Raw genomic sequence first — 114,002 nt, 5'->3', positions numbered from 1 at the left:
CGCGCCGCCGTGGCGGCCGATCGTGATCGCGCTCGGTGTCTTCACGATGCTGCTCGGCGGCTTCCAGGCGCTCCGCGAGACCGACCTCAAGCGCGTGCTCGCCTTCGGCACCGTCAGCCAGCTGGGCCTGCTGACCGTCGTGCTCGGCTACGGGACACGGGATGCTGCGCTCGCAGGTCTTGCGCTGCTGCTCAGCCACGCCCTCTTCAAGTCGGCGCTGTTCCTCGTGGTCGGCGTGATCGACCGCCAGCTGTCGACACGTGATCTGACGGAGCTCTCCGGCGTCGGCCGGCAGGCGCCGGTCATGGCGACGTTCTCGATCATCGCCGTCGCCTCGATGGTCGGCATCATCCCCACCATCGGCTTCGTCGCCAAGGAGGGCGCCCTCGCGGCGCTCCTGCACGAGGCACTCGGCGGCGCGGTGTGGGGGATCGTGGCGCTGGTGGGAGTCGCCCTGGGCTCGGTGCTGACCGCGGGCTACGGCATCCGCTTCCTCTGGGGTGCGTACGCGACCAAGCGCGACGCGAACGGCGATCGTATGCCCGATACGGAATGGCCCGACCCGCCGATCGGTTTCCTCGTCGCGCCGATCGTGCTCTCGGGCCTCACCGTGGTCGCGGGCGCTGCCGCGCCGTGGCTCGACAAGGTGTTCACGCCCTACGCCGACGAGGCGCCGCTGTCGACGCCCGGCGTCGCCGCGCCCGAGCACCCCGCCCACATCGCGCTCTGGCACGGGCTCGAGCCGGCGCTGTGGATCTCGCTCGCGACGATCGCGATCGGCGTCGTCGTGTTCTGGGCGACGCGGTCCTGGCGCCCGGCGAAGCGCCTGCTGCCGTTCACCGCGGCCGACGCGTACAACGGGGCCCTGCGTGTCATCGCCCGCCTGTCGGTCGTCACGACGAGCCTCACGCAGCGCGGCTCGCTGCCCGTCTACGTCGGCACGATCTTCATCGTGTTCGTCGCCGCCGAGGCGACCGCGCTGCTCGCGAGCCCCGACTGGCAGGCGAAGCTCGACGCGTACCAGACGCCCACGCAGCTGCTGGTGGCGCCCATCATGATCGCCGCCGGGCTCATCGCGATCCGCGCGCGCAAGCGCTACACCGGTGTCGTGCTGGTGTCGGTGACGGGCCTCGGCATGGTGCTGCTCTTCGCCACCAGCGGTGCGCCCGACCTCGCACTCACCCAGATCCTCGTCGAGACGGTGACGCTCGTCGCGTTCGCGCTCGTGCTGCGCCGCATCCCGTCACGCCTCGGCGAGCACAACGCCTCGGTGTGGCCGGTCGCCCGTGCCGTGCTCGGCGCCGCGGTCGGCATCACGATGGCGCTCGTCGCGATCGTGGCCACCAGCGCCCGCGTCGAGAAGCCGATCTCCGACGCCTTCCCCGATCTGGCGTACGAGCTCGGCCACGGCAAGAACGTCGTCAACGTCGCCCTCGTCGACCTTCGCGGGTGGGACACGATGGGCGAGCTGTCGGTGCTGATCCTCGCGGCGACGGGTGTGGCATCCCTCGTCTTCGTCACCCACCGGGCCGACACGCTCTCCCGCGCGATCTCGTCGCTGCCCACCGGCGCGACGCGCACGCGGCGCCCCCTCGTCGAGACCGCGGAGGGCGTCCAGCCCCGCGGGGCCGGCGGCGGACGCATGGCGTGGCTCGTCGGCGGCCAGCGCGTGCGGCCCGAGAACCGCTCGATCATGCTCGAGGTGATCGTGCGGATCCTGTTCCACACCATCATCATCGTGTCGCTGTACCTGCTCTTCGCCGGCCACAACCTGCCCGGCGGCGGGTTCGCCGGCGGCCTGGTCGCGGGCATGGCGCTCGTCATGCGCTACATCGCGGGCGGTCGCTACGAGCTCGGCGCCGCCGCGCCCACCGACGCCGGGCGCCTGCTGGGCACCGGCATGACGATCGCCGTCGCGTGCGCCATCGTGCCCGTGTTCTTCGGCGACCAGCCGCTCACCAGCTACTTCTGGGAGTGGACCGTGCCGGTGCTCGGCCACGTCGAGTTCGTCACCTCCACCCTCTTCGACATCGGTGTCTACCTCGTCGTCATCGGGCTCGTGCTCGACGTGCTGCGCAGCCTCGGCGCCGAGGTCGACCGCCAGGCGCAGGAAGCGCGCGAGCAGCAGGGGGTGACGGTGCCGTGAACGTCTCCCTCGTCCTCATCATCGTGATGGCCGTGCTCTTCGCTTGCGGCGTCTACGCCATGCTCGAGCGCAGCCTCACCCGCGTGCTCATCGGCTTCCTGCTGCTCGGCAACGCGACGAACCTGCTGCTGCTCATCGTGATGGGCCGCCCGGGGGTCGCGCCGTTCTTCGGCTCGGCATCGGTCGACGAGATGTCGGACCCGCTCCCGCAGGCCCTGACGCTGACCGCCATCGTCATCACCTTCGCCGTGTCGGCGTTCCTCCTCGCCCTGATCTACCGGTCGTGGCAGCTCGGCCAGGCCGACACCGTGGCGGACGACGAGGCCGATCTCGAGGTGCGCGAGCGCGCCGCCGAGGTCGAGGAGACGATGGACGAGGAGACCGAGATCGAGGACGCCGACGACGACGCGACCACCGACTTCGTCGGGACCGAGACCGCGCCGATCACGATCCTCGGTGCGCGCGACTTCGCGGGCCTCCGTGACGACGCCCCGGTGGACCGCCCCGACCAGAAGCCGCGGGATCGAGGTGACGACGCATGACCGAGATCGCCCCCGCGCTCGTCCCGCTGCTGGTCACCCTGCCGCTGCTCGGTGCCGCCATCGCACTCATCGCCGGCCGTCACCGCAAGACCCAGGTGGTCGTGTCGGTCGTGACGCTGAGCGCCGTGACCGTCATCGCGGCGATCCTGCTGTACGTCGTCGACACCGGCGACCAGCCGATCGCGGTGTCGGTGGGCGGCTGGCCCATCCCGTTCGGCATCGTGCTGTACGTCGACCGGCTCGCGGCGCTCCTGGTCGTCGTGTCGAGCATCGTGCTGCTCGCGGTCCTGCTGTTCTCGGTCGGTCAGGGCGCCGCCGACGGCGACGACGACACGCCGGTCTCGATCTTCCACCCCTCGTACCTGATCCTCGGCGCGGGCATCTTCAACGCGTTCATCGCGGGCGACCTGTTCAACCTCTACGTCGGGTTCGAGATCCTGCTCGTCGCCTCGTACGTGCTCATCACGCTGGGATCGACCGAGTCGCGCATCCGCACCGGCGTCGTCTACATCGTCGTCTCGCTGGTGTCGTCGATCCTCTTCCTCGCGGCGATCGCCATGATCTACGGCGCGCTCGGCACCGTCAACATGGTGCAGATCTCCGAGCGCATGGGCGAGCTGCCTCAGGAGACGCAGCTGATCCTGCACCTCATGCTGCTGCTCGCGTTCAGCATCAAGGCCGCCGTCTTCCCGCTGTCGTTCTGGCTGCCCGACTCGTACCCGACCGCGCCCGCGCCGGTCACGGCGGTGTTCGCGGGCCTCTTGACCAAGGTCGGCGTCTACGCGATCATCCGCACCGAGACCGAGCTGTTCCTCGACAACGACGTGAACCAGCTGCTGATGTGGGTGGCGCTCGCGACGATGATCGTCGGCGTGCTGGGCGCCGTCGCGCAGGCGGAGCTCAAACGCATCCTGTCGTTCACGCTCGTGAGCCATATCGGCTACATGATCTTCGGGCTCGCGATCGCGACGCCCGCCGCCATCGGCGCGACGATCTACTACATGGTCCACCACATCGTGGTGCAGACGACCTTGTTCCTCGCGGTCGGCCTCGTCGAGCGCCGCGCGGGCTCGACGTCGATCCTCCGGGTCAAGGGCCTCATGAAGGCGGCGCCCGTGATCGCGGTCCTGTACTTCATCCCGGCGATCAACCTCGGCGGTCTGCCGCCGTTCTCGGGCTTCATCGGCAAGTTCGCACTGTTCGACGCCGCCGCGCAGGTGGGCACCCCGATCATGATGGTGCTGATGGTGGGCGGCATCCTCACCAGCCTCCTGACGCTCTACGCGCTCATGCGCGCGTGGAACCTGTCGTTCTGGCGCGAGGACGAGGACTCGGCCGAGACCGAGGCCCGCATCTCGTACCTCGGCTCGGCCCCCGCTGCCGGCATCGAGACCGAGCGCCGCGTCATCCCGAAGATCATGACCGCGGCGACCACCGGCATGGTGGTCATCACGGTCGCGCTGACGATCTTCGCCGGGCCGCTGTACGACGTGTGCACGCGCATCGGCGAGGCGCTGCTCGAGCCGGTGACGCTCACGCAGCTCCAGGACGACTCGGCGGGAACGGAGAAGGCGCCGTGAGCCCCGACGTCTCGCAGAGCCGGGCCCGCCGCGCGTTCACGACGGCGTGGCGGCAGCTGCCGTTCTTCGTGTGGCTCATCGCGCTCTGGATGCTGCTGTGGGGCCAGTTCACGTGGGTCGCCTTCCTCACCGGGCTCGTCGCCGCCCTCGTCGTCACGCGCGTCTTCCGCCTGCCGCCCGTCGAGCTGTCGGGCCGCGTCAACCTGTGGTGGGGCCTCGTCTTCGTCGTCGAGTTCCTGGTCGCGGTCGTGCTCGGCTCGCTCACGGTCGCCTGGCAGGTGCTCGACTTCCGCCGGCAGCCGGGCACCGCGATCATCGCCGCGCAGCTGGTCACCGACGACGACCTCATCATGACCCACGTCGGTGTGACGTGCTCGCTCATCCCGGGATCCCTCATCGTCGACACCGATCGCGACCGGCGCATCCTGTACCTCCACGTCATCGGGGTGCGCGGCGACGCCGACGTCGAGAAGCAGCGCGCCAGCGTGCACCACTGGGAGGAGCGCATCGTGCGGGCGGTCGGCTCGCGCGCGCAGCTCCAGGCGATGAGAGATGCCGCTCCGCACGGATCCGTGGCCCGAGGGGGTTCCCGATGAGCGTTCTGCTGCTCGCGATCTACGTGATCTTCGGGATCGCCGCGCTCCTCACGCTGTGGCGCATCGTCATGGGGCCGTCGATCCTCGACCGGGCCGTGGCATCCGATGTCCTCCTCACCCTGGTGATGTGCGTGCTGGGTGCCGAGATGGCGATCAACCACCACACGCGCACGCTGCCGGTGCTGCTGATCATCGCGGCCGTCGGCGTGTTCGGGTCGATCTCGATCGCGCGGTTCGTCGCGAGAAGGGACCAGGACCGCTGATGGACGCCATGCTCGACCTCGCCGCCCTCATCCTGATCCTGATCGGGGCGCTGCTGTGCCTCACCGCCGCGATCGGCGTGCTGCGCTTCCGCGACGTGCCGACCCGCCTGCACGCCGCAACGAAGCCGCAGGTGCTCGGGCTGATCCTCATCTGCCTCGCGATCGCGCTGTCGCTGCGGTCGTGGCCGGTGGTCGCGTTCCTCGTGCCGGTCGTGCTGATCCAGCTCGCCACGGCGCCGCTGTCGGCCCACATGGTCGGCCGTCAGGCGTACCGCAACGGCACGATCGACGAGACCGGCCTCTACGTCGACGACCTCGCCGAGTCCAAGCGCACCCCGCCCGCCTCCGGCGGCTGACGCGTCAGGCCGCGCCGGCCTTCTGACGGTCGCGGTAGGCCTGGGCCTTCACGCGGCTGCCGCACGTCGCCATGGAGCACCACTCGCGGCGGTGGCCGCGCGAGGTGTCGAGGTACACCTGCGTGCACTCCGGTCGCGCGCACTCGCGCAGCAGGGCGGCCTGCTCGCCGCCGATGATCTCGACGGCCTCCCGGGCGAGCTGCGACAGCGCCTGGCGCGGGGTGCCCGACCGCGCCCAGCCGTCGGCGGTGAGCGCGGCGGCGAGCGGCGGCGCTGCGGCGGCGCCGTTCAGCGTCGCGACGGCGTCGGCCGGCAGGGGCCGGTCATGCAGGCGTGACCAGACCAGTGCGTAGATCGCCTCGCGCAGCTGGATCGCGTCATCGAGGTCTGGGGGGACGGATGCTGCGACCCCGGGCCCGAGACCCGACTCGACGAACCACGCATCGAGGTCGGACGGGTCGGCGAGCTTCTCGGTGGGGTGGTCGTTGCGGCGTGCGCGCAGCGTTCCGACGAAGTCGAGGCTGAGGGTGCCGCAGGGGAAGGCGTGGATCACATCACCATTTTGACAGGTAACGGGAATGTCTGGCACGGTAGTCACCGTTCTAACCGGTAACGCACACCGATCGAAGGAGAATCCCATGGACCTGAAGCTCGAAGTCGTCGTCATCCCCGTCGCGGACGTCGACCGTTCGAAGGCCTTCTACGAGCGCATCGGCTTCCGCCTGGATGCCGACTTCCGCACCGAGCGCGGCCTCCGCGTGGTGCAGGTGACACCCCCGGGATCGGCGGCGTCCGTCATCTTCGGCGACAAGCTCACGACGGCCGAGCCCGGCTCGGTCCAGGGGCTCCACCTCATCACCGCCGACATCGCCGCAGCCCGCGCCGAGCTCGTGGAGCGCGGCGCCGAGGTCAGCGATCTCTGGCACGACGCCGACGGCGTCCTCCACTGGGCCGGTACCGACAACCGCGTCGCCGGGCCGCACCCGTCGGCCGACAGCTACGGCACCTTCGCCTCCTTCGCCGACCCCGACGGCAACGGCTGGGTGATCCAGCAGATCGTCACGCGGGCGCCCGGACGCTGAGCCGGGAAGGACGACGACGATGACACGGATGCTGCGTCCCGACGCCGAGGCGCTGCTCAGGGACCTCCTCGCCCGCACCGCAGAGGCCCACGGCCGCTTCGAGACCGAAGAGCTGGGCGGGGTCTACGACGAGGCGTGGCCCGCCTGGTACGCCGCGTTCATGGCCCGGACGCTCGAGGCCGAGGGCTTCGCGCTCGAGCGGTCCGGGTGATCCTCAGGGCGTGAGCACGAGCGTGTCGGTCGTCGCCGCCTCGACGGCCTCCGCGGAGAACGCCCACGGCGTGAGCTCGGCCTTCTGCCACGACGCGACCTGGTCGATGTAGTTCGTGTGGAAGGCGTGGCCGCTCTGACCGGTGAGCTGGTTCCAGCGCGAGGCGTCGAAGTCCGACAGGTCGACGATCATGCGCATCGACGGCACCGTGACGGTCGAGAAGCTCTGCGTGAGATCCCAGCCGGTCGCGTTGACGACCGACGAGCCGCCGCCGACCGGGAACGGCCCGCGGTTGAAGAGCCACTCGATCGGCGCGATGCCGGACGTGCCGAAGCTGCCGTTCTCGAGCGGCAGGGCGTGGAGGTTCCCCCAGTTCCAGCGCGAGGGGTTGCTGCCCTGGGCGTCGACGAGCCGCTCGTAGGCGTCGATCGCCGAGCGCTTGAGCATGTCGGTCATGCCGTCGACGCCCAGCTCGTCGTTCGTCCACCACGGCGACGTCTCGTCGTCGAGCAGCGCGTCCATCACGAGGAACTGCCGGCCCTGGCCGCTCATCGGTGCCGCGGTGTCGCGCCCGTCGACGAACATGTTCCCGGCGAGGGTGTCCCACAGCACGTTCGCGTACGCCGCGGCCGCGGAGTCGGCGCTGTTCTGCGCATCCCATTCGTGCAGGAGCTCGAGTGCGGCATCCGTCTCGTCGTCGCCCGTGGTGACGCCGGCGTAGGCGGCGGTCAAGCGCATGCCGATGAAGGAGTAGTTGTCCGCCTGGATGGCGTTGAGGTCGTCCGCCGTCACCGGCCCCTTCGCGATCGCCCGCTCCACCAGCTCCGTGATGCGGGCCGCGCGCCACCCGTAGTCCCAGTCACGCGTGAGCGCGTAGGGGTAGTCCGGGCCCACGATCGCGTTGTTCGCCGTGACGATGTAGCCCTCGCGCGGGTTGTACGACACCGGGAGCTCCTCGAACGGGATGTAGCCCTGCCACGCGTAGGCCGAGTCCCATCCGGGCTGCGGCATCGAGCCGTCGCCGGCCCCGCGGATCGGCAGCTTCCCCGGCGTCTGGTACCCGATGTTGCCGTCGACGTCGGCGTAGATGAGGTTCTGCGCCGGCACGTCGAACAGCGCCGCCGCGCCGCGGAAGTCGTCGAAGTCCTTCGCCCTGTTCATCGCGAAGATGGCGGATGCCGTCGTCCCGGGCTGCAGCGCGGTCCAGCGCAGGCTCACCGCGTCCTCGCCTTCGGGGGCATCGGCCGGGGGCGCGGTCACCGAGCCGCCGGTTCCCATATACGGGTCGTCGGCGATCGCGGTGAAGTCACCGGTGAGGCCCGACACGATCGGCCCGTTCACGGTGGCGCGCACCTCGAGCTGGACGTCGTCGCCACCCGCGACCTTGAACGTCTCGGTGCGGGTCTCGAGCGGCACCAGCGCGCCGTCGTACCAGTACGAGTCGCCGTCGATCTTCTCGAGGTACAGGTCGGTGACGTCGGTGGTGAGGTTCGTGAAGCCCCACGCGACGCGTGCGTTGTGCCCGATCACGACGCCGGGAAGACCCGAGAAGCCGAAGCCTGCCACGTCGAACGGGCACGCCTCGGTCACGTCGGAGCACTTCAGCTGGATCTGGTGCCACACGCTCGGCAGCGACGCGCCGAGGTGCGGGTCGTTGGCGAGCAGCGGCATGCCGGTGTCGGTGACGCTGCCCGACACCACCCACGAGTTCGACCCGATGCCCTCACCGGCGTCGCCGAGGAGCTCGCCGACGGCCTCGATCACGCTGCCGACCTCGGTCCACTCGATCGAGGAGGTCGAAGCATCCGTCTCGGGCAGATCCGGCGCCGTGCCGACGGTCGGCACCGTCGAGATCTTCGGCACGATGACGGGGTTCCGGTCGAACGGGTAGGCGGGGTAGAGCTCGTCGATCTCGGCCTCGGTGAAGTCGGGCGCCATGACCGCGCGCTCGGTCTCGCTCTCGATGTTGCTGCGGAGGTCCCAGGCCATCGCCTTCAGCCACGCGACGGAGTCGGCCGGCGTCCAGGGCTCGATCTCGTAGTCGGAGTTCTGGAGGCCCAGCACCGCGTACTCGAACGACGCGTCGGCGCCCTGGTGGTCGGCGAGGTACGCGTTCACGCCCTCGGCGTAGGCGTCGTAGTACGCGCGCTCGGTGGCGTCGAGGGCGTCGACCTCCTGCTCGGCGATGGCGTGCCAGCCGAGCGTGCGCAGGAACTCGTCGGTGCCGAGCTGCGACGCGCCGAACATCTCGGACAGGCGCCCGCTCGTGACGTGCCGGCGGAAGTCCATCTCCCAGAAGCGGTCCTGCGCGTGCACGTAGCCCTGCGCGAAGAACAGATCGTGCGACGAGTCCGCGGTGATCGTCGGGATGCCGAGCACATCGCGCTGCACGGTCACCTCGGCCTCGAGGCCGGCCGCTTTCACCTCGCCGCTGAGCTGCGGGAACGAGCGCTGCGCGGTGTAGGCGACGAAGCCGACCGCGACGAGCGCGATCACGATGAGGCCCGCGAGGATGCTGAACAGGGTGATGCCGACGGTCCTTCCCACGGACCGTCGGGGCGCGGTGTCGTCGACGGCGTACGGGGAGGGCTGGGGCTTCGTCATTGAGGGGCTTTCCGGGCGTCGTGGGGGATACGCGGTGCCGGACACCGCGACATTCGGTACCGCGCCTTCGGGTGGCGAACGGCACCAATCCGCATGTTAACCCCGACGGGCGCGCTGCGCCGAATCGCCCTCGGTTTTCTCCCTCCGACCTGGCTCTTGCCCTGGACCGTTATCCGATGACGCTCGGCTGCAGGTCGCGCAGCGTGCGGAAGTGGGTCATGCGCGTGACGCCGATCGCGGCGATCACGCCGGCGCCGACGAGCCAGGCGAGGAGCACGGCGAGGTCCAGCCACACGCGGTCGGCGCTGCCGCCGTACATGACCTGGCGCATCGCGTCGACGACGTAGCCCATCGGCAGCACGTGGTGCAGCGTCGCGAGCGGCGCGGGCAGCGTCTGCCAGGGGAACGTGCCGCCGGCGGTCACGAGCTGCAGCACCATCAGCACGAGGCCGAGGAACTGCCCGACCGAGCCGAGCCACACGTTGAGCGCGAGCACGATCGCGGCGTACGTGGCCGAGGCCAGGAGCAGGATTCCGAGGGTCGCGAGCGGGTGCGCGAACGAGAAGCCGAGCGCGAGCGACAGCACGCCGAAGAGGCCGAGCATCTGCACGCCCCCGAGGAGGGCGGGGGTGGCCCAACCCGCCAGCGTGATGCGGAGGGGCGAATGCAGCGCCGTGACAGCGCGCTTCGAGACGGGCTTCACGATGAGGAAGAGCGCGTAGATGCCGATCCAGCCCGCGAGAGCCGCGAAGAACGGCGCGAGGCCGGCACCGTAGTTCTGCGCCTGGGTGAGCGACGAGCGCTCGACGTCGACCGGGGCGGCGAGGGTGTCGGCCTGCGCATGGCGCGTGTCGGCGTCGTACGAGGGGAGCTGGGCGGCGCCCTCGGAGAGCCCGTCGCGCAACTGCGTCGCGCCGTCCTCGAGCTGGGTGATTCCGCTGTCGAGGGTCGCGGCGCCGCCCTGGAGCTGTGCCGCGCCGTCGGCCGCGGTCGCCGTGCCGGAGGCGAGCGTGGCAGAGCCGGCCGCGACGGACGCTGCGCCCGCCGAGACCTGCTGGGCGCCGGAGTTCAGCCGGTCGATCTGCGCGACCGCGCCCTGCACGCGGTCGTCGACGGCATCGAGCCGGTCACCCACCGGGTCGAGCGTCGCGAGCACGTCGTCGATCCGCGCCTGGTCGAGACCGGCGTCGGCGAGCTTCGCGGCGATGCCCTCGCGCACCTGCGGCAGCACGGAGACGGCAGACGTGGATGCCGCGCCGATGCGATCGGCGATGGCGTCGAGCTGTGCGCTGCCCCCGGCGACCTGAGTGGCACCGTCGGCGACCTGGGACGCGCCGTCCGAGAGCTGGGCCGCGCCGTCCCGCAGCTGAGCCGTGCCGTCGGCGAGCTGCGCGGCACCGGTGGAGAGCTGCGACGCCCCGTCGCCGGCCTGCGCGAGACCGTGGACCAGCTGCGTCGCGCCGGTCGCAGCATCCGTCAACTGCACACGGATGGTGTCGAGGGCGTCGAGCATCGTGAGACCCGCCTCGGCCACGACCTTCTCGGTGATCGTCGCCTGGATGCGCTCGACCGCCTGCGTGCCGATCGTCGAGGCGAGGTAGTTGTTGGCGTCGCTGGTGTGCAGCACGATGTCGGCCGTGCGGGGGTCGCCGCTCGTGATCGACGCGATGGCCGCGGTGAAATCGGCGGGCAGCTCGATCGCGAAGTCGTAGCTGCCGTCGTCGAGGCCGGCGTCGGCCTGCTCGAGGGTGGCGCGGTGCCAGGCGAAGGTGCCGTCGTCGATGAGCTCCTCGGCGACCTCGTCGCCGAGGTTGCGCGCGGTGCCGTTGAGCTCGGCGCCGGTGTCGGCGACGACGAGCGCCACCGGCACCTGGTCGAGCTGGCCGTAGGGGTCGCGGTTCGCCCACAGGTACAGGCCGCCGTAGAGGATCGGCACCACCATGAGCGCGATCAGCGCGATGAGCGACATGCGCGTCGACGTCAGGCGCCGGAGTTCGGCGAGGATCATCTGTGGGACCTTCATGCCCGGCCCCCCTTCGTCGGGGCGGTGAAGCGGGGGAGCCGGGGCCGTCCGATGGTCCGGGGCGCTTCGCCTGACGCGTTGCTCGATCGCGCGGCGAGCGGTGGCCGCGCCACCCCCTGCGACGCCTGCCCGGCGATCACGAGCACCGCGTACCCGCGGTTCGCGAAGTCCTCGGCGACCGCCCACCACGTCGCCGGCTCGCCGCCGTGGCGGTCGGGCGAGACCAGCACGATCCCCTCGACCCCCTTGCGCAGCACCGCCAGCTCGCAGAGCGCGCGCACGCGGCCGGCGGGGTCGACGTTCGAGACGGGGACGGATGCCTCGTCCCCGAGGCCCCGCTCATCCAGCCAGCGCCGCACGGCGACGGGGTCAGAGCGACGTCCGGCGAACATGAGCTCCTCCGCGGCGACGCCCCCGAGCGTGACGTTGGGTTCGGGTTCGGACACCTCGGGTGCGTCGACCAGGGCGATCCGGCGGCGGAGGCCTGCGGCATCCGTCCTCCCGTCCAGCGTCACGCGGCCGGTGTCGGGGCGCATGCGGCCCGACGCGACGAGGCCGAGCACCGTCGGGCGCTGTTCGGTCTCGGCGGCGACGAGGGTCGCGACGCCGGACTCGAACGCGACCGACGTCACGGGCAGGGCGTGCTCGCGGCGGCCCTTGCCGACCGCGTCGAGTTCGACCCTCACGCGCTCGCCGCCTCGGGACCGGTGAGGATCTCGGGGTGCTGCGCGAGCAGCGCGTCGGCCTCGCGCCACGAGAGTCCGGCGATGCTCAGCACGGCGCGCACCGCGAGGTCGCGCGCGGCGGGGGACGAGGCGTCGATGCGGGTGATGACGGTGCGCGCGGTCTCTTCGACGAGGCGTGCGAGGGTCGGTGCGGCGACGTCGGTGCGGAGGAGGTCGGCGTCCTGGCCCTCGCGCACGATGCGCACGACGGTGCGCCGCAGCGGCGCGAGGGCGGTCGCGGTCTCGTCGAGGTGCGCCTCGTCGAGCGCGATCGCCGCGAGCACCTGCACGTGTGCGGCCTCGGTCCACAGGGCCGCGGCGAGGCGGGCGAGGGCGACCCGCGCGTCGGCGTCGTCGATCGCGGCGGCGACGGCGTTGAAGCGTGCGGCGCCCTGCGCGACGAGCTCGCGCACCAGTGCGTCGCGGTCGTCGAAGTGCCCGTAGAGCGCGCGGCGCGAGAGGCCGGCCTGCCGGGCGATGGCGTCGACCGACGCGCGGGGGTCGTGCGCGAGGGCGACATGAGCCGCGGCGAGGATGCCCGCGCGGTTCTCGAGGGCATCGCGCCGCGGACGGCGCGCCGCATCGGTCGGGGAGGTCATGCCTCCACGTTAGATAACTTGCACAGTGGTGTGCAAGTTAATGCACGATGACTCAGTCGGTTCCCAGGTCGAACGCGGACGCCTCGTTCGCAGCATCCGTCGCCTCTGCGAGTTCCTCGCCCGCGGCCGACAGCGGGGTCGCGCTCTCGGTGATCTCGCCCGCCTCGCCCTGCGTGAGGTGGCCGACGAGCTCGCCGGTGGCGCCGCCGATGAGGCCCTTCGACGCGTAGTACTCGAGGCGCACGCGCGAGTCGGCGATGTCGAGGTTGCGCATGGTGAGCTGGCCGATGCGGTCGGTGGGGCCGAACGCGGCGTCGCCGACGCGCTCCATCGACAGCTTGTCGGGGTGGTATGACAGGCGCGGGGCAGTGGTGTCGAGGATCGTGTAGTCCTCGCCGCGGCGCAGGCGCAGCGTCACCGAGCCAGTGATCGTCGAGCCCACCCACTTCTGGATCGACTCGCGCAGCATGAGCGACTGCGGCTCGAGCCAGCGGCCCTCGTACATGAGGCGGCCGAGGCGGCGGCCCTGCTCGTGGTAGGTCGCGAGGGTGTCTTCGTTCAGGATGCCGTTGACCAGGCGCTCGTACGCGGTGAACAGCAGCGCCATTCCCGGGGCCTCATAGATGCCGCGCGACTTCGCCTCGATGATGCGGTTCTCGATCTGGTCGCTCATGCCGAGGCCGTGGCGGCCGCCGATGCGGTTCGCCTCGAAGACGAGCGCGACCGGGTCGGCGAACTCGACGCCGTTGAGGGCGACGGGGCGGCCGGCCTCGAAGGTGACCGTGACGTCCTCGGTCTCGATCTCGATCGACGGGTCCCAGAAGCGCACGCCCATGATGGGCTCGACGGTCTCGAGCGAGACATTCAGGTGCTCGAGGGTCTTCGCCTCGTGCGTGGCGCCCCAGATGTTCGCGTCGGTCGAGTACGCCTTCTCGGCCGAGTCGCGGTAGGGGAAGCCGTGCTCGACGAGCCACTCGCTCATCTCTTGCCGGCCGCCGAGCTCGGTGACGAAGTCGGCGTCGAGCCAGGGCTTGTAGATGCGCAGGGCGGGGTTGGCGAGCAGGCCGTAGCGGTAGAACCGCTCGATGTCGTTGCCCTTGTAGGTGGAGCCGTCGCCCCAGATGTCGACGCCGTCCTCCTTCATGGCCCGCACGAGCAGCGTGCCGGTGACGGCGCGGCCGATGGGCGTCGTGTTGAAGTAGGTGCGGCCGCCTGAGCGGATGTGGAACGCGCCGCACGCGAGGGCGCCGAAGCCCTCTTCGACGAGGGCGGGCTTGCAGTCGACCAGGCGCGAGACCTCGGCGCCGTACTCCAGCGCGCGGCTCGGGATCGCGTCGATGTCGTCTTCGTCGGGCTGACCGAGGTCGCCGGTGTAGGTGCAGGGGATCGCACCTTTGTCGCGCATCCACGCGACGGCCACGGAGGTGTCAAGTCCTCCCGAGAAGGCGATGCCGACGCGCTCGCCGACGGGCAGGGACTGGAGGACCTTCGACATGCGCTCAAGTCTAGTTAAAGGGACGGATGCTGCCCCCCGAAGTGTCGTCCGTCACACCAGTAACGCCAGTAACTCTGGCGTGGCGCGTCGAGTCCTGGCTAGGCTGACCGCGAGGTAGGAATCCGGTCGTGACTTTGGATATGTGACCGGCCCATTCGTAGCAGCGACAGTGGGACCGGGGGGTCTCTTGTTCTCGAAAGCGCGCTCAAGGATCGCAGCATCCGTCACGATCCTCGCCGTCGCCGTGGCGACGCTGGTGGCGCCGGCGGCCCTCGCCGCTCCCGTCCTGCCCGATCCGCAACCGGGCGACATCACCGCCGTGGCGACCCTCGACAAGGGCGCGTCGGTCGCCGTGATCGCACCGGGCGACACCTTCACCTACACGCTGACCGTCGGCTGCTCGGCCATCACCGACCTCGGCTGCCGCGGCGCGGTGCTCACCGATGTGGTGCCGGCGCCGTTCGTGGTCGTCGAAGCGGTGGTCGGCGGCGGCGCCAACACCGCCGCCGAGCCGGTCATCGACGGCAACACCGTGACGGTGAACTGGACGACCCCGCTCGGCGACGGCACGGTCGGCATCCTCGACAACACGACGGGCATCGTCGAGATCACCGCGCAGCTGCCCGCCGACGCCTCGTACGACGTCAGCGGGACCCCTGTGATCAACGAGGCCACGATCGAGGGCGTGAACTTCGCCGACGACGACGCCGTCGCGCCCGTCACACCGGTCGTGCCCCTCGCGCTTGCGACGACTGCGAGCAAGGCGTTCACGCCGACCGAGGCGATCGCCACGCCCGGTGCCGCGGTCTCGGCCGCACTCGGCGGCACGAACACGTCGAACGCGACAGTCGAGTCACTGTCGATCCAGGACCCCGTCGACCCGGACGCCCCGACCAACCCCTTCGACTCGCTCGCCTTCAGCTCGTTCGGCACGGTGACGCCGCCGCCCGGCGCCGACCCCGCCCTCACGACGTACGAGGTGTACGTCGCGCCCGACTGGATCGCCGCCCCGGGCGGCGCGCTGCCCGCCGATGTCTCGGCCGACGACGTGAAGGGCACCCGCGTGACGTTCCACGGGGCGATCCCCGCGGGCGCCTCGGGCTCCGTCGCCCTGAACCTCGCGGTGACGGATGCTGCGGCCTCCGAGCCCGACGGAACCTCGGTGCCGAACGACGTGCTGTCGACGGTCGCCATCGGCGACGAGACAGCCACGGGCGCGGCGGACGCCTCGTTCACGCTCCGCCAGAACACCGTGACAGTGGCGGCGAGCAAGGCCTTCGATCCCGATCTGGTGATCGCGGGCGATTCGACGACGGTCATGATCGGCGGCCGCAACACCTCGACGATCCCGATCGACACGCTGACGATCCGCGAGCCGGCCACCGGGACGTTCCCCGACGCCTACACGTTCGGCGGATTCACCGGACCGGTGGACTGGCCGGCCGGCGCGACGTCCGGTGAGGTCACGTACACGCTGGCCGGCGGCGGGGGGACCGTCACCGTGCCGTTCGACAACGGAACGGTTCCCGCCCTTCCCGACGGGGTCGACCCCGCCGACGTCGAGGCGTTCGAGTTCACCTTCACCGGCGGCATCGTCCCTGGCGGTGAGACGGAGATCCCGTTCACGGTCGACACTGATCCCGACCTCACCGGGCTGCCGCTCACCGTCCCGAACCTCATCGCCGTCGATGGCGAGAACGCGGGAGCCGCCGGCACGGCGGAGGCCGGGGACGACCTCTACATCTACGACGAGGTCATCGAGCCCTACATCTCGAAGCAGATCCGCCCGACGCCGATCCTCGCGGTGCCCGGCGAGGTCGTCACGGTCACCCTGAACGGCGGCCTCACCGAGCGGCCGTCGCCGCCCGACGACCCCACCGGCACGACGGGCCGGGCGCAGCAGGTCGTGATCCAGGATCCCGAGGACCCGGTCGAGGGCGACCCGTGGTGGAACGCGTTCGACCTCACCGCGATCACGCAGACGCCGGTGCCGGCCGACTCGACGCTGACGATCGAGTACTACGACACGACGACCGGCACGTGGGAGCCGCTCGCCGGACCCATCGACGGGCCGACCATCTACTCGCAGCAGGTGGCCCCCGAGGTCAGCGACGTCGCAGGCGGTGTGCGGTTCGTCTACGACTACACGGGCGACGCGGGCGGCTTCGCGCCGGGCACCGACTTCGCCCCGAACTTCACGTCGTCGCTGCGCGCGGACGGCCGCTACTCCGAGGTGCCGCCGTTCAGCGACGACGAAAGCACCTTCGTGCCGAACTGCGCACAGACCGACGCCTCGAGCGCGAACCCGGGCGTGCCCGACGGGCAGGCGGTGCTGCCGCCCGACGACTGCCCGGTGCTCGAGCTCGTACCCCCGGGCGCCGGCAACGGCGACCTCATCGACAAGGAGTTCGGCACGTCGAGCTCGGGCGGCCTCAAGTCGGTGATCGCGCGCTCGGGCGACACGATCCCGTCGACGCTGCGCTGGTCGACCGGCGGGTACTCCAACCTCGAGCGTGTCGAGATCACCGACATCGCCGCGCCGGAGACGACGGCGATCACGGCGTCGCTGTTCAACTCGTTCGACCTGACGCGCATCGACGCCATCACGACGGCGACGGATCCGCTCATCGCGTATGACGCCGTGCAAGCCGTGCAGCTCTACGACGGCTCGGACTGGGTCACCGCGACGAACAACCCGTGCAGTCCCCTCTGCATCGGCCAGTTTCCGGGGATGAATCTCACGACGGCCGAGCGCGCATCCACCGTGGGCGTGAAGCTCACCTTCGTCGAGAGCCCCGACCGCTCCGCCGCGTCGGCAGGCGACCCGACCGCCCCGCCGGTGGGCTCGGGCGTCGCACGATCGTTCTCGAACGAGCGGCCGGTCACGCTGGTCTGGCAGGTGCGCGACGAGCGCCGCAGCGACGGCACCGCCGTACTGGGCGACGAGCTCTACAACCTCCCGACCGCCGGGGTCGTACGCAACACCGCCAACGCGACAGGGTTCCCGGCCGGCGGCGGCGACCCGCTGTCGGCGGACGATCAGGACGACGTCATCATCGTCGACGTCCCGCTCACCACGACGACCGACAAGAACTGGCAGGGTGGCCCGCTCGCGGTGCCGACGGATCCCAGCGTCCTGCCGAGCCAGTACCCGCTCAGCCGGATCACCGTGACCACGCGGAACACGACCCCGGCCAAGGTCGACATGCTCCAGATCACCGACACCGCCCCCGGCTCGGTGACCGACCGGCGGCAGGACCCGTTCCAGGCCTTCACCTTCAACAACTTCGTCCGCATCGACGTGCCGACGGGTGCGACCGACACCGTCGTCACGCTGTCGTGCTTCGCGGGCGGCCCGATCGAGTTGACACGGGGCGAGGCGCTCGCCCTGGTGCCCAACACGATCCCCTGCGAGGTCGCGGGCGTGCAGGTGACCTACACCGGACGCATCGCCTCGAATGCTGCGGGCGTCGTCGAGTTCGACCTGCGGCTGCGGGCGAACTGGCAGGGCACGACCGAGCGCGTGTCGGTCGCGGACTCGCCGATCGCCAACACCGCCGAGGGTGTCATCGCGGATGTGGACCCCTTCTTCGAATGCCCGCCGCAGGACGGTGCCCGGTTCGCGTGCGACGACGCGAGCGCGTCGATCGCGTTGGAGGAGCCGACGTTCTCGGTCTACGCCGGCAAGACGATCTCGCCGAACGCGCAGAAGGAGGACGACTTCTCGCCGGTCACCGTGACGCTCACCGGTCAGCCCGGCGGTTCGGCCCGCGCGTACACGATCCAGATGACGGACGACGACCCCACGTTCTGGAACGCGATGGACTTCGTCGGCCCCGATCCGCTGTGGCAGCTGCCGCCACCCGTGGCACGCGTGCAGGCCTGTTATCTCGACGGCGGCGACTTCACGGACGCCGACGTGATCGCCGGCACCGTCGGCGGCACGTGGACGTGCATGTCCCGCACCGGCGACCTGTCTGTCGCGGCGGCGATCGCGTTCCTCGACGGTGCGCCGAGCACGCTGCACGGTCTCCGCTTCAACTTCTGGTCGGCGACGGAGCTCGGCTGGCAGAACCCCGTCAACCCGGTCATCAACGTGCCGTTCCTCGTCGAGCGGCGTCCGGACCTGCGCACGGGCGAGCCCACGCCGACGACGCGCAACGACCAGGTCCCCGCCCCCGGCGAGCAGGACGCCGGGATCTTCTTCGATACCGTGCGGGTGGACGGCGTCTCCGCCGAGATCGGGCTCGGGCAGCGTCTCACCGCTGACGATTCGGCCGAGGCCGAGTACCGCAACCTGCATCTCGAGGCATCCGTCAACGTCGTGAAATCGCCGACCGGCGACGTGCGGCCCGGAGTCGAGATCCCGTTCACCCTCGCCTACACGAACACCGGCGAGCGGGCGCTGACCGACATCGTCTTCACCGACGAACTGCCGCTGACGGCCGGCGGCGAGCCGCAGCTGATCTTCAACCCCGACCGTGATCCGAGCGTGCCGCCATGGTCGTTCGCGCTCGCCGGCGCCGCGCCCACGCCGCCGAACGGCGACCCGTTGCCGACGGATCCCGACGACGTCGACGTGCAGGACCTCGGCACGAGCATCGTCTTCACGATGCCCGAGGGGTCGGTGCTCGAGCCCGGCCAGACCTACACGATCACGTTGCGGATGATGCTGCGTCCCGGCCTCACCCCGAACGACTCCGTCACCAACACCGCCACCATCGACGTGGCAGAGCCGCTCGACGAGTGCGTGCCGAGCTACGACGAGGCCACCGGACTGTGCGCCGACACCGCGACCGTGCGCCCGCTGGCCGTGCCGGCGCTGAGCACCGTCAAGTCGGTGCGCGCCGACAACCCGCCGAACCTGTCGGACGTGCCGAACGTGCGCAGCGACGACGCGAACTTCACGTGCGAGGGCACCGCGAACGCCGACGGCTTCTACCGGTACCCGTGCGTGCCGCTGACGCTGCCGGGCGACACCGAAACGTGGCGCCTGCGCGTCACGAACGCGGGCACGGTGCCCATCTCGAGGCTCGTCTCGATCGACAACCTGCCGACCCCCGGCGACCAGGGCCTGATCGTCGTGATCCCGCGCGGCAGCGAGTGGCAGCCGACGTACGCGGGTGAGGCTGCGTTGATCGTCGATCCGACGACGCCGCCCAATGCGCAGATCTCGCTGTTCTACTCGACCGCGTCGGTGCCGTGCACCGCGGATCTCAACCCCGTCGGCACGCCCTGCGGGCCGGGCGCGTGGCTCCCGCTCGACGACACCGTCGACCCGTCGATCGTGCGCAGCGTCAAGGTGGCGGTGGACTTCCCCGGCAAGGAGAAGTTCGAGCCCGGTGACTCGCTCACGCTCCAGTTCAAGACTCGCACGTCGCCGAACCGCCAGATCGAGAAGGACCAGCCGACGGCCTACAACACGATCTCGACCGGCGGCGCGGCGCTGAGCGGCGACGCGACGGTGCTCGTGCCGGCCACCGAGGGCCGCCGCGTCGGCGTCGCGTACCCGACGGGGTCGATCGCGCTCGAGAAGATCGTGTCGGGACCGGCCGCCGAGTTCGCCCCCGGCTCCTTCCCGGTGCAGCTCGTATGCACTGTCGACGGGGAGCCGATCGCGGGCCTGCCCGAGATCGATCTCGTGCCGGGCGCCGACCCGGTCGTCATCGACGGCCTCCCGCTCGGAGCCGAGTGCACTGCGACCGAGGGGCGGTGGGGCCAGACCGAGACCGACATCGGCACCGCCACGGTCGCCCTCGACACCGAGGACATCCCGCTCGTCACCGTGGAGAACATCTACGACGTCGCGGACCTGCGCATTCGCAAGGCGGTGGACTCGGATGCCGTCGACAGCCGTGGCGACGCGATCCCGTACGGCCCGTTCGCCTTCGAAGTCACGTGCGAGTTCAACGGCCGGCCGGCATACGCCGACGGCTACGGACCCGACCAGCCGATGGTGGCGGAGCTCACTCCCGAGGAGTCGTGGGCGCTGAGCGGCCTTCCCGTCGACGCGATGTGCAGCATCACCGAGACCGACGACCTCGGCGCTGAGGGCACCACGATGCAGGTCACGGTGGACGGCGACTCCGCCGAGCCCGTCGAGGGCACCTCGGTGGACGTCGCGATCCAGGAAGGGATCGCGGTCGAGGTGCTCGCGACCAACTCGTTCGGCGTGGGATCGTTCCGCATCGTGAAGGAGCGCGAGGGTGCGGCCGTCGACGACTTCGGCGCCGGCCCGTTCGAGTTCGCCGCGGTGTGCACGCTCGACACCGGCAGCGGCACGCCCCGCATCGTGTGGGCGGGCTTCCTGACGCTCGACGAGGGCAACGGCTACGAGACGCAGGTCGACGATGTGGCCGCCGGCGCGAACTGCGCGGTGCGCGAGACGGACGACGGCGGCGCGACCTCCGCGTCGATCGACTCTCCGGAGTTCCAGATCGGGTCGGGCGGGGAGCCGGTGGTGATCACCGCGGTCAACACGTTCGACGCCGGATCGCTCACGGTCACCAAGGTGATCGACGGCGACGGCGCCGAGCTGTGGGGCGCAGGGCCGTTCACCGTGCTGCTGGCGTGCGTCGACCAGAACGGCGAGCCGGTCGAGATCCCGGGCGCCGGGCAGGTGCTGAGCGCCGACACCGAGGTGCCGTACACGTATACGTGGTCGCCGCTGCTCATCGGCCTCGAGTGCACGCTCACCGAGACCGACACCGGCGGTGCGCAGGCGACGACCATCGCCGACGGCGACGGTGAGCCGGTCGAGACCGTCGAGATCGTCGAAGGTGACACCGGCCTCACCGTGACCAACACGTTCGACATCGGGCAGATCGAGGTCGCCAAGACCGTGTCGGGCGGCGACGCGTCGCTGCACCGCGGCGACACGTTCGAGGTCACCGCGGCGTGCACGTGGAACGGCTCCGTCATCGAGGTGCCCGGCGGCGCCGCGCGCGCGCTCACGGTGGCGACCCCGGTGATCTACGAAGACCTGCCGGTGGGTGCCGAATGCGCGGTGACCGAGACCTCGAGCGGGGGAGCGGATGCCGTGACCTACACGCCGGCGGATCCCCAGGGCGCGCAGCGCGCCGTGGTGACGGTCGGCGGCGAGGACGCAGCATCCATCACCGTCGACAACAGGTTCGACAGCCCGCTGCCGGCGACCGGCGTCGAGGGCGCCCGGCTGGCAGGACTCGGAGCGATCGGAGCGCTGGCGATCCTGGCCGGCGTGTTCGCGATCGTCCTCGTCCGCCGCCGCGGCCGGAGCGTCTGACGACGGTGGGCGGGTGCGTCATCGCACCCGCCCACCGCCGGCCTCCCCCCGACGCTGATCAGATCATCAGCGAGTGGTGCGCGGCCGGTGCGCCGTGGCGCGTGGCCCGCTTGTCGCGGTACCGGCCGATGAGGATGATCATCGAGCCGATCGCCAGGAACCCGGCGAGGATCACCCCGATGTAGACGAACGCCGACGAGTAGCCGCCCGCGCCGTGCGGGTCGAGGAACGGGTACGGGTACCACCAGGGCGTCGTGCCGTCGGGGTTCGCGACGCGCTCGCCGCGGACCATCGTGTACGTCGTCCAGGCCAGCGGGTAGCCGACGAGCACCGCGAGCGACCACCAGGGCAGCGCGCGGCGGCGCGGGGCCAGCAGCAGGTCGAGCACGAAGTAGATCGGCAGGACCACGTGCAGCACCTCGGCCGCGTACTTGTCGAGCATCGCGATGCCGGCGGAGTCGCCGAGCGCGACGGCCGACGGCAGTCCGCGCAGCAGCGCGTTGTAGACGAGCCCGAGCAGCAGCACCGGTCCCGTGACGGCGGCGAGGGCCAGCGCGATGCCGAACGGCTCACGCGCCGAGGCCGGGTGCCGCATCGCCCACGACGCGGCCACGAACAGCGTGACGATGCTGAGCACCGTCGACACGATCGTGAACAGGCTGAAGTAGTTCGCCAGCACATCGCCCAGGCCTTCGCCCTGGCGCGCTGCGCGGTCTACGTTGACGATGAACCCAGCGACGACTCCGGAGATCCCGGTGAGTGCCGCGGCGATTCGAAACCATGCCCAGTGCATGTCCCACCCCTTTCGACATCACGCCCTTGCGTGTCGGTTCTGCCCCGAGCACAGATGTACTCCTGTCGATGCGGGGGTGTGGCAAACCTTTGTGCCGGCGAAGCGCGGAAAACGCGCGCCCGCGATCCGGCGTTGTGCGGAAGCTACAACGTGTCCTCCATTTGGTGGACAACCTCGACAAAAGCCGCGGAACTCCGGGCCTGTCCGCCGTTCGGGGGACACGATTCACCCCCGGTGAACCGCCGGTCCGGGGTCAGTCCGAGACGACGGAGGAGGGGACGGATGCTGCATCCCCGGCGTCATCTGGCGCCCCGGCGAGTGCGCCTCGGCGCCGCCCGCACCACACCACGAACGCCCCGACGGCGACGATCGCGAGCGCGATCCCGATGACGTAGATCACGACCGACGGCCATCCGCCGGGGTTGTTCGGATTGAGGAAGGGATACGGGTACCAGAACGGGTCGCCGCTCACCGGGTTGGTGACGAGGGCTCCGCGGATCATCGTGTAGACCACCCACACGATCGGGAACGCGACCACGGCCCAGAGGCTCCGCCACGGCAGCGCGCGGCGGAGCGGCCCGAGCAGCACGTCGAGCAGCAGGAAGATCGGGCCGATCAGGTGCAGCACCTCGTTCGACCAGGGGATGGGCTCGCTGCCCTGCGGCAGCTCGATGTTCCGCAGCAGCGTGTTGTAGACGATGCCCGTGATGATCATGTAGGTGCTGACGCACGCCAGCGCGACCGCGAGACCGCGGGGCTCGGCATCCGTCTCCCGTCGGCGCCCCCGGAAGAGGTACCAGAGCGCGATCCAGGCGAGCACGATCGCGGCGGAGGCGTTCGAGAGGATCGTGAAGAAGCTGAAGAAGTTCGCGATCGTCGTGGTGACGTCGCGGCCGAGCTCGATGGCGGTGCCGACCGACTTCGTCAGCTGAGCCACGATCGCCGCGACGGTGACCGCCGCCATCGCGAGTCGCAGTACCGTCCAGGTCGTCGCCCATCCCCGCGTGCGCGTCATGGGCCCACCATATCGAGTGGGCTGTGTCGCGGAGCGTCGGGGTGTGACTCCGCGTGGCGCGGGTCGGCGCGTCGCGGCGATGAGTCGGGTTAGCCTCGGCCGCGGCGGGTCATCCGCCCTGCCCGATCGAGGAGGATGCCCGTGCCGACGCTGCTGGAGGACGAGGCGCTGCAGTTCGTGCGCGACCTGATCCGCATCGAGACCGTGAACACCGGTGTCGCCGCGACGATCGGCGACGGCGAGACCCGGGCGGCGCGATGGGTGCAGCAGCGCCTCGCCGAGGTCGGCATCGGGTCGGAGCTCGTCGAGTCGCGCCCGGGTCGCGGTTCCCTCGTCGCGCGCCTCGCCGGCAGCGATCCGGATGCCGGTGCCCTGCTCGTGCACGCGCATCTCGACGTTGTGCCTGTCGAGGAGGAGGACTGGACGCACCCGCCGTTCGGCGCGGACATCGAGGACGGTCACCTCTACGGCCGCGGCGCCGTGGACATGAAGAACTACGCGGGAACGATCCTCGCGGTGGCGCGGCACTTCGCCCGCGAGGGGATCGTGCCGCGGCGCGACCTGGTGTTCGCGTTCCTCGCCGACGAGGAGAGCGGCGGTGTGTGGGGTGCCGGCTGGCTCGTCGAGAACCGGCCCGACCTGTTCGCGGGCGTCACCGAGGCGCTCAGCGAGGTCGGCGGATTCTCGGTGCCGCTTGTGGACGAGCCGGGCGACGACCGTCGTGCGTACCTCGTGGCGACGAGCGAGAAGGGTGTCGCGTGGTCGACGCTGCGCGCTCGTGGGCGCGCAGCGCACGGTTCGCGGCCCACCGCCGACAACAGCGTGGTGCGTCTCGCTCGGGCCGTGGCCGCCGTCGGCGAGCACCGCTTCCCCGTGGTGCGCACGCCCGCGCTGCAGCGCTTCCTCGACGTGTTCGGGGAGGCGCGCGGTCTCGCGTTCACCGACGAGTCGCTCGCCGACGACCTCGAGAGCCTCGGATTCGTCTCGTCGCTCGTCGGCGCGACGACGCGCAACACCGCCACCCCGACCGTGCTCGACGCCGGTGACAAGACGAACATCATCCCGGCTGAGGCCGCGGCGCGGCTCGACATCCGCATCCTCCCCGGCCAGGACGACGCGCTGCGCGAGGGTCTGCGCGAGCTCGTGGGCGACGACATCGACATCCGCGAGGGCCGGTGGTGGTCGGCGACCGAGGCGCCGGTCGACGCTCCGATCATCGGCGTCCTCCAGGACGCGATCTCGGTCGACGACCCCGACGGTGTCGTCGTGCCGTACCTGCTGCCGGCCAGCACCGACAACAAGCACTTCGCGAAGCTCGGCATCCACGGCTACGGGTTCGTCCCGCTGCGCGTGCCCCGCGACTTCGATGTCTTCGCGCAGTTCCACGCCGCCGACGAGTGCGTGCCCGTCGATGCGCTGTACTTCTCGGCGCGGGTCACAGAGCGGATCCTGCGCACGGCGTGAACGACCGAGCCGACGCGTGCTGAGGCCTGTCAGCCGCCGAAGCGCTCGGCCTGCATCCTCGCGGCGGCCGCAGCGGGATCCTCGTCCCACGTCCGCGGGCGGGCGCCTTCGAGCGCGCGGCTGAGCGGTACCCAGCCGACCCAGCGCAGCGGCTCCCAGCCGGGCGCCGGCATCAACGCCTCGAGGGCGCGGTACTCGTCGACGCGCACACGATCCCACGCGTGCACGACGCGGCCGTCACCGAGGCTCAGGCCGACGTGGCCCCAATCCCGGCGTTCGCCGAAGAGCTCGCCCACGCTCTCGTAGAACACCAACGCATCGGCGAGCGGCGCCCCCGTGTTCGCCGACGCACCGTACAGACGGGCGGACTCCGCCGCGTCGTCGCCGCCGAACATCTCGAGGTCGTTCGAGCGTTCGATCGCGTCCTCGACGAACGCCAGGCAGCGCGTCGCGTACTCGTTCGAACCCTCGTGCCCGAGCGCCCAGGCCACCGCGTTCGCGCTGCAGGTCTCCACATCGAAACTCATCGACAGCAGGCTAACGGTCAGAACGGAGCGTCGCCGCAGTCCACGGCCCGGAACACGGGCACGGTGCGCTCCGGCTCGACTAGGTACCGGCGGCCCGAGGGCGACGTCCACTGGATCGCACCGCCCGAACCGGCGACCTGCTCGGGCAACGGGATCGGCCCGATCCCCTCGACGACTGGCGGTTCGATGCCCGCGGCCGCGCGGGAGGCGTCGGACTCGTGGAGGAGAGCGAGCACCGGGACCGTGACGAACACCGTCGCCCGCACACCGCGGGCCTGCTCAGGATGAGCCTCGACAACCCCGTCGATGAGGAGGTCGAGCACGACATCTGCGCGAGCCTGGTCGAGGGTGCGGGTGTCGCCGTCGCCCGCCTTGATCACCTTGGCCATCGCGGTCGCCCGTGACTGCGCCGCGGTGATCGCGACCATGGGGGCGTAGAGATGCAGCCACCCCATCCCGTCGTCGTCGGGCTCGACCGCGATCCGCCGCTTCGTGACGGCGCGCTCGTATCGTTCGGTCAGCGTCGCTGACCGCACGATGTCGATAAGAGCTCGCAGTTTGCGGCGGAACGTGCCCACCGGCTCCGCCTCGGCCAGCGCAAGGCCCGGCTCGAGCACCCGCGTGCGGAACTCTGGTTCCAGCTCGTTCACTGCGGAGACCAGGATCTCGGCGTGCCGCTCGGTGATGTGGGCGCGCTCCATCGATGCCAGCACCAAAGGGTAGGAGTGCACCGACTTTAGAACATACCTACGACATCTCCGAAGGTGCGAGCGACTCCCGAAGCCGACGTCAGGCAACCGACCCGGGCGAACGCCGGAGCACGATCGCCGCCGGCATCCGCTTCACGATGGAGCGGAACAGCGGCTTCGCGAGATCCGCCGCCTCCGCCGGGTCGACGATCTGCGGCGACGACACGGAGTGGGTCGCGCCCGACCACGCGAGCTCAGCGGATCCCGCCGCGACGACGTTGCGCGCCCAGTTCGTGTTCCGGCCCCACGGCAGGCCGATCATCACGAGCGCCGGATCCACCGTGGGCACCATCGCGACGGGCGTCGCGTACGCCGTGCCGGTCTTGCGCCCACGATGGTGCAGCACCGCCCACAGCGGGAACCAGCGGCGACCGGCGAGGGCGTTCGCGAGGGGTTCCGTGACCTTCACGAGCGCGCGCGGTGGTCCGGAGCCTCCTGCCGACCGCCGCACCGAGAAGCCGCGAAGGCCACTGCCTCCGGCGAGCACGTCGCCGAAGTGGTACGACACCGTCATCGCCATGGCGACGGCGCCGACCGCCGCCCCGACAGCTTCGCCGGGCGAACGGATACCACGTCGCAACAGCAGCAGCCCCGCGAGCGCGTTGCCCGCACTCCACGCCACGTTCACCCGCGGCGACGACAGGCCGACACCCGGCGGATCGGCGAACGGGCTGGGAAACGGCCGTCCCTCGACACCGCTCACCCCGTGAGGCACGGCGTTGACGAGCAACGCGGCGCCGACGGCGCTTCTGACGACCGACCAGACCGACACGGGCCCACACTACGGTCGGCACCGGTCGGCGTACCAGAGGGCCGGGTGGACGATGACCTCCGAGATCACGGCGGTCGACCGCCCGTCACGGTTCGTCGATCAGCAGGTCCGGGGCCCGTTCCAGACCCCGATCCGGATTACGCCGCCAGCTCCGCCCGCTCGCCGACCTCCGGCAGCCCGAGGTTCTCCCGCAGCGTCGTGCCCACGTACTCGGTCGGGTAGATGCCGCGCTGCTGCAGCTCGGGGATGAGCCCGTCGACGATGTCGTCGAGCCCCTCGGGCACGAGGTAGGGCGAGACGTTGAACCCGTCGACTGCGCCTGCGTCCACGTACTGCTGCACGCGGTCCGCGATCGTCGAGTATCCGCCCACGAAGGTGCGCAGCGACGACCGCTTGATGACGAACTCGCGGATCGAGAGGCCCTCGCTGGCCGCGCTCTCGCGCCACTCGCGCGCCGTCTCGACCGCGCGGCGGCCCTGGAACAGCGACCCGCGCTGCCCGTCCACCTCGTCGACGACGGGGTCGATGTCGGGCAGCGGACCGTCGGCGTCGAACTCTGAGAGGTCGCGGCCCCAGACCGGCTCGAGGAAGCGGATCGCGGTCTGCGGCGACACCTGCGCCCGCGTGACCCACTCCGCCTTCTCGCGGGCCTCGGCGTCGGTCGCGCCCAGGATGAACTGCGCACCCGGGAAGAACTTGAGGTCGTCCTCGCTCCGGCCGTGACGCGGCAGCCGGCGCCGTACGTCGGCGGCGAACGCCACGGCGTCCTCCAGACCCGGATGCCCCGAGAAGATGACGTCCGCGCTCGCCGCGGCGAACTCGCGGCCCTCGTCGGAGTCGCCCGCCTGGAAGAGCACCGGCCGGCCCTGCGCGCTCGGCGGCAGCGGCGCGGGGCCCTCGAACGACACCAGCTGATCGCCCACCCTGACGGGCGTCCCGACGCCGTCGGCCCCGGCATCCCACAGCCGCTGCGCCGCGGCCACGAACTGCGCCGCCCGGCGGTAGCGGTCGGCGTGCTCGAGGTAGCCGCCCCGACGGAAGTTCGCGCCGGTCCAGGCGTTGTCGGTCGTGACGATGTTCCAGCCGGCGCGACCGTCGCTCAGCAGGTCGAGCGAGTTCAGGCGCTTCGCGAGGTCGTAGGGGTCGTTGTACGTGGTGTTCTGCGTCGCCACGAGGCCGATGCGCTCGGTGACGGCGGCCAGCGCCGCGAGCTGCGTCTGCGCGTCCGGCCGGCCGGCGATATCGAGATCGTGGACGCGGCCGAAGTGCTCACGCAGCCGGAGGCCCTCGCCGAGGAAGAACGCCGAGAAGAGCCCGCGCTCGGCGGTCTGCGCGATGCGGCGGAACGACTCGAAGTCGTACTGCGAGCCGCTGCGGTCGCTCGACCAGATGGTTCCGAAGTTGACCCCCTGGAAGAAGACACCGAACTGGATGCGACGGGGCGTGGTCATGCGAACTCCTTCACGGCGGCATAGCGATTGACGGGCCTGTCGAGTCCGAGCGCGTCGCGCAAGGTCTCCCCGGCGCGCGGCGAGCGGAACCCGATCCGCTTTCGCAGCGCCGGAAGCACCGCGCGCCCCACCTCCTCGAGATCGACATCGAGCTCCGCGACCCGCAGGCGGACGCCGTCGATGGATGCTGCGAGCTCCGCGACCAGCTCAACCAGACCGTCCGCTCCACCCGCGTAGCGCAGCAGCCCGGCCTCCGGCCACGGCCCCAACGCCGACTGCCGTCGGGCGGCGGACACGCCCCGGGCATCGAGCACCACTTCGACCTCGGCCCAGACGAGAGCCGCGCCCGCCGCACGCGCGCGGGCCGCAGCATCCGTGATCTCCGCCGGATCGGCACCCGAGACCAGCGCGACATCCGCACCCGTCGCACCGGCCGGCGCCAGCACGACCAGCTGCCCCTGCGGCGGGCGCGGCGTGATTAGCGGACCCTTCACCGTGAAGCGCTCGCCCTCGAAGTCGACGTAGTGGAGGCGGTCGGCGTCGAGGTAGCGGCCGGTCGCGACGTCCTGGATGACGGCGTCGTCCTCCCACGAGTCCCAGAGCCGGCGCGCGACCTCGATGACGTCGTCGCGCTCACGGGCGAGTTCGGCGTCGGTCAGCGCGTCGCGTCCGTAGGCGGCGGCCTCGCGCGCGGATCCGGAGGCCGCGGCGATCCAGCCCGCGCGTCCGTTCGAGGCCCAGTCGAGGCTCGCGAGCTGCGTCGCGACGTGGAAGGGCTCGCTGTAGGCGACGTGCGCGACGGGCACCAGCCCGATCGCCGACGTGAGGGGCGCGACGAACGCGGCGCGCTGCACGGCATCGAGCCGGGCGACCGCATCGCCGACGGGCAGCGGCGAGTCGTCGAACGTGACGGCGGTGAACCCGAAGCGCTCGGCGTCCGCGACGCGGGCGGCGAGAAGGCGTGGTGACAGCGCAGTGGAAGCGCCGGACGCCGCGGGGTGAGCGCCGTGGGCGTCCAGCTCGAGGGTGATGGCGAACGGGGTGTCGGTCATGCGAGCCACGGTAGGTCCCGGGCCGCACGGCCCGACCACGTGCGTCGCCTCGTTCCGGAGTGTGACGCCGCGTTGCACACCGTCACGGTCCGTGTCGGCCGGGGCCCTCGCCGGCTCGGCAACCCCGCGATCACGGCCCTACCTTCGGCGTACCGGCGCACCGAGCTGCACCCCCGAGACCCCCGCGCCCCGACCGAGGAGCCCCTCATGACCGACACCCTCCCGCGCCAGGCAGGCGCCGCCAAGGCCGCACCGCCGTCGTCCGCGGCGTCGTCGCGCGTCGACCTCGGCGCCCTCCGCGTGGTGCACACCCGCCACTGGTTCCGGTGGTCGATCGGCCTCGTCGTGCTGTTCGTGGTCGCCCAGTTCGCGTGGTCGCTCGTGACCAACGAGAACTACGAGTGGGACGTCTTCGCCCACTACTTCCTCTCGGAACCGGTGCTGCAGGGCGTCGGCATCACCCTGGCGCTCACCGCGATCTCGGCGACGATCGGCTTCTTCCTCGGTACGCTCCTCGCGCTCGCCCGCCTCGCGAAGTCGCCCCTTCTCAACTCGGCGGCGTGGCTGTTCATCTGGTTCTTCCGCTCGGTGCCCCTCGTCGTGCAGATCATCGTCTGGTACAACCTCGGCTACCTCTACCCGACGCTCGGCCTCGGCACTCCGTTCACGACCGACTTCTGGATCGTCGAGTTCCCCACCGTGCAGCTCATCAGCGCGTTCGCCGCCGCGATCCTCGGGCTGAGCCTCAACCAGGCCGCGTACTCGGCCGAGATCATCCGCGGCGGACTGCAGTCGGTCGACCAGGGCCAGCTCGAAGCGGCCGCGGCCCTCGGCATCCCTCCCCGCCGCCGGCTGACCCGCATCATCCTCCCGCAGGCGATGCGCTCGATCGTCCCGAACGCCACCAACGAGGTGATCGGCCTCGTCAAGGGCGCGTCGGTCGTGTTCGTGATCGCGATCCCCGAGGTGTTCTACGCCGTGCAGGTGATCTACAACCGCAACAGCCGCGTGATCCCGCTGCTCTTGGTCGCGGTGGTCTGGTACACGATCATCACGACGATCCTGAGCATCGCGCAGTACTACATCGAGCGGCACTACGCCCGCGGCACGGTGCGCGTGCTGCCCCCGACGCCCGTCCAGCGGGCGCGCCACTGGATCGCCGTGCAGTGGGCCCGCCTCGGCGACTCGGGTTCATCTCCGCCTCCTCTGGAGCGGACGGATGCCGCGCCCCTGACGACTGCGGCACAGCAGGGTCCGAGCAACGACGCGAAGTTCGGAGGGCGCTGACATGAGCACCACCGTCACCGAGACCCCGACCAAGGGGCTCGTCAAGATCCACAACGTCCACAAGAGCTACGGCGGCATCGAGGTGCTGAGCGGGATCGACCTGACGGTCCAGCCGGGCGAGGTCGTCGCGATCCTCGGGCCGAGCGGCTCGGGCAAGTCGACGCTGCTCCGCACCATCAACCACCTCGAGAGCGTCGACCGCGGCTCGGTCACGGTCGACGGCCAGCTGATCGGCTACGAGCTGCGCGGCGGGAAGCTGTACGAGCTGTGCGAGCGCGAGGTGCTCGAGCGCCGCACCCAGATCGGCATCGTCTTCCAGAACTTCAACCTGTTCCCGCACCTCACGGCACTCGAGAACGTCACCGAGGCGCCGATCGCGCTCGGCCGGCTCTCGAAGGACGACGCTCGCGAGCTCGCGCTGGGCCTCCTCGACCGCGTCGGGCTCGCCGACAAGGCCGGGCACTACCCGAGGCAGCTGTCGGGCGGCCAGCAGCAGCGCGTCGCGATCGCGCGTGCCCTGGCTCTGAAGCCCAAGGTGATCCTCTTCGACGAGCCGACGAGCGCGCTCGACCCGGAGCTCGTCGGCGAGGTGCTCGACGTCATCCGCGACCTCGCGCAGCTCGGCACGACGCTCGTCATCGTCACGCACGAGGTCGGGTTCGCCCGTGAGGTCGCCGACCGCGTCGTGTTCCTCGACGGCGGCCGCGTCATCGAGCAGGGCCCGCCGTCCGAGGTGCTCGTGCGCCCGAAGAACCCCCGCGTCCAGGAATTCCTCGCGAAGGTCCTGGCCTGAACCGAGATCTCGCGCCGTCGAGTCCTCACCCGAAGAGAAAGAAGCAATCACATGGCACTGAGCAAGAAGCAGGGCATCGCGATCGGTGTCGGCGCCGTCGCGGTGGCCGCGATCGTCGTCGGCATCGTCTGGGGCGTCAACCAGAACCAGCCCGCCGAGGCGGCCGCTCCCGAGACGACCGAAGAGGCGAACGTCGCGACCGACGACATCCAGTGGGTGCGGCTCGACGAGCCCGTCGCCGAGGCCGTCGAGGCGCTCGAGGCGAGCGGCTTCGAGCCGGTCGAGCCGGGCAAGCTGACCGTCGCGCATTCCGCCTATGTCCCGCCGCTGGGCTACATCCCCGAGGGCGAACCCGACCCGGCCGGCACCGAGCCGAACATCGGCGCGCTGATCGCCGACGCCCTCGGCCTCGAGTACAACCCTGTCGTGGTCGCGTGGGCGGACTGGCCCCTCGGCATCCAGTCCGGCAAGTACGACCTCATCACGTCGAACGTGACAGTCACCGAGGAGCGCAAGGAGCTCTACGACTTCGCCAGCTACCGCGAGGACCTGCTCGGCTTCTACGTGAAGAGCGACAGCGACATCGAGAAGATCGAAGAGGCCGCCGACATCTCGGGCCTGAAGATCGCGGTCGGCTCGGGCACGAACCAGGAGCAGGTGCTGCTCGCCTGGAACGAAGAGCTCGCCGCCGCCGGTGAGGAGCCCGCCGAGCTGCAGTACTTCGACGACAACGCCGCGACGGTCCTGGCCCTGCAGTCGGGCCGCATCGACGCGACGTTCGGTCCGAACGCGACGTCGGCGTGGGCCGCCCGTGAGACCGGTGACACGAAGCTCGTCGGCCTCGTGCCCGGTGGCTGGCCGCTCACCGCGAACATCGCCGCCGCCACCGCCAAGGGCAACGGCCTCATCGAGCCTGTCGGCATCGCGCTGAACCACCTCATCGAGAACGGCCAGTACGACGAGGTCCTCGAGATCTGGGACCTCGAGTCCGAGCGCGTCGACGAGAGCATCATCAACCCGCCCGGGCTGCCGAAGTCCTGACCCGTGCGACACAGAATCGGAGGTTCCGCACGACATGCCGGGAAGTGGATGCTGCGCCCCGGCGCGTCGCCGAGAACCTCCGATTCTGCGCCCCGGCCTCGCGCCCCGGGTTACGGTCGAATGATGCACAGCATTCCCGGCCCCGGCGCCGACCTTCGCTCACCGGAGCCCGGCGCACACGGCGGGGACGCAGCATCCGAGTCTCCGAAGTGGACGATCCGCCCGGTTCGCCCTGAAGAGTATGCGCGCGCCGGCGACGTGACCGCCCAGGCCTACCTCGCGAGCTACGACGGTCTGACGGACGAATACGTCGCCTCGATGCGCGACGTGGCTGCCCGCGCGAGCGACGGCGATGTGTGGATCGCGGTCGAGCCGGACGGCGAGATCCTGGGCACCGTGTGGGTGGCACGGCCCGGCCGGCCGCTGTCGGAGATGGCCCAGCCCGGCGAGACGGACTTCCGCCAGCTCGCGGTGGCTCCCGCCGCCAGGGGCCGGGGCGTGGGCGAGGCGCTCACCCGCCACGTGCTCGACCTCGCGCGGGAGCGCGGGTCGCACCGCGTCGTGATGAACAGCGGCGCCGAGATGACCGGCGCCCACGCGCTGTACGTGAAGCTCGGCTTCGTGCGGCTCTCGGAGCGCGAGGGCCTGGTGGAAGTGCAGCCCGGCCGCTGGATCGAGCTCTACGCCTTCGGGTACGACCTGGCCACCGGCACGGGGTGAGACGCGGAGTCCCGATGATGCATGATGGGGTGCAGCATCACGACGGGAGCCCCCCATTTCGACGCCGCCGCAGCCCACCGATGAGTTCCACGACCTCACCGAGCTGCTGAGCGACGAGCGGGAGGTGCTGGGCCGCGGCTGGGTCGACCCGCAGGCGCGGTGCCGCCGCCGGCGCATCGGGTGGATCGTCACCGCGATCGTGCTCGTGATCCTGCTCGCCGTCCCCGGCGGGTACGTGTGGTGGGCGCTGACGGCACCCCTGAGCGCCCCCGTCGTCGAGACGCAGGCGCCGCCCGTGACGGTGCCGGCTGCCGCCGCGGTCTCGCTGCCGTCCACCGGCTCGGCCGCGATCGCGGTCGCCGGCGGCGACGAGTACCTCGGCGAGGGGGCGAGCGGTATCTGGGCGGCGAGCGGCTCGGCCGAGCCGCAGTCGATCGCGAGCATCACGAAGCTCATCACGGCCCTGGTGATCCTCGAACGCCATCCCCTGGCGGATGCCTCGGACCCCGGCCCGACCATCACCTTCAGCAAGGCCGACCACGACCTCTACGACCAGTACTACGTGCGGGGCGCGACGATCGCGGCCATGCCGACGGGCAGCTCGATGTCGCTGCACGACGCGCTCGCGACGATGCTCATCCCGTCGGCGAGCAACTACGCGGAGGCCGTCTCGACGTGGGCGTTCGGCTCGCAGTGGGCCTTCCGCGGTGCCGCCCAGCAGTGGCTCGCGGCGAACGGCCTCACCGGCACGACGATCGTCGAGCCCACCGGCCTCGACGCGCGCAACACCAGCACACCCGCCGATCTCATCACGCTCGGCAAGCTCGCCGCCGCGAATCCGACCATCGCGAGCATCGCGAAGACCCCCTCGCTCGGCCTTCCCGGTCCGGGCGCGATGCAGAACACGAACGACCTGCTCGGCAGCAACGGCATCACCGGCCTCAAGACGGGCAATCTCGGTGAGGGCACCTACAACCTGCTGTTCACCGCATCCATCCCGGTCGGCACGCCGGAGCCGCTCAGCGTGACCGGAGTCGTGCTCGGCGGCATGACCCGCGCGAACGTGAACCGTGACGTGATGGCGTTGATCGACAGCATCCGTTCCGGGTTCCATGAGGTCCCCGTCGCGAAGCGCGATCAGCCGGTCGGCACGATCACGACCCCGTGGGGGTCGTCGGCGCAGGTCGTCGTCTCGGACTACGTCACGATCTTCACGTGGTCCGACACCCCGATCTCGGTCGAGATGACCACGACCACGCCGAAGACCTACACCGACGGCGAAGTGGTCGGCAGCATCACGTGGACGGCCGGGCCGAACACCGTGACGGTTCCGATCGAGATCGATGGCGCCATCGAGCCGCCGACGGACACGTGGCGCCTCATGAACCCGGGGGAGCTCGGGAAGTAGGCCCGTGGGCGGCGGTCGGGCCGCGGAACCCAGGGCCGTGTCGCCCGGAACGCCGCGGGACTATGGTCTGGACCGTGAAGCGAATGTGGCCGTTCCTGGTGCCCGGCGTGATCCTCGCCGCCGTGGGGCTGGTGTGGACCCTGCAGGGTCTCAACGTGCTGGGCGGGTCGGCGATGAGCGGTTCCCCGCTCTGGGCGACGATCGGGCCGATCGTGCTCGTCGTCGGGGTGGTGCTGATCGGCATCGGCTTCGCGCGGCGCCGACGCCGCACCCCCTGACCCGCTGACGTCTGACCCTTGAGCCCCGGCGTCTGCGCTCCGATGGCGGGGCGCGGGGTGCGTGGGGACGGCGATGCCGCCGTCCCCACTCACCTGTTCAGCGCACCGGAAGGCGGAGCGCGTCGGATTGCCAGCGCTGTTCGCGTGCCGCGCGTGCGGTCTCCGTGTCGTGCCGGCGCCGGATCGACTCGCGATCGTCGGTGACGGTGGAACGCGTGGACCACGCGAGCAGTCGAAGTCCCGCCACCCGTGCGAGGCGGCGGACCAGTCTGGCGTGCTCGGGCAGATCGGCGAGGCCGAGGTGCTCGAGCGCGATCGATGGACGCTGCGGTGCAGCGATGATGTGCATGATGCGGAGTTCCTCTCCAGATCGTCGGTGTGCGGCGAGCCGTGCCGATCGGGCGCCGGCGGCCGCGAAGGATGTCGTGGCGGCGCGCGAGAGTGTGGCGCGCCGAAGCGAGGTCTCACCGAGACAGAGGGAGGTGCGCGCGAGCGCGGAGCGACCTCCGGAGGGCGTAGTTCTCCCCCGCGGCGCCTACGAGTTTCTGACGACCATCGTCACCGGCACGGCGGTGACGATGGTTCCGCTCATGGGCGCGCCGAAACGCTCGTCCGCGAATGCGGACGTCACGATCAGTGCTGCGGGCATGCCGAAACCTCACTTATGGGTCCGAACGCCGAACAAGCTAGACCCGCCAGGCCGTGCCGTCAAGAGGTCCGGCTGTGCACGACCGGCAGGAATCGAACGCTGGCTGGCGGTCGAGCGCGGGCGTGAGGACCTATCGTGACCGGATGGGCTCGATCGACATTCAGCGATGGACGGCGTTCTCCTCCGACCCCGCGGGCGGGAATCCCGCGGGTGTCGTCCTCGATGCCGAGGGACTGACGGATGCTGCGATGCTCGGCATCGCCGCAGACCTCGGGTACGCCGAGACGGCGTTCGTGAACGCGGCTCGTAACGGGGACGGCCGGAAGATCCGCTACTTCTCGCCGCTCGCAGAGGTGCCGTTCTGCGGGCACGCCACCGTTGCGGCGGCGGCGGCGATCGCCGAGACCGGCGGCGACGGAGCGATCTCGTTCGAGACGCCGGTCGGTGTCGTCGACATCGTGATCGCGACCGATGCTGACGGGCGGCGGGTGTCGTTCACCAGCGTTGAGCCCGACATCGCCCCGCTGCCCGCCGAGGCGCTGGCTGATGTGCTCGGCGCGATCGGACTGTCGGAGCAGGATCTGCACCCGGACTTCCGCCCCGTGCAGGCCTTCGGCGGCAACTGGCACCCGCTCGTCGTTCTCGCCGACCGAGACGTGTTCGACGGGTTCACGATCGATCCCGAACGGGCGCGTGCGGTGCTCGACGCGCGGGACTGGCCCGCGACCATGATCGTGCTCTGGCCCGAAAGCGCCGGCCGATGGCACGCGCGCAACGTCTTCCCGGTCGGCCCGATCATCGAGGACCCGGCCACCGGGGCCGCGGCGGCCGCGACCGGCGGGTACCTGCGCGCCACCGATGTGGTGAAGACGCCCGGGCGCGTCGTGATCCTCCAGGGAAGCCACGTGGGGCGGCCGAGCGAGCTCACCGTGGACATCGCCGAGACGGGCGGGATCGTCGTGTCGGGAGCGGCTGCGCGCATCGGCTGACGGCGGCCGCGCGACGTTCCGCCGCCGGCGCTGAAAGACTGGCGGGATGCCGGGCTTCCACCATGTCGAGATCTGGATCGCTGATCTGCCGCAGGCGCGAGCCGAGTGGGGCTGGCTCCTCGAACGCCTGGGATTCTCGCTCGAGAGCGAATGGTCCGAGGGGCAGACGTGGGCCGCGGGCGGCGCGTATCTCACTTTCACGACGTCGCCGAATCTCGTGGGGTCGACCCACGATCGCCGGCGACCCGGGCTGAACCATCTCGCGTTCCTGGGCGGCACCACCGATGACGTCGACGCGGTCATGGCCGACGCCGAGCAGTATGGCTGGCGCCCGCTCTACCAGGATCGCTACCCGCACGCCGGCGGACCACGCCATTACGCGGGCTGGCTGGAGAACTCGGCCGGCTTCAAGGCCGAAGTCGTCGCGGATCAGTCCTGAAAGCGCCGGCAATCATGCCACCGCTCAGGTTCTGAGCGGTGTGAGCGCGGGGGCGCGGTCTTCCCGGGTGCCGGTGGTGTATTCGTGACCGGTGGGGCTGGTCCAGATGAGGAGCTCGTCGTCGAGTCGGGCTGTCCACCGGGTGTGGTGCTTGAGGCGGTGGTGCTTCTTGCAGAGGTGGGCGAGGTTGTCGTGGTCGGTGCAGCCGCCGTCGGCCCAGGCGAGGTTGTGGTCGGTTTCGCAGCCGGTGGCGGGGGTGTCGCAGCCGGGGAACCGGCAGGTGCCGTCGCGGTCGGCGAGCCAGGCGCGCAGCGCGGCGGGGGTCTTGTAGGTGGTGCGGTCGTAGACGAGCCGGATGCCGGTGATGGGGTGGGTGAGCACGCGCCGCCAGGAGGTGGCGCCGGCGGCGAGGGTCAGCGCGACATCGAGGGGGATGGGCCCGTACCCGTCGAGCACGGCGGGCTCGTCGCTCTCACCGAGCAGGGTGAGCGCGGGCACGGTCACGGTGACGTCGACGTGAACCGGGCGGAGCGATTTCCCGGGGTCGGCGCTGTCGGGTAGGCCGACGGGGCGGTCGTTGCGGAGCAGGGCGTCGATGAGCGCGTCGAAGCGCAGCTGCCCCAGCGTGCGCGGGTCGCCGGCGTCGTGTTCGTCTTTCGCGGTGCCGGTGAGCAGGGTGTGGGCGAGGTGGAGCTGCATGATGGGGCCGTAGACCATGAGCCAGCCCATGCCGTCGCGGGCGGGCTGCACGGTCACATCCCGGGAGCGGACGGCACGGTCGGCACGTTGCTGGATGGTCTCGGGGTCGAGGTGTTCCCGGATGCGCCGGGAACGGTGTGCGAACCGGTGCGCGGTGACGTCGAGCCGGCCGGCGAGGACGGCGTCCTCGAATGCGCCGCGGTGCAGCGGGGTGAACATCTCCGCGTCCTCCACCAGCGCGGCGGCGTGCTTGTACGAGATCTCGCCCGAGGTGAGGGCGGTCATGGTCGCCGGCAGGTCGGCGCACAGCACCCGGGCTTCGCGGAGCAGGTCGGCGGCCTGGCGTTCGGTGACGCGGAGCACGCAGGCGACTTCGGCGCGGGTGGAGCGGGCGACCCAGTCCGCAGCATCCACCACCGGATCCTTGCCCCGCGCCGACTTCTCAACAGCTGCGGACCCCGGCTCGTACGACAGGATCTGCTGCTGGTGCGCCTCGCTGACCCGCCGCAGCGCGTCGAGCAGCCGGGTGCGCTCCGCCTCCAGGCCAGCCTGTGCCCGCCGCACCCGATCGAGCTCGCCGACGATCGTCGCCGCGTCGTCGCAGTGGAGCGCATCCGTCGTGCACATATCTCGAGATTAGAACATATCTCCGACATTCCCGTGGTGCTCGGAGCGGAGTACCGACCGTCTTGACAGCCCCCTCAAACGCGAGGACCGTCGGAACCAAACCGGTGCCGACGCCCGCACGCACCGTGCGGGCGCTGTGGCCGTGTGTGTCGATGGGAAGGTCGACCATGTCCATGAAAGTGATGGATTCGCTGCGGAGCAGCGTGAAGGGTTCCGTCGTCGAAGAAGGCGACGACGGGTACGACGAGGCGCGGGCGGTGTACAACGCGATGATCGACCGCAGACCCTCCGCGGTCGTGCGGTGCCAGGACGCGGCGGATGTCGCGGCCGTCGTGCGCGCCGCAGCCGAGGACGGCAGCGGTGTCGCGGTGCGCGGCGGCGGCCATAGCGTGCCGGGATTCGGTACCGCCGACGGCGCGCTCGTGGTGGATCTGGGGGACCTCACGGCGGTGACCGTCGATCCGGGGTCCTCGACGGCCGAAGTGGGCGGCGGCGCCACCTGGGGGATGGTCAACGAGGCGGCGGCGCAATACGGGTTGGCCACGACCGGCGGGATCATCTCGACGACCGGGGTCGGCGGGCTGACGCTGGGCGGCGGCATCGGCTACCTCGCCCGCGCCTACGGGTTCTCCTGCGACAACCTGTTGTCGGCGGAGGTCGTGCTCGCCGACGGCAGAGTCGTCACCGCGAGTGCCGACGAGGAGCCCGACCTGTTCTGGGCGCTCCGCGGCGGTGGCGGCAACTTCGGGGTGGTGACGAAGTTCCGCTTCGGGCTGCACCCGGTCTCCGAGATCTACGGCGGCCCGATGTTCTTCGAACTCGCCGACGGCCCGGCGATCCTGGCGTACTTCGCCGAGTTCATCCGGACAGCTCCTCGCGAGTTCGGCGGGTTCCCGGCGTTCCAGATCGCGCCTCCGCTGCCGTTCGTCCCGGAAGATCGCGCCGGCGAGCCGTTCGTGGCGGTGGCCTTCTGCATCGACGGCCCGGCGGAACAGGCCGCGAAGTTCGTCCAGGGGTTCCGTGACGTCGCCAAGCCCGTCGCGGAGATGGTGGGCCCGATGCCCTACCCGGCCATGAACAGCCTGTTCGACGGGCTCGTGCCGCGCGGCCTCCAGCACTACTGGAAGGCCGCGTTCCTCGAAGACATCACGCCCGAGTCGCTCTCGGCGCACCTGCAGCACGGGCCGCTCGTTCCCACGGTCAACTCGACAGTCCACTTCTACCCGATCAACGGCGCGTGCCACGATGTCGCCGCCGACGCCACGGCCTTCGGCCACCGCGACGCGAACTTCGCGCTGGTGATCGCCGGCATGTGGCCGGATCCGGCGGAGAACACCGCGAACACCGCGTGGGTGCGGGATTACTACGCGGCGATCGAGCCGTTCGCACTGGGCGGTGGATACGTCAACTTCCTCTCGCAGGACGATCAGCCCAAGGCATCCAGCAACTACGGCGCCAACTACGGGAGGCTCCGCACCGTGAAGCGCGCCTACGACCCCGGCAACATGTTCCACCTCAACCAGAACATCGCGCCGTAGCCTGCCGACGCCGACGCCGACGCCGACGCCGACGCCGACGCCGACGCCGACGCCGACGCCGACGCCGACGCCGACGCCGGCACCGACCGCCCCCGCAACCTCCGCGCGAGGGCGGTCAGGCCGCGGCGAGCTCGGGCGCGCGCCGTCCGAGGGGATCGGCATCCGTCCACAGCGCCGTCGGGAACTCCCGCCGGAGCACCGGCGCGACCTCGACAGCGAACCGCTCGAGGATCTCGAGCTGCTGCGGGAACGGCACCGTCGTCGGCAGGCTGATCGATTGCAGGTCGTGCCCGAGCCGGCCGTGGAACCGGGCGATCTTGTCGATCACCTGCTGCGGCGTGCCGACGAGGGCGGGACCCTCGGCGACGGCGTGCTCGATGTCACGGAACGGGGTGTTGTTCCCGGGCACGTTGGTGGCGGCGACGATCGCGTTGTACACCGGACCGTACTGCGCGATCGCCTCCTGCGTGGTGTCGGCGATGAAGAGCGCCCCCGAGCCCGCGGCGACGAGCGCGCCGGCGGGGTCATGGCCGTGTCGCGCGAACTCCGAGCGGTAGTGGTCCACGAGCACGCCGTAGTTCTCGAGCGGCTGGATCGCGTTGGCACTGAACAGCGGATCGCCGAACTTCGCGGCAAGACCGGCCGAGAAGAGCGTCGTCGCGGACCCGTGCCACACCCGCGGCGCCCCGGCGTACGGCCGTGGCAGTGTCGTCACACCCGACAGCGCCCGGGTGAACTCCGTGCCCGGCCAGGTGACGTCCTCTTCGCGCCAGAGCGTCCGCAGCAGCTCGTACTTCTCGGCGAGCAGCTCCCACTGGTCGTCGATGTCGAGTCCGAACAGCGGGAACTGCGCGACCTCGTTGCCCTTGCCGATCGTGATGTCGAGGCGCCCTCCCGACAGCTGGTCGATGGTCGCGTAGTCCTCGGCGACGCGCACCGGATCCAGCACCGAGAGCACGGTCACGCCGGAATTGAGACGGATGCTGCGCGTCCGGGCCGCGATCGCACCCAGGAGCACCGTCGGCGACGAGGAGATGAAGTGCCCGGCATGGCGCTCACCGATGGCCACAGCATCCAATCCCAGCTCTTCCGCGCGGATCGCCTGCTGCAGCGTCTCGGCCAACCGCTCGGCGGGCGAGACCTGGTGGCCCGTGATCGGATCGGCGCGGTAGGGGACGATGTCGAGCAGCTGGAACCTCATGCGGCCGCCCCCGGTGCGACGAGTTCGGCGTTCGAGATCACGCGGGCGAGCGGCGTCTTCTCGCCGGCCTCGATGCCGACCGGCAGGCGGTTGCCGGCCGGCGGCAGCGGGCACGTCGCGAAGTCGGTGTACGCGCAGGGGAGGTTGACGGCGCGGTTGAAGTCGATCGCGGTCCAGCCGTCGGCGTCGGGGGCCTCGATGCCGACCGACCGATTCGCGGCGTACGTGGTGACCCCGCTCGTCGCATCCGTGAACAGCACGAGCAGGTCGCCCGGCGTCTTGCCCTCGAACGCGATGAGCGAGAACTCCTCACCGCGCCACGAGAATTCGAGCACGCCGGGTGCGTCGTAGACGTGGGTGAGCCCGTCGACGGCGGCGCCGACCTCTGTCGGCACGGGCGCCTCGAAGGGGCGGAAGCGCGCCGCAACCCGCCAGCGAGGATTGGGCACGTAGGTCGGAGTGCCCGAGTACTCCGCGAGGAACGGGTGGTCGGCACGACGGGGGCGGAGGATCGTGTGCCGGCCGCGGATCGCGATCTCGACCGCGCCGGCGATCTCGCCGTCCGTGAAGGTGGGCGTGACGCTGCCCCGCTCGGCGATCTCGCCGAACGCGTGCGTTCCGGTGATCGTCACGCCGTCGAGGGTGAGGCTCTCGCCCTCGGCGAGCTTGACGACCACACCGTCGGCGCCGAGGCGCCACGTTCCGGGCGCACCCGGCAGCGGGATCGGGTCGGCGCCGAGCCAGTGCAGGCCGGTGATCGCGAAGAAGCCGAGGGGGTCGGCGCGCCGCGTCTCATGCGTGCGGTGCCAGTCCTCCCACTCGCGTCCGAACTGGGCGCGGTCGACTTCGGTGTTGAGTGCGGTGGGCATGGGGTCCTCCTCGGGGTGGGTGATGTGGGGTCGTCAGGAGTGGGTCGCGGGCACCGGGGCCGACAGCGTCGAACCCGGGATCGCCTCGATGAGCCGTCGCGTGTACTCCTCACGCGGGGTGCGGAGCACCTGGGCCGTCGCGCCCTGCTCGACGATCCGGCCCTGCTGCATCACCGCGACGCGGTCCGAGATCTCGCGGACCACGGCGAGGTCGTGGCTGATGAACAGGTACGACACTCCGACGTCGCGCTGCACCGCGGCGAGGAGGTCGAGGATCTGCGCCTGCACCGACACGTCGAGCGCCGACACCGCCTCGTCGAGCACGACGAGGTCGGGCCGCAGCGCGAGTGCGCGGGCGATCGCGACGCGCTGCCGCTGGCCGCCCGAGAGCTCGGCCGGCCGCCGCGACGCGGTGCTCGCCGGCAGCGCGACCTGATCGATGAGCTCGCGCACGCGGCGCGCCCGCTCGGCCTTGTCGACGCCGTATGCGCGGAGCGGCTCGTCGATCACCTCGGCGATCGTGAAGCGCGGGTCGAGGGATGCGAACGGGCTCTGGTACACGAGCTGGAATCGCCGTCGCAGCGCGCGCAGATCCTCACGACTCGCGGAGACGAGATCGGTGCCATCGAAACGGATGCTGCCCGCCGACGGCTTCTCGAGCCGCAGCGCCAGTCGCGCCGTCGTGCTCTTGCCCGACCCCGACTCGCCCACGATCGCGAGCGTCTCGCCGCGGTCGACGCGGAACGTCACGTCGTCGACGGCGAGGAGCTTCTCGCGGCCGGGCAGCGGGAACTCCTTGCGGAGGCCTGTGACCTCCAGGAGTGCCGGGGTCGCAGCATCCGGTTCCGTCCGAAGCGGTCGCTCGGACACGCGCACCGTCCCGCCGCGAAGTCCGGGTGCCGCGGCGATGAGTGCTCGGGTGTACGGATGCCGCGGATTCTCGAGCACCTGGCGGGCGGCGCCCGTCTCGACGATCTCGCCGTTCTGCATCACGATGATGCGGTCGGCGCGGTCGGCGGCGACACCGAGGTCGTGCGTGATGAGCAGCACGGCCGTGCCGAGCGTCGAGGCCAGCGTGTCGATGTGGTCGAGGATCTGCTTCTGCACGGTCACATCGAGGGCGCTGGTCGGCTCGTCGGCGATCACGAGCTGCGGCTCGGCGGCCAGCGCGGTCGCGATGAGCGCGCGCTGCTTCATGCCGCCCGAGAACTGGTGCGGGAACTGCTTGGCGCGTGCCTCGGGCTCGCCGATACCCGCGAGGCGCAGGAGCTCGACGGCCTGCGCGTCAGCGCCACGGCGCGTGGCGAGGCCGTGGATCACGAGCGGCTCGCCCACCTGACGACCGACGCGCTTGACGGGGTTCAGGCTCGTCGTCGGGTCCTGCGGGATGAGCCCGATCGCACGACCCCGCACCTCGCGCCACGCGCGACGCGAGAGTCCGGTGAGGTCGGTGCCGTCGAAGACGATCGAGCCCGCGTCCACCGACGCGTTCGAGGCGAGGAGGTGGATGACCGCGTGTGCGGTCGTGCTCTTGCCCGAGCCGGACTCGCCGACGATCGCGACGACTTCTCCGCGGTCGACGGTGAAGCTCACATCGCGCACGGCGGGGCGCGACGCGCCGCCCAGCGTGTACGAGACGGACAGGTTCGAGACCTCCAGCAGGGCGGTCATCGGGCTCCTCCGTTGCGCTCGAGGGCGCGCGAGATGCGGTTGGCCGACAGCACGACGGCGACGATCACGAGACCCGGGAAGGTCGTGAGCCACCACGCGACCGCGAGGTAGTCGCGCCCTCCGGCGACGAGCGAGCCCCACTCGGGCGTGGGCGGTGGCGCGCCGAAGCCGAGGAACGACAGCGAAGAGATCGCCAGCACCATGACCCCGAACTCGAGAGCCGCGAGGGCGATCACCGGGCCGGACGCGTTCGGCAGCACGTGCCGGCGCAGCACCGTGTACCAGCGCACGCCCGACACGTGCGCGGCCTCGACGTAGACGGCGGTGGCGATCTGCAGCACCTCGGCGCGCATCACGCGGGAGAACGAGGCGATGCTCGCCAGTCCGACCGCGATCGCGACGTTGAGCGTGCCGAAGCCGAGGGCCGTGATGAGGGCGAGCGACAGCAGCAGGCTCGGGATCGCGAGGAGCACGTCCATGAAGCGCATGATCGCGTCGTCCACGATGCCCCGGAGGAAACCGGCGAGCAGACCGAACAGCGACCCGACCGCGAGGCCGACGATCACCGCGACCGAGGTCGCGGCCAGCGACGTCGCGGATCCGTAGACGACGCGGGCGTACAGGTCGCGGCCGAGGTTGTCGGTGCCGAAGAGGTGCTCCGGGCTCGGTGGCAGCAAGCGGTCCTGGGGGACGCCGACGATCGGGTCCCACGCCGTGAACCAGGCCGGCACGAGCGCCCACAGCGTCACGAGGGCGAGCACGAGGATCGACGCGACGAGCGTGGGCTGCTTCAGGAGGGCGACGACCGGGCCGAGCGCAGAGCGGCGGGACGCAGCATCCGTCCGCCCTTCATCGAGGGCGGCCGCGTGAGGGCTGCCCGACCGATCGGCGTCGGGGTCGACGATCGATTCGAGGAACGGGTCGTGCGGTTCGAGGGTGCGCGCGGGCGGGGAGAGCACGTTCTCGACGGTCATGGCGGCTCCTGTCAGGCGGCGACGAACGCCGTGCGGGCGAGCGTGATGCGGCGGTCGATGAGGGGGTAGACGAGGTCGACGACGAGGTTCGCGACCACGAAGACGAGGGCGGCGAAGACGACGACGGTCTGCACGACGGGTACGTCGCGGTTGTTGACGGCGGTGACGACGAGGCGCCCGATGCCGAGGCGCGAGAACACCGTCTCGGTCACGACGGCGCCTGAGAGCAGGCCGCCGATGAGCACGCCGACCATCGTGAGCGAGGGGATCGCGGCGTTGCGGAATGCGTGGCCGAGCTGCACCCGGCGCTCGCTCGCACCCTTGGCGCGCACGATCTCGACGTACGGCTGGGCGAGGGTCGAGCGGAGGCTCCGCGACAGCAGCTGCGCGATGAACGCGCCCGAGGGGATGGCGATCGTGATCGCGGGCAGCACGAGGCTCTCGAAGCCCTCGTTGCCCATCGAGGGGAACAGGCGCAGGCGGAACGAGAACGCCTGCAGCAGCAGGAGGCCGATCCAGAACACCGGGATCGAGACGCCCAGCGGCGGCAGCGACGACAGCAGGTTGCGCAGCCACTGCGCGCGGGCGAGCGAGGCCGACAGTGCGAGGACGATGCCGAACACGACCGACAGCACGAACGCGAAGGCGGTCAGCGCGATCGTCGGGGGGAGGGACTCGAGGAGGAGATCGGATGCCGGGCGCCCGGTCTGCGTCGAGACGCCGAAGTCGCCGGTCAGCGCCTTGCCCAGGGCGACGAGGTACTGCTCGTACAGCGGGCGGTCGAGCCCGAGCTCGCTGCGCAGCTGCGCCACGAGCTCGGGGTCGATGGCCTCCTGGTCGCCGCCGCCGGCGAACAGCGTCGCGGCGTCGCCCGGCAGGAGGTACAGGATGAGGAACGAGATCGTGTACGCGGCCCACAGGACGATGACGCCCTGCCCGATCCTCCGGGCGATGTATCGACCCCACATGATTTCGTTCCTCATCCCTTGCGTTGTGCCGGTGCGGACTTACTCGGCGATCCAGGCGTCGTAGAAGTCCAGGCGGCTGGAGGCCTCGAAGCCGAGCCCCTGCACCTTCGACGCGGCCGTGATCGTGGTCGACAGCTGGTAGATCGGGATCGAGTAGCCGCCCGTGATCAGCAGCTCGGCCGCCTGGTCGACGACCTTCTGACGAGCGGCCGGGTCGATGATCGCGGCCTGCTCGTCGAGCAGCTCGTCGATCTCGGCGGGCTCAGTGCGCTTGGTGGCGTTGTTCGTGCCGTTCACCGCGAACACCGTCCGCAGCACGTCGGGGTCGGCGCGCGTCAGGTTGCCGTACGAGAAGTCGTACGTGCCGTCGGCGTTCGCGGCCTGCACGTCGGCGATGCTCGCGAAGGTGAGCTGCAGGTCGATGCCGATCTGGCGCAGCTGCTGCTGCACGAGCTCGAGCACCTCCTTGGGCGACTGCCAGTAGGTCACGTGGAAGCTGAGCTTCTCGCCGTCCTTCTCGCGGATGCCGTCGTCGCCCTCGGTCCAGCCGGACTCCTCGAGCAGGTCGGCCGCCGCTTCGGGGTCATACTCGAGCACGTCGCTCAGGTCGGTGAAGTACGGCGTCGACGACGCGAGCGGTGACACGGCGGGCACGTCGTCGGGGCCGAGCAGGGTCGAGGTGATCTGCTCGCGGTCGATGCCCTTCTGGATCGCGAGGCGCACGTTCTCGTCGGCGAGCTTCTCGGTCGACTGGTTCGCGTACAGGTTGTAGACCGACCCGGGATTGGCGCGGTTGAGCGACCAGAAGTCCTCGCCCTCGAACAGCACGGCGTCGGCCGTCGCGATGCCCGTGGTCGCGTCGATCTGGCCCGACTGCAGGCTGCCGGTGCGGTTGCCCGACTCGGGCACGACCTTGTACGTGATCGTGTCGAGGTACGCCTCGCCGGTGTGGACGGCCGTCGACGGCCCCCACTCGTAGCCCTCGCGGCGCTCGAGCACGGCACCCTCGTTGGGCGTGTAGCTCTGCACCGAGAACGGACCCGAGCCGACGAAGTCGCCGAGGCAGCGGTCGGCCTGGCTCACCGCGGCGGTCGCGGGCGACAGGAGGCCGAGCGAGAACGTCGAGGTCGCCTGGAGGAACTGCGCGCTCGGCTCCGAGAAGTTGACGATGACGGTGCGCTCGTCGGGCACCTCGATGCTCTCGAGGTCGGCGAGGTAGGACGAGCCGAGGCTCGCCTTCGCGCCGAGCGCCTGGATGGCCTCGAAATTCGTCTTGACGGATGCCGCGTCGATGGGCTCGCCGTCGGCATACGTGGGGCCGTCCTGCAGGGTGAACGTGAAGCTCGTGGCGTCGTCGTTCACCTCGTAGTCGGTGGCCAGCCACGGCAGGATCTCGCCGGTCTCGGGGTCCTGGATCGTCAGCGATGCGACGGTCTGGCGCGCGATCGCGATCGCGTCGTTGTTGCCGACCTGCTGCGGGTCGATGCACTGGCTGTCGACGGCGATCGCGAAGGTCAGGTCGCCGCCCGAGACGGGCTCCGCCTCGGCGGGAGCGGACGGTGCGGCGTCGCCGGCGCCGGTCGCGCACGCGGTGAGCGCGAGCGCGACGACGCCGATCGCCGCCAGCGCGGCGGTACGGGGTCGGGTGAACGACATGGGGTCTCCAGAAGCTGTGGTGGGCGAGCCCCGGCGGGGTGCCGGGCTCGTGGCTTCAGCGTCCCGGAGAGGTGGTTCGGCGCTCGACCTCCTGTGTCACGCGGCGTGAATCGAGGTCGCGGGTGGTCACGCACCGTCATCGGGCGTCACATCGGCTGCACGCCGGCGGCTCCGGATCCGGCCTTCCCCGGTGTCTTCGCGCCGAAAGACGGGTCGGCGACGAGACACGCCGGGGGCGGATGCCGTAGCCCGGCGTGTCGCCGTGACGGACCCGTGTTTCGGCAGAGGACGCCGGGCGGGGTCGGGCCGAGCCGGGCGGGGTCGAGCCGGGCGGGGTCGGGCCGGGCTACGGGGCGACGGGCACGGCGACGCCGAGACGCGCGGCGACCGCGCCCGCGACCGCGTCGGTCTGGCGCAGCGAGAGCGAGTCCGCGGCCGGGCGCGTGAAGGCGCCCGACTCGGTCAGCGACGTGAAGGGGCCGATCGCGAACAGTGCGTCGTGAGGCGCGCCGTCGGCGCGCAGCACGCGCCCGTCGTCGCCGACCCGCACCCGTCCGAGCGAGCCCTGGTACGAGGCATCCGTCACGCGCAGCACGCTGCCGTGGACCGTGGCCAGTTCGCGCAGCGCGACGTTCGTGCTGAGCTCCGCGTCAGCGGCCGGCAGCCACGCGTCGACGAGGGCGCCCGCGACCGTCTCACCCGGAACGCGGAGAGTGGATGCTGCGAAGCCGCGCGCATCGACGGCCACCTCGACGTCGGGCCCGAGGAAGCGCACGACTCCCGCATCGGCCAGGGCGAGCAGCTCCTCGAGCCGGTGCGGCGGCGGACCACTGGCGAGATAGCTGAAGAAGGTGTGCCAGCGGACGGGCAGCGTGTGCGCGCGGGAGCGGGCGTTCCATCGCTCCTTCGGGATCTCCGCGAGCGCCATGAACGACAGCAGTGCCGCGAGGAACACGCCCTGTGCGGGGCTGCGCTCCTGCGTCGTGCGCAGCGTCAGGTCGTCGGCGATGTGCGCGCGCACCCGGCGCTGCACGTCGTCGGCGTCGGCGAACTCCGCGTCGGTGAACGGCCGGTCGAACGTGCCCACGTCGAAGCGGTCGAGCGGGTCGGGAACGACCGCATTGATCGCGGCGCGCAGGGCGGGGTCGTCCCAGGCGTGCGCCTGCAGTGCGGCACGGAACTCGTCCCACGTGCCGGTGACCCGAGAGGGATGCCCCGTGAACAGCTCGCGGTAGTGCCCGTGCAGCAGCTCCCCGGCGACGAGCGGCCACACGTCGCGGTCGAAGTCGATCGGCCGGCCGGCGCCGACGAGCGCGGCGATCGCGTCGGGTGTGAGCACCTCGCGCTGTGGAGCCGCGCCCTGCAGCGTCGAGGTCACCTTGGAGCGATAGGGCACCCCGCGGCGGGAGCCGAGGTGCAGCCGGGGCTCCTGCCCTGACGGCAGGTACCGCAGCGCGCCGTCGGGGGACCTGTCGAACCTGCCGCCGCGCCCCTGGGTGAGGAGCACCACCAAGTCGACGGCGGCGAGTCCCATTCCGCGCACGATCACGTCGGCTCCGGGCGTCAGGGCAGACAGGTCGGCGTCGGCGGTGAACGCAGGCGGGACATAGACCGAGCCCGACCGGGCGGCGGCCGACGAGATCGCTGCCGACGCCGGATCGAGTTGGCGCTCGGTGTGACCGAGGCAGTAGGCCGCAGCATCCGTCACGATCTCGCGACCGCTCGCGAGGGAGACCGTGTACCGTCCCTGCGGCCGAGGCTGCACCGACGTCACGGTGTCGGCGTGGAGCCGGATCGCCACGCCCTCCGGCGCGCTCGCCGCCGTGCGGCGGTAGAACCAGTCGAGGTAGTGGCTGTGGAGGCGGCGGGTGGGGAAGCCTTCCGGCCCGAGAGAGGCGGCCTCGGCGGCCGACAGCTCGTCGAGCTCGACGTCGGGCAGCTCCCCCGCCCGCCACTGCTCGAGCCACTCGCTGAGCGACGGACCCGGACGCACCGGCCCGTCGATGGTGCAGCTGTCGTCGGTGAAGACCGTCACGTCGCGGGTCATCGAGTTGAGCTTCAGCAGCGGCGACTGGGTGTGGCGCCAGATGCGGCCCGCTCCGGGGGGATGCGGGTCGACGAGGTCGATGTCGAGACGGGTGTGCTCGTCCGCGCGCGCCAGCACGCGTTCGAGGAGCATGATCGCCCGGGGGCCCGCTCCGACGAACAGCAGGCGCGCGCGATCGTTCATCGGGCCGCGAGCGCCGGGGCTGCGGGACCCGGAGCCGCGACCGGGGCCGGCGCCGGCAGCCCCAGCAGGTCGCGGAGCGTCGCCCCCTCGTCGTACGACCGGCGGTACGAGCCGCGCTCCTGCAGCAGCGGCACGACGCGCGCGGTGAACTCGTCGAGGCCGTGCGGGGTCAGGTGGCCGACGATCGTGAAGCCGTCGGTCGCGCGCTCCTGCACGTAGCGGTCGATCTCCGCTGCGATGTGCTCGGGCGTGCCGATGAAGGTCGGGGTGGCCGTGAGGCGGATGACGGTCTCACGGACGCTGAGCCCCTCGGTCTCGGACAGCTCCCGCAGCTTCGCGATCCGGGCCCGCACCGCCGCGTGCCGGTTCGCCCAGCCGCGCGCGGTCTCGTTCCCGGTGTCGGGGTCGACGTCGGGGAGCGGGCCGTCGGGGTCGTAGCCCGACAGGTCGCGGCCCCACACCTGCTCGACGTAGGTGAGCGCCACCTCGGGGCGCACCTGCTGCAGCGCGACCTCGCGGGCGCGCTCGCGCGCCTCGGCCTCGGTGTCGCCGATCGAGAACGTCGCCCCCGGCAGGATCTTGAGCGAGTCCTCGTCGCGCCCGAACGCGGCGAGCCGGCCCTTGACGTCGTCGTAGAAGGCGCGGGCGTCGTCGAACTCCTGGTGCAGCGAGAAGATCACCTCGGCGTGCTCTGCGCCGAACGCCCGCCCGTCCGCCGAGTCGCCGGCCTGCACGATCACGGGGCGCCCCTGCGGGGACCGGGGCACGTCGAACAGCGCGTCGACCTCGAACTGCGGCCCGCTGTGGCGCACGTTCGCGGGAACGCCGTCGTCGAGGAAGACGCCCGTCGCCGCATCCGCCCGCACTCCGTCCGCCGGCCACGAGTCCCACAGCTCCTCGCGAGGGCGGCGAACTCGCGCGCCCGCTCGTAGCGGTCGGCGTGGTCGAGGTAGCCGCCGCGGCGGAAGTTCGCACCGTGGAAGGCGTCGGAGCTCGTCACCGCGTTCCAGCCGGCACGGCCGCCCGACAGGTGATCGAGCGTCGCGAGCTCGCGCGCCAGCTCGTAGGGCTCGTTGAACGTCGTGTTGAGCGTGCCGACGACGCCGATGTGCTCGGTGATCGCGGCGACGGCGGCCAGGATCGCCAGCGTGTTCGGCCGGCCGAGCACATCGAGCTCGTGGACGCGGCCCTTGTGCTCGCGCAGGCGCAGGCCTCGGCGAGGAACACGTAGTCGAACAGCCCGCGCTCGGCCGTCGCGGCGAAATGCTCGAACGACGAGAAATCGATCTGGCTGCCGGCAGTCGGGTCGGTCCAGACTGTCGTGCTGTTGACGCCGGGGAAGTGCGCGGCGAGGTGAATCTGACGGGGACGGATGCTGCGGCTCACAGCGCGAACTCCTTCTCTCGGGCGTAGCGGCTCTCGGGGCGGGCGAGGTCGAGGCGGGCGCGCAGCGATCCGGCCCCGTCGTCGGAGCGCAGCGCGCCGGTCGAGCGCAGCAGCGGCACCACCTGCTCGGCGATCGCGACGACGTCGGCGGGCTGGCGCGCGGGACGCAGGCGCACGCCGTCGACGCCTGCCGCGGCGAGCTCACGCACCGCGTCGGCGACGTCGCCCGCCGTGCCGGCGACGATGCGCGCGTCCGACGTCAGCGGCGCGCCGTCCCATTCGTCGAGCCGCGCCAGCGCTTCCCCTGCCGCGGCCGGGGTGTCTTCGATCAGCACGAGCAGGTCGGCGAAGACCCGCAGCCGCTCGTGACCCTCGCGCAGAACGTCGGCCGCGGCATCCACCTCCGAAAGGATGTCGGGGAGCGCGAAGCCCGGACGCCCGCCCTCGACGTGTGGCGTGACGAACACGAGGTCGGCGTGCTCGGCGGCCAGGCGATACGGCACGGTCTGGTGCGCGAGCACCGTGATCAGCGGGCGGCCCTGGGGTGACCGCGGCACGATCGAGGCGCCGTGGACCGAGAAGAACTCGCCCTGGAACTCGATGTCGTGCACGCGGTCGGCGTCGAGGAAGCGGCCGGTCGCGGCATCCCGGATGATCGCGTCGTCCTGCCAGGAGTCCCACAGCCGCGCCAGCACGTCGGCGAACTCTCCGGCCTCGCGGAACGCCGCGAGGATCTCGGGGGCGTCCTCGACGCGGCCCGAGGCCGGGATCGCGTCGACGCCCCACGCACGGCGGCCGAAGTTCGCGCGCTCAGGAGCCGAGGCGCCCGCGACCAGACGCACACCGGCACGGCCGCGGCTGGCGAAGTCGAGCGTCTGGATGCCGGTCGCGACGTGGAACGGCTCGGGGTGGACGGTCGTGACCGTCGGCACCAGCCCGATGCGGCGGGTCAGCGGCGCAGCGTACGACGCGATGAGCACGGCGTCGAGGCGGCCCCGCACGCGATCGCGGCGGAGGCCATCGACGGACTCGAAACGGTCGCTCAGCGCGAGGGCGTCCTCGATCGTGGCGAGGGCGATGCCGGCGTCGTCGGCCGTGCGCAGCAGGTCGCGCCAGTACTCGGCGGTCGCGAGGTCGCGCGGGCGGGCCGTCGCCTCACGCCACGCGGCGGGGTGCCAGCCGGCCCGTTCGAGGCCGATGGCGAGGTGCACCTGTTCGGTCACGGAAGCTCTCCATTCTTCGCACGAGGCGATCCGCTGCTCACGATCCCCGGGGCCGCGGAGGTGCGTCCACCGCCGGATGTCACGGGAGGACTCACGGCGCCAGAGGGCGTAACGGAGCGTCCGGATAGGATGGGGTGTAACCGTCCGATAACGGGGGAGTAGCCCATGCCAGGCATCGTGATCGTCGGAGTCCAGTGGGGAGACGAGGGCAAGGGCAAGGCCACCGATCTCCTGGGTGAGCGCACCGACTGGGTCGTCAAGTTCAACGGCGGCAACAACGCCGGCCACACTGTCGTGATCGGCGACGAGAAGTACGCGCTGCACCTGCTGCCGTCGGGCATCCTGTCGCCCGGCGTCAACGCCGTCATCGGCAACGGCGTCGTCATCGACCTCGAGGTGCTCTTCTACGAGCTCGAGGCGCTGCACGCCCGTGGCGTCGACACGTCGCGCCTCAAGGTGAGCGCCAACGCGCACATCATCACGCAGTACCACCGCACGCTCGACAAGGTCACCGAGCGCTTCCTCGGCAAGCGCCAGATCGGCACCACCGGTCGCGGCATCGGCCCCGCCTACGCCGACAAGATCAACCGCGTCGGCATCCGCGTGCAGGACCTCTTCGACGAGAACATCCTGCGCCAGAAGGTCGAGGGCGCCCTCGACCAGAAGAACCACCTGCTGGTCAAGGTCTTCAACCGCCGCTCGATCACGTGCGACGAGATCGTCGACGACCTGCTGTCGTACGCCGAGCGCCTGCGCCCCATGGTCGCCGACACGTCGCTGCTGCTGAACGACGCCCTCGACGCGGGCGACGTGGTCGTCTTCGAGGGCGGCCAGGCCACGATGCTCGACGTCGACCACGGCACCTACCCGTTCGTGACGTCGTCGTCGGCGACCGCGGGCGGCGCGGCCACCGGCTCCGGCGTCGGACCCAACCGGCTGGACCGCATCGTCGGCATCGTCAAGGCGTATACGACGCGTGTCGGCTCGGGCCCGTTCCCGACCGAGCTGTTCGACGAGAACGGCGACTTCCTGCGCTCGCGCGGCTTCGAGTTCGGCACCACCACCGGCCGCCCGCGCCGCGTCGGCTGGTACGACGCGCCCATCACGCGCTACGCCACCCGCATCAACGGCATCACCGACCTCGTGCTGACGAAGCTCGACATCCTCACCGGTCTCGACCAGATCCCGGTGTGCGTCGCGTACGACGTCGACGGCGAGCGGTTCGACGAGATCCCCGTGAACCAGTCGGACTTCCACCACGCGAAGCCGATCCTCGAGTACTTCCCCGGCTGGAAGCAGGACATCTCGACGGCCCGCACCTTCGACGAGCTCCCCGTCGAGGCTCAGCAGTACGTGCTCGCGCTCGAGGCGATGAGCGGCACGCGCATCTCGGTCATCGGCGTGGGCCCTGCCCGCGACGCCGTCATCGTGCGCCACGACCTCGTCGACTGACCCGGCCCGCATGAGGTTCTGGCTGGGCGGGTACACCGCCGACATGGGCGGCAGCGCGTCCGGAATCGGGATGCTGCTCGCCGGCGCCGCAGACGACGCCTCGGCGGGCGGCGCGCTGACGTTCGCCGGCGAGGTCGCGACGACGGATTCGCCGTCGTGGCTCGCGCCGCACCCCGGCTCGCTGACGGTGGCGCCGGGCGACGTCGTGTACGCGGCCCTCGAGGCGCGGCAGCAGGTGCAGGCGTTCCGTCGCACCGGCGGGGCGACGTTCGTGCCGCTCGGTGCTCCGGTCGCCGCCGGCGAGGCGGTGTGCCACGTCGCGGTGTCGCCCGACGGCCGCTTCCTCGTCGCGAGCTGCTGGGGCGACGGACGCGTGGTGCGCATGGAGCTGGATGCCGCGGGCCGCCCCTCGTCGCCGGTCATCGCTCCTGCGGCGGTCGACCCGTACGGGCCCGACGCCGGATCGGAGCCCGTCCGCGCCGGCGACATCGACCTGGCCGCGGCCGCCCGCGCGCTGCGCGAGGCCGCCGGCGAGGAGTACGCGCACCTCGTGCCCGACCACGACCGCGACGAGGCCGAGGGTTCGGAGGGCGCGGGGGACGAGGCATCCCTCCGCCCCTCTCGCGCGCATCAGGCGGCGTTCCTGCCCGGCGGGCTCATCGCGACGACCGACCTCGGGTACGACGTGGTGCGGTTCTGGCGCGACGGCGGCAGGGGGCTGCGGCAGGTGCAGCAGGTCGCGCTGCCGCAGGGCAGCGGGCCGCGGCACATGGTGTGGCACCCGAGCGGGCACCTGTACGTCGTGACCGAGTACTCGTGCGAGCTGTTCGTGCTCGCGCCCGCGGCCGACGGCACGTGGAACCTCATCGGCGGCACGTCGCTCGGCGCCGGCACCCTTCCCGGCGACAGCGCCGCGGAACTCGCGGCGTCGCGCGACGGGGAGTTCCTCTACGCCGGCGTGCGCGGCAGCAACACCCTCGCCACGCTGCGGGTGCGCGGCGCCGGCGAGTACGTCGAGCCGGTCGCGCTCGTCGACGCCGGCGTGGACTGGCCGCGCCACCACGTGGTGGTGCGCGACATCCTGCTCGTCGCGGGCCAGCTGTCGAACGAGGTCGCGTCGCTCACCCTCGACGTGCGCAACGGCGTCCCGGGCCGGGTGCGACACCGCACCGAGGCCCCGTCGCCGACCTGCCTGTTGCCCGTGCGCTGACCGGCCTCACGCGGCCTGCGCCACCGGCGCGGGCGCGAGGAGGTGCTCGACCACGTACTCGGCGTCGGGACGCATGCCGACGAGGGTCGGCGACATCACCGAGTACTGGAACGGCAGGCCGACGAACGCCAGGCCTGGCGCCGCCTCGACCATGCCACGCCGGTGCGCGACCGACCCGTCGGCCGACAGCACGCCGGGCACGTCGATCCAGCCGAAGTCCGGCAGCGAGCCGGTGCACCACGCGACGTTCGCGACGTCGAGCGTCTCGCCGGACTCGAGCAGCGGCATCCCGTCGCGCACCCCCGCCACGCGGGTGACCTGCGCGATCCCGGCCCTCACGAGGTCGCGGGTCTTGTTGCGCACGAGGTTCACGCCGTGACCGCGGTTCGCCGCCAGGAACGCGCGCCCGCGTTCGGTGTCGATCGTGGTGGCGCGCAGCCGCCGCAGGAACAGTCCCGACATGAGGTTGCCGATCGGGGTGTCGATGTCGGGCGGGATCTGTCCCGGGTGACGCCCCGAGATCGTGGTCGGATGACCGGATGCCGCCGCCTCGAGTGCGATGTCGGTGCCCGAGTTCGCGGCGCCGACGACGAGCACGGCGCCCGGCTCGAGGTCCTCGGGACCGCGATAGTCGAGGGAGTGGACCTGGTGGATCGCCGGGTCGAGGTCCGCGGCGAACGGGGGGATGACCGGCACGCCATGCGCACCTGCGGCCACGGCCACGTGCGTCGTGACGATATCGTCCCCCGTCGACAGTGCCAGCCGGAACCTGCCGTCGCTCTCGAGCGAGAGCCTCTCGACCCGCGTCGAGAGGCGGATCGGCGCGCCGATCGCGACCGCGCAGCGCTCGAGGTAGTCGCCGAAGCCGACGCCGGTCGGGTACTCGAAGAACCCGATGCCGAGGCGCATGCCGGGCAGCTCGGCCCAGCGCCGCGGCGTGAACAGCCGCAGCGACCGGTACCGCTCGCGCCATGTGTCGCCGACGCGGTCGCCGGCGTCGATGATCTCGAACTCGACGCCTCGCGACGCGAGCAGCTGGGCGGTGTGAAGGCCGGCGACGCCTGCGCCGATGACGACGGTGTCGAGGGTGGTGGTGTTCATGATTGACCTCCTGCCCTCACGGTAGGAGCGAGGCGGAGGGGCCGGCATCGGCAGAAATGACCATTTCCCGCGCTTCAGGTGCCGGCCGCGACCCCGTGCTCGAACGCCCACGCCGTGGCCGCCGAGCGGCTCGGCACGCCGAGCTTCGCGAGGATGCTGCCGACGTGCCTGGCGACCGTGCGCTCGCTGAGGAAGAGGTGCTCGGCGATGCGCCGGTTCGACCAGCCCCGCGCGACGAGCGAGAGCACCTCGCGCTCGCGGCGGCTGAGTCCGGGATCGGATGCCGCGTCCCGCGCCGCCGCGACACGCTCGAGCCGCGCGAGGTCGGGGATCGCGCCGAGCCCCTCGAGCACCCCGCGCGCCGCGTCGAACTCGAGCTCGGCGCCCTCGGGGTCGCCGATGTCGCGGATCGCGGCGCCGATCGAGATCCGCGTGAGCGCGGCATCGTACGGGGCGTCGAGCCGGCGCCACGCCGCCCACGACGTGCGCAGCAGCGCGAGCGCCTCCGCCGCACGGCCCTCGCCGAGGGCGACCTCGCCGTCAGCCCGCGCCGACAGCGCCCTGAGGTACAGCGTGTCGAACGCCGCGGCGCACGCCCGCAGCTCGTCGGCGGCGTCCACAGCCTCGGCCAGGCGTCCGCGGTCGAGCGCCACGTGCACCGCGGCCGCCAGCAGCTCGGCGCGCACCGCCGGCTCGTGGGGTGCCGAGCGCGCCGCCTCGAGCCCCGCCCACGCGCCGCCCAGGTCTGCAGTGTCGCGGTGCAGCAGTGCGAGCCCCGGCTGCACCTCCCGCCCGAGCGCCGCGGCGCGGCGGAAGGCCTCGCGCGCGGGCGCCGACCGCCCCGCGACCCGGTGCAGATCCGCCGCCCGGTACCAGGCGTTCGCGAGCGTCTCGCCGCGCGTCTCGGTCGCGCACACGTCGTCGATCGCGCTCGCCGCGGCCCGCCACTCGCCGCCGAGCTGCATCACACCCGCCCGGTGCAGCGTGCACTCGCCGCGGAACGGCTCCAGCCCGTGCTGCGCATCGCACCAGTCGCCGAGCTCGCGCGTCCACACCCGCGCGCGCTCGATGTCGCCGCGGCCGAGCAGGCTCGCGATCGCCGCGCAGTACGCGGGGCCGGCCGCCCGGTCGCTCACGCGCCCGTCGGCGATCAGCAGCATGACGCGGTCGATCTCGGCGAACGCCTCCGCGATGCGCCCCGTCGCGAGGAGCGCGCGGCCGAGCCCCATCGTGCCGAGGGTGACCGCATCGGCGTCGGCCGCAGCATCCGCTCTCTCGATCGCCCCGCGGAAGAGGGGGATGGATGCCTCGGCCTCTCCCCGCGCGAACATGCCGACCGCGACGCACAGGGCGCGGGTGGCGTCGGTCGCGGGTGTCGCGCCGTCGCGCGCGCACAGCTCCATGAGCCGGCCCATCCAGGCGCCCGCGCGCACCTCGTCGCCGTGCTCGCTCAGCGTGAAGCCGAGCCAGAAGACGCAGCGCACCGCCGCGGCGAGGTCGCCGTCGTCGAGGTAGCGCAGGTGCGCCCGCTCCCACGCGCGCACCGACACGTCGTCGCGGCCCACGAACCAGGCCGCCTGGCCGAGCTCGTCCAGCTCATCGCCGGCCAGCGCGGCCTCGCGTGCGGTGAGCTCCTCGAACCGGCCCGTCCAGTCCACGACGCCGGCCTCCCGGATCGCCATGCGCACAGTATGGGCGCGCGCTCAGGCGCCGACAAGCCCCGGCGCCCGCGGCCGCGGGCGCGAGGCTCGAAGGGTCAGAGCTTGGCGTCCTGCTTGGGGATGAAGACCTGCTTGATGATGAGGAGGATCGACGCCGTCACCGGGATCGCGACCAGGGCTCCGAGGAGGCCGAGCAGCGTGCCGCCGACCATCGCACCGATCACGACGAGGGCGCCGGGCACCGAGATCGCCTTGTTCATGACCTTGGGCGTCAGCACGTACGCCTCGAGCTGCATGTAGATGAGGTAGATGATCGCGAAGATCAGCGCGGGCACCCAGCCCGTGAAGAGGGCGATCACGGTGGCGGTGATCCAGTACAGCACCGAACCGATGAGCGGGATCAGGGTGATGAGGAACGCCAGCACACCCATGAGCGCCGGGAACGGCAAGCCCAGGAACAGGTGCAGCAGGAACGCGATCACCGAGTTGCAGAACGCCAGCACGACCATGCCCATGAGGTACGCGCCGATCGAGTCGGTGATCTGGTCGGTCATGGCCGCCGCCTTCTTGCGGTTGCGGGCGGCGACGAAGCGGTTGAACGCGACCTTCATGTTGGGCAGGCCCGCGAGGAAGTAGAGGCTCAGCACCAGCACGATGATGAGGCCCGAGATCGTCGTGCCGACGCTCACCGCGAAGTTGACGACGCCGCCGCCGATCGCGGCGATGTTCGCCGGGTTGGTGAGGAACTTCTCGACCTGGTCGGTGATCTGCCCCACCTGCGAGCCGAACGTGTCGCTGAGCCAGCCGTAGAAGTCGGATTTCTGGAAGGTCGCGATGGTGCTCGGCAGGTCGCTGAAGAACGCGGTGATCTGCTTGATGAGGGTCGGCACCACGAGCAGCAGCACTCCCGTGAGCACCAGTGCGAACGCCGTGTAGACGATCACGATCGCCCACGGCCGCGAGACGTTGTGACGGCCGAACCAGCGCACGACGGGGTCCAGACCCAGTGCCGCGAACAGCGCGAAGACGACGTAGATGATGATCGTCGAGAGGTTCCAGAATGCCAGGCCCAGGGCGACCGCGGCCAGGGCCCCGAGGGTGAGCACGAGGCCCAACCGGAACGGGCTGTTGAGGTTCGCCCAGAAGGTCTTGCCCGCGGGCGCCTCGCCGGTGAACACCGGCGCTTCGACGTCGGCGGCGTCCGCACCGTTGACGGAGGCCGCGGGGGCGGGCGACTGGGCGTCCGTGCCCGCCGCAGCATCGGCGGAGAGCGGCTCAGCAGCCTCGGCTGCGGTGGCACCGAGGGTGGGCGAGGCGTCGGTCATGGGACACACTCTAGGACTGCGGAGTGCGCGCGACGAGATGTGCGGGGCAAACTTCACCCGGATCGTGTGACCCCGCGTCATCCCCGGGGGAGCGGGCCGAGCGCTCGGGTATCGTCGAGGGGCGAGAAGGAGCGCCATGACCGAAGACCCCACGACGACGCTGGCCCGGCTGCGCAGCAGCATCGACAACATCGACGCCGCCCTGGTGTATCTGCTCGCCGAGCGCTTCAAGGCGACCAAGCAGGTCGGCCATCTGAAGGCCGAGCACGGCATGCCGCCGTCAGACCCCGCCCGCGAGGAGCAGCAGACCGCGCGCCTGCGCAGCCTCGCCGAGCAGGCCGACCTCGACCCCGCCTTCGCCGAGAAGTGGTTCAACTTCGTCGTCGCCGAGGTCATCCGCCACCACACCGAGGCGGCCGACTCCCGCTGACCCGCACTGTTTCACGTGGAACATCGAGGGAATGGATGCTGCCACCCGGCGTGATCGCCGGGTGGCAGCATCCATTCCCCCTCTGATTACGGGATGGTGCGTCGCAGGGTCAGGTACGAGAACCCCGCCAGGACAGCGATCAGCACCAGCGACCACAGCGCCACACCGACCGGGCCGAGTTCTGCGAGCCATGTGAAGAACGCGACCCACGCGTTGCCGAGCCCGACGACGAACAGCACGGCGACGAGCAGGAGGCCCACGCCGACCAGCGCGATGGTGAGCCCCAGCGAGCCCCAGCGCTTGTAGATGGTCGCCGTCCAGAAGCCGACGACGAAGAACAGCGACGCGACGGCGAAGTAGAACAGTCCGGCTCCCGCGGGGCCCGACGCCCAGATCCAGTCCAGGCGGAAGAACCAGCCGTTGATCCACCACCCGCCGGTCGCCTCTTCGAAGAGCCCGCCCACCACGAAGATCGCCGCGAGGATGAGAGACGTGAGGCCGGCGGTCAGGAGCGTTCCCAGGTAGAACTCCCGGCGCGTGATGCTCATCGCCTGCGAGAACGGGAAGCTCAGCGTCAGTGCGTACACGCCGACGATGAGGAAGTACCACAGCGGCGCCTGCGCCCCGCCTCCGTAGAACGGTCCCGGCAGGCCCGAGCCCGCGAGGATCCCGTAGATCGCGAGCGCGATGGCCAGCGATCCGCCGAGGATGATCAGCGGCAGCCAGATGTAGGTCTGCCGGTTGATCAGCTGAAGGCGGACGACGTTCAGTGTGCGGCTCATCGGAGGGCTCCTTCGTCGACGGCGGTGGCTTGCTCGGCGGAGTGCTGCGTCGTGCGCACGATCAGCTGCTGCAGCGAGACGGGGGCGACGTCGAGGCCGGCGGCCGCGAGGCGCTCGCGGTCGGCGAGCGACAGCGCTCCGAGGACGGTGACGGATGCCACGTTCCCCAGGCTCTCGCGGTGGATCACCTGGCGGTCCGCCACGAAGGCGGCGACGGCGCTCGCCTCACCCACGATGTTCGCGGCACGGTTGCGCACGGCATCCGTCTCCTCGTCCATCACGATGCGGCCGCGGTCGATCACGAGCACGCGCTCGATGAGGTTCGACACCTCGTCGATCAGGTGGCTCGAGAGGATCACCGTGCGCGGGTGCTCTGTGTAGTCCTCGAGGAGGCGGTCGTAGAAGATCTGACGCGCGACCGCGTCCAGACCCAGGTACGGCTCGTCGAAGAACGTGATCTCGGCGCGCGAGGCGAGGCCGATGATCACGCCGACCGCCGAGAGCTGACCGCGCGACAGCTTCTTGATGCGGCGCTTCGTGGGCAGCTGGAAGTCCTCGATGAGCTGCTCGGCGAACTCCTGGTCCCAGTTCGGGAAGAAGAGCTGCGCGGCCGCGAAGGCGTGACGGGGCAGTGCGTCGTCGGGGTACTTCTGGCTCTCGCGCACGAAGCACATGCGCGAGAGCGCCTTCGCGTTCTCGTACGGGTGCATGCCGAAGATGCGGACATCGCCCGACGTCGCGAAGTTCTGCGCCGTGAGGATCGACATGACGGTCGTCTTGCCGGCGCCGTTGCGGCCGAGCAGGCCGTAGATGGTGTCCTTCTCGATGGTGAAGCTCACGTCGTCCACCGCGACGACGTCGCGATAGCGCTTGGTGAGGTTCTTCACCTCGATGACGTGATTCCCGGTCGTCATCGTGGGTTCCCTTCCGTGGTGGTCGCGATCTGCGCCGCAGCGCGATCGCGGATGAGCAGTTCCAGGTCGTCGGGCCCGAGCCCGAGCTTGCGGGCTTCGGCGAGCAGCGGCTCGACGAAGCGGTCGGCGAAGACGGTGCGGCGCTCGGTGAGCAGCAGGTCGCGCGCGCCCGGCGCGACGAACATGCCGATGCCGCGCCGCTTGTACAGCACGCCCTTGTCGACGAGCATCGCGACTCCCTTCGCGGCGGTCGCGGGGTTGATCCGATAGAAGGCGGCGAGCTCGTTCGTCGACGGCGCCTGCGCCTCTTCGGCGAGGCTTCCGTCGATGATCGCGTCCTCCACGCTCTCGGCGATCTGGAGGAACAGCGCCCGGCCTTCTTCGATCACATCCGCTCCCTGTGTGTTGGTTAGTTACTTGACTAAGTAACCATGGAAGTTGGATGCCGTCAACCCCCGCCGTGCGCCGGACCAGGGATGTCCGCAGGCGGCCCGCGGCGCAGCGAGGCGTGGTATCACGCGGGCGCGAGGTAGCGAAACGGCCGGTCGGTGTCGAATTTGCGGCCCATGCGGGCGCATGAAACGGTGGATGAGGCCCTTCACTGGGTCCACCCGACCAGTCCGCGGTCGCTGGTGACGCCTGAGCGTCAGACCGGCGAGCGTATGGTCGGCGGCCGCGGCGCGGATCCGACATCCGCTGCAGGAACGGCCGCCACCCGGGCGCGACCGATGCAGTTCCCCGCACCGGAGCTGCCGAGGTGCACAGTGACCATTCCGCCTGCCATCGAGGCGCGAAATCTCTTCAAGGTCTTCGGGCGCAATCCCAAAGACGCCATCAAGCGCCTGCGTGCGGGCGCCACCCGTGCCGACGTGGCCGACGCCGGCTCCGCCGCCGTCATCGACGCGAGCTTCACCGTCCAGCCCGGCGAGATCTTCGTCATCATGGGCCTGTCGGGCTCGGGCAAGTCCACCGTCCTCCGCATGCTGAACGGGCTCCTGCCCCCGACGGCGGGGGACGTGTTCGTGCAGGGGCAGAGCGTGACCAAGGCCTCCGCGAAGGCGCTGCGCGGCATCCGTCAGCGCTCCATCTCGATGGTGTTCCAGCACTTCGCGCTGCTGCCGCACCTCACCGTGCTCGACAACGCCGCGTACGCTCTCGAGATCCAGGGTGTCGGCCGTGACGAGCGCCGGGCCCGGGCGCGCGAGATCCTCGAGAAGGTCGGTCTCGCCGACCGCGCCGACGCGATGCCCGACGAGCTCTCGGGCGGCATGCGCCAGCGTGTGGGCCTCGCCCGCGCGCTCACGTCGGGCACCGACATCCTGCTGATGGACGAGGCGTTCTCGGCGCTCGACCCGCTCATCCGCCGCGAGATGCAGGAGCAGCTCGTCGAGCTGCAGCGCGAACTCGGGCGCACGATCGTCTTCATCACGCACGACCTCAACGAGGCGATGTTCCTCGGCGACCGCATCGCGGTGATGCGCGACGGGCGCATCGTGCAGAACGGCACGCCGGAGGAGATCCTCACCGACCCCGCGAACGACTACGTCGCGCAGTTCGTGCAGGACGTCGACCGCGCCCGCGTGCTCACCGCCGGCTCCGTCATGGCGCCGCCGGTCGCGACGACGCCGGTCAGCGCCGGCGTCCGCGGGGCCCTCCGCGTCATGCGCGACCTCCAGGTCGGCTCGGTCTCGGTGATCGAGAGCCGCCGCTACCTCGGGTCTGTCACCGACCGCGCCGTCATCCGCGCCGTCAAGGACGGCCGCACCGACCTGCGCGCGCTCGTCCGCAACGGCCGGCCCGCGGTGCACGTCGACGACCCGCTCACCGACGTCGTGGAGCGCGCGGTCGAGAGCCCGGTGCCCGTCGCCGTGATCGACGACGCCGGGCGCCTCGTCGGCACCATCCCGCGCGTGACGCTGCTCGCCGCCCTGGGCGACGTGCCGCCCGTGACCCGCGAGAACCCGATCATCGACGTGCCCGCCACCGTGCCCGCGAGCGTCATGACGCAGACCATCGAGGGCGTCGGCCTGCCCGCGGCGCCCGCCGCCACCTCCGCGCCGGGCGGCCGGGCCGCCGCACCCACGGAGGTCGGCGCCCACGAACCCGCCGTCGCCGCGACGGAAGGAGCCGCCCGATGAACGACCTGTTCCGCCTGCCCCTGGGCGACGTCGTCGAGACCGGCGTGCGCTGGGTGATCGACGCGCTCGGCGGCTTCTTCGACGTCATCGCCGTGCTCTTCCGCGGCCTCTACGACTGGCTCGACGCGTCGCTGTCGAGCCCGCCGTTCTGGGCCGTGATCCTCGTGATCGCCGCGTTCGCGTACTGGTCGAAGGGCCTGATGCTCGCCGTCGGCAGCGCGCTGGGCCTCCTCGTCATCGTCGCGGTCGGCCAGTGGTCGAACGCGATGGATTCCCTCGCGCTCGTGATCCTCGCCGCCGTCGTGGCGATCGCGATCGCCGTGCCGCTGGGCATCTGGGCCGCGCGCAGCGACCGCGTGTCGAAGACGCTGCGGCCCGTGCTCGACTTCCTCCAGACGATGCCCGCCTTCGTCTACCTGATCCCCGCGATGCTCATCTTCGGCGTCGGACCGGTCCCCGGCATGGTCGCGACCATCGCCTTCGCGCTCGCCCCCGGCGTGCGCCTCACCGAGCTCGGCATCCGCGGCGTCGACCCCGAGATCGTCGAGGCGGGCCACGCCTTCGGCGCCTCGCCGGGCCGCATCCTCCGCCAGATCCAGCTGCCCCTGGCCCTGCCGAGCATCATGGCGGGCGTCAACCAGGTCATCATGCTGAGCCTGTCGATGGTCGTCATCGCGGGCATGGTCGGCGCCGGCGGCCTGGGCGGCCAGGTCGTGCAGAGCCTCAGCCGCATCGACATCGGCCTCGGCGTCGAAGCGGGTCTCTCGGTCGTCATCCTCGCGATGATCCTCGACCGCGTGACGTCGGGCTTCTCGCAGCCGCGTGCCCGCACTCCGCGAGCAGCCGTGAAGAGCGGGAACTCGGATGCTGCCACCCCGGCACCCGCGACCGCGACGTCCGCAGAAGCCGAGGCCGCAGCATCCGTCCCGTCCGAATCGTCCGCCGAGCGCCCCGCGCCCGTCCCGGCCTGACCCGACAGGAGAGAACCACATGACCAAGCGACGCATCATCGCCGCAGGCCTCGCCCTGGCCGGAACCGCCGCCCTGCTCGTCAACGGCGCGCTCGTGCAGACGGGCGTCGGCGGCGGCGACGACAAGGGCCACCTGACGATCGCCGTGTTCAACGGCTGGGACGAGGGCATCGCCGCGTCCGAGCTCTGGAAGGCGGTGCTCGAGGAGAAGGGCTACACCGTCGACCTCGAGTACGCCGACCCCGCCGCCGCGTACACCGGCATCGCGAAGGGCGACTACGACCTGACGCTCGACACCTGGCTGCCGCTCACGCACGCCGACTACATGGAGACGTACGGCGACGACCTCGTCGACCTCGGCGCCTGGAACGACGAGGCCAAGCTCACGATCGCCGTGAACGAGGACGCGCCCATCGACTCGCTCACCGAGCTCGCCGCCAACGCCGGCGTGTTCGGCAACCGTCTCGTCGGCATCGAGGCGGGGTCGGGGCTCGTGACCGTCACGCAGAACGCCGTGATCCCGGGGTACGGCCTCGAGGGCATGGAGTTCGTGACGTCGTCGACGCCCGCGATGCTCACCGAGCTGCAGTCCGCGACCGACGCGGGCCGCGACGTCGCCGTCACCCTGTGGCGCCCGCACTGGGCGTACAACGCGTTCCCGCTCAAGGACCTCGAAGACCCCGACGGGCTGCTCGGCGACGCCGAGGGCATCCACACGGTTTCGTCGAAGGGGTTCGGCGACGAGTTCCCCGAGATCGCGAAGTGGCTCGAGGACTTCCGCATGGACAACGAGCTGCTGTACTCCCTCGAGGACGCGATGTTCGGCGAGTACGACGGCGACGACTACGGCCCCGTCGTGGCGAAATGGATCGCCGACAACCAGGACTACGTCGACAGCCTGACCCGCTGACGTCCGGCCGTCATGCCCGCACCCGCAATAGGGTGTGGGCATGACGGTGGCCTTCGTTCTCGGCGGCGGGGGTGTGCGCGGCGCTGTCGAGATCGGCATGCTGCGGGCGCTTCTGGAACGAGGCATCCGTCCCGATGTCGTCGTGGGCACGTCGATCGGCGCGATCAACGGCGCGCTGGTCGCGAGCGACCCGACGCCGGCGGTGATCGAGCGCCTGCTCGACGCGTGGACGTCTCCCGAGGCGAACGCCGTCTACGGCGACTCGCTGTTCGCGCAGTTCACGCGGCTCGTCAAGACCAAGACGCACCTCAACTCGCCGGCGCCGCTGCAGCACCTGCTCGAGCGGGCGCTCGGCGCCGACACGACGTTCGAGGACCTCGCCGTGCGGCTGCGCGTCGTGGCCGCGAGCATCGAGCGTGCGGCCGAGCACGTCTTCGAATCGGGGCCGCTCGTCGAGGCGATCCTCGCGTCGGCCTCGGTGCCGGGTCTCCTGCCCCCGACCCGCATCGGCGACGAGCACTTCATCGACGGCGGGATCGTCAACTCGATCCCCATCGAGCAGGCTGTCGAGGTCGGCGCGACCACCGTCTACGTGCTGCAGGTGGGGCGCATCGAGACGCCGCTCGTCGCTCCGAAGTCGGCCGTCGACACCGCGCGTGTGGCCTTCGAGATCGCCCGTCGTCACCGCTACGCCCGCGACGTCGCGACGCTGCCCGCGGGCGTCACCCTGCACGTGCTGCCGAGCGGCGGCGGCCTCGACGGCGACGATTCGCTCATGTCGTACCGCCGCATGGACACCGTCCACCGCCGCATCGAGGCAGCCTACGACGCGAGCCTCGCGTTCCTCGCCGAGCGCGCGCTGGGTGCCGAGAGCGAGGATTCGTGATGCGGATGCCGCCCACCTGGGTGCGCCGCATCCTTCTCGCGCCCCTCGTGATCGTGGCGGCTCTCGTGATGCTGGCGTTGACGCCGTTGTGGCTGATCGTCGCGCTGGCGCTCACGTCGCTCGTGCCGGGACGGTTCCGGCTGCCGCGCGTGCTGTGGCTCGTGACCGTGTACCTGCTGTGGGACGCGATGCTCGTGATCGCCCTGTTCGCCCTCTGGATCGCCTCGGGCTTCGGGTACGCGCTGCGCCGGCCGGGCTTCATCACCGCGCACTACACGCTGGGAGCGTGGGCGCTGCGCGTGCTGTTCTGGATCTTCGGCGGAGTGCTGCGGCTCACGATCACCACGACGGGCTCCGACGACGCGGACCCCGCGACCGGCCGCGCCGCCTTCGAAGCGCTCTTCGCACCCGGCACGCCGCTCGTGGTCGCGAGCCGGCACGGGGGTCCGGGCGACTCGTTCATCCTCATCCACACGCTGCTCAACGAGGTCGCACGCCGGCCGCGCATCGTGCTCAAGTACACGCTGCAGTGGGACCCGGCGATCGACATCCTGCTGCACCGCATCCCGGCGCGGTTCATCGTGCCGTCGGGGTTCGGCCGCGGGCGCAAGGGCGGCGGCGCGTCGGTGGAGGCGGCCCTGGGCGACCTGGCCACGGGCCTCGGGCCGGAGGACGCCTTCGTCATCTTCCCCGAGGGCGGTCAGGTCAGCCCGACCCGCCGGCGCTCGCGCATCAAGCGACTGCGTGACGCGGGGCGCGAGGCGATGGCCGAGCGGGCCGAGGCGATGACGCACGTCATGGCCCCGCAGCCGGGCGGGATGAACGCCGCACTGGATGCCTCGCCCGACGCGGACGTCGTGTTCATCGCGCATACGGGCCTCGACCGCCTGCACACCCTGCGCGACATCTGGCGCGAGCTGCCGATGGACAAGGGCATCACGATGCGCGCGTGGCGGGTGCCCCGGTCCGAGATCCCCGACGACCTCGACGCCCGCGCGGCGTGGCTCTTCGACTGGTTCGCCCGCATCGACGGCTGGATCGACGCCCACCCCGAACTCGCCGCCTGACGCCGAGGCTCCCGGAGGGTCCGGACGTCCCGGAGGTCAGCGGTGCGGCTTGGGGTGCGTCACGCGGCCGGGGGAATCGCCGTTGGTGCGAGACGGCACCGGCCACGTCCCGGCAGCCGGAGGCGGCATCGTGCTCGGGCGCTTCGGCGCGAGCAGGGGCTCGGGCTCGGGGGCGGGCACGGGCGACGCCGGGGCCTCCGCGCGGGGCGGGGCCGCAGCATCCGTCCCCGTCGTCGCGGGGGAGGAGACGGGACCGAGCTCGAGCATGACCTTGTTCTCGAGCACCTCGATCGCCTCGTCCGAGATCGAGATGAGGCCGTCGAGCTCCTCGCGCACGCGGCGATAGGCGAGCTGGCGCTCGGCGGGCGTCGCGGCCTCGTCGATCGCGACGGTGAGCAGCTTCTTGGCAGTGGTGAGGCGCTTGCGCTCGTCTTCGGTGAAGGTGGAGTCGCGCAGGCGCCGCGCGTCGCGCTCGGCGACGTCGAACGCGACCTCGAAGTCGGCGACGGCGTTGCGGTACTCGGCCAGCTGCTCCTTCGACAGGCGCGCCTTCGCGGAGGCGGGACGCAGCCCGTCGGCGATGCGCTTCGCGCGCAGGAACGCGGCGGTCAGCGGCTGGCGCCCGTCGCTCATGGCGGGGAACGCGATGATCTTCGCGACGTCGAGCTCGTACTCGAGCCAGCGTGCGGTGACGGCGTCGTGCGTGGCGAACAGGCGCTCGAGCTGCGTCGTCTGCGTCTCCCTCGAGGCGGTCGCCGACCCGCCCTGCGCCGACGCGACGGTCGCCGTCGCGGCGGTGATCGGGGGGAGGGATGCCGCGGGCACCGCCTTGCCGCGGGCCGCGGCCTGGGCGGCCTTGAGCTCGGCCTTCGCGTGCATCATCTCGAGGCGGCGCTTGTGGCGCATGCGCGCGCCACGCTCCCAGGCATTGCCGACCATGCCCAGGACGCCCATGAGCGGGAACACAAGCCACCAGAAGCTGCCCGCGAACTGCCAGAACTGCTCCACACAGTCATGCTAACGGCCGCTCGCCGCCTGGTGGTCCGGCTCAGGGCACCCTGCCAGCGGGCGGCTCGCTCCCGCGGGGCGGAGGGATCCGCGCGATGAGCGCGGGAAGCCGGTCTGCGATCTCGGCGAGCACTGCGGCGGCGGCGGTGAGCCCGGCCGCGGCAGTGGCACCCGCAGACGACGTGCGGGCCGAGCCCGGGACGCCGGCCTGGCGCTCGGCCTCGGCGAACGTCGCCTCGAGGTGGCGCACCGCGACCCGGTACTCGAGGAACTGCTGCGGGGTCACGCGGTCGCGCAGGGTCGGGCGCTTCGCGAGCGCCTCGCGCTGTGCGCGCAGGAAGACGACGGTGGCGGGATGTCGCGGGTCGGTCATCTGCGGATGCGCCAGCGCCAGGTCGACATCGGTCTCGTACGCGAGCCAGCGGGTGTTCACGGCGTCGTGCGCGGCGCACAGCCGGTCGATCGGCAGCGGGTCGGTGGGCGACGCGGCGCGGTACTGGGCGTAGCCGGCCTTCACGCGGGTGCGGCTCGCGCGGAGCGCCAGGGACGCGGTCTTCTCGTCCTGCCGCGCGGCCTGCAGCTCGCGCCGCGCCTCGGCGGCGTGTGCTGGCGGGACGGACGAGCGCGACTTCGCGGTCAGCAGGTCGGCCTGCGCCGTGCGCAGACGCGCCTTCGCGGCGACGAGGTCGCGGTACGCCTGGGACTCCTCGGCGCGCGCGGCGTCGAGCTCGAGGCGTCGTGCCCGGCGGTTGCGTGTCGTCATGCCCGCATAGGTCGCCGCTCCGGCGCCCACGGCGGCCGGAGCGATCCACCACCAGCTCGAGACGATGAGGAGGAAGGGCTCCACCCTGCCATGGTAATCGCGATATAGCGCAATTGTCGCCGGGAGTCCGCTGACATCTCGGCGGCCGGCATCGACGTCAGCCGAACAGGAGGGCGAAGACGGTGGCACCACCGCCGACGAGGATCAGGGCGACGATCGTCACCCACGCGATGATCTTGACGCGCCGCTGCCGGGTGTCGTTGAAACCGCTGTACTCGTCGTCGTCCGGCGCCATGCGTCCAGTCTACTGACGGGTTCGGGGCGCGATTCTTCCGTTGGGGCGGAGAAATCGCGCCCCAACGGAGAGAATGCGCCCCAAACCAAAGGGGGTGACGCGGGTCAGGCGGTGTGCTCGGTGATGATCGGGCCGAAGGCGTCCGGCAGCGTCGAGGTCGACAGGTCGCGGAGCTCGGCGAGCGGGACCGTGAACAGACCCTGCACCTCGAGCGCCGGCTCGTCGCCGTCCGCAGCCGCGTCGGTCACGCCGATGCGCAGCACCGGGTAGCCCCGGCCCTCGCAGAGACCGCGGAACTTCACGTCGTCCTCGCGCGGCACCGAGACGATGACGCGGCCCGTGGACTCCGAGAACAGGGCGGTGGCAGCATCCACTCCGTCCCGCTCCATGATCTCGTTCAGCCACACGCGCGCGCCGACGCCGAAGCGCATCGTCGCCTCGGCGAGGGCCTGAGCCAGGCCGCCGGACGAGAGGTCGTGCGCCGACGAGATGAGCGACTGCTGGCCGCCCGCGTGGATGAGCTCGGCGAGCTTCTTCTCCTGCGCGAGGTCGACCGCCGGCGGGCGTCCGCCGAGGTGGTCGTGGATCGTGCCGGCCCACTGCGAGCCCGACAGCTCGGTCGAGGTCACGCCGAGCAGGTAGATGTTCTCGCCGGCGTCCTGCCAGCCCGACGGGATGCGGCGCGCGACGTCGTCGATGATTCCCAGCACGCCGACGACGGGCGTCGGGAAGATCGGCTGGTCGCCGGTCTGGTTGTAGAACGAGACGTTGCCGCCGGTGACGGGGACGCCGAGCTCGAGGCAGGCGTCCGACAGACCGTCGACGGTCTGCGAGAACTGCCACATGACCTCGGGGTTCTCGGGCGAGCCGAAGTTGAGGCAGTCGGTGACGGCGGTCGGCTCGGCGCCGGTGACGGCGACGTTGCGGTACGCCTCGGCCAGGGCCAGCTTCGCGCCCTGGTACGGGTCGAGCTGGCAGTAGCGGCCGTTGCAGTCGGTGGCGATCGCGAAGCCGAGACCCGAGTGCTCGTCGACGCGGATCATGCCCGCGTCATCGGGGAACGACAGTGCCGTGTTGCCCATGACGTAGTAGTCGTACTGGTTCGTGATCCACGACGTGTCGGCGAGGTTCGGGCTCGCGACGAGCTTGGTGAACTGCGCGCGCAGCGTCTCGGCGTCGGTCGGACGCGGGAGAGCGGATGCCGAGTCCTCACGCAGCGCGTCGATCCACGTGGGGTAGGCCACCGGGCGCTCGTAGACGGGGCCGTCGACCGCGACCGTCGACGGGTCGACGTTCACGATCTCCTCGCCGTGCCAGAAGATCTGCAGGCGTCCGTCGCCGGTCACCTCGCCGAGCACGCTCGTCTCGACGTCCCACTTGTTCACGACAGCGAGGAACGCGTCGAGCTTCTCGGGCGCGACGATCGCCATCATGCGCTCCTGGCTCTCGCTCATGAGGATCTCCTCCGGCGTGAGCGTGGGGTCGCGCAGCAGCACGTTCTCGAGGTCGACGCGCATGCCCGAGCCGCCGTTGGCGGCGAGCTCCGACGTCGCGCACGAGATGCCGGCGGCGCCGAGGTCCTGGATGGCCTCGACGAGCTCGTCGCGGTACAGCTCGAGGCAGCACTCGATGAGCACCTTCTCGGCGAAGGGGTCGCCGACCTGCACCGCGGGGCGCTTGGTCGGGCCGCCGTCGGCGAAGGTGTCGGACGCGAGGATGGAGGCCCCGCCGATGCCGTCGCCGCCGGTGCGGGCGCCGAACAGCACGACCTTGTTGCCGGCGCCGGTGGCGTTCGCGAGCTTGAGGTCCTCGTGGCGGAGGACGCCGACCGCGAGGGCGTTGACGAGCGGGTTGCCCTGGTAGACCGCGTCGAACACGGTCTCGCCGCCGATGTTCGGAAGGCCCAGGCAGTTGCCGTAGAACGAGATGCCGCTCACCACGCCGTGGACCACGCGCGCGGTGTCGGGGTTGTCGATGGCGCCGAAGCGCAGCTGGTCCATGACGGCCACCGGGCGCGCGCCCATCGAGATGATGTCGCGGACGATGCCGCCGACGCCGGTCGCGGCGCCCTGGAACGGCTCGATGTAGCTGGGGTGGTTGTGCGACTCGACCTTGAAGGTGACGGCCCACCCCTCGCCGATGTCGACGACGCCGGCGTTCTGGCCCATGCCGACCATGAGCCGTTCCTTCATCTCGTCCGAGACCTTCTCGCCGAACTTGCGGAGGTAGATCTTCGACGACTTGTAGGAGCAGTGCTCCGACCACATGACGGAGTACATCGCCAGCTCGCCCGACGTGGGGCGACGGCCGAGGATCTCGCGGATCTTGTCGTACTCGTCGGGCTTGAGGCCGAGCGCCGCGTACGGCTGCTCCTTCTCGGGCGTGGCCTCGGCGTTCGAGACGGTATCGGCGACAGAGGTCGAGGAGGGGGTGGTCACGCGGCTCAGCTCCAGGAATTCGGGGATGCCGGACCTGAACAGTCTAGTTGCGCAACGGATGGGGTGACGGATGCTGCCGGCCGAGGCATCCGTCGCCATCTCCGTCGTCGAACACGGGGGTCAGGCCGACGCGCGGGGGACCAGCACGCCGGGAAGGACGCCCCGCGGTACGTCGAGATCCCGCCCCTCGACCATGCCGACGACGTCGGCGGCGGCCACGTCGTCGTCGGGCCCGAACCTGATGGTCGTGAGGCTCGGCAGCAGATGCTCGGCCAGCGGGAGGTCGTCGACGCCCATCACCGCGATGTCATCCGGCACGCGGTGGCCGCCGTCGTGCAGCGCACCGAGAAGAGCGGCGGCGACCTCGTCGTTGTACGCGGCGATCGCCGTCACCGGGCGCGCGGTGCGGGCGAGTCGCTCGAGCACGTCGGAGTGGTCCGTGCCGGCGCCGAGGTCGTGCAGTTCGAGCCCGAGGCGTTCGGCTTCGTCGTGCGCGCGCCTGCGACGCGCCTCGCTGAACTCGGCGAGCTCGGGCACGGCGCTGCCCCGGTACCCGATCACGGTGTGACCGCGTTCCGCGAGATACCGCACCTGCATCGCGGCCGCCGCCGCGACCGACTCGAGCAGGGCCTCGCGGGTGGACAGCAGACTGATCACGCGGCACTCGGGCGATTCGATGAGCGCGCGGGTGGGGTCCGCCAGCGGGGTGACCGTGATGACCGCGGCCGGCGCGAGCACCGCGGCCATGCGGCGCACGAAGCCGTGCTCCTCGTCGCCGTCCGCCAGGAAGTTCACGACCGGGATGTAGCCGCTCTCGCGGAGGGCCGTCGCGAACACCCGCAGCACGTCCGCGGCGCGCTCGCCGTACGGCAGATCGCTGAAGTCGAGGATGACGGCGCGGGACGTGCCGCGAGCGAGGGCCTGCGCGACCGCGCTCGGCACGTAGCCGAGTTCGCGGGCGGCCGCCAGCACGCGATCACGGGTGGCCTCGGGGATCGTTTGCCCGGCGGTGCGGTTCAGCACGTAACTGACCGTCGCCGTCGAGACACCGCTCAGCCGCGCGACATCAGCGGCGGTGGGTCTCTTCTTGGGGGCGGGCACCGTCTGATCGTCGCACACCCCCGGAGGCGTTCTCCGACCCCGCTCCCGGGTGTGTGCCGCGCGTGTTACCGTGTCACCTAAGCGCTTAAGCGCGCTGACCCCGATCACCCGTGGCCGCTCGTCGGCCAGCCCCGAAGGAGCGGCAATGTCCCTGCCAGCCGAATCACTCGAACCCGTCGAGCTGCTCTCGCAAGACGGCCGCGTCGCGACCGACCAGCCGTCGTCCGGGCAGCCGAAGCTGCGTGCGGGATCGATCTGGGCCTTCCTGGGGGCGTACCTCGGCGCCTACCTCATCCTCATCGTCCCGGTCGCCACGACCCTCGCGATCAAGGTCTCGGAGGTGGCCGGTGACCAGCGCGAGAGCGCGCTCGGCGTGATCGCCGGTGTGGGTGCGCTCATCGCCCTGCTGTCGAACCCCATCATCGGTGCGTTCAGCGACCGCACGACGTCCCGCTGGGGCATGCGCCGTCCCTGGATCTTCGCCGGCGTGATCGTCGGCTTCGTCTCCCTCATGGTGCTGGCGTTCGCCCCGTCGGTCCTGGTCGTCGGCATCGCCTGGGCCTTCGTGCAGCTGTCGATGAACGCCGTGCTCGCCGGCCTCGCCGCGTTCCTGCCCGACCGCGTGCCCGAGGTGCAGCGCGGCAAGGTGTCGGCGTTCACCGGCATCGCGCAGCAGGTGGCGCCCTTCTTCGGCCTGCTCGTCGCCAACATCGCGCTCGGCATGGGCGGCGGAACCGCCGGCATGTTCGTCGCCCCGGCGTCGCTCGGCCTGCTGCTGATCCTCGTCTACGTCTTCACCACGCGCGACCGCGTGCTCTCGCCGAACCTTCGTCAGCCGATGCGCTTCGCCACGGTGTTCCAGGCCTTCGCCTTCAACCCGCGCCGCAACCCCGACTTCGCGTGGGCGTGGCTCGGCCGCTTCCTCATCACGCTCTCGTTCGCCGCGGGTGCGACCTACCAGGTCTACTTCCTCAACGACCGCCTGGGCGTCGACATGGCCACCGTCGCCACTCTCCAGCTCGGCGTGCTCCTGCTGACGACGGTCCTCCTCTCGGTGAGCGCCTCGATCTCGGGCGCACTGTCGGACCGCCTGAAGCGCCGCAAGGTCTTCGTCTTCGTCGCGTCGGCGCTGGTCGCCACCGGCAGCCTGGTCACCGCGTTCTCGTTCGACCTCTGGGTATACATCATCGGCGCGGCCATCTCGGGCATCGCGACCGGCGTGTACTTCGCAGTCGACCTGGCCCTCGTGACCGAGGTGCTCCCCAACAAGGAGACCGCGGCCGCCAAGGACATGGGCATCTTCAACATCGCCAACGCCCTGCCGCAGTCCCTCGCGCCCGCCATCGCGCCGCTCCTGCTCGCCATCGGCGGCGGCGGCAACTACACAGCCCTGTTCATCGGTGCCGCCGTCGTCGCGATCCTCGGCGCGCTCACCGTCATCCCGATCAAGAAGGTGCGTTGACATGACCACGTCGAATCTCCACCCCGCTGTCGCCTCGCTCAGCCTCGAAGAGAAGGCGGGGCTCGTCTCGGGCGAGTCGTTCTGGAAGACCCGCTCCGTCGAGCACGCCGGTGTCGAGGGCGCGGTCCTCACGGACGGTCCGCACGGCGTGCGCCTGCAGGGCGCGGCCGCCGACCACGTCGGCATCAACGAGTCGCACCCCGCGACGAGCTTCCCGACGGCCGCGGCCACGGGCTCGAGCTGGGACCCGGAGCTGCTGCACGAGATGGGTGTGGCGCTCGGCGACGAGTCGCGCGCGCTCGACGTTGACGTGCTGCTCGGCCCGGGCGTCAACATCAAGCGCTCCCCGCTGTGCGGCCGCAACTTCGAGTACTTCTCCGAGGACCCGCTGCTGTCGGGTGCTCTCGGCGCCGCCTGGGTGCGCGGCATCCAGTCCCGCGGTGTCGGCGCGTCGCTCAAGCACTACGCCGCGAACAACCAGGAGACCGACCGCATGCGCGTGAGCGCCGAGGTCGACGAGCGCACCCTCCGCGAGATCTACTTCCCCGCGTTCGAGCGCACCGTCACCGAGGCGCAGCCCGCCACCGTGATGTGCTCGTACAACCGCATCAACGGTGTGTACGCGAGCGAGAACCGCTGGCTGCTGACCGACGTGCTGCGCGGCGACTGGGGCTTCGAGGGCTACGTCGTCTCGGACTGGGGCGCCGTGCACGACCCGGCCGCCGCTGTCACCGCCGGCCTCGACCTCGAGATGCCGTCGACCGGTGACCGCAGCCCCGCCCAGATCGTCGCCGCCGTCGGTGACGGCACGCTCGCCGAGGCCGACCTCGACCTCGCCGTCTCGCGGGTGCTCACGGTGCACGACCGGCTCCGCGCGGCGCGGGGCGACGCGGCGCAGGGCACGCCCGACGAGCACCACGCGCTGGCCCGACGGATCGCCGCCGAGAGCTCGGTGCTGCTGACCAACCGCGACGGCATCCTCCCGCTCGACGCCGCCGCCTCCGGTGCCATCGCCGTGATCGGCGAGTTCGCCCGGTCGCCGCGCTACCAGGGTGCGGGCAGCTCGCACATCAACCCGACGCGTCTCGACAACGCGCTCGAGGCGATCACGGCCGCGACGTCCCGCGAGGTCGTGTTCGAGCCCGGCTTCACCCTCGACGCCGACGCCGAGGGCGATGCGGCGCTCGCCGACGCCGCCATCGCCGCAGCGGCCGGTGCCGAGGTCGTCGTGGCGTTCCTCGGTCTGCCCGACGACGAAGAGTCCGAAGGCTTCGACCGCACGCACCTCGCGCTCCCCGCCGTCCAGCGCGAGCTCCTCGCGCGCCTCGTCGCGGCGAACCCCCGCGTGGTCGTCGTGCTGAGCAACGGCGCCGTCGTGGAGCTGTCGGAGGTCGCCGCGTCCGCCGCGGCGGTGCTCGAGATGTGGCTTCCGGGTCAGGCCGGCGGCAGTGCCGCGGCCGACATCCTCTTCGGCGCAGTCGAGCCCTCGGGCCGTCTCGCCGAGACGATCCCGCTCGCGCTCACCGACACCCCCGCGTTCACCAACTGGCCCGGCGCCCACGGCACCGTGCTGTACGGCGAGCGGATGTACGTCGGCTACCGCTGGTACGACACGACCAAGCGCGAGGTCGGCTTCCCGTTCGGCTTCGGTCTCGGCTACACCACGTTCTCGTACGACGACCTCGTCGTCGAGGTGCCCGACGCGACAGTCGCGCACGCCGTGGTCGAGGTCACCGTGACCAACACCGGCGACCGCGCCGGGGCCGAGGTGGTGCAGGCGTACGTGCGCGACCTCGAGGCGAGCGTCGACCGCCCGCACCACGAGCTGCGGGCGTTCCGCAAGGTGCGCCTCGCGCCGGGTGAGAGCACCCGCGTGCGGCTCGAGCTCGACGAGCGCGCCTTCGCGTTCTGGGGTCCGCTCGGGTGGACGGTCGAGCCGGGCGCGTTCGCGGTCGAGGTCGGCTCGCACTCGCGCGACGTGCGCGCCGAGGCGATCATCGATCTCGACGTGCCGGTCATCGCGGTGCCGCTGGATGCCACCTCCACCGTCGCCGAGTGGATGGCCCACCCGGTCGGTGCCGGTGTCCTCAGCGCGGTGTTCGCCCAGATGGGCGGTGCGGCCGAAGTGATGACGACGTCGCCCGAGATCCTCCGCATGATCGAGTCCATGCCGCTGTCGACCATGCTCGGCTTCGGCGGCGACGGCGTCGACACCGCGGCCGCCGTCGAGGGCCTGCTCGCGCAGGTGCAGAGCCTCGAGGCAGCGCACTGATCTCACGCCGACACATCACGACGACGGATGCCGCGACCCCGCCGGGTCGCGGCATCCGTCGTCTCATGGGTTCATCACCTCGACGGCGAAGGTCCCGGGTGCCCGCTGCTGGCGTCGAGGCACGGCGTTTCCGCCGAAACCGGGGACGTCGCCCTCGGTCTCGGCGGGCATCCCCTGTTTCGGCGAAGCGGTGCTGAAAGAGGGGTTGACGGATGCCTCGGCCCGGGCTAACGTACAACCAAATGGTTGTAGGAATTGAGCTCAGCGATGACGAGATCGACCGTGTGTTCCATGCACTGGCGGCGGCGACCCGGCGCGACATCCTGCGTCGGACGCTCACCGGCGAGTACTCCGTATCGGCGCTCGCGAGCGAGTACGACATGTCGTTCGCGGCCGTGCAGAAGCACGTCACCGTGCTCGAGGCCGCGGGCCTCATCGTCAAGCGCGCCGAGGGGCGCGAACGCCTCGTCCGGGCGGACCCCGAGATGATCGCCCGCGCCCGGGCGCTGCTCGCCCGCTACGAAGAGCTGTGGCGCGCACGCATCGACCGCCTCGATGCGCTGCTCGCCGAACCCGCCGGATCCGCCGGGTCCGCCCCCGCACCCACCACCGAAGAACCGAAGAACGACCACCGCAGTAACGAAGGAGAATGACGATGCCCGTCACCGACGTCACCACCGATCCCGTTGCGCTCACCATGACGCTCACGGCCGACTTCGCCGCTCCCGTCGAGCGGCTGTGGGAGGCCTTCACCGACCCGCAGCAGCTCGAGCGGTTCTGGGGCCCTCCCGGCTGGCCGGCGAGCTTCCCGACGTTCGATCTCACGGTCGGCGGCAAGGCCGTGTACTTCATGACCAGCCCGCAGGGCGAGAGGTCCTACGGCGCGTGGGAGTTCCTCGAGATCGACGGCCCCCGCAGCTTCACCGTGCTCGACAACTTCGCCAACGAAGACGGTGCCCCGCTCGACGGCATGCCGGTCATGCGGGTCGTCTTCACCTTCGAGCCCACCGCGACCGGGTCGCGCATGGTCAACGTGTCGCACTTCGCCTCGGCCGAGGCGCTGCAGCAGGTCGTCGACTTCGGCGCCGTCGAGGGCTCGACCATGGCGATCAACCAGCTCGACCGCGTGCTCGAAGGACTGCGCGCCTACTCGGCGGGCAAGGGCACGCAGACCGAGATCCTCGACGACACCCACGTGCGCATCACGCGGCTCATCGAGGGCCCGATCGACCTCGTGTGGCGCGCCCACCAGGAGCCCGAGCTCATCCAGCGGTGGCTGCTCGGCCCCGACGGCTGGCGCATGTCGGTCTGCGAGGTCGACGGATCCGTGGGCGGGAAGTACCAGTACGAGTGGGAGCCGCTCGAGGGCACGGAGGGCGAGACCTTCGGCTTCGACGGCGAGACCGTCCTCTCCGAGGCGCCGCGCCGCGCGGTCACGACCGAGCACATGACCGGGACCGACTTCCCGTCGACGCTCAATGACATGAGCCTCTACGAGGAGGACGGCGCCACCCTCATCACGCTCGTCATCGAGTACCCCGACAAGGAGACGCGCGACCTCGTCCTCGCCACCGGCATGACCGACGGCATGGAGGCCAGCTACGGCCGCCTCGAGGGCGTCCTCGCGGAAGTCTGACCGGCGGACGGCGAGGAGCGACACGAGATGACCGAGAACACCGCCGAGCGGACCGTCACCACCCACGTCGTGGGTGCGGGCGACGACGCGATCACGTACGACATCCACGGAGACCTGACGACGGCCACCGCCGACCGGCCGGCGCTGTTCCTGTTCGCCGCGCCGATGGACGCCGGTGGACTGGCGCAGCTGGCCGCACAGTTCACGGACCGCCCGGTCGTGACGTACGACCCGCGCGGCGCCGGGCGCAACCCGGTGGGCACCGCCGACATCACGGTCGAGCAGCACGCCGACGACCTGCATCGCGTGATCGCGGCGCTGGACTGCGGTCCCGTCGACGCCTTCGGCAGCAGCGGCGGGGCGGTGAACCTGCTCGCGCTGGTCACCACCCACCCCGACGATGTGCGCATCGCCGTGGTGCACGAGTCGCCGCTCGCCGAGGTGCTGCCCGATCGCGACGCGGTGCTCGAGGTGGTCGCCCACATGAAGCGCACGTATGCCGAGCAGGGCGACGGCGCCGCCATGGCGGCCTTCATCCCGTTCGTCATGCTCGACGGCCCGGTGCCCGACGGCTATCTCGAGCAGCCCGCGGCCGACCCCGCGATGTTCGGCATGTCGTCGGAGGACGACGGCACCCGCACCAACCCGCTGCTGCGGAACATGCCGGCGATCATCGAGTACCGCATCGACGCCGACCGGCTGCGGGCGCGCGGCGACCGGCTCGTGATCGCGGCGGGCGTGGAGTCCGGCGACACGCTGCCCGCGCGCGGAGCGCGGGGCGTCGCCGCCGCGATCGGCGGGACGGTCACGGACTTCCCGAGCCACCACGGCGGCTTCGCGGATCAGCCCGGCTATCCGGGCGACCCCGCGGGCTTCGCGGCGCGGCTCCGGGAGGTCCTCGGCTGATCGCCGCACGGACTGATTGAGAAGAGGAGACGGATGCTGCGAGGCATCCGTCTCCTCTTCTCATGAGCTGATCAGGCGCACCGTGCCGATCACGATCAGCAGCGCGCCGACGAGGACGCCGAAGACCTGCAGCACGGTCGACGCGTGGTCGACGAGGAAGACGCGCAGGCGGTCGAGGCCCGGGCGCACGCGGGTCTTGCCGAAGGTGTACACGACGACGAGCCCCACCACGGTGGACGCGGCCACGACGGTGAAGATGACGACGATCGTCGAGGTCGCGACGAGGTCGAGCGCGGCCGCGCCGATCGCGAGGCCGCCCGCCACCGTGAGGACGATGTTCTTCGGCCGGACGTTCATCATGAGCCCGAACGCGAACGCACGCGGTCCGGTCAGGCCGGTCGTGAGGCCCGACAGGTCGAGGCTCTTCGCCGTGTCGGACGTGCGCGCGCGCCGGCCGATGACGAGCGTCATGACGATGAGGACGACGCCGATCAGGATCTCGGCGACATGCGCCCACGGCGGGAACGGGCCGCGCGCCACGTCGGGAACGAGCGCGGCGCCGATCGTGAACGCGGCGACGAGGACCAGCAGGCCGCCGAACCACCCGCCGGTGAACATCACGCTGCGCCGCATCGGGTCGGGGGCGAGCAGCAGCACGAGCACCGAGACGATCGGGAACACGCTCAGCGCGATCGCGACGGCGATCGGGATGGTGTACCAGAGCACCGCGTCCATGTCCGGCGTCGACTCCCGTCTCCCTCGCGGCGAGACGAGGGCGCGTCCTCATCCTGCCGCACCGCGCGGGCGGAGTTCGGTATTCCGCCATGCCGGTCACCCGGCCTGCGCGGAGCGTTCACCCGTCACTCATACGATGGCGGCGTGGACTTCTCCTTCGCCTTCACGCCCGATCTGATCGCGGTGTTCCTGACGCTGTTCGTGCTCGAGGTCGTGCTCGGCGTCGACAACGTCATCTTCATCTCGATCCTCGCGTCCAAGCTCCCCAAGGAGCAGCAGGCCAAGGCCCGCAACCTCGGCCTCACGCTCGCGATGCTCATGCGCGTCGTGCTCGTGCTGTTCGCGGGCTGGATCATCACGCTCAAGGAGGACGTGTTCTTCATCGGCGAGATGGGCTTCTCGTGGAAGGACATCATCCTCATCGCCGGTGGACTGTTCCTCGTCTACAAGGCGGTGACCGAGATCCACCACAAGCTCGAGGGCTCCGAGGAGGAGCACGGCACCGGCGGACGCAAGGCCGTCACCTTCGGCTCGGTGATCGCCCAGATCCTGGTGCTCGACCTCGTGTTCTCGCTCGACTCGGTGATCACCGCGGTCGGCATGACCACGAACCTCGTCATCATCATCACGGTCGTGGTGCTGTCGTTCGGCATCATGCTCTTCGCGTCGCGCTTCATCTTCGCGTTCGTCAACAAGCACCCCACGGTGAAGATGCTGGCCCTCTCGTTCCTGCTGCTGATCGGCGTCTTCCTCATCGCCGAGGGCTTCGGGTTCCACATCGACAAGGCGTTCATCTACGGCCCGATGGCGTTCGCGATCTTCGTCGAGGCCCTCAACCTCTGGGCGGCGGCGTCGAAGGCGAAGCGCGAGCAGCGCCGCCGCACGCCCGTGCAGCTGCGCCCGCAGTACCCGGACGTCGACGAGTCGGTGGCCGTCGCCGCCGCGCTCTCGAAGGACCCGGCCTCGGGCTCGGTGGGCCTGTCGTCGAAGCCGGTGGCCGGCGACGCCGCACCGTCCGCAGCCGAGGAGCGCCAGGGCCTCGGCTGACCCCTCGGGTGCCGTCAGGCGGCGGCGTCGGCGAGGAGGCGGTAGCCCATGCCGGACTCGGTCAAGAGGTGCGCGGGGTTGCCGGGATCGGACTCGAGCTTCTTGCGCAGCTGCGACATGTACAGCCGCAGGTAGCCGGTGTCGGCGACCTGCTCGGTACCCCAGATGTCTTTGAGCAGCGCCTGCCGCGTGACGAGAGACCCCGGGTTGCGGGCGAGGAACTCGAGGATCTTCCACTCCGTCGGCGTCAGGTGCACCCGATCGCCCGCGCGGGTCACGGTCTTCGTCGAGAGGTCGACGACGACGTCGCCGAACGTGACGACGGGGACTCCGGATGCTGCGGACACGCGTCGCGACAGCGCCCTGAGCCGTGCGAGCAGCTCGTCGATCTGGAACGGCTTGGTGACGTAGTCGTCCGCTCCGGCGTCCAGCGACTCGACCTTGTCGGCGGAGCCGGTGCGGCCCGAGACCACGATGATCGGGGCGCTGGTCCAGCCCCGCAGCGCCTCGATGACCTGCACGCCGTCGAGTCGCGGCATCCCGAGGTCCACCATCACGATGTCGGGGTGCTCCTTCGCGGCGAGGGCGATGGCCGAGGCGCCGTCGGGCGCGGCGATGACCTCGTAGCCGTGCGCGGCGAGCGTGATGCGCAGCGCGCGCACGAGCTGCGGATCGTCGTCGGCGATCAGGACCTTCACTCGCTCTCCCTCCCGCTGACGGGGATCGCGTCGGCGACCGGCAGCGCGATGACCATCGTGAGGCCTCCGCCGGGGGTGTCCTCGGGGGCGAGCGTACCGCCCATGCCCTCGGTGAACCCCTTCGACAGGGCGAGGCCGAGGCCGAGGCCCGCCGTGTTGTCGGTGTCTCCGAGCCGCTGGAACGGCACGAACATGTCGTCGCGGCGGTCCGGGGCGACGCCCGTGCCGTGGTCGACGACGCGGATCTCGGCGGTGCCCCCGAGCCGGCTCGTGGCGACGCGCACGTGCGAGCCCGCCGGGGCGTGACGCGCGGCGTTCGCCAGCACGTTCACCAGCACGCGCTGCAGCAGCACCGGGTCGGCCTCGACGTGAGGCAGGTCGGGGTCGAGCGCGAGCTCGAAGCGGTCGGGTCCCGCGCCGAGCTCGTCGAGCGCTGCCAGCACGATGCCGGCGCTGTCGACGGCCTGCAGCGACACCGCGAGCACGCCCGCCTGCACGCGGCTGACGTCGAGCAGATCGGTGACGAGCGCGGCCAGCGTCGAGAGGGATTCGTCGGCCGTGGCGAGCAGCTCGGCGCGGTCCTCGGGCGAGAGGTTCGGCCCCGCGGCGCGGAGCCCACCGACGGCGGCGACCGCGGCGGCGAGCGGGCGGCGCAGGTCGTGGCTCACGGCCGACAGCAGCGCGCTGCGCACCTGGTCGGTCTCGGCCAGCGCCCCGGCCTGCCGCGCCGTGGCGGTGAGGTCGGTGTGCTCGAGGGCGGCCGAGAGCTGCGCGGCGACGGCGTCGATGAGCCGGCGCTCGGAGGCGTCGAGCACATGGCCGTGGAGCTCGAGCATCGCGGGCGGCCCGCCGTTGCGTCGCGCGACCGTTACCGCCTCGTACCGCCCGTCGCGCACGGGCTCGCCGTCGGTCGCGACCACGGTGCCGTCGGCGTCGACCAGGCGCACTCCGGCGAGCCCGAGCGACTCGCGCGTGCGGCTGATGAGCGCGGGCACGGCGGACTCACCGCGCAGGACGCTCCCCGCGACGTTCGCGAGCAGCTCGGCCTCGGCCTCGGCGCGCCGGGCCGAGCGCGCGGCTCGCGCCGCCCGGTCGACGATGAAGCTCACCAGCACCGCGATCACGACGTAGAGGAGGAGCGCCCAGACGTTGCGCGGATCGGCGACCGACACCGTGTAGTACGGCGCGACGAAGAAGTAGTTCAGGGTGAGCCCCGACATCACCGCTGCGAAGACCGCGGGCCAGATGCCGCCGACGAGCGAGACGAGCACGACGAGCAGCTGGTAGGCGAGCACGTCGCTCGTGATGGTGTCCTCGCTGCGCAGCGACACCAGCAGCCACGTCAGCAGCGGCCCGCCGATGAGCGCGAGCGCGAACCCGAGCAGACGGCGTCGCACGCTGAGGGCGCCGCCCGTCATGCGCGGCAGCGGGAACCGGTCGCCCGCAGCGTCGTGCGTGACGATGTGCACGTCGATGTCGCCGGACTCGCGGATCACCGTCGCCCCGATGCCGGGCCCGGTGAACAGCGTCGCGAGACGCCCGCGTCGGCTGACGCCGATCACGAGCTGCGTCGCGTTCACCGAGCGCGCGAACTCGACGAGCGCACGCGGGATGTCGTCGCCGACGACCTGGTGGTACGTGCCGCCGAGGGACTCGACGAGGGCCCGCTGCGCGGCGAGGGCGCCCGGGTCGCCCGAACGGAGGCCGTCCTGGCTCGACACGTGCACCGCGAGCAGCTCGCCGCCCGCCGACCGCGCGGCGATGCGGGCGCCGCGGCGCAGCAGCGTCTCGCCCTCCGAGCCGCCGGTGAGCGCGATGACCACGCGCTCGCGCGCCTGCCACGCGCCCTCGATGCCGTGCTCGGCGCGGTAGGACTTGAGGGCGCTGTCGACCTCGTCGGCCAGCCACAGCAGCGCGAGCTCCCGCAGTGCCGTGAGGTTGCCGAGCCGGAAGTAGTTCGACAGCGCCGCGTCGATCCGCTCGGCGGGGTAGACGAGCCCGGCCGACAGCCGGTCGCGCAGCGACTGGGGTGAGAGGTCGACGACCTCGACCTGGTCGGCGGCGCGCACCACGGCATCCGGGACCGTCTCGCGCTGCGCGACACCGGTGATCTGCTCGACGACACCGCCGAGCGACTCGATGTGCTGCACGTTCACCGTCGTGATGACGTCGATGCCCGCGTCGAGCAGGTCGGCGACGTCCTGCCAGCGCTTCGGGTGCGTGAGGCCCGGCGCATTCGTGTGGGCGAGCTCGTCGACGAGGGCGATCTCGGGGCTGCGCTCGAGGACCCCCGCGAGGTCCATGTCGCTGAGCTCGACGCCCCGGTGCGACACGACCGCGCGGGGCACGACGGGCAGCCCGTCCATGAGCGCCGCCGTGGCCGCACGCCCGTGCGTCTCGACGACCGCGATCACGACGTCGCGCCCGTCCTCGGCGAGGCGGCGGCCCTCTTCGAGCATCTCGTACGTCTTGCCGACGCCGGGTGCCGCACCGAGCAGCACCCGCAGCCTTCCGCGCTTCACGTGCTCACCCTATGACCCGCGACGGATGCCGCGACCGCCGTCCTCACGGAATCCGAACGGCCGGCCTCGGAGACCCCGCCGCTGGTGCGCCCGCACCGCACATCGGGTTTGGGGCGCGTTTCGCACGTTCGGGGCGCGTCTCGTGCGCCCCGCACGCACGCCGTGCGCCCCAAACCCGTGGGCGCAGTGGGCGCTACCGCCCGCGGCAATCTCGACCCTCTCTGTTCGCCTGTCACGAGGTGCCGTCGCACCCGGCGGTTTGCGACAGGTGAGCAGGAGAGAGCTGGATGCTGCGGCCCGAGGCACGCTCAACCACCCAGGCCGTCCAGGGCGAGGTTGAGCTCGACGACGTTCACCCGCGGCTCGCCGAGGAACCCGAGGTCGCGGTGCTCGGTGTGCGCCTCGACGACCGATCGCACCTCGGACTCCGACAGGCCCCGCGCGGCCGCGACCCGAGGCACCTGCAGCAGCGCGTACGCGGGACTGATGTGGGGATCCAGCCCCGAGCCCGAGGCGGTCACCGCGTCGGCGGGCACCTGCGACGGGTCGACGCCCTCGAGCTCCGCGACCGCCGCCTTGCGCTCCTCGATCGCCGAGACGAGGTCGGGGTTCTCGGGGCCGAGGTTGGAGCCGCTCGACGCCCCGCCGTCGTACCCGTCTCCCGCGGCGGACGGACGCGACTGGAAGTACTGCGGAAGGGCCGCGCCCGAGGCATCCGTGAAGGACTGCCCGATGAGAGCCGACCCGACGGTCGTGCCCGCGGAGTTCTGCACGAGCGAGCCGTTGGCCTGCCACGGCAGGGCGAGCTGGCCGATGCCGGTGACGAGCAGGGTGTAGCCGACGCCGAGCACGAGGGTGAAGACGAGCATCGCGCGGACGGCGACGCCGGTCGTGCGGACGGTGGAGCGAGTGGACATGTGCGTCTCCAGAGGGCGGGTCAGAAGCCCGGGATGAGGCTCACGACGAGGTCGATGAGCTTGATGCCGATGAACGGGGCGATCACGCCGCCGAGCCCGTACACGAGCAGGTTGCGGCTGAGGATCTGCGACGCGCTCGCCGGTCGGTACTTCACGCCCCGCAGCGCGAGCGGGATGAGCACGACGATGATCACGGCGTTGAAGATGATCGCGCTCGTCACCGCCGACGCGGGCGACGACAACTGCATGACGTTGAGCGCCGCGAGGCCGGGGAACACCCCCATGAACATCGCGGGGATGATCGCGAAGTACTTCGCGATGTCGTTGGCCAGTGAGAACGTGGTGAGCGCGCCGCGCGTGATCAGCAGCTGTTTGCCGATGCGCACGATGTCGATGAGCTTCGTCGGGTCCGAATCGAGGTCGACCATGTTGCCGGCCTCCTTCGCGGCCGACGTACCCGTGTTCATCGCGACGCCGACATCGGCCTGCGCGAGCGCGGGGGCGTCGTTGGTGCCGTCGCCGGTCATCGCGACGAGGTTGCCGCCCTCCTGCTCCTTGCGGATCAGTGCGAGCTTGTCTTCGGGCATCGCCTCGGCGAGATAGTCGTCGACGCCCGCCTCCTTCGCGATCGCCGCGGCCGTCAGCGGGTTGTCGCCCGTGATCATGACCGTGCGGATGCCCATCGACCGCAGCTCGTCGAACCGTTCGCGCAGGCCGTCCTTGACGATGTCCTTGAGGTGGATCACCCCGAGCACCCGCCCCGTGCCGGAGGGATCGAGCTCGGCGACGACGAGCGGCGTGCCGCCCGACTGCGCGATGGCGTCGGTCTCGCTGGTGAGGTGTGCGCGCGACGACGCCGAGACTTCGGATCCGGATGCTGCGAGCCACGCGATCACGGCAGAGCCGGCGCCCTTGCGCACCTGCGTGCCGTCCGCGAGGTCGACGCCGCTCATGCGCGTCTGCGCCGTGAAGGGGACGACCGTCGATCCGGTCGGTTCGGAGACGTGGATGCTGCGCACCGCCGCCAGCTCGACCACGGAGACGCCCTCGGGCGTGGGGTCGGCGAGCGACGCCAGGGCCGCCGCCCGGGCCAGCTCGTCCTCGCCGATGCCCGGCATCGCGACGAAGTCCGAGGCGCGGCGGTTGCCGTACGTGATCGTGCCCGTCTTGTCGAGGAGCAGCGTCGTGACGTCGCCCGCGGCCTCGACGGCGCGCCCCGACATCGCCAGCACGTTGCGCTGCACGAGGCGGTCCATGCCGGCGATGCCGATCGCCGAGAGCAGGGCGCCGATGGTCGTCGGGATGAGGCACACGAGCAGCGCGACCAGCACCGGGATCGACACCGGCGACGCCGCGTACGAGGCGATCGGGTTGAGGGTCAGCACCACGATCACGAAGACGATCGACAGGCTCGCGAGCAGGATGTTGAGCGCGATCTCGTTGGGCGTCTTCTGCCGCGCGACGCCCTCGACGAGGGCGATCATGCGGTCGACGAACGTCTCGCCCGGCTTCGACGTGATGCGCACGACGATGCGGTCCGACAGCACGCGGGTGCCGCCGGTGACGGCCGAGCGATCGCCGCCTGACTCGCGCACCACCGGGGCGGACTCGCCCGTGATCGCCGATTCGTCGACGGTCGCGATGCCCGCGACGATGTCGCCGTCGCCCGGGATCAGCTCGCCGGCCGACACGATGACCACGTCACCGAGCTTCAGGTCGGACGAGGCGACTTCGACCGTCTCGGCGCGGGTGGCCGCAGCATCCATCGCTCCGTCGTAGGCGATGACGCGACGCGCCATGGTCGACGTGCGGGTCTTGCGCAGCGACGCGGCCTGGGCCTTGCCGCGGCCCTCGGCCACCGACTCGGCGAGGTTCGCGAAGAGCACGGTGAGCCACAGCCAGACGGCGATGCCCCAGGTGAAGCCGAAGGGCACGGCGGTGCCGCCCGACTGCTCGTGCCCGCCGAGGAACGGCTCGGCGATCGCGATCGCCGTGGTGAGGGCGGCGCCGACCCAGACCAGGAACATGACGGGGTTGCGCCACAGCGCCGCGGGGTTGAGCTTGCGCAGCGCTCCGGGGACGGCCGCCCACAGCTGAGCGGCGCTGAACGCGCGCGACGACGGCTTCGGAGGCTTCGGGGGGACGGCGCCCGCGACGGGGCCGGACTCCGGGATCAGGGTGGACGTGGACATGGTCAGACGAGCCCTTCCGCCAGGGGACCCAGCGTGAGAACGGGGAAGTAGGTGAGTGCGGTGATGACGACCGCGACGACGGCGAGGAGGCCGACGAACTGCGGGCGATGGGTGGGGAGGGTGCCGGCCGTCGAGGGCACCGGCTTCTGGGCGGCGAGCGAGCCGGCCAGGGCGAGCACCAGCACGATCGGCAGGAACCGCCCGAGCAGCATCGCCACGCCGAGCGCCGTGTTGAGCCACGGGGTGTTCGCGGTGAGCCCCGCGAACGCCGATCCGTTGTTGTTCGCGGCCGAGGTGAACGCGTAGAGCACCTCGCCGAGGCCGTGGACGCCGGGGTTCCAGATCGAGGTCGACTCCATGTCGGACCGGATCGCCGGGTTGCCGAAGCTCAGCGCCGTGCCCGCGAGCACGAGTGCGGGCGTCACGAGGATGTACAGGCTCGCCAGCTTGATCTGGGTCGGCCCGATCTTCTTGCCGAGGTACTCGGGCGTGCGTCCGACGAGGAGCCCGCCGACGAACACCGCGATGACGGCGAGCACAAGCATGCCGTAGAGGCCCGACCCGACGCCGCCGGGGGCGACCTCGCCGAGCATCATGTTGATCATCGGGATCATGCCGCCGAGCGCCGTGTACGAGTCGTGCATCGAGTTCACCGCGCCGGTGCTCGTGAGCGTCGTCGCGCCGGCGAAGAGCGTCGAGCCCCAGATGCCGAAGCGCGCCTCCTTGCCCTCCATCGCGGCGCCGGCGAGCTGGGGCGCGGTGCCGAGCCCGAGCGATTCGAGCCACGTCACGGCGGCGATCGACGCGACGGCGATCGTGCTCATCACGGCGAGGATCGCGTAGCCCTGACGGTCGTCGTGCACCATGCGGCCGAAGGCCCGCGGCAGCGCGACCGGGATCGCGAGGATCAGCAGGATCTCGAGCACATTCGACCACGGGGTCGGGTTCTCGAACGGGTGCGCGGAGTTCGCGTTGAAGAAGCCGCCGCCGTTCGTGCCGAGGAGCTTGATCGCCTCCTGCGAGGCGACCGGCCCGCCGGGGATCGACTGCGTGCCGCCCGCCACCGTGCCGACGTCGACGAACCCGTTGACGTTCTGCACCACGCCGGCGATGACGAGCGCGATCGCCGACACGACCGCCAGCGGCAGCAGCAGCCGCGTGAGCCCACGCGTGAGATCGACCCAGAAGTTGCCGATCGTCGCCGACCCGCGCCGCGCGAAGCCGCGCACGAGGGCGACAGCGACGGCGATGCCGACTGCTGCCGACACGAAGTTCTGCACGGCGAGTCCCGCGAGCTGCACGGTGTAGCCCATCGTCAGCTCGGGGGAGTACGACTGCCAGTTCGTGTTGGTCACGAACGACACCGCGGTGTTGAAGGCGAGTCCCTCGGGAACGGCGGGAAGGCCCAGCGAGTACGGCAGCACGGCCTGGAACCGCTGCAGCGCGTACACGAAGACCACGCCGACGGCCGAGAACACCAACACACCGCGCAGGTACGCCTGCCACGTCTGCTCTGACCTCGGGTCGACTCCGACGAGCCGGTACATGCCGCGCTCGACGCGCCAGTCCTTCTCGGCGGTGTACGTGCGGGCGATCCAGTCGCCGAGGGGCCGGTACAGGAGCGCGAGGATCAGCACGACCGTCGCGATCTGCAGCACGCCGGCCCACGGGGTGAAGGCGTCCATCAGAACCTCTCCGGCTTCACGAGGGCGACGACGAGGTAGACGATCGCGGCGAGGCCGAGGATCGCGCCGACGAGTGAGAAGACCATCACAGCTTCTCCACCGCCCTGGCGACGAGTCCGACGAGCGCGAACAGCGCGATCGTCACGGCGAGGTAGATGACATCGAGCACAGGGTCTCCCGGTAGGTCCGTTCAGGTGCGGATTCGATGCAACTCCGGGATGGATGCTGCGACCGCCGTCCTCACGGAATCCGAACGCCGCTCGCACCTACGCTCACGGGACCCTGACGTATGCGCCGGGTCCGGCCACGACAGATCCGGCTTCGTGTGGGAGTGGTCCCGGACGTCAGGCGGCCCCTGGCTCCTCGACGACGACCCCCGGGAGGTCTCCGAAGCGCGCCGCGGCATCGCGGCTGACGATCGTGCGCCCGGTCTCGGCCGCGTGCGCAGCGATGATGAGGTCGTATGCGCCACGACTGCGGCCCGCGCGGCGGGTGTGCGCCAGGAGACGGGCATGCTCCGCCGCTGTCGTGGCTGTGTAGTCGAGCACGTCGACGGCGCCGACGATCGCGTCGACGAGCCGCGCCCGCGCGGCGGCCTGTGCGACGGTCGCAGCCAGCTCGATCCCGACGCGGAACTCGGCGACGGACACGGCGGCGATGGCGAGTTCGTCCTCGTCGAAGCTGCTCTGGTCGACGAGGCCGCGCTCGAGCGCGATGAGAACGTTCGTGTCGAGGATCAGTCTTCGTGCCACGGGTCTCGCCAGTCATCGACAACGGTGTCCCGCGCGGCCGCAAGATCGGCCTCGAACGCGTCGTCGAGCGGCGGGAGGCCCTCCAATGCGAGGCGGAGATCACGGCCGGTGCGGCGGCGGGCGGGGCCGATCTCGGCGATCGGGCGGTTTCCGCGCGTGATGGTGATCGCCTCGCCCCGCTCCACCGCATCCAGGAGCGCCGAGAAGTTGCGGGACGCCTCGGTCGCCGACATCGTGCTCATACCTCGAGTCTAGATCTGATTATCAGATTCCGACAGGTGGGTGATCAGGCGCGGGCGGTGGCGTCCTCGAAGGCGACCCACGCGAGCATCGCGCACTTCACCCGCGCGGTGAACTTCGAGACGCCCGAGAGCGCTGCGGCGTCGCCGAAGACCTCTTCGTCGAGCGCGATCTCGCCACGCGAGCGCAGCGCTTCGCGGAAGCCTTCGACGAGAGCGGCTGCCTCGGCCCGAGGCATCCGTCCCTCCTCTTCGATCAGCGCGGCGAGCATCGATGCCGAGGCCTGCGAGATGGAGCAGCCGGCGCCGTCCCACGTCACCTCGTCGACGGTGGTGCCGTCGTCGGACAGGCGCACGCGGAGCGTGATCTCGTCGCCGCAGATCGGGTTGCGCTGGTACGACGACGCGACCCGGCCCCCCTCGGCGCCGAGGCCCTTGCCGTGCGGGCGCTTGGAGTGGTCGAGGATGAGCTCCTGGTAGAGCGATTCGAGGCCGCTCATGCGTCCGCTCCGAAGAACGCGCGCACGCCCGACAGCGCGTCGAGGAACACGTCGACGTCGTCGGCGGTGTTGTAGAGCTGCGTCGAGGCGCGCACCGAGGCGGTCAGCCCGAAGCGGCGGTGCAGCGGTTGCGCACAATGGTGCCCGACGCGCACGGCCACGCCGCGGGCGTCGAGGAACTGGCCGACGTCGTGTGCGTGCACGCCGTCGACGTCGAACGACCAGAGCCCCACGCGCTCGGCGTCGGGCGCATCGCCGAGCAGCCGCACGCCGGGGATTGCGCGCAGCCCCTCGCCCATGCGAGCTTCGAGCGCCTTCTCGTGCGCGTGCACCGCCCCCATGCCGACGCCGTCGAGGTAGCGCACCGCGGCCGCGAGCCCGATCGCCTGCGACACCGGCTGCGTGCCGGCCTCGAAGCGCTGCGGCGGCGGCAGGTACGACGCCTCGTCGAGGGTGACCGTGGTGATCATCGAGCCGCCGGTGAGGAACGGGGGCAGCGCCTCGAGCACGTCGGCGCGGCCGTAGAGGCCTCCGACGCCGTAGGGTCCGAGCATCTTGTGGCCCGAGAACACCGCGAGGTCGACGCCCAGCGCGGGGAAATCGAGCGGCAGGTGCGGCGCGGACTGGCACGCATCGAGCACGGTCACAGCGCCGACCGCCTGCGCGAGCGCGACGAGCTCGGCGACCGGGTTCACGATGCCCAGCACGTTCGAGACATGAGTGAAGGCCACGACACGCGTGCGCTCGCCGATGAGGGCGGCCGCAGCATCCATGTCCAGGTTCCCGTCGTCACCGACCGGGATGTGACGCAGCACCGCGCCGGTGCGGGCGGCCAGCTCCTGCCAGGGGATGAGGTTGGCGTGGTGCTCGGTCTCGGTGATGACGATCTCGTCGCCGGGCACGAGCGCGAAGCGCGCGCTCGCCGGAGCGCCGCGGCCGGCCGACGCGTTGCCGATCGCGTAGGCGACGAGGTTGAGGCCGGCGGTGGCGCCGCTCGTCCACACCAGCTGCTCGGGGCGTGCGCCGACGAAGCCGGCGACGGCCGTGCGGGCGTCCTCGAAGAGCTCGGTCGCCTCGGCCGCGAGGGTGTGCGCGCCGCGATGCACGGCGGAGTTGGCACGCGTGAGGAAGTCGACCTCGGCGTCGATGACGGCCTGCGGCTTCTGGCTGGTCGCGCCCGAGTCGAGGTACACCAGGCGCTCGCCGTTCACGCGCTCGCCGAGCAGCGGGAAGTCGGCGCGCAGCGCGGCGGCGTCGAGGGGCACGGCCGAAGCGGGTGCGGTTGCGGGAGAACTCACCTATCCAGGCTACGCGGGATGCTGCGACCCGGCGCCGGGCGCTTTCCGGGGGGTGGCGCCCGACGCCGGTGTCAGGACTTAGTCGAGACTGTCGTGTCGGGCGCTCCGGCCTTCTCGGGCGGCCCGGCGGGGCGCACCGCGCGACGGCCGACGCGGTGCACTTCGGGGGCCGTGACGCGCCCTGCCCGCTCGTCGCCGGGCAGGACGCGCGACCGGCGTCCGTAGATGAGCTCGGACGAGTCCAGGAGCCACGGCACGAGGGTGATCGAGACGCCGTGCACGAGCATCAGCTGCTGCGCGATGCGGCGGGCGCGGCGGTTGTGCAGGATCGACTCCCACCAGTGCCCCACGATGTACTGCGGCAGGTAGACGGTGACCACCGACGAGCCGTGCTCCTCGCGGTACTTCTTGACGAACTCGGCGATCGGGCTGGCGTACATGCGGTACGGCGACTCGATGATCTTGAGCGGGATCGGCATGCGGTGCTGACGCCACTCCTCCTCGAGGGACGCGGCATCCTCCTTCGTCACCGACACGTGCACCGCGAACGTCTTGTCGTGCTTGGCGGCCAGCGCGTAGTCGACGGCCTTCACGACGGGCTTCTGCAGACGGTTCACGAGGATCAGCGCGACATCGCCCGTCGAGCCGAAGTGCGTCTGATCGTCCATCTCGATCTCGTGCTCGACGTCGCGGTAGTAGCGGTGCACGCCCACCATCAGGAACGACAGGATCGGGATCGCGAGGAACACCAGCCACGCGCCGTGCGTGAACTTCGTGATTGTCACGATGACCAGGACGGATGCCGTCATCGTGGCGCCGAGGGAATTGATGACGAGTCCCTTGCGCAGGCCGAAGAGCTCGGTGCGGGCCGAGGCGCTGCGCCGCGCATCGGCGGGGAGTTCGCGGATGCCCCGGATCCCCCGCATCCAATGCCGGATCATGCCGATCTGGCCGATCGTGAACGAGACGAAGACGCCGATGATGTACAGCTGGATCAGGTTCGTGAGGTTGGCCTGGTAGACGATCAGCACGCCGATCGCGATGAGGCCGAGGATGATCATGCCGTTCGAGTAGACGAGCCGGTCGCCGCGCGTATTGAGCGCCTTGGGCGCGTAGCCGTCGCGCGCGAGCACCGAGCCGAGCAGCGGGAAGCCGTTGAACGCCGTGTTCGCGGCGAGCAGCAGCACGACCGCCGTCGCCGCCTGGATGACGAAGAACGGGATCGAGTTCATGCCGAACACGGCCGACGACACCTGCGCCATGAGGCTCGGCTGCGGGTTGGAGCAGTCGAAGCCGACGAGGTCGCACGGGTTCTCGGCGTAGTGCACGCCCGAGACCAGGGCGATCGCGGTGAGCCCGGCGAAGAGCAGGATCGCGATGCCGCCCATCATCGCGAGCGTGGTCTGGGCGTTGCGCACCTTGGGCTTGCGGAACGCCTGCACGCCGTTCGACACCGCCTCGACGCCGGTCAGCGCCGAACAGCCGCTCGAGAACGCGCGCAGCACCAGCAGGATGACCGCGGCCTGGGTGAGGCTCTCGGTCTGCACCGCGTACTGGGCGCTCGAGGCGACCGGCGGGTTGCCGGTCACGATCTGGAAGATGCCGACGACGATCATGACGCCGACCGACCCGATGAAGACGTAGGTGGGGATCGCGAAGGCCCGCGAGGCCTCGCGCACGCCACGGAGGTTGACGACGACGATCAGGATGACGAAGCCGACCGCCAGCTCGACGCGCCACGGGTTCAGTCCCGGCAGCGCCGAGATGATGTTGTCGACGCCCGAGGCGACCGACACCGCCACGGTCAGCACGTAGTCCACGAGCAGCGCCGACGCCACGATGACGCCGGGGATCTCGCCGAGGTTCTTGCGGGCGACCTCGTAGTCGCCACCGCCGGACGGGTACGCCTTGATGAGCTGGCGGTAGCTGACCACCACGACGATCAGCAGCACGATGACGGCGGCCGCGATCCACGGGGCGAAAGCGAGGAACGCGAGACCGCCGGTGAGGAGGATGAGCAGCAGCTCCTGCGGGGCGTACGCGACGGACGAGAGCGCGTCCGAGGCGAAGATCGGCAGCGCCATCTTCTTCGGCAGCAGATGCTCATCGGAGTCGGTAGACGCGAGCGGGTCGCCGAGGATGAGACGCTTCGCCATCGGCGTCTCGTCGACCGACTGCTCGCGGCTTTCGTTCGTCACGGCCGGAACGCTACTCGTGAGGAGAACGTGAGGACGCATCCGGGCGGGCATCCTCACGAAATCCATACGGGTGCCCCTCTGGGACACTCGTAGCGTGGACGAGCAGATCATCCTCGGCGTGCTCGCGATCACCCTCGGGGTGGTCGTGGGGGTGCTGCTGTTCGTCCCCTTCGTCGCGCTCAGCTACCGCCGCCGCGGCGGTTTCGGCGTCGGCCGTTTCGTGCTGTGGGGCGCCGCGCTCATCTACGTGATGGCGATCTGGACCTACACGCTGCTGCCCCTGCCCGACCCCGACACGATCGCGTGCGCGGGCGTGAACGTCGACGTGACGGCGCTCGCCGACGAGGTGCGCGCAGCGATCGCACGACGCGGCAGCGCCTTCGCGACGGACCCCGCGGTGCTGCAGCTGCTGCTGAATGTGCTGCTGTTCGTGCCGCTCGGCTTCTTCCTCCGGGTGCTGGGCGGCCGCGGCGTGGTGTTCGCGGTGGTCGTGGGCCTGGGGCTCTCGGGCTTCGTCGAGGTCACGCAGTTCACCGGCGTCTGGGGGCTCTACCCGTGCGCCTATCGCGTGTTCGACGTCGATGACCTGCTCACGAACACCCTGGGCGCCGCGCTCGGCTCGCTGCTCGCGCTTGCCGTGCCGCGCCGCCACCGCGGGTCGCCGCGTCTTCCCGGCGCCGACCTGCCGCAGCCGGTGACACCGGGTCGGCGCCTGCTCGGCATGCTGTGCGACGGGCTCGCGGCGTGGGTGCTGACGCTCACCGTCGTCGTCGTGGTGCAGCTGGTGCTGTACCTCCTCGGCGCCGGCGCGGCGGTGCGCGACGGGGCGGCGGCGAACCTCATCGGCTCGGCCGTGCCGATCGCCGTGTGGCTCGTCGTGACGCTCGCGACCGGAGGCACGATCGGCGACCACGCCGTGCAGCTGCGCTTCACCGGCGGCCCGCTCCCCGTCGGCCTCGCGCGCTTCCTCCGCTTCATCACGGGCATCGGCGGCTACCTCGTGCTGAACGCCCTCCCCGGCGCCTGGACCTTCGTCGCGACGGTCTTCGCAGTGGTGTCGATCGTGCTGGTCTTCACGACCGAGGGCCGTCGCGGCGTCCCCGGGCTGGCGTCCGGCCAGCGACTCGCCGATGCGCGGGAGCTGGAGGAACCGGATGCTGCGCCCCCGGGCTCTGCGACGGCTCCCGGCCGGTGAGCCCGTGCCGCGGACCCCTGTGGTGGCGCGCCGCCCGGGAGTAGAATCCGGCTGATCACCGCCTGGGGTCGTCACCGTCGACGAGCTGCGGGGATCGGGGGTGCGATATGGCCACGAGACTGCCCTCCTCCGGAGCGATGCCAGAGGGGCAGGAGCCGGGCTGCGACACGTCCGGCCTGATCCTGGTGCACCGGATCTTCCGGTGGCTCTACCGCGAACTGCCCGAGCTCGTGCGCGGCGTCCCGCCTGGCGACCTCGAGCGCGCCGCGGTCGTCGGCCGGTACGCGCATCTCGACTTCTACGCGCTGCACATGCATCACCACACCGAAGACGTCGCGCTGTGGGACAAGCTGGTCGCGCGCGACCCCGGCTGCGCGCTGCACGTCGATCAGATGCGCGCGCAGCACGCGGAGGTCGCCGCGCAGCTCGCCCGGATCGAGCCGCAGCTCGAGCCGTGGCTGGCGACGGCGGACCCCGCCATCGGCGATCCGTTCGCCGCCGACATCGAGCACCTCCGCGACACCCTCATCGCCCACCTCGGGCACGAGGAGGACGACATCCTGCCGGTCGCCGGCGCCGTGCTGTCCCAGCAGGAGTGGGACTGGATGGAGGAGCACACCCGCGCGGAGCTGATGGCCCACCGCAAGGAGCTCGGCAAAGACATCATGTCGCTCCAGCTCGGCCTGCTCATCGCGAGCGTGCCCGAGGGCGAGCGCGACGAGTGGATGCGCGCGAACGTCCCCGCACCGATCCGGCTGCTGTATGCGCTGCTCATGAAGCGGCAGTACGACAGGGCGATGCGCGAGCTCTACCCCGGCCGCCCGGTTCCCGCGATGGTGTGACGGCCATGTGGAGACGCGTGACGCTGGACGTGCATCTCGATCATCCGCCCGCTCGCGTGTTCCCGTACTTCGCCGATCCCGGCACCTGGCACGAGTGGGCGCCCGCGGTGGAACTGCGGCAGCGCGTCGGCGACGGACCCGCGAGCGTGGGCAGCCGCTGGACGGCGGTCGACCACATCGTCGGCCCGTTCCGCGTCCGCTTCCAGGACGTGCTCGAGGTCATCGAGCCCGACGAACGGGTCGTGTGGCACTCCACCGCGCCGTGGAACTCGCGCGTCGAGTACGCCTGCACCGCCGACGGCGGCGGCACCCGGGTCCACGCCGATTACGGGGGCGACGTCGCCGGCTGGCTGCGACTGGTCGCTCTGCTGCCCACCTTTGTGCTGGCCCGCATCCTGATGCGCGACTTCACCGGCCTGCAGCGGCTGCTCGACGGCGAAGACGCCCGCGTGGCACTCGTCGCCGACCCTGCACAGCAATGAGGGGGACGGATGCTGCGGGCCGCAGCATCCGTCATCCGTCTACGCCGTCGGCTCGGCGAGGAACTCGCGCGCGGCGACCACGAGCGCGTCGACGCCGCGGCTGAGCGTGGGCTGCAGCACCGGAGCGAAGAAGGGCGAGTGGTTGGTCGGGATGTCGCGATCGACCGTGCCGGCCGCCGTGGCTTCGGCGAACTTCACGGGATCGACGCCGCCCCAGAACCAGAACACGAGCGGCACGCCGGCCTCGCGGGCGAACCACGAGACGTCCTCGCTGCCCGTGAACATGCCGGGGTCGATGACCGTGCCGTCGCCGAAGGCGCCGTCGAACGCGGCGGTCAGGCGGGCGGTCGCCTCGGCGTCGTTGATCGTCGGGGGGAGCGTGTGGTCGGTGACGATGACCGGCGGCTCCTCGGCGCCCGAGGCCTGCGCCTCGGCGCGCACGATGCGCTCGACCTTCTCGAGCACGCGCGCGCGGGCCTCGTCGTCGGGGTAGCGCAGGCTCAGCTCGAGCTTGGCCTCAGCGGGGATGATGTTGTTCTTGAGCCCCGCGTGGATCGAGCCGACGGTCACGACCGCGACGTCGCGGGGGTCGGTCTCGCGCGACACGACAGTCTGCAGGCGCATGACGGTGGCCGCCGCCATGACGACCGGGTCGATCGTCGCCTGCGGGCGCGAACCGTGGCCGCCGCGGCCGAGCAGCGTGACCGTGAGACCGTCGGAGGCCGCCATCTGCGTGCCGCTGCGGACGCCGATGGTGCCTGCCGGCAGCGGGGTGACGTGCTGGCCGAGCACGATGTCGGGCTTCGGGAACCGGTCGAGCACGCCGTCGGCGATCATCGCCTGCGAGCCCGCGCCGTACTCCTCGGCGGGCTGGAAGACGGCGACGATCGTGCCCGACCACTCGTCTTTCGTGGCGACGAGGCGCTCGAGCGCCCCGAGCAGCGCGGTGACGTGCATGTCGTGGCCGCAGGCGTGCATCACCGGCACGTCGTTGCCGGCCGGGTCGGTGCCGCGGGCCGTGCTCGCATACTCGAGGCCGGTCTGCTCGGGCACCGGCAGGGCGTCCATGTCGGCACGGAGCCACACCACGGGGCCTTCGCCGTTGCGGATCACGCCGGCGACGCCGGTCTTGCCGATCCCCTCCTCGAACTCGACGCCGAGCCCGGTCAGGTGCTGCGCGATCACCCCCGCCGTGCGGGTCTCCTGGAAGGACAGCTCCGGATGCCGGTGCAGATCGACGTAGATCGCTTCGAGGTCGAGGGTCATGCCGTCGAGCCTAGGGGTCTACTGCGGAAGGCGGGCGGTCGAGCCCCGCACGATGAGCTCGAACGGCAGTTCACCGGGGCGGTGCGTCGGGGCCTCGGCATCCGTCGATTCCAGTGCTTCGAGGATCGCGTCGGCGGCCCGCTCGCCCTGACCGAGGGGGAACTGGTCGACCGTGGTGAGGCGGAAGAACTCGCCGAGCTCGTGACCGTCGATGCCGATGACCGAGAGGTCCTCGGGCACGCGGTAGCCGAGCTCGCGCGCGGCGAGCAGCGCCCCGATCGCCATCTCGTCCGAGGCCGCGAAGATGGCCGTCGGCCGGCTGCCGGGCTTGCCCAGCAGCTGCTTCGCGGCGCGGAACCCGCCCTCGATCGTGAAGTCGGCGGGCTCGAACAGCGACGGGCTGACCTCGATGCCCGCGTCGGCCAGCGCCTGCTCGAAGCCCTGCCGGCGCTGCGTGGGGATGTGGAAGTCGATGTCGAACTCGGGGCTCGCGCCGATGTGCGCGATCCGCCGATGGCCGAGCGCGAGCAGGTGCTCGGTGGCCAGCCGCGCCACGGCGACATCGTCGACGGTGAGGGTCGTGAGCAGCGGATTGGGCCCGCCGATCGCGATCACCGGCAGGTCGAGCTCGACGAGCCGCTCGGTCTCCTCCTGCCCGAGCTCGAGCGAGATCGCGATGACCCCGTCGACCCGCTGGCGGCGCAGGAAGGTGTCGAAGACGTCGTGCCGCTCGCCCCGGTCGGCGGTGAGGCTGTACAGCGTGATGTCGTACCCGCGGCGCATCAGCGCCGAGGCGATGCCGCTCAGCACCGTCGAGAAGAACCAGCGGTCGAGGAACGGCACCAGCACGCCGATGTTGCGCGTGCGCCCCGAGGCGAGGCTCGACGCCGACGCCGACACGACGTAGCCGAGGCTCTTCGCGGCCTCCTCGACCTTCGCCTTCGCGCCGGCCGAGACGTGGCCGCGCCCGCTCAGCGCGCGCGAGACGGTCGCGGTCGAGACGCCCGCCGCGCGGGCGACCTCGTCGATGCTGACCACGTCGTCACCTGGCTTTCGAAGGAGAGTGGATGCTGCGGCTCAGACCGTTTCGAGCCAGACCGTCGTGTCGCCCGGCAGCTTCCCCTCCGCGACCGGACCGCTCGACGCGATCACGATACCGCCCGGAAGCGCGATCGGCGTGGAACCGGTGTTCGCGATCACCGTGACATTCCCGTTGCGGAATGCGACAGCATCCGTTCCGTATCCGTCGATCCACTCCAGCGAGCCGGCACCGAGCGACCGCGCGCGGCGCTCGGCGAGGAGCGTGCGGTACAGCTCGAGCGTCGAGTCCTCGACGCCGGACTGCGCGTCACGGGCGAGCGTCGCCCACTCGGCCGGCTGGGGCAGCCACGACGCACCGGTCGCGTTGAACCCGTAGGCCGGGGCATCCGCGTTCCACGGGATCGGCACGCGGCAGCCGTCGCGACCGTACCGCTCGCCGTTCGTGCGGAACCAGGTCGGGTCCTGACGGGCGTCGCCCGGGATGTCGATGACCTCGGGAAGGCCCAGCTCCTCGCCCTGATAGAGGTACGCCGAGCCCGGCAGGGCGAGCATGAGCGTCGTCGCGGCGCGGGCGCGGGCGAGGCCCACCTCGCGGATCGGCTGGCCGGGGGAGTCCGGGCCGATGCCGTGACCCTGCGGGTTCTCAGCCGTGAGCGCGAGACGCGACGCGTGGCGCACCACGTCGTGGTTCGACAGCACCCACGTCGAGGGCGCGCCGACGCCCGGGAAGGCGGCGAGCGAGACGTCGATGACCTTGCGGAGGTCGGCGGCGTCCCACTTCGTCTCGAGGTACGGGAAGTTGAAGGCCTGGTGCATCTCGTCGTGACGCACCCACTCGGCGGTGCGCTCGGCGGTCGGCAGCCATGCCTCGGCCGCCAGCGCGCGGTGGCCCTCGTACTCCTCGAGGATCTTGCGCCAGTCGCGGTACACCTCGTGCACGGCGTCCTGTCCCCAGTACGGCACATTCTCGGCTTCGCCGCCCATGGAGCCGGCCTCGGGGTCCGGGATGTAGTCAGGCAGGCCCTCGGCCTTCACCAGGCCGTGGGCGACGTCGACGCGGAAGCCGTCGACACCGCGGTCGAGCCAGAAGCGCAGGATGCGGCGGAACTCCTCGCGCACCTGGGCGTTCGACCAGTCGAAGTCGGGCTGCGACGAGTCGAAGAGGTGCAGGTACCACTGGCCGGGCTCACCGTCTGCCTCGACCACGCGCGTCCATGCCGGCCCGCCGAAGACGGACTCCCAGTTGTTCGGGGGCAGCTCGCCGTGCTCGCCCTTGCCGTCGCGGAACATGTAGCGCGCGCGCTCGGCACTGTGGGGAGCCGCGGCGAGGGCCTGCTGGAACCACTCGTGCTGGTCGGACGAGTGGTTCGGGACGAGATCGACGATGACACGGATGCTGCGCCCGTGCGCCGCCGCCAGCATGTCGTCGAAGTCGGCCAGGGTGCCGAACAGCGGGTCGACGTCGCAGTAGTCGCTGACGTCGTAGCCGGCGTCCTTCTGGGGCGAGCGCTGGAACGGGCTCAGCCAGATGGCGTCGATGCCGAGGTCGGCGAGATCGTCGAGGTGCGACGTGATGCCCGGCAGGTCGCCGATGCCGTCGCCTGATGCGTCCGCGAACGAACGGGGGTAGATCTGGTAGATGACGGCGGTGCGCCACCACTCGCCGCCAACAGCGGTGAGGAACGCGTCCGTGCGCTCGACGGTCTCTGCGGAAGTCATCCGGCCAGCATACTGCAAGCGCTTACAGTTCGATCGTCCGGTGTCATTCTTCCCACCACGGCGGCGTCGGCGGGTATCAGCGGCTGACGGCGCGCGCTCCTCGTCAGGGTCAGAGTCCATCGATCCGGAGGTGCAGCAATGAGCTCTCCCGAAATGCCGGGCGGCCCCGGCGAAGAGACGCCGGACGGCCCCGCCGCCCTGCGCCTGATCTACGAGTACGAGGGCGGCGAAGTCCGCCTCGTCAGTCAGCAGCGCGTCGATGTCGCGGTCTCGGGGTTCGATCTCGACGAGGCGCCGACGGCCGACCACGTCGAGGTCCGCGACGCCGACGGCGCCCCGCTGTCGCGGGTGCGCGTGCGCGATGCGCTGCCCGAGTCGCTGGAGGTCTTCGGCGAGCCGGGCGAGGCGATCACGCGCGTGCCCGACACCGTCCAGCGCGGAGCCTTCACCGTGGTGGTGCCGGCGCCGACCGCGGCGGCGCGGGTCGTGCTCCAGCGCCCCGGCACCGAGGCGCCCCCTGGCGAGCGGGGGGTCGAGTCCGTCGAGCCGATCGTCCTCTCGGACGACGCGATCGAGGAGACGGGGCGATGACCACCGCCGACGGCGCCGTCATCGGCACGACGCAGATCCACGGGAACGCGCCGCGCAACCGCGCCTTCAACATCGTGCTGCTGGGCGACGGATTCACCGCGGCCCAGCAGGGCGCGTTCGATTCCGCGGCCACGGCCTTCGTGAACGCGCTCTTCGCCACGAACCCGTTCAGCGACCTGCGGCCGGTGATCAACGTCTTCCGGGTGAACGTCCGCTCGACCGACAGCGGCGCCGACGACCCGGCGGCCGCGGGCGGCACGGGCGCGACGGCGCGGACCTACTTCGACGCGACGTTCGGAGGCGGAGGCATCCGTCGCCTGCTCCTCGCGAACAACACCACGGTCCTCACGACGGCGGCCGCGCAGGTGCCGGAGTTCACGCTCGCGCTGCTCGTCGTGAACTCGACTGTCTACGGCGGAGCGGGCGGATCGATCGGCACCTACTCGCTCGCGGGCGGGGCGACCGAGATCGCCATCCACGAGGCGGGCCACACCGCCTTCGGCCTGGCCGACGAGTACCCGTACTGGGCGGGAGGGAACGAACCGGATCGGCAGCACCATCCGGCGGTGGAGCCCGGCGAGCCGAACGTGACGATCAACACCGACCGGAACACGCTCAAGTGGCGCTGGGCGGTCGCGGCGAACACCCCCATCCCGACGCAGACCAACCCCGACCCGGCGGTCGAGGACTACTCGCCGAGCCCGGTCGCCGCGGGGACGGTCGGGACGTTCGAGGGTGCGCACTACTACCACGCGGGCGCGTATCGCCCGGAGTGGAACTGCAAGATGCGCAACCTCGGCGTCGAGTTCTGCGCCGTCTGCAAGGCGGTGATCTGGAACAGGTTCCGCCCGCTGATGAACCAGCAGGTGCGCGCGAGCGCGGTGATGTCGGTGGTGGCGCGCTACCCCGAGCACCTCGACGTGTTCGCGGTCGCCCCCGACGGTCGCTGCGTGTCGAACTGGTGGGACGCGGGCTCGGGCTGGGCCGGATGGTTCTCGCTCATGGGCGGGGTCGCCGCTCCCGGCGGCGCGGGGTCGCCGATCACGGCCATCTCGCGCTTCGACCGGCACCTCGACCTGTTCACCGTGGGCACCGACAACCGCGTGTACTCGGCGTGGTGGGATGCCTCCTCGGGGTGGTCGAGCTGGTTCGTGCTGGGCAGCATCCGGTGCCGACCCGGCTCGGTCGTCACGGCCCTGTCGCGGTACACCGACCAGATCGATCTCTTCACCACCGACGAGCGCGGTCGCACGATGACGCTCTGGTGGAACGGCGGGGGAGGCTGGGCCCGCGACTGGGTGCACCTGGGCGGAGGCGTGGCCGCGAACGGCGCGCCGGTCACCGCGGTCGCCCGCCGTCCGCACCACCTCGACATCTTCACTGTCGGGACCGACAACCGGGTGTACTCGGCGTGGTGGGACCAGCGCTCCGGCTGGTCGGGGTGGTTCCCCATCAACGGCATCACGTGCCGACCCGACTCGACGGTCACGGTCGTGGCGCGTCATCCGGATCAGCTGGACCTGTTCACCACCGACAGCCAGGGACGCATCATGTCGACCTGGTGGAACGTCAACGGCGGATGGGCCCGCGGCTGGTTCCAGGTGTCGGGCGGCGTCGCCTCTCCGGGGTCCGACGTCACCGCCATCGCCCGCTACGACAACCACCTGGACCTGTTCGTCATCGGCACCGACAACCGCGTGTACTCCACGTGGTGGCACGAGGGCGGCAACTGGGCCGGCTGGTTCAACGTGTCGGGAGGAGTCGGCAAGCCCGGCGGCCAGGTCGCGGCCCTCAGCCGCGTCGCCGAGCAGATCGACGTGTTCGTCACCGGCAGCGACGGGCTGGCCTACAGCACGTGGTGGAACGGAGCCGGCGGCTGGGCCGGCTGGTTCCAGCTCGGGATCACCTGACCCGCGGGGAACGGATGCCGCCGCCGACGCGATCGACGGCGGCATCCGTCGTGCGGACCCGGCGTAGGGTGGGCGGGTGCTTTCTGAAGCCCTCACGCGCGCCGAATCCCTCATCCGCACGATCCCCGACTACCCCGAGCCGGGCGTGCAGTTCCGCGACATCACGCCTCTGCTGGCGGATGCCTCGGCCCTGCGCACGGTCATCCACGCGATGATCGCCCCGTTCGAGGGGTCGTTCGACGTCGTCGCCGGGGTCGAGGCGCGCGGGTTCCTGCTCGCGGGCGCCGTCGCGATGGAGGCCGGCGTGGGCCTGGTGCCGATCCGCAAGGCCGGCAAGCTGCCTCTGCCCGCAGCATCCGTCTCCTACGCGCTCGAGTACGGCACCGCCACGATCGAGGCGCACGACGACATCGTCTCGGGCACCCGGGTGCTGCTCGTCGACGACGTGCTCGCGACCGGCGGCACGCTCGTCGCGGCGCACGAGCTCGTGCAGACGCTGGGCGGCGTGGTGGTGGGCACCGCGGTGCTGATGGAGCTCGAGGCCCTCGGCGGCCGCGCGATCGTCGGCGACGTGCACACGGTCTTCACCGCCTGACGACCGCTCGGCGCGTCAGCCGTCGGTGCGCGGTCCCGGGATGGTGTCCTGCGGACCGGTGCGCGGCCCGAAGTGCGGGATCGGCGCCGGGCGCTCGGCACGGGGCGGCCGTGGCGGCTCGGGCGCGGTCGGAAGCGTCGCGTCGCCCTCGAACGCCTTCAGCGGATCCTTGCGGCTCGCATGCCGGGGGAAGCGCCGGCCGGTCACCGAGTTCGCCACGACCTTCATCACGAAGAACTTCGCAGTCGGGCTCCACGACGCGAGCTGCCGCACGCCGCTGTCGCGGATCTCGTCGTCGCGGGTCACGCGCTCGGCCTTGCCGCGGATCACGACGCTCCAGTAGTGGTCGTCGTCGCCGGTCGCGCCGTCGACCTCGAACGCCACCATCGGGTGCTGCGCGATGTGGAGGAGCTTCGCGTCCCGCGCGGTGCGGATGTACAGCGCGCCCTCGTGCGCGACGTAGTTGACCGGGAAGATGTCGGGCGCACCGTCGGCGTTGTCGACCGCGAGCCGGCCGAGCTCGGCGCTCTGCAGGTACTCCCAGCACGCCGAGGCGGCAAGCCGCTCCACCCTCGGCGAGGGGTCGGCGCTCGGGGAGCCGTTCGGGGCATCCTTCGGGGAATCGTTCGGGGAATCGTTCATCGCGCACCAGGTCCGTCCCTTCCGGTCTACCCCAGAGCGGCGGAGAACAGAAGGGGGCGCGGGCTCAGCCGCCGAGCACGACGTTGAGCGGGGGCTCGCCGGCGGCGAGGCGCTCGATCTGCGTGCGGACGAGCTTCGCGACCCGCGGCCGCATCGCGCTCGACGCGCCGCCGACGTGCGGGGCGATGAGCACGCCGGGCAGGCCCCACAGCGCGTGGCCCGCGGGGAGGGGCTCGGGGTCGGTCACGTCGAGAGCCGCGCGGATGCGACCCCGGCGCACGTGGTCGACGAGGGCGTCCGTGTCGACGAGGGTGCCGCGGCCGACGTTGACGATGAGCGCGCCGTCGGGCAGCGCCGACAGGAACGCGTCGTCGACGATGCCCTGGGTGGCCGCGCCGCCGGGGAGCGTGAGGACCACGATCTCGGCCTGGGGGAGGAGCCCCGGCAGCTCGTCGATGCCGTGCACGGCGACGCCGTCCTCGTCGCGGGCGTGCGATGCCACCGCGGTGAGCTCGACCTCGAAGGGCTCGAGCCGCGCCGCGACAGCCTTGCCGACGCCGCCGTAGCCGAGCAGCAGCACGCGCCGGTCGGCGAGGCTCTGGGTGAACACCGGGGCCCAGCGGCCGGCGGCGGTGTCGACGGCGAACGCGTCGAGGCGCCGCTGGGCCGCGATGGCGAGGCCCACGGCGAGCTCGGCGGTCGAGGTCTCGTGCACCGACGCGGCGTTGGCGAAGACGAGCCCCTCGGGCAGGATGTCGGCGACGCCGTCGTAGCCGATCGACTGGCTCTGCACGAGCCCGACCTCGATGCCCTCGAGGCGCTGGAGGACGCGCGCCATCGACATGTAGGGCGGCACCACCATGTCGAACCGTTCGCGGGGGGCCGCGGCATCCATCGGCCACACCACCAGCTCGACGCCATCGGGCAGAGCGCCGAGATCGGCGGCGAGCTCTGCGGTGGGGACGCTGACGACGAGATTCCGGATGCCACTGCTCACCCGCTCCACGCTACCGGCGCGGTGCGACACCGGTGTCGCCGGGCGGCGCTACGCTCGCGTCGAGCGGCGGCCGCGGCTTATGCGGCGCCCGGGCGGAGGAGGCGGACGTGGTTCCCGAGATCAACTACTGGGCCGTGCTGATCGCGACGGCGTCGAGCATGGTCGTCGGCTCGATCTGGTACACGCCGAAGGTGTTCGGCACGCGGTGGGCGAAGCTCGCGAAGGTCGACATGGACCGGCCGGCCGCGACCGCCGTCGTGCCCATCGTCGTGACCGTGATCGTCAGCTTTGTGACCGCGTGGGTGCTGGCGGGCGCCTCGTCGATTGCGTGGCACTTCTACGGCGGCAGCTACCTGTGGGCGGCGCTGCTCACCGGCGTGATCCTGTGGGCGGGCTTCACGGCGGCGCGCTTCATCACGCACGACGCGTTCGAGGGCCGGCCGTCGTCGCTGACCGTGATGAACATCTCGCACGAGCTCGTGACCATCGTCGTGATGGCGCTGATCATCGGCCTGTGGCCGCCCGCGGGAACGGTCTAGAAGCGGATCCGGATGCTGCGGCTCAGGCCGCGGCGCCCACGACGGCCGCGATGGCCGAGGTGAAGAACGACAGGCCGTCGACGCCCGAGCGCATCGCGGCCACAGTGTCGGGACCGAAGCCGGGCTCGACGGCGTGCTCGGGGTGCGGCATGAGGCCCACGACGTTGCCGCGCTCGTTCGTGAGGCCGGCGATGTCGCGGAGCGAGCCGTTCGGGTTCACGCCGAGGTAGCGGAAGGCGACCAGGCCCTCGCCCTCGAGGCGGTCGAGCTCGGACTCCGAGGCGATGTAGCCGCCGTCGGCGTTCTTCAGCGGGATGACGATCTCCTGGCCGGAGGCGAAATCGCTGGTCCACGCGGTGTCGTTGTTCTCGACGCGCAGCTTCTGGTCGCGGCGGACGAACTGCTGGTGCGCGTTGCGGATCAGGCCGCCCGGCAGCAGGTGCGCCTCGACGAGCATCTGGAAGCCGTTGCAGATGCCGAGGACCGGCATGCCCTTGGCCGCGGCATCCTTCACCTCCGCCATGATCGGCGCGAGAGCGGCGATGGCTCCGGCGCGCAGGTAGTCGCCGTAGCTGAAGCCGCCGGGGAGGACGAGCGCGTCGACGCCGTCGAGGTCGTGCGAGCCGTGCCAGAGGGCGACGGCCTCGCCGCCCGCGATCTCGATCGCGCGCTGCGCGTCGCGGTCGTCGAGCGAACCCGGGAAGGTGATGACCCCGATGCGGGCGGTCATTCCGTGACCTCGATGCCGACGACGTCCTCGATCACGGAGTTCGAGAGGATCTCGTCGGCGATGCGGCGGGCCTCCGCGAGCACCTCGTCGGTGACCTCGCCGTCGACGGTGAGCTCGAACCGCTTGCCGATGCGCACCGCGCTGAAGTCGGAGACGCCGAGGCGGGCGAAGGCGCCTGAGACGGCCTTCCCCTGCGGGTCCAGAAGCTCGGCCTTGGGCATGACGTCGACGACGATGGTGGGCATGTGACAGCTCCGGATGTCGCGGGCAGGGGTCCCCTCCAGTCTACGGGCCCGTGCGCGCGAGGTTTCCCCGGGCGTCCGAACCGCCCGTGACGCAACCGTGACCAAGCCGTGGGAGCGCTCCCTTGACTTCGTGGGAGCGATCCCATAGCGTTGCGTCTCGATCGATGGGAACGCTCCCACGATCGCTCAACACGGCACGGTTCCCCCGGGCCGGTCCTGCAACACACACGACCCTGACAACACAAAGGAGTGACAGTGAACGCACGCGCCTTCCGCAGAAGCGCTGTGGCAATCGCCGCATTCTCGGCTTCGGCCATCGTCCTCGCCGGCTGCGCCGGTGGTGGCGACGACGCCGGCAGCTCGGACGAGCAGATCACGCTCACCGTGGCCACCTTCAACGACTTCGGGTACACCGATGAGCTCTTCCAGGAATACATGGACGAGAACCCGAACGTGAAGATCGTCCACAACAAGGCAGCGACGTCGAACGACGCCCGCGCCAACTACTTCCAGAAGCTCGGCAAGAAGGGCCTCGCCGACATCGAGGCGATCGAGGTCGACTGGCTGCCCGAGGTCATGAAGTACTCCGACCTGCTCGCGCCGGTCCCGGCCGATCTGACGGACCGCTGGCTCGACTGGAAGACCGCGGCGGCGACCGACGCCGACGGCAACCTCATCGGCTACGGCACCGACATCGGCCCCGAGGGCGTCTGCTACCGCTCCGACCTGTTCGCTGCGGCCGGTCTGCCGACCGACCGCGACGAGGTCGCCGCCCTCCTCGAGGGTGACTGGGCGAAGTACTTCGAGGTCGGCGACCAGTACGTGGCCGCGACCGGCAAGGCGTTCTTCGACTCGGCCGGTGGCACCTACCAGGGCATGATCAACCAGGTCGAGGCCGCCTACGAGGACCCGAAGACCGGTGACATCATCGCCACCGAGAACCCTGAAGTCCAGGACATCTACGACCAGGTCACCGCCGCCAGCGCCACGCAGTCGGCTCACCTCGGCCAGTGGTCGGACGACTGGTTCGCCGGTCTGTCGGACGGCGCCTTCGCCACGATGCTCTGCCCGGGCTGGATGCTCGGCGTGATCTCGGGCAACGCGCCCGACACCACCACGTGGGACATCGCCAACGTGTTCCCGAACGGCGGCGGCAACTGGGGCGGCTCGTACCTGACCGTTCCCGCGAACGGCGCTCACGTCGAGGCCGCGCAGGCGCTCGCCGACTGGCTGACCGCTCCCGAGCAGCAGATCAAGGCGTTCGAGGGTGCCGGCACGTTCCCGAGCCAGGTCGAGGCCCTCGAGTCCGAGACCCTGCTGAGCTCGACGAACGAGTACTTCAACAACGCGCCGGTGGGTCAGATCCTCACCGACCGTGCCAACGCGGTCACCGTCGCGCCGTTCAAGGGCGAGTACTACTTCCAGATCAACGACGCGATGCAGAAGGCTCTGACGCGCGTCGAAGACGGAACGCAGGATGCACCGGCGTCGTGGGACCAGTGGGTCTCCGAGGTCGACGCGATCGGCTGATGATCCAGGATGCCGGGGGCGCGCCTGAGCGGCCCCCGGCATCCCCCTGACCCCTTCCCCCCGGACCCGAAACGAGGAGCCCCGTGACCACCACCGTCTCGCCGGCGAGCTCGACCACGTCGGGCGCGAGCCCGCGATCGCCCAAGCGCATCGGCTTCGGCCATCGGATGAGCGCGTGGGACCTGAAGCTCTCCCCTTACCTCTACATCTCGCCGTTCTTCCTGCTGTTCATCGTGGTCGGGCTGTTCCCGATCGCCTACACCGCCGTGATCTCGTTCATGGACTGGGATCTCGTCCGCAACTCCGGCGAGTTCATCGGGTTCGCGCAGTACGAATGGGTGCTCGCCAACCCCAAGTTCTGGGTGGCGCTGCGCAACACCTTCAGCATCTTCCTGCTCTCGAGCATCCCCCAGCTGATCGCCGCGATCTTCATCGCCGCGATGCTCGACCAGAACATCCGCGCCAAGACCTTCTGGCGCATGGGCGTGCTCGTGCCCTACGTCATGGCCCCCGTCGCCGTGGCCCTCATCTTCAGCAACATGTTCGGCGACCAGTACGGCATCATCAACACGATGCTGAACCGGATCGGCATCCCTGACATCCCGTGGCACTCCAACGCCTTCGCGAGCCACATCGCGATCGCCACGATGGTCAACTTCCGCTGGACGGGGTACAACACCCTCATCCTGCTCGCCGCGATGCAGGCCATCCCGCGCGACTACTACGAGGCCGCGACGGTCGACGGCGCCGGCAAGATCCGCCAGTTCTTCTCGATCACGGTGCCGAGCCTGCGTCCGACGCTCATCTTCGTGATCATCACGTCGACCATCGGCGGCCTGCAGATCTTCGACGAGCCCCGCATGTACGACCAGTACGGCACCGGCGGCGCCGACTCGCAGTGGCTGACCATCAGCCTGTGGCTCTACAACATCGGCTGGGGCGAGTGGAACTTCGGCCGCGCCGCAGCGCTCGCGTGGATCCTGTTCCTGATCATCCTCGCGATCGGCATCGTGAACCTGTTCGTCTCACAGGGCCTCATCCGCAACGAAGGAGGCCGCGGGCAGCTGACCAGAGCGCAGCGCCGCGCCGCCGCCAGGGCCGCGCGCGCCGCCGTGGCCGCCCAATCCGCGACCGCGTCCGGCTCGGCCGCGTCCACCGACACGCAGAAGGAGGTCGTGCGATGAGCGCTCCCGCCGTGATGCCGCTGCACCTCGACGATCCCGAAACACCCCGCGAGGAGCGCCGTGCGCCGCGTCGCCGCCGTCGTCGCGGCGGTGCGGGCGAGCGCCCGGGCTGGTTCGTCTACACCGCGCTGAGCTTCGTGCTCCTGGCCTCGCTGCTGCCGTACTACTGGTCGCTGCTGATCGGCTCGGGCGACTCGTCGACGATCCGCGACCCCAACATGTCGTGGATCCCCGGCGGCAACTTCTTCGCGAACGCCGCCGCGGTGATCAACGACCCCGCCGTGAACTTCTGGCTGGCGCTGTGGAACTCGATCTGGAGCTCGACGATCATCGCGCTCTCGGTGGTGTTCTTCTCGACGCTCGCCGGCTGGGCCTTCGCCAAGCTCCGCTTCCGCGGCGCGAGCTGGCTGCTCATCTTCGTGATCGCGACGATGGCGGTCCCGACCCAGCTGGGTGTCGTGCCGCTGTACATCCTGTTCGCCGACCTCGGCTGGACGGGCCAGATCGGCGCGATCATCATCCCCGCGCTGGTGACGGCGTTCGGTGTGTTCTGGATGACGCAGTACCTGCGCCAGACCGTGCCCGACGAGCTCATCGAGGCGGCGCGCGTCGACGGGGCGAACTCGTTCCGCACGTTCCTCACGGTCGGCCTCCCCGCCGCGCGGCCCGCCGCCGCGATGCTCGGCCTGTTCACGTTCGTGACCGCGTGGAACAACTTCTTCTGGCCGTTCATCGTGCTCGACCGGCAGAACCCGACGCTCCCCGTCGCGCTCTCGCTCCTGCAGTCGAACTACTTCGTCGACTACTCGATCGTGCTCGCCGGTGTGCTGCTGGCCACCATTCCGCTCCTCATCCTGTTCGTGTTCACGGGCAAGCAGCTGGTCAGCGGCATCATGGCCGGCGCCGTCAAGGGCTAGACCTTCCCCACCCTCGGCATCCCTTCTGCCCTGGGCCTCCTGACATCGACGTTCCCCGAGAGGATCATTGACCTCATGACGACCGCGATCTCTCGCGCCTTCCCCCAGGACTTCCTGTTCGGCGCCGCGACCGCTGCCTTCCAGATCGAGGGGGCCGCCCACGAGGACGGCCGCCGCGATTCGATCTGGGACGCCTTCTGCCGCGTGCCGGGCGCCGTCATCAACGCCGACAACGGCGACGTGGCGTGCGACCACTACCACCGCTACGGCGATGACGTGGCGCTCATGAAGGAGCTGGGCCTCCAGACGTACCGCTTCTCGACGTCGTGGTCGCGCGTGCGGCCCGACGGCGGGGCGGTCAACCTCAAGGGCGTCGACTTCTACAAGCGCCTGGTCGACGAGCTGCTCGGGGCCGACATCCTCCCGTGGCTGACGCTCTACCACTGGGATCTGCCGCAGGCGCTGCAGGAGAAGGGCGGCTGGGCCAACCGCGACACGGCCGACCTCTTCACCGAGTACGCGCTGACGATGCACGACGCGCTGGGCGACCGGGTGAACGTGTGGACCACGCTCAACGAGCCGTGGTGCTCGTCGTTCCTCAGCTACACGGCGGGCATCCACGCGCCGGGCCACTACAGCGTCGAGGAGGGCGTGCTCGCCGCGCACCACCTGCTGCTCGGCCACGGCCAGGCCGTGCGCGAGCTACGGGCCCGCGACGAGTCGCTCAAGCTCGGCATCACGCTGAACCTCACGGTCGCCGAGCCGGTCGACGAGAACGACCCGGCCGACGTCGACGCCGCGCGCCGCATCGACGGTCAGTTCAACCGCTGGTTCCTCGACCCGATCTTCCGCGCGGAGTACCCGGCCGACATCGTCGAAGACATCCGGAAGGTGGATGCTGCGGCCATCGCCGCGTGGGAGACCGCCGTGCGCCCGGGTGACCTCGAGACGATCGCGACGCCCATCGACACGCTCGGCGTGAACTACTACCACGGCGAGTACGTGGGCGGCCATGAGCCGGTGAACCCGCCGATCGGCGGCGATGCGCCGACCGACCGCCCTGCGCGCTCTCCGTTCCCCTCGCACGATGCCATCTACTGGCACGAGCGCGGACTGCCCCGCACGCCGATGCAGTGGGAGGTGCAGCCCGAGGGGCTGACCACGCTCCTCGAGCGCGTGTGGGACGAGTACGCCCAGCCGGCCGGCACGGTGCTCTACGTCACCGAGAACGGCGCCGCGTACGACGACGAGCTCGTGGTCGACGGCGGCGAGAAGCGCGTGCACGACGCCGACCGCGTCGAGTTCCTGCGCGGCCACCTCGGCGCGATCCTCGACGCGGCCGAGGCCGGCGTCGACGTGCGCGGGTACTTCTACTGGTCGTTCCTCGACAACTTCGAGTGGGCGTGGGGGTACGAGAAGCGGTTCGGAATGGTGCGGGTCGACTATGACACGCAGGAGCGCACCCCGAAGGACAGCGCTCTCGAGTACAGCCGCATCATCGGCGCCCGCGCGATCGACCTCGCGTCCGCGCGCGCCGCGACGGTGGCGTCGTAGCACAGGGCCGCGGGATGGCTGCGGCGCAGTAGCATCCGGGAAGGAGGGGGCAGCAATGAGTACCGAGGCCATGCGGCAGAGCCAGCGAGGAGCCGGCATCGCGCACGCGGCGACGATCGAAGAGGTCGCCGCGGCGGCGGGCGTCTCGCGCTCGACGGTGTCGCGCGTCGTGAACGGCTCGACCGCGGTCAGCCCCGAGGCTCTCGAGTCGGTGACGCGCGCGATCAACGAGCTCAACTACGTCCCCAACCGCGCCGCGCGGTCGCTCGCGAGCCAGAAGACGCACGCCGTCGCGCTCATCGTGCCCGAAGACACCACCCGGTTCTTCGGCGACCCGTTCTTCGCGGCGATCGTGTCGGGCATCAACTCCCGCCTCAGCCGCTCGGACTACGTGCTCAACCTCTTCATCGCGAGCGACGACCCGGGCGACAAGACGACCTCGTATGTGCGCTCCGGCGCGGTCGACGGCTGCATCGTCGTCTCGCACCACACCAGCGACACGTTTATCGACCGCATCGCCAACGTCGTGCCCGTCGTCTACGGCGGACGCCCGGTGCGTGAGCGCGAGCTCGACTACTACGTCGACGTCGACAACGTCCGCGGGGCGTACGACGCCACGGTCTACCTCATCGAGAGCGGGCGCCGCCGCATCGCGACCATCACGGGCCCGCGCGACATGCCCGCCGGGGTCGACCGCCTGCAGGGATACCGCGACGCGCTCGCCGCGTGGAACCTCGACGAGATCGCGGTCGAGGACGGCAACTTCACCGCCGACGGCGGTGCCGACGCGATGCGCCGGGTGCTCGCCACGGGGGCGAAGCCCGATGCGGTCTTCGTCGCCAGCGACCTGATGGCGCGCGGCGTGCTGACGGTGCTCACGGCCGCGGGCATGCGCGTCCCCGAGGACGTCGCGATCATCGGCTTCGACGACTCACCCGTGGCCACGTCGGTCCTCCCGCAGCTGACGACGATGCGCCAGCCGTCGTTCGCGCAGGGGGAGCGCATGGCCACGGTGCTGCTGGACCTCCTCGCGGGGCGGCATCCTCGTCACGTCACGATCCTCGAGACCGAGCTCGTCGTCCGCGACTCCGTCTGACGCCCCGGCGCGTCAGCCGCGGCCGGGAACGGTCGCGTGGAGCAGGTTGAGCCAGGGGTCGTCGAAGGCCAGGGTGCGGCCGTCGTCGCGCACCTCGAGGCCGTGGTGGCGCAGCCGCTCGGCGAGTTCGCCCAGTGAGTCGCCATCGGGAAGCGCGAGGTCGACGCGGCCGAGGCCGAGCGCGGGCATCCGCGGTCCCGCGCCGCGCGAGTTCCACACGTTCATCGCCATGTGGTGGTGGTAGCCGCCGGCGCTGACGAACAGAGCCTGGTCGCCCATCGCCGCCGTCTCGTCGAAGCCGAGTGCGTCGACGTAGAACGCGCGGGCGCTCGCGACGTCGCCGACCGACAGATGCACGTGACCGACGGATGCCGCGTCCTGCCCGGTCCCGCCGCTCGCGGCCCGTTCGGTCAGGTGCTCGCGCAGGAAGCCGTTGGGGTCGAGGTAGAGGGTCGCCATCTCGACGCTGCCGTGGATCCACGACCAGTCGGTGCGCGTGCGGTCCCGGTACAGTTCGATGCCGTTCCCCTCGGGGTCGGTGAGGTAGAACGCCTCGCTGACCAGGTGATCGGCCGACCCCGTGAAGGTGTGGGGCGCCCGCTGCGCGACGCTGTAGAGCGCCGCGGCGAGGGCCTCCTGGGTCTCGAACAGGATCGCGGTGTGGAACAGCCCCGCGGCGCCCGGCGTCGCGTGGCGCAGCGCCGGCTCGTGCTTCAGGATGACCACCGGCCGGCCCGCGCGTCCGAGCACGACCTCGTCGCCCTCGGCCGACAGCACCTGCAGGGTGACGACGTCGCGGTAGAACGCGGTCATGCCGTCGAGGTCGCCGACGAGGAGCGTCACGGCCCCCATCGAGGTGTCGGCGGCGAGCTTGTCGTGGTGTGCGATGTCATTCACGTGTACCTACAACCATTTGCCCGCAGCATCCATTCCCCCTTTTCGCTGCCCGAAGAAGGGGAGTGGATGCTGCGGCCCCATGCCTACTTGACCTGCGAGTCCTGCGGGTCGCCGCCGAGCTGGCCCACGGCGGGGAGCGGGCCGCCGTCGTCGGCGCCGGTCTTGCGCCAGCGGGCGATGGCGTTGCCGAGGTGGTAGATCAGCAGGGCGGCTGCCGCGCCGATGACGATCGCGCCGAGCTGGAAGTCGCCCCAGACCATGGTGAAGCCGGCGATCGCGATCACGAGCGAGACGGCGGCCGTGTACTGGTTCACCGGGCGCGAGAAGTCGACGCGGTTGTCGACCCAGATCTTGATGCCGATGATGCCGATGAGTCCGTAGAGCGCGGTCGTCACGCCGCCGAGCACGCCGGCGGGGATCGAGTTGAACACCGCGCCGACCACCGGCGACAGCGACAGCAGGATCGCGAAGATGCCCGCGACCCAGTAGGCGGCCGTCGAGTACACGCGGGTCGCCGCCATGACGCCGATGTTCTCGCCGTACGTCGTCGTGCCCGAGCCGCCG

The 114,002-nt window shown here is 71.0% G+C and carries 101 protein-coding genes and 1 pseudogene (2 of these 102 cut by a window edge); 45 read left to right on the top strand and 57 right to left on the bottom strand.

The window, feature by feature from the left end:
* The 6 genes in view from ACFC1I_RS06875 to mnhG are tightly spaced (each overlapping or abutting the next) and all read left to right on the top strand, a layout consistent with a single transcriptional unit that may run on beyond the window.
* Positions 1–2,146, top strand: partial view of a Na+/H+ antiporter subunit A gene (locus tag ACFC1I_RS06875; RefSeq protein WP_376007326.1) — the 3' portion only. Its footprint begins 785 nt before the window's first position; 2,146 of the gene's 2,931 nt are visible here — the last part of the coding sequence; the start codon falls outside the window, past its left edge; the stop codon is at positions 2,144–2,146.
* Positions 2,143–2,688, top strand: a complete 546-nt coding sequence (locus ACFC1I_RS06870) for a Na(+)/H(+) antiporter subunit C (RefSeq protein WP_376007324.1) — start codon at positions 2,143–2,145, stop codon at positions 2,686–2,688. Before ACFC1I_RS06875 ends, ACFC1I_RS06870 begins: the two co-directional genes overlap by 4 nt.
* Positions 2,685–4,268 (top strand): Na+/H+ antiporter subunit D, encoded by a 1,584-nt coding sequence (locus tag ACFC1I_RS06865; protein WP_376007322.1) that lies wholly within the window; start codon positions 2,685–2,687, stop codon positions 4,266–4,268. Before ACFC1I_RS06870 ends, ACFC1I_RS06865 begins: the two co-directional genes overlap by 4 nt.
* Positions 4,265–4,864: a Na+/H+ antiporter subunit E gene (locus tag ACFC1I_RS06860; RefSeq protein ID WP_376007320.1), complete on the top strand. Its 600-nt coding sequence runs from the start codon at positions 4,265–4,267 to the stop codon at positions 4,862–4,864. The genes ACFC1I_RS06865 and ACFC1I_RS06860 overlap by 4 nt, the downstream gene beginning before the upstream one ends.
* Positions 4,861–5,127 carry a monovalent cation/H+ antiporter complex subunit F gene (locus ACFC1I_RS06855; protein WP_376007318.1) on the top strand — a complete coding sequence of 89 codons (267 nt, stop codon included), beginning with the start codon at positions 4,861–4,863 and terminating at the stop codon, positions 5,125–5,127. The genes ACFC1I_RS06860 and ACFC1I_RS06855 overlap by 4 nt, the downstream gene beginning before the upstream one ends.
* Positions 5,127–5,483: a monovalent cation/H(+) antiporter subunit G gene (mnhG, locus tag ACFC1I_RS06850; RefSeq protein WP_376007316.1), complete on the top strand. Its 357-nt coding sequence runs from the start codon at positions 5,127–5,129 to the stop codon at positions 5,481–5,483. The genes ACFC1I_RS06855 and mnhG overlap by 1 nt, the downstream gene beginning before the upstream one ends.
* 4 nt (positions 5,484–5,487) lie before the next feature.
* On the opposite strand, the gene ACFC1I_RS06845 is transcribed toward mnhG, so the two are convergent.
* On the bottom strand, positions 5,488–6,036 hold the full coding sequence (locus ACFC1I_RS06845) for a CGNR zinc finger domain-containing protein (protein ID WP_376007314.1): 549 nt from the start codon (positions 6,034–6,036) through the stop codon (positions 5,488–5,490).
* 85 nt (positions 6,037–6,121) lie between these two features.
* Between ACFC1I_RS06845 and ACFC1I_RS06840 the strand changes: the two genes are divergently transcribed.
* Positions 6,122–6,565, top strand: a complete 444-nt coding sequence (locus tag ACFC1I_RS06840; protein ID WP_376007312.1) for a VOC family protein — start codon at positions 6,122–6,124, stop codon at positions 6,563–6,565.
* A 19-nt stretch (positions 6,566–6,584) separates the two neighbouring features.
* The gene (locus ACFC1I_RS06835) at positions 6,585–6,776 is read left to right on the top strand and encodes a hypothetical protein (RefSeq protein ID WP_376007310.1); all 192 of its coding nucleotides are present in this window, start codon (positions 6,585–6,587) and stop codon (positions 6,774–6,776) included.
* A gap of 3 nt (positions 6,777–6,779) precedes the next feature.
* On the opposite strand, the gene ACFC1I_RS06830 is transcribed toward ACFC1I_RS06835, so the two are convergent.
* From ACFC1I_RS06830 to argG, 5 genes are all read right to left on the bottom strand, one after another.
* Positions 6,780–9,380 carry a penicillin acylase family protein gene (locus ACFC1I_RS06830; RefSeq protein WP_376007308.1) on the bottom strand — a complete coding sequence of 867 codons (2,601 nt, stop codon included), beginning with the start codon at positions 9,378–9,380 and terminating at the stop codon, positions 6,780–6,782.
* Positions 9,381–9,549: 169 nt separating this feature from the next.
* Positions 9,550–11,403: a YhgE/Pip family protein gene (locus tag ACFC1I_RS06825; protein WP_376007306.1), complete on the bottom strand. Its 1,854-nt coding sequence runs from the start codon at positions 11,401–11,403 to the stop codon at positions 9,550–9,552.
* A complete protein-coding gene (locus ACFC1I_RS06820) occupies positions 11,400–12,089 on the bottom strand; it encodes a hypothetical protein (protein ID WP_376007304.1) in 690 nt (229 codons plus the stop codon). Before ACFC1I_RS06820 ends, ACFC1I_RS06825 begins: the two co-directional genes overlap by 4 nt.
* The gene (locus tag ACFC1I_RS06815; protein WP_376007302.1) at positions 12,086–12,727 is read right to left on the bottom strand and encodes a helix-turn-helix domain-containing protein; all 642 of its coding nucleotides are present in this window, start codon (positions 12,725–12,727) and stop codon (positions 12,086–12,088) included. The genes ACFC1I_RS06820 and ACFC1I_RS06815 overlap by 4 nt, the downstream gene beginning before the upstream one ends.
* A 52-nt stretch (positions 12,728–12,779) precedes the next feature.
* Positions 12,780–14,222 carry an argininosuccinate synthase gene (gene argG / locus ACFC1I_RS06810; protein ID WP_376007300.1) on the bottom strand — a complete coding sequence of 481 codons (1,443 nt, stop codon included), beginning with the start codon at positions 14,220–14,222 and terminating at the stop codon, positions 12,780–12,782.
* 187 nt (positions 14,223–14,409) lie between these two features.
* Between argG and ACFC1I_RS06805 the strand changes: the two genes are divergently transcribed.
* On the top strand, positions 14,410–21,486 hold the full coding sequence (locus ACFC1I_RS06805; protein ID WP_376007298.1) for a DUF5979 domain-containing protein: 7,077 nt from the start codon (positions 14,410–14,412) through the stop codon (positions 21,484–21,486).
* A gap of 58 nt (positions 21,487–21,544) precedes the next feature.
* Here the strand turns inward: ACFC1I_RS06805 and ACFC1I_RS06800 are convergent, their stop codons facing one another.
* Together ACFC1I_RS06800 and ACFC1I_RS06795 are read right to left on the bottom strand one after the other, a co-directional pair.
* Positions 21,545–22,279 carry a Pr6Pr family membrane protein gene (locus ACFC1I_RS06800; protein ID WP_376007296.1) on the bottom strand — a complete coding sequence of 245 codons (735 nt, stop codon included), beginning with the start codon at positions 22,277–22,279 and terminating at the stop codon, positions 21,545–21,547.
* Positions 22,280–22,532: 253 nt separating this feature from the next.
* A complete protein-coding gene (locus ACFC1I_RS06795; RefSeq protein WP_376007294.1) occupies positions 22,533–23,294 on the bottom strand; it encodes a Pr6Pr family membrane protein in 762 nt (253 codons plus the stop codon).
* 135 nt (positions 23,295–23,429) lie between these two features.
* Here ACFC1I_RS06795 and ACFC1I_RS06790 point away from each other — a divergent pair, with 135 nt between their 5' ends.
* Positions 23,430–24,758 carry a M20/M25/M40 family metallo-hydrolase gene (locus ACFC1I_RS06790; protein WP_376007293.1) on the top strand — a complete coding sequence of 443 codons (1,329 nt, stop codon included), beginning with the start codon at positions 23,430–23,432 and terminating at the stop codon, positions 24,756–24,758.
* 29 nt (positions 24,759–24,787) lie between these two features.
* On the opposite strand, the gene ACFC1I_RS06785 is transcribed toward ACFC1I_RS06790, so the two are convergent.
* The 5 genes from ACFC1I_RS06785 to ACFC1I_RS06765 form a co-directional block, all read right to left on the bottom strand.
* Positions 24,788–25,285, bottom strand: coding sequence for a hypothetical protein (locus tag ACFC1I_RS06785; protein WP_376007291.1), 498 nt, complete (start codon positions 25,283–25,285; stop codon positions 24,788–24,790).
* A gap of 17 nt (positions 25,286–25,302) precedes the next feature.
* The gene (locus tag ACFC1I_RS06780) at positions 25,303–26,016 is read right to left on the bottom strand and encodes a DUF222 domain-containing protein (RefSeq protein ID WP_376007289.1); all 714 of its coding nucleotides are present in this window, start codon (positions 26,014–26,016) and stop codon (positions 25,303–25,305) included.
* 58 nt (positions 26,017–26,074) lie between these two features.
* Positions 26,075–26,806: a nitroreductase family deazaflavin-dependent oxidoreductase gene (locus tag ACFC1I_RS06775; RefSeq protein ID WP_376007287.1), complete on the bottom strand. Its 732-nt coding sequence runs from the start codon at positions 26,804–26,806 to the stop codon at positions 26,075–26,077.
* Between the two features lie 137 nt (positions 26,807–26,943).
* Entirely contained in the window at positions 26,944–28,257 is a 1,314-nt protein-coding gene (locus ACFC1I_RS06770) for an LLM class flavin-dependent oxidoreductase (protein WP_376007285.1), read from the bottom strand.
* Positions 28,254–29,309: an LLM class flavin-dependent oxidoreductase gene (locus ACFC1I_RS06765; protein ID WP_376007283.1), complete on the bottom strand. Its 1,056-nt coding sequence runs from the start codon at positions 29,307–29,309 to the stop codon at positions 28,254–28,256. The genes ACFC1I_RS06770 and ACFC1I_RS06765 overlap by 4 nt, the downstream gene beginning before the upstream one ends.
* 207 nt (positions 29,310–29,516) lie before the next feature.
* Between ACFC1I_RS06765 and ACFC1I_RS06760 the strand changes: the two genes are divergently transcribed.
* From ACFC1I_RS06760 to ACFC1I_RS06735, 6 genes are all read left to right on the top strand, one after another.
* On the top strand, positions 29,517–30,596 hold the full coding sequence (locus ACFC1I_RS06760) for an amino acid ABC transporter permease (protein WP_376007281.1): 1,080 nt from the start codon (positions 29,517–29,519) through the stop codon (positions 30,594–30,596).
* Between the two features lies 1 nt (position 30,597).
* Positions 30,598–31,389: an amino acid ABC transporter ATP-binding protein gene (locus ACFC1I_RS06755; protein ID WP_376007279.1), complete on the top strand. Its 792-nt coding sequence runs from the start codon at positions 30,598–30,600 to the stop codon at positions 31,387–31,389.
* Between the two features lie 51 nt (positions 31,390–31,440).
* Positions 31,441–32,430 carry an ABC transporter substrate-binding protein gene (locus tag ACFC1I_RS06750; RefSeq protein ID WP_376007277.1) on the top strand — a complete coding sequence of 330 codons (990 nt, stop codon included), beginning with the start codon at positions 31,441–31,443 and terminating at the stop codon, positions 32,428–32,430.
* A 123-nt stretch (positions 32,431–32,553) separates the two neighbouring features.
* On the top strand, positions 32,554–33,150 hold the full coding sequence (locus ACFC1I_RS06745; protein ID WP_376007275.1) for a GNAT family N-acetyltransferase: 597 nt from the start codon (positions 32,554–32,556) through the stop codon (positions 33,148–33,150).
* Positions 33,151–33,274: 124 nt separating this feature from the next.
* Entirely contained in the window at positions 33,275–34,558 is a 1,284-nt protein-coding gene (locus ACFC1I_RS06740; RefSeq protein ID WP_376007273.1) for a D-alanyl-D-alanine carboxypeptidase family protein, read from the top strand.
* Between the two features lie 83 nt (positions 34,559–34,641).
* Positions 34,642–34,836 carry a hypothetical protein gene (locus tag ACFC1I_RS06735; RefSeq protein ID WP_376008013.1) on the top strand — a complete coding sequence of 65 codons (195 nt, stop codon included), beginning with the start codon at positions 34,642–34,644 and terminating at the stop codon, positions 34,834–34,836.
* 97 nt (positions 34,837–34,933) lie between these two features.
* On the opposite strand, the gene ACFC1I_RS06730 is transcribed toward ACFC1I_RS06735, so the two are convergent.
* The gene (locus tag ACFC1I_RS06730; protein WP_376007271.1) at positions 34,934–35,185 is read right to left on the bottom strand and encodes a hypothetical protein; all 252 of its coding nucleotides are present in this window, start codon (positions 35,183–35,185) and stop codon (positions 34,934–34,936) included.
* A gap of 443 nt (positions 35,186–35,628) precedes the next feature.
* Between ACFC1I_RS06730 and ACFC1I_RS06725 the strand changes: the two genes are divergently transcribed.
* Positions 35,629–36,474 carry a PhzF family phenazine biosynthesis protein gene (locus ACFC1I_RS06725; protein ID WP_376007269.1) on the top strand — a complete coding sequence of 282 codons (846 nt, stop codon included), beginning with the start codon at positions 35,629–35,631 and terminating at the stop codon, positions 36,472–36,474.
* Between the two features lie 46 nt (positions 36,475–36,520).
* Positions 36,521–36,913 carry a VOC family protein gene (locus tag ACFC1I_RS06720; protein ID WP_376007267.1) on the top strand — a complete coding sequence of 131 codons (393 nt, stop codon included), beginning with the start codon at positions 36,521–36,523 and terminating at the stop codon, positions 36,911–36,913.
* Positions 36,914–36,937: 24 nt separating this feature from the next.
* On the opposite strand, the gene ACFC1I_RS06715 is transcribed toward ACFC1I_RS06720, so the two are convergent.
* On the bottom strand, positions 36,938–38,239 hold the full coding sequence (locus ACFC1I_RS06715; RefSeq protein WP_376007265.1) for a DUF222 domain-containing protein: 1,302 nt from the start codon (positions 38,237–38,239) through the stop codon (positions 36,938–36,940).
* Positions 38,240–38,406: 167 nt separating this feature from the next.
* Here ACFC1I_RS06715 and ACFC1I_RS06710 point away from each other — a divergent pair, with 167 nt between their 5' ends.
* Positions 38,407–39,777 (top strand): FAD-binding oxidoreductase, encoded by a 1,371-nt coding sequence (locus ACFC1I_RS06710; RefSeq protein WP_376007263.1) that lies wholly within the window; start codon positions 38,407–38,409, stop codon positions 39,775–39,777.
* Positions 39,778–39,892: 115 nt separating this feature from the next.
* Here the strand turns inward: ACFC1I_RS06710 and ACFC1I_RS06705 are convergent, their stop codons facing one another.
* From ACFC1I_RS06705 to ACFC1I_RS06660, 10 genes and pseudogenes are all read right to left on the bottom strand, one after another.
* The gene (locus tag ACFC1I_RS06705; protein WP_376007261.1) at positions 39,893–40,978 is read right to left on the bottom strand and encodes an LLM class flavin-dependent oxidoreductase; all 1,086 of its coding nucleotides are present in this window, start codon (positions 40,976–40,978) and stop codon (positions 39,893–39,895) included.
* On the bottom strand, positions 40,975–41,847 hold the full coding sequence (locus ACFC1I_RS06700; protein ID WP_376007259.1) for a DUF1684 domain-containing protein: 873 nt from the start codon (positions 41,845–41,847) through the stop codon (positions 40,975–40,977). Before ACFC1I_RS06700 ends, ACFC1I_RS06705 begins: the two co-directional genes overlap by 4 nt.
* Positions 41,848–41,880: 33 nt before the next feature.
* Positions 41,881–43,518, bottom strand: a complete 1,638-nt coding sequence (locus tag ACFC1I_RS06695; RefSeq protein WP_376007257.1) for an ABC transporter ATP-binding protein — start codon at positions 43,516–43,518, stop codon at positions 41,881–41,883.
* Positions 43,515–44,492, bottom strand: coding sequence for an ABC transporter permease (locus tag ACFC1I_RS06690; RefSeq protein WP_376007255.1), 978 nt, complete (start codon positions 44,490–44,492; stop codon positions 43,515–43,517). Before ACFC1I_RS06690 ends, ACFC1I_RS06695 begins: the two co-directional genes overlap by 4 nt.
* Positions 44,493–44,503: 11 nt before the next feature.
* Complete coding sequence (locus ACFC1I_RS06685; protein WP_376007253.1) at positions 44,504–45,460, bottom strand: ABC transporter permease; 957 nt, start codon at positions 45,458–45,460, stop codon at positions 44,504–44,506.
* 39 nt (positions 45,461–45,499) lie between these two features.
* Positions 45,500–47,116, bottom strand: coding sequence for an ABC transporter substrate-binding protein (locus ACFC1I_RS06680; protein ID WP_376007251.1), 1,617 nt, complete (start codon positions 47,114–47,116; stop codon positions 45,500–45,502).
* Between the two features lie 346 nt (positions 47,117–47,462).
* Positions 47,463–49,346, bottom strand: coding sequence for an FAD/NAD(P)-binding protein (locus ACFC1I_RS06675; RefSeq protein ID WP_376007249.1), 1,884 nt, complete (start codon positions 49,344–49,346; stop codon positions 47,463–47,465).
* The gene (locus tag ACFC1I_RS06670; RefSeq protein ID WP_376007247.1) at positions 49,343–50,212 is read right to left on the bottom strand and encodes an LLM class flavin-dependent oxidoreductase; all 870 of its coding nucleotides are present in this window, start codon (positions 50,210–50,212) and stop codon (positions 49,343–49,345) included. Before ACFC1I_RS06670 ends, ACFC1I_RS06675 begins: the two co-directional genes overlap by 4 nt.
* 62 nt (positions 50,213–50,274) lie before the next feature.
* Positions 50,275–50,514: pseudogene (locus ACFC1I_RS06665) on the bottom strand (LLM class flavin-dependent oxidoreductase); the annotation flags it as partial.
* Between the two features lie 214 nt (positions 50,515–50,728).
* Positions 50,729–51,955: an LLM class flavin-dependent oxidoreductase gene (locus ACFC1I_RS06660; protein ID WP_376007245.1), complete on the bottom strand. Its 1,227-nt coding sequence runs from the start codon at positions 51,953–51,955 to the stop codon at positions 50,729–50,731.
* A gap of 165 nt (positions 51,956–52,120) precedes the next feature.
* Here ACFC1I_RS06660 and ACFC1I_RS06655 point away from each other — a divergent pair, with 165 nt between their 5' ends.
* Both ACFC1I_RS06655 and ACFC1I_RS06650 read left to right on the top strand, forming a co-directional pair.
* A complete protein-coding gene (locus ACFC1I_RS06655; protein ID WP_376007243.1) occupies positions 52,121–53,407 on the top strand; it encodes an adenylosuccinate synthase in 1,287 nt (428 codons plus the stop codon).
* A 10-nt stretch (positions 53,408–53,417) separates the two neighbouring features.
* Positions 53,418–54,617, top strand: a complete 1,200-nt coding sequence (locus ACFC1I_RS06650; RefSeq protein ID WP_376007241.1) for a lactonase family protein — start codon at positions 53,418–53,420, stop codon at positions 54,615–54,617.
* Between the two features lie 6 nt (positions 54,618–54,623).
* On the opposite strand, the gene ACFC1I_RS06645 is transcribed toward ACFC1I_RS06650, so the two are convergent.
* The 3 genes from ACFC1I_RS06645 to ACFC1I_RS06635 form a co-directional block, all read right to left on the bottom strand.
* Positions 54,624–55,718, bottom strand: a complete 1,095-nt coding sequence (locus ACFC1I_RS06645; protein ID WP_376007239.1) for a flavin-containing monooxygenase — start codon at positions 55,716–55,718, stop codon at positions 54,624–54,626.
* 74 nt (positions 55,719–55,792) lie between these two features.
* Complete coding sequence (locus ACFC1I_RS06640; RefSeq protein WP_376007237.1) at positions 55,793–57,400, bottom strand: LuxR C-terminal-related transcriptional regulator; 1,608 nt, start codon at positions 57,398–57,400, stop codon at positions 55,793–55,795.
* 74 nt (positions 57,401–57,474) lie between these two features.
* Entirely contained in the window at positions 57,475–58,704 is a 1,230-nt protein-coding gene (locus ACFC1I_RS06635) for an AI-2E family transporter (RefSeq protein WP_376007235.1), read from the bottom strand.
* 136 nt (positions 58,705–58,840) lie between these two features.
* Here ACFC1I_RS06635 and ACFC1I_RS06630 point away from each other — a divergent pair, with 136 nt between their 5' ends.
* Positions 58,841–59,134, top strand: a complete 294-nt coding sequence (locus tag ACFC1I_RS06630; protein ID WP_376007233.1) for a chorismate mutase — start codon at positions 58,841–58,843, stop codon at positions 59,132–59,134.
* Between the two features lie 86 nt (positions 59,135–59,220).
* On the opposite strand, the gene ACFC1I_RS06625 is transcribed toward ACFC1I_RS06630, so the two are convergent.
* Genes ACFC1I_RS06625 through ACFC1I_RS06615 form a run of 3 tightly spaced genes read right to left on the bottom strand, consistent with a single transcriptional unit; the run spans position 59,221 to position 61,219 of the window.
* A complete protein-coding gene (locus tag ACFC1I_RS06625; protein ID WP_376007231.1) occupies positions 59,221–59,916 on the bottom strand; it encodes a hypothetical protein in 696 nt (231 codons plus the stop codon).
* The gene (locus ACFC1I_RS06620) at positions 59,913–60,830 is read right to left on the bottom strand and encodes an ABC transporter ATP-binding protein (protein ID WP_376007229.1); all 918 of its coding nucleotides are present in this window, start codon (positions 60,828–60,830) and stop codon (positions 59,913–59,915) included. Before ACFC1I_RS06620 ends, ACFC1I_RS06625 begins: the two co-directional genes overlap by 4 nt.
* Positions 60,827–61,219, bottom strand: coding sequence for a GntR family transcriptional regulator (locus ACFC1I_RS06615; protein ID WP_376007227.1), 393 nt, complete (start codon positions 61,217–61,219; stop codon positions 60,827–60,829). Before ACFC1I_RS06615 ends, ACFC1I_RS06620 begins: the two co-directional genes overlap by 4 nt.
* 339 nt (positions 61,220–61,558) lie before the next feature.
* On the opposite strand from ACFC1I_RS06615, the gene ACFC1I_RS06610 reads away from it, so the two are divergent.
* Genes ACFC1I_RS06610 through ACFC1I_RS06590 form a run of 5 tightly spaced genes read left to right on the top strand, consistent with a single transcriptional unit; the run spans position 61,559 to position 66,802 of the window.
* A complete protein-coding gene (locus ACFC1I_RS06610; RefSeq protein WP_376007225.1) occupies positions 61,559–62,968 on the top strand; it encodes a glycine betaine/L-proline ABC transporter ATP-binding protein in 1,410 nt (469 codons plus the stop codon).
* The gene (locus ACFC1I_RS06605; RefSeq protein ID WP_376007223.1) at positions 62,965–63,939 is read left to right on the top strand and encodes an ABC transporter permease; all 975 of its coding nucleotides are present in this window, start codon (positions 62,965–62,967) and stop codon (positions 63,937–63,939) included. The genes ACFC1I_RS06610 and ACFC1I_RS06605 overlap by 4 nt, the downstream gene beginning before the upstream one ends.
* 19 nt (positions 63,940–63,958) lie before the next feature.
* Positions 63,959–64,849 carry a glycine betaine ABC transporter substrate-binding protein gene (locus ACFC1I_RS06600; RefSeq protein WP_376007221.1) on the top strand — a complete coding sequence of 297 codons (891 nt, stop codon included), beginning with the start codon at positions 63,959–63,961 and terminating at the stop codon, positions 64,847–64,849.
* Positions 64,850–64,889: 40 nt separating this feature from the next.
* On the top strand, positions 64,890–65,735 hold the full coding sequence (locus ACFC1I_RS06595) for a patatin-like phospholipase family protein (protein WP_376007219.1): 846 nt from the start codon (positions 64,890–64,892) through the stop codon (positions 65,733–65,735).
* Positions 65,735–66,802, top strand: a complete 1,068-nt coding sequence (locus ACFC1I_RS06590; protein ID WP_376007216.1) for a 1-acyl-sn-glycerol-3-phosphate acyltransferase — start codon at positions 65,735–65,737, stop codon at positions 66,800–66,802. The genes ACFC1I_RS06595 and ACFC1I_RS06590 overlap by 1 nt, the downstream gene beginning before the upstream one ends.
* A gap of 36 nt (positions 66,803–66,838) precedes the next feature.
* Here ACFC1I_RS06590 and ACFC1I_RS06585 read toward each other — a convergent pair whose 3' ends face one another.
* The 5 genes from ACFC1I_RS06585 to ACFC1I_RS06565 form a co-directional block, all read right to left on the bottom strand.
* Positions 66,839–67,810: a hypothetical protein gene (locus tag ACFC1I_RS06585; RefSeq protein WP_376007214.1), complete on the bottom strand. Its 972-nt coding sequence runs from the start codon at positions 67,808–67,810 to the stop codon at positions 66,839–66,841.
* 40 nt (positions 67,811–67,850) lie between these two features.
* Positions 67,851–68,657, bottom strand: coding sequence for a hypothetical protein (locus tag ACFC1I_RS06580; protein ID WP_376007212.1), 807 nt, complete (start codon positions 68,655–68,657; stop codon positions 67,851–67,853).
* 73 nt (positions 68,658–68,730) lie between these two features.
* Positions 68,731–68,868 (bottom strand): hypothetical protein, encoded by a 138-nt coding sequence (locus ACFC1I_RS06575; protein ID WP_376007210.1) that lies wholly within the window; start codon positions 68,866–68,868, stop codon positions 68,731–68,733.
* A gap of 104 nt (positions 68,869–68,972) precedes the next feature.
* Positions 68,973–71,306: a phosphoribosylformylglycinamidine synthase subunit PurL gene (gene purL, locus ACFC1I_RS06570; protein ID WP_376007208.1), complete on the bottom strand. Its 2,334-nt coding sequence runs from the start codon at positions 71,304–71,306 to the stop codon at positions 68,973–68,975.
* Positions 71,307–71,426: 120 nt separating this feature from the next.
* Positions 71,427–72,407 carry a LacI family DNA-binding transcriptional regulator gene (locus ACFC1I_RS06565; protein ID WP_376007206.1) on the bottom strand — a complete coding sequence of 327 codons (981 nt, stop codon included), beginning with the start codon at positions 72,405–72,407 and terminating at the stop codon, positions 71,427–71,429.
* Between the two features lie 145 nt (positions 72,408–72,552).
* Here ACFC1I_RS06565 and ACFC1I_RS06560 point away from each other — a divergent pair, with 145 nt between their 5' ends.
* The 5 genes from ACFC1I_RS06560 (at position 72,553) to ACFC1I_RS06540 (ending at position 78,683) form a co-directional block, all read left to right on the top strand.
* Positions 72,553–73,869: an MFS transporter gene (locus tag ACFC1I_RS06560; protein WP_376007204.1), complete on the top strand. Its 1,317-nt coding sequence runs from the start codon at positions 72,553–72,555 to the stop codon at positions 73,867–73,869.
* A 1-nt stretch (position 73,870) separates the two neighbouring features.
* Positions 73,871–76,141 carry a glycoside hydrolase family 3 C-terminal domain-containing protein gene (locus ACFC1I_RS06555; protein WP_376007202.1) on the top strand — a complete coding sequence of 757 codons (2,271 nt, stop codon included), beginning with the start codon at positions 73,871–73,873 and terminating at the stop codon, positions 76,139–76,141.
* Between the two features lie 242 nt (positions 76,142–76,383).
* Entirely contained in the window at positions 76,384–76,794 is a 411-nt protein-coding gene (locus tag ACFC1I_RS06550; RefSeq protein WP_376007200.1) for an ArsR/SmtB family transcription factor, read from the top strand.
* Positions 76,795–76,796: 2 nt separating this feature from the next.
* Entirely contained in the window at positions 76,797–77,777 is a 981-nt protein-coding gene (locus ACFC1I_RS06545) for an SRPBCC domain-containing protein (protein ID WP_376007198.1), read from the top strand.
* A 27-nt stretch (positions 77,778–77,804) separates the two neighbouring features.
* Positions 77,805–78,683 (top strand): alpha/beta fold hydrolase, encoded by an 879-nt coding sequence (locus ACFC1I_RS06540; RefSeq protein WP_376007196.1) that lies wholly within the window; start codon positions 77,805–77,807, stop codon positions 78,681–78,683.
* Between the two features lie 60 nt (positions 78,684–78,743).
* On the opposite strand, the gene ACFC1I_RS06535 is transcribed toward ACFC1I_RS06540, so the two are convergent.
* Complete coding sequence (locus ACFC1I_RS06535; RefSeq protein WP_376007194.1) at positions 78,744–79,418, bottom strand: GAP family protein; 675 nt, start codon at positions 79,416–79,418, stop codon at positions 78,744–78,746.
* Positions 79,419–79,562: 144 nt separating this feature from the next.
* On the opposite strand from ACFC1I_RS06535, the gene ACFC1I_RS06530 reads away from it, so the two are divergent.
* Positions 79,563–80,465: a TerC family protein gene (locus ACFC1I_RS06530; RefSeq protein ID WP_376007192.1), complete on the top strand. Its 903-nt coding sequence runs from the start codon at positions 79,563–79,565 to the stop codon at positions 80,463–80,465.
* 14 nt (positions 80,466–80,479) lie between these two features.
* Here the strand turns inward: ACFC1I_RS06530 and ACFC1I_RS06525 are convergent, their stop codons facing one another.
* The 11 genes from ACFC1I_RS06525 to ACFC1I_RS06475 all read right to left on the bottom strand — a co-directional run bounded on the left by ACFC1I_RS06525 (position 80,480) and on the right by ACFC1I_RS06475 (position 93,424).
* Entirely contained in the window at positions 80,480–81,163 is a 684-nt protein-coding gene (locus tag ACFC1I_RS06525; protein ID WP_376007190.1) for a response regulator, read from the bottom strand.
* Complete coding sequence (locus ACFC1I_RS06520; RefSeq protein ID WP_376007188.1) at positions 81,160–83,685, bottom strand: DUF4118 domain-containing protein; 2,526 nt, start codon at positions 83,683–83,685, stop codon at positions 81,160–81,162. Before ACFC1I_RS06520 ends, ACFC1I_RS06525 begins: the two co-directional genes overlap by 4 nt.
* A 308-nt stretch (positions 83,686–83,993) precedes the next feature.
* Complete coding sequence (gene kdpC, locus ACFC1I_RS06515) at positions 83,994–84,602, bottom strand: K(+)-transporting ATPase subunit C (RefSeq protein ID WP_376007186.1); 609 nt, start codon at positions 84,600–84,602, stop codon at positions 83,994–83,996.
* Positions 84,603–84,622: 20 nt separating this feature from the next.
* Positions 84,623–86,794: a potassium-transporting ATPase subunit KdpB gene (kdpB, locus tag ACFC1I_RS06510; protein WP_376007184.1), complete on the bottom strand. Its 2,172-nt coding sequence runs from the start codon at positions 86,792–86,794 to the stop codon at positions 84,623–84,625.
* A gap of 2 nt (positions 86,795–86,796) precedes the next feature.
* Positions 86,797–88,479, bottom strand: coding sequence for a potassium-transporting ATPase subunit KdpA (gene kdpA / locus ACFC1I_RS06505; RefSeq protein WP_376007181.1), 1,683 nt, complete (start codon positions 88,477–88,479; stop codon positions 86,797–86,799).
* Positions 88,479–88,565 carry a potassium-transporting ATPase subunit F gene (locus tag ACFC1I_RS06500; RefSeq protein WP_376008011.1) on the bottom strand — a complete coding sequence of 29 codons (87 nt, stop codon included), beginning with the start codon at positions 88,563–88,565 and terminating at the stop codon, positions 88,479–88,481. Before ACFC1I_RS06500 ends, kdpA begins: the two co-directional genes overlap by 1 nt.
* A gap of 258 nt (positions 88,566–88,823) precedes the next feature.
* Entirely contained in the window at positions 88,824–89,231 is a 408-nt protein-coding gene (locus ACFC1I_RS06495; RefSeq protein WP_376007179.1) for a type II toxin-antitoxin system VapC family toxin, read from the bottom strand.
* On the bottom strand, positions 89,216–89,473 hold the full coding sequence (locus ACFC1I_RS06490; protein ID WP_376007177.1) for a type II toxin-antitoxin system Phd/YefM family antitoxin: 258 nt from the start codon (positions 89,471–89,473) through the stop codon (positions 89,216–89,218). The genes ACFC1I_RS06495 and ACFC1I_RS06490 overlap by 16 nt, the downstream gene beginning before the upstream one ends.
* 44 nt (positions 89,474–89,517) lie before the next feature.
* Positions 89,518–89,970, bottom strand: coding sequence for a Fe-S cluster assembly sulfur transfer protein SufU (sufU, locus tag ACFC1I_RS06485; protein ID WP_376007175.1), 453 nt, complete (start codon positions 89,968–89,970; stop codon positions 89,518–89,520).
* On the bottom strand, positions 89,967–91,268 hold the full coding sequence (locus ACFC1I_RS06480) for a SufS family cysteine desulfurase (protein ID WP_376007174.1): 1,302 nt from the start codon (positions 91,266–91,268) through the stop codon (positions 89,967–89,969). Before ACFC1I_RS06480 ends, sufU begins: the two co-directional genes overlap by 4 nt.
* A gap of 71 nt (positions 91,269–91,339) precedes the next feature.
* Positions 91,340–93,424 (bottom strand): APC family permease, encoded by a 2,085-nt coding sequence (locus ACFC1I_RS06475; protein ID WP_376008009.1) that lies wholly within the window; start codon positions 93,422–93,424, stop codon positions 91,340–91,342.
* Positions 93,425–93,560: 136 nt separating this feature from the next.
* Between ACFC1I_RS06475 and ACFC1I_RS06470 the strand changes: the two genes are divergently transcribed.
* From ACFC1I_RS06470 to ACFC1I_RS06460, 3 genes are all read left to right on the top strand, one after another.
* Positions 93,561–94,661, top strand: coding sequence for a VanZ family protein (locus tag ACFC1I_RS06470; protein WP_376007172.1), 1,101 nt, complete (start codon positions 93,561–93,563; stop codon positions 94,659–94,661).
* A 107-nt stretch (positions 94,662–94,768) separates the two neighbouring features.
* A complete protein-coding gene (locus tag ACFC1I_RS06465) occupies positions 94,769–95,503 on the top strand; it encodes a hemerythrin domain-containing protein (protein ID WP_376007170.1) in 735 nt (244 codons plus the stop codon).
* Between the two features lie 17 nt (positions 95,504–95,520).
* Positions 95,521–95,985: an SRPBCC family protein gene (locus tag ACFC1I_RS06460; RefSeq protein WP_376007168.1), complete on the top strand. Its 465-nt coding sequence runs from the start codon at positions 95,521–95,523 to the stop codon at positions 95,983–95,985.
* 39 nt (positions 95,986–96,024) lie between these two features.
* On the opposite strand, the gene ACFC1I_RS06455 is transcribed toward ACFC1I_RS06460, so the two are convergent.
* From ACFC1I_RS06455 to ACFC1I_RS06445, 3 genes are read right to left on the bottom strand one after another with little or no spacing between them, the layout of a single operon-like run.
* A complete protein-coding gene (locus ACFC1I_RS06455; protein WP_376007166.1) occupies positions 96,025–97,251 on the bottom strand; it encodes an amidohydrolase in 1,227 nt (408 codons plus the stop codon).
* Positions 97,252–97,269: 18 nt separating this feature from the next.
* Positions 97,270–98,289 (bottom strand): LacI family DNA-binding transcriptional regulator, encoded by a 1,020-nt coding sequence (locus ACFC1I_RS06450; protein ID WP_376007164.1) that lies wholly within the window; start codon positions 98,287–98,289, stop codon positions 97,270–97,272.
* Positions 98,290–98,328: 39 nt separating this feature from the next.
* Positions 98,329–100,011 carry a glycoside hydrolase family 13 protein gene (locus ACFC1I_RS06445; RefSeq protein ID WP_376007162.1) on the bottom strand — a complete coding sequence of 561 codons (1,683 nt, stop codon included), beginning with the start codon at positions 100,009–100,011 and terminating at the stop codon, positions 98,329–98,331.
* 138 nt (positions 100,012–100,149) lie between these two features.
* On the opposite strand from ACFC1I_RS06445, the gene ACFC1I_RS06440 reads away from it, so the two are divergent.
* From ACFC1I_RS06440 to ACFC1I_RS06430, 3 genes are all read left to right on the top strand, one after another.
* Positions 100,150–100,602 carry a hypothetical protein gene (locus ACFC1I_RS06440; protein WP_376007160.1) on the top strand — a complete coding sequence of 151 codons (453 nt, stop codon included), beginning with the start codon at positions 100,150–100,152 and terminating at the stop codon, positions 100,600–100,602.
* Positions 100,599–102,512 carry a M64 family metallopeptidase gene (locus ACFC1I_RS06435; RefSeq protein WP_376007158.1) on the top strand — a complete coding sequence of 638 codons (1,914 nt, stop codon included), beginning with the start codon at positions 100,599–100,601 and terminating at the stop codon, positions 102,510–102,512. Before ACFC1I_RS06440 ends, ACFC1I_RS06435 begins: the two co-directional genes overlap by 4 nt.
* 76 nt (positions 102,513–102,588) lie before the next feature.
* Positions 102,589–103,107 (top strand): adenine phosphoribosyltransferase, encoded by a 519-nt coding sequence (locus tag ACFC1I_RS06430; RefSeq protein WP_376007156.1) that lies wholly within the window; start codon positions 102,589–102,591, stop codon positions 103,105–103,107.
* 15 nt (positions 103,108–103,122) lie between these two features.
* On the opposite strand, the gene ACFC1I_RS06425 is transcribed toward ACFC1I_RS06430, so the two are convergent.
* Positions 103,123–103,749, bottom strand: a complete 627-nt coding sequence (locus tag ACFC1I_RS06425) for a pyridoxamine 5'-phosphate oxidase family protein (protein ID WP_376007154.1) — start codon at positions 103,747–103,749, stop codon at positions 103,123–103,125.
* 64 nt (positions 103,750–103,813) lie between these two features.
* Positions 103,814–104,746, bottom strand: coding sequence for a 2-hydroxyacid dehydrogenase (locus ACFC1I_RS06420; RefSeq protein ID WP_376007152.1), 933 nt, complete (start codon positions 104,744–104,746; stop codon positions 103,814–103,816).
* A gap of 107 nt (positions 104,747–104,853) precedes the next feature.
* On the opposite strand from ACFC1I_RS06420, the gene ACFC1I_RS06415 reads away from it, so the two are divergent.
* On the top strand, positions 104,854–105,285 hold the full coding sequence (locus ACFC1I_RS06415; RefSeq protein WP_376007150.1) for a DUF1761 domain-containing protein: 432 nt from the start codon (positions 104,854–104,856) through the stop codon (positions 105,283–105,285).
* 22 nt (positions 105,286–105,307) lie between these two features.
* On the opposite strand, the gene purQ is transcribed toward ACFC1I_RS06415, so the two are convergent.
* Complete coding sequence (gene purQ / locus ACFC1I_RS06410; protein ID WP_376007148.1) at positions 105,308–106,015, bottom strand: phosphoribosylformylglycinamidine synthase subunit PurQ; 708 nt, start codon at positions 106,013–106,015, stop codon at positions 105,308–105,310.
* A complete protein-coding gene (purS, locus tag ACFC1I_RS06405; protein ID WP_376007146.1) occupies positions 106,012–106,260 on the bottom strand; it encodes a phosphoribosylformylglycinamidine synthase subunit PurS in 249 nt (82 codons plus the stop codon). Before purS ends, purQ begins: the two co-directional genes overlap by 4 nt.
* Before the next feature lie 255 nt (positions 106,261–106,515).
* On the opposite strand from purS, the gene ACFC1I_RS06400 reads away from it, so the two are divergent.
* From ACFC1I_RS06400 to ACFC1I_RS06380, 5 genes are all read left to right on the top strand, one after another.
* A complete protein-coding gene (locus ACFC1I_RS06400; protein WP_376007144.1) occupies positions 106,516–107,790 on the top strand; it encodes an ABC transporter substrate-binding protein in 1,275 nt (424 codons plus the stop codon).
* A gap of 83 nt (positions 107,791–107,873) precedes the next feature.
* The gene (locus tag ACFC1I_RS06395; RefSeq protein WP_376007142.1) at positions 107,874–108,974 is read left to right on the top strand and encodes a carbohydrate ABC transporter permease; all 1,101 of its coding nucleotides are present in this window, start codon (positions 107,874–107,876) and stop codon (positions 108,972–108,974) included.
* Positions 108,971–109,891 carry a carbohydrate ABC transporter permease gene (locus ACFC1I_RS06390; RefSeq protein WP_376007140.1) on the top strand — a complete coding sequence of 307 codons (921 nt, stop codon included), beginning with the start codon at positions 108,971–108,973 and terminating at the stop codon, positions 109,889–109,891. The genes ACFC1I_RS06395 and ACFC1I_RS06390 overlap by 4 nt, the downstream gene beginning before the upstream one ends.
* Positions 109,892–109,966: 75 nt before the next feature.
* Complete coding sequence (locus ACFC1I_RS06385) at positions 109,967–111,445, top strand: glycoside hydrolase family 1 protein (RefSeq protein ID WP_376007138.1); 1,479 nt, start codon at positions 109,967–109,969, stop codon at positions 111,443–111,445.
* Positions 111,446–111,500: 55 nt separating this feature from the next.
* Positions 111,501–112,541: a LacI family DNA-binding transcriptional regulator gene (locus ACFC1I_RS06380; protein WP_376007136.1), complete on the top strand. Its 1,041-nt coding sequence runs from the start codon at positions 111,501–111,503 to the stop codon at positions 112,539–112,541.
* Between the two features lie 12 nt (positions 112,542–112,553).
* On the opposite strand, the gene ACFC1I_RS06375 is transcribed toward ACFC1I_RS06380, so the two are convergent.
* Positions 112,554–113,393 (bottom strand): VOC family protein, encoded by an 840-nt coding sequence (locus ACFC1I_RS06375; protein WP_376008007.1) that lies wholly within the window; start codon positions 113,391–113,393, stop codon positions 112,554–112,556.
* A gap of 128 nt (positions 113,394–113,521) precedes the next feature.
* On the bottom strand, positions 113,522–114,002 hold the 3' portion of the coding sequence (locus ACFC1I_RS06370; RefSeq protein ID WP_376007134.1) for a uracil-xanthine permease family protein. Its footprint extends 866 nt past the window's final position; only the last 481 of its 1,347 coding nucleotides appear in the window; its start codon lies off the right edge, out of view; its stop codon occupies positions 113,522–113,524.

It is taken from the genome of Microbacterium sp. NPDC056044, from assembly GCF_042267145.1.
In the GTDB taxonomy this organism is placed as follows: Bacteria; Actinomycetota; Actinomycetes; order Actinomycetales; family Microbacteriaceae; genus Microbacterium.
Note: the sequence above shows the minus strand (reverse complement) of the source record. Positions and strands in the feature narration are given on the sequence as shown.

What these genes read in the sequence shown, in the direction of transcription:
- ACFC1I_RS06865 (WP_376007322.1), top strand. Translation starts at nt 2,685, where the DNA reads ATGACCGAGATCGCCCCCGCGCTCGTCCCGCTGCTGGTCACCCTGCCG.
- ACFC1I_RS06855 (WP_376007318.1), top strand. Translation starts at nt 4,861, where the DNA reads ATGAGCGTTCTGCTGCTCGCGATCTACGTGATCTTCGGGATCGCCGCG.
- mnhG (WP_376007316.1), top strand. Translation starts at nt 5,127, where the DNA reads ATGGACGCCATGCTCGACCTCGCCGCCCTCATCCTGATCCTGATCGGG.
- ACFC1I_RS06840 (WP_376007312.1), top strand. Translation starts at nt 6,122, where the DNA reads ATGGACCTGAAGCTCGAAGTCGTCGTCATCCCCGTCGCGGACGTCGAC.
- ACFC1I_RS06835 (WP_376007310.1), top strand. Translation starts at nt 6,585, where the DNA reads ATGACACGGATGCTGCGTCCCGACGCCGAGGCGCTGCTCAGGGACCTC.
- ACFC1I_RS06830 (WP_376007308.1), bottom strand. Translation starts at nt 9,380, where the DNA reads ATGACGAAGCCCCAGCCCTCCCCGTACGCCGTCGACGACACCGCGCCC.
- ACFC1I_RS06825 (WP_376007306.1), bottom strand. Translation starts at nt 11,403, where the DNA reads ATGAAGGTCCCACAGATGATCCTCGCCGAACTCCGGCGCCTGACGTCG.
- ACFC1I_RS06815 (WP_376007302.1), bottom strand. Translation starts at nt 12,727, where the DNA reads ATGACCTCCCCGACCGATGCGGCGCGCCGTCCGCGGCGCGATGCCCTC.
- argG (WP_376007300.1), bottom strand. Translation starts at nt 14,222, where the DNA reads ATGTCGAAGGTCCTCCAGTCCCTGCCCGTCGGCGAGCGCGTCGGCATC.
- ACFC1I_RS06800 (WP_376007296.1), bottom strand. Translation starts at nt 22,279, where the DNA reads ATGCACTGGGCATGGTTTCGAATCGCCGCGGCACTCACCGGGATCTCC.
- ACFC1I_RS06795 (WP_376007294.1), bottom strand. Translation starts at nt 23,294, where the DNA reads ATGACGCGCACGCGGGGATGGGCGACGACCTGGACGGTACTGCGACTC.
- ACFC1I_RS06790 (WP_376007293.1), top strand. Translation starts at nt 23,430, where the DNA reads ATGCCCGTGCCGACGCTGCTGGAGGACGAGGCGCTGCAGTTCGTGCGC.
- ACFC1I_RS06785 (WP_376007291.1), bottom strand. Translation starts at nt 25,285, where the DNA reads ATGAGTTTCGATGTGGAGACCTGCAGCGCGAACGCGGTGGCCTGGGCG.
- ACFC1I_RS06770 (WP_376007285.1), bottom strand. Translation starts at nt 28,257, where the DNA reads ATGACCACGCCCCGTCGCATCCAGTTCGGTGTCTTCTTCCAGGGGGTC.
- ACFC1I_RS06765 (WP_376007283.1), bottom strand. Translation starts at nt 29,309, where the DNA reads ATGACCGACACCCCGTTCGCCATCACCCTCGAGCTGGACGCCCACGGC.
- ACFC1I_RS06760 (WP_376007281.1), top strand. Translation starts at nt 29,517, where the DNA reads ATGACCGACACCCTCCCGCGCCAGGCAGGCGCCGCCAAGGCCGCACCG.
- ACFC1I_RS06755 (WP_376007279.1), top strand. Translation starts at nt 30,598, where the DNA reads ATGAGCACCACCGTCACCGAGACCCCGACCAAGGGGCTCGTCAAGATC.
- ACFC1I_RS06750 (WP_376007277.1), top strand. Translation starts at nt 31,441, where the DNA reads ATGGCACTGAGCAAGAAGCAGGGCATCGCGATCGGTGTCGGCGCCGTC.
- ACFC1I_RS06745 (WP_376007275.1), top strand. Translation starts at nt 32,554, where the DNA reads ATGCACAGCATTCCCGGCCCCGGCGCCGACCTTCGCTCACCGGAGCCC.
- ACFC1I_RS06735 (WP_376008013.1), top strand. Translation starts at nt 34,642, where the DNA reads ATGTGGCCGTTCCTGGTGCCCGGCGTGATCCTCGCCGCCGTGGGGCTG.
- ACFC1I_RS06730 (WP_376007271.1), bottom strand. Translation starts at nt 35,185, where the DNA reads ATGCACATCATCGCTGCACCGCAGCGTCCATCGATCGCGCTCGAGCAC.
- ACFC1I_RS06725 (WP_376007269.1), top strand. Translation starts at nt 35,629, where the DNA reads ATGGGCTCGATCGACATTCAGCGATGGACGGCGTTCTCCTCCGACCCC.
- ACFC1I_RS06720 (WP_376007267.1), top strand. Translation starts at nt 36,521, where the DNA reads ATGCCGGGCTTCCACCATGTCGAGATCTGGATCGCTGATCTGCCGCAG.
- ACFC1I_RS06715 (WP_376007265.1), bottom strand. Translation starts at nt 38,239, where the DNA reads ATGTGCACGACGGATGCGCTCCACTGCGACGACGCGGCGACGATCGTC.
- ACFC1I_RS06710 (WP_376007263.1), top strand. Translation starts at nt 38,407, where the DNA reads ATGTCCATGAAAGTGATGGATTCGCTGCGGAGCAGCGTGAAGGGTTCC.
- ACFC1I_RS06705 (WP_376007261.1), bottom strand. Translation starts at nt 40,978, where the DNA reads ATGAGGTTCCAGCTGCTCGACATCGTCCCCTACCGCGCCGATCCGATC.
- ACFC1I_RS06700 (WP_376007259.1), bottom strand. Translation starts at nt 41,847, where the DNA reads ATGCCCACCGCACTCAACACCGAAGTCGACCGCGCCCAGTTCGGACGC.
- ACFC1I_RS06695 (WP_376007257.1), bottom strand. Translation starts at nt 43,518, where the DNA reads ATGACCGCCCTGCTGGAGGTCTCGAACCTGTCCGTCTCGTACACGCTG.
- ACFC1I_RS06690 (WP_376007255.1), bottom strand. Translation starts at nt 44,492, where the DNA reads ATGACCGTCGAGAACGTGCTCTCCCCGCCCGCGCGCACCCTCGAACCG.
- ACFC1I_RS06685 (WP_376007253.1), bottom strand. Translation starts at nt 45,460, where the DNA reads ATGTGGGGTCGATACATCGCCCGGAGGATCGGGCAGGGCGTCATCGTC.
- ACFC1I_RS06680 (WP_376007251.1), bottom strand. Translation starts at nt 47,116, where the DNA reads ATGTCGTTCACCCGACCCCGTACCGCCGCGCTGGCGGCGATCGGCGTC.
- ACFC1I_RS06675 (WP_376007249.1), bottom strand. Translation starts at nt 49,346, where the DNA reads ATGAACGATCGCGCGCGCCTGCTGTTCGTCGGAGCGGGCCCCCGGGCG.
- ACFC1I_RS06655 (WP_376007243.1), top strand. Translation starts at nt 52,121, where the DNA reads ATGCCAGGCATCGTGATCGTCGGAGTCCAGTGGGGAGACGAGGGCAAG.
- ACFC1I_RS06650 (WP_376007241.1), top strand. Translation starts at nt 53,418, where the DNA reads ATGAGGTTCTGGCTGGGCGGGTACACCGCCGACATGGGCGGCAGCGCG.
- ACFC1I_RS06645 (WP_376007239.1), bottom strand. Translation starts at nt 55,718, where the DNA reads ATGAACACCACCACCCTCGACACCGTCGTCATCGGCGCAGGCGTCGCC.
- ACFC1I_RS06640 (WP_376007237.1), bottom strand. Translation starts at nt 57,400, where the DNA reads ATGGCGATCCGGGAGGCCGGCGTCGTGGACTGGACGGGCCGGTTCGAG.
- ACFC1I_RS06635 (WP_376007235.1), bottom strand. Translation starts at nt 58,704, where the DNA reads ATGACCGACGCCTCGCCCACCCTCGGTGCCACCGCAGCCGAGGCTGCT.
- ACFC1I_RS06630 (WP_376007233.1), top strand. Translation starts at nt 58,841, where the DNA reads ATGACCGAAGACCCCACGACGACGCTGGCCCGGCTGCGCAGCAGCATC.
- ACFC1I_RS06625 (WP_376007231.1), bottom strand. Translation starts at nt 59,916, where the DNA reads ATGAGCCGCACACTGAACGTCGTCCGCCTTCAGCTGATCAACCGGCAG.
- ACFC1I_RS06620 (WP_376007229.1), bottom strand. Translation starts at nt 60,830, where the DNA reads ATGACGACCGGGAATCACGTCATCGAGGTGAAGAACCTCACCAAGCGC.
- ACFC1I_RS06610 (WP_376007225.1), top strand. Translation starts at nt 61,559, where the DNA reads ATGCAGTTCCCCGCACCGGAGCTGCCGAGGTGCACAGTGACCATTCCG.
- ACFC1I_RS06605 (WP_376007223.1), top strand. Translation starts at nt 62,965, where the DNA reads ATGAACGACCTGTTCCGCCTGCCCCTGGGCGACGTCGTCGAGACCGGC.
- ACFC1I_RS06600 (WP_376007221.1), top strand. Translation starts at nt 63,959, where the DNA reads ATGACCAAGCGACGCATCATCGCCGCAGGCCTCGCCCTGGCCGGAACC.
- ACFC1I_RS06595 (WP_376007219.1), top strand. Translation starts at nt 64,890, where the DNA reads ATGACGGTGGCCTTCGTTCTCGGCGGCGGGGGTGTGCGCGGCGCTGTC.
- ACFC1I_RS06590 (WP_376007216.1), top strand. Translation starts at nt 65,735, where the DNA reads ATGCGGATGCCGCCCACCTGGGTGCGCCGCATCCTTCTCGCGCCCCTC.
- ACFC1I_RS06575 (WP_376007210.1), bottom strand. Translation starts at nt 68,868, where the DNA reads ATGGCGCCGGACGACGACGAGTACAGCGGTTTCAACGACACCCGGCAG.
- ACFC1I_RS06560 (WP_376007204.1), top strand. Translation starts at nt 72,553, where the DNA reads ATGTCCCTGCCAGCCGAATCACTCGAACCCGTCGAGCTGCTCTCGCAA.
- ACFC1I_RS06555 (WP_376007202.1), top strand. Translation starts at nt 73,871, where the DNA reads ATGACCACGTCGAATCTCCACCCCGCTGTCGCCTCGCTCAGCCTCGAA.
- ACFC1I_RS06550 (WP_376007200.1), top strand. Translation starts at nt 76,384, where the DNA reads ATGGTTGTAGGAATTGAGCTCAGCGATGACGAGATCGACCGTGTGTTC.
- ACFC1I_RS06545 (WP_376007198.1), top strand. Translation starts at nt 76,797, where the DNA reads ATGCCCGTCACCGACGTCACCACCGATCCCGTTGCGCTCACCATGACG.
- ACFC1I_RS06540 (WP_376007196.1), top strand. Translation starts at nt 77,805, where the DNA reads ATGACCGAGAACACCGCCGAGCGGACCGTCACCACCCACGTCGTGGGT.
- ACFC1I_RS06535 (WP_376007194.1), bottom strand. Translation starts at nt 79,418, where the DNA reads ATGGACGCGGTGCTCTGGTACACCATCCCGATCGCCGTCGCGATCGCG.
- kdpC (WP_376007186.1), bottom strand. Translation starts at nt 84,602, where the DNA reads ATGTCCACTCGCTCCACCGTCCGCACGACCGGCGTCGCCGTCCGCGCG.
- kdpB (WP_376007184.1), bottom strand. Translation starts at nt 86,794, where the DNA reads ATGTCCACGTCCACCCTGATCCCGGAGTCCGGCCCCGTCGCGGGCGCC.
- kdpA (WP_376007181.1), bottom strand. Translation starts at nt 88,479, where the DNA reads ATGGACGCCTTCACCCCGTGGGCCGGCGTGCTGCAGATCGCGACGGTC.
- ACFC1I_RS06500 (WP_376008011.1), bottom strand. Translation starts at nt 88,565, where the DNA reads ATGGTCTTCTCACTCGTCGGCGCGATCCTCGGCCTCGCCGCGATCGTC.
- ACFC1I_RS06490 (WP_376007177.1), bottom strand. Translation starts at nt 89,473, where the DNA reads ATGAGCACGATGTCGGCGACCGAGGCGTCCCGCAACTTCTCGGCGCTC.
- sufU (WP_376007175.1), bottom strand. Translation starts at nt 89,970, where the DNA reads ATGAGCGGCCTCGAATCGCTCTACCAGGAGCTCATCCTCGACCACTCC.
- ACFC1I_RS06475 (WP_376008009.1), bottom strand. Translation starts at nt 93,424, where the DNA reads ATGGCGAAGCGTCTCATCCTCGGCGACCCGCTCGCGTCTACCGACTCC.
- ACFC1I_RS06465 (WP_376007170.1), top strand. Translation starts at nt 94,769, where the DNA reads ATGGCCACGAGACTGCCCTCCTCCGGAGCGATGCCAGAGGGGCAGGAG.
- ACFC1I_RS06455 (WP_376007166.1), bottom strand. Translation starts at nt 97,251, where the DNA reads ATGACCCTCGACCTCGAAGCGATCTACGTCGATCTGCACCGGCATCCG.
- ACFC1I_RS06445 (WP_376007162.1), bottom strand. Translation starts at nt 100,011, where the DNA reads ATGACTTCCGCAGAGACCGTCGAGCGCACGGACGCGTTCCTCACCGCT.
- ACFC1I_RS06440 (WP_376007160.1), top strand. Translation starts at nt 100,150, where the DNA reads ATGAGCTCTCCCGAAATGCCGGGCGGCCCCGGCGAAGAGACGCCGGAC.
- ACFC1I_RS06435 (WP_376007158.1), top strand. Translation starts at nt 100,599, where the DNA reads ATGACCACCGCCGACGGCGCCGTCATCGGCACGACGCAGATCCACGGG.
- ACFC1I_RS06425 (WP_376007154.1), bottom strand. Translation starts at nt 103,749, where the DNA reads ATGAACGATTCCCCGAACGATTCCCCGAAGGATGCCCCGAACGGCTCC.
- purQ (WP_376007148.1), bottom strand. Translation starts at nt 106,015, where the DNA reads ATGACCGCCCGCATCGGGGTCATCACCTTCCCGGGTTCGCTCGACGAC.
- purS (WP_376007146.1), bottom strand. Translation starts at nt 106,260, where the DNA reads ATGCCCACCATCGTCGTCGACGTCATGCCCAAGGCCGAGCTTCTGGAC.
- ACFC1I_RS06390 (WP_376007140.1), top strand. Translation starts at nt 108,971, where the DNA reads ATGAGCGCTCCCGCCGTGATGCCGCTGCACCTCGACGATCCCGAAACA.
- ACFC1I_RS06385 (WP_376007138.1), top strand. Translation starts at nt 109,967, where the DNA reads ATGACGACCGCGATCTCTCGCGCCTTCCCCCAGGACTTCCTGTTCGGC.
- ACFC1I_RS06380 (WP_376007136.1), top strand. Translation starts at nt 111,501, where the DNA reads ATGAGTACCGAGGCCATGCGGCAGAGCCAGCGAGGAGCCGGCATCGCG.
- ACFC1I_RS06375 (WP_376008007.1), bottom strand. Translation starts at nt 113,393, where the DNA reads ATGGGGGCCGTGACGCTCCTCGTCGGCGACCTCGACGGCATGACCGCG.